We start from the raw sequence: 110,316 nt of genomic DNA on the forward strand, positions 1-110,316 counted from the left end.
CGTCCGAGGGCGCGACGACCGACGTCGTCCTGCCCGAGGAGGGCGCGACCGGCTGGTCGGACACGTGGATGATCTCGTCGCAGGCGAAGAACCCGAACTGCGCGTACGCGTGGCTCGACTACATCGCCAGCCCCGAGGCGAACGCCACGGCCACCGCGTACTTCGGCGAGGCGCCCTCGAGCGACGAGGCCTGCGAGTACCGCGACGACTGCGAGGCGTACCACGCCGGTGACGCCGACTACGCGTCGCAGATCTGGTACTGGACCACCCCGATCGAGGACTGCGTCGACGGTCGCACCGATGTGACGTGCGTCGACTACGCGGCCTGGACCGAGGCCTGGCAGGAGATCAAGGGCTGACGCCCGCATGACCGGGGCGGCCCGGACCCGAACGGGCCGCCCCTTCCTCCCCATCCACGACGGAAGACCGTCCGACAGGAACGCCGCATGACGACGAACGCCCCGACGAGGCAACCGCTCCGATCCCCCCGCGACACGTTCGCGCGGAAGGGGTCGGCCTTCCTCGCGACCCATCCCAGGGCGCGACTGGCCTTCCTGCTGACCGCGCCGCTGTTCTGGCTCGTCGTCGTCTACATCGTGGCGCTCGCCCTGCTGCTCGTCACCGCGTTCTGGTCGGTCGACAGCTTCACAGGCGAGATCACGACCGAGTTCACGCTCGACAACATCATCGAGGTCGTCACCGGCTCGCTGTACCAGGTCGTGACGCTGCGCACCCTCGGCGTCGCGCTGCTCGTCACGCTCATCGACGTGCTGCTCGCGCTGCCCATCGCGTTCTTCATGGCGAAGGTCGCCTCGCCGCGCATGCAGCGCGTGCTCGTCATCATGGTGCTGACCCCGCTCTGGGCGTCGTACCTCGTCAAGGCGTATGCGTGGCGCTCCGTCCTCTCGCAGGACGGCATCCTCGAGTGGCTCCTCTCGCCGTTCGGCGGGCACACCCCCGGCTACGGGCTCTCGGCGACGATCATCACGCTGTCGTACCTCTGGCTGCCCTACGTGATCCTGCCGATCTACGCAGGACTCGAGCGGGTGCCCGACTCGCTGCTCGAGGCATCCGGCGACCTCGGCGGCAAGACCTGGCCGACGTTGCGGCTCATCGTGCTGCCGCTCATCTTCCCGGCCATCATCGCGGGCACGATCTTCAGCTTCGCGCTCTCGCTCGGCGACTACATCACGGTGAACATCGTGGGCGGCGCCAGCCAGATGCTCGGAAACCTCGTCTACACGAACGTGGGCGCGGCGAACAACCTGCCGCTCGCGTCGGCGATCGCGCTCATCCCGATCGTGATCATCTTCGGCTACCTCTTCCTCGTGCGCCGCACCGGCGCCCTCGACAACCTCTAGGGGCGACGGATGCGACTCTCACGGCTCTCCCGCACGATCCTCGCCGTCGTCACGGCGTTGATCCTCCTCGTGGTCTACGTGCCCCTCTTCGTCGTGCTCGTGAACTCCTTCTCGACCTCGACGTCGCTGACCTGGCCGCCGCCCGGCTTCACGCTGGAGTGGTGGGGCCGCGCCTTCCAGAGCGCGGGCGCGGTCGAGGCGGTCTGGACGAGCGTGCAGATCGCGGCGATCGCCACGGTCATCTCGCTGATCCTGGGCACGCTCATCTCGCTTGCGCTGCAGCGGTTCTCGTTCTTCGGCCGCGACGCGATCAGCCTGCTCGTGATCCTGCCGATCGCGCTGCCCGGCATCATCACCGGTATCGCGCTGAACAACTTCTTCCGCACGATCATGGGCGTCCCGCTGTCGATCTGGACGGTCGTCATCGCGCACGCGACGTTCTGCATCGTGACGGTGTTCAACAACGTCATCGCGCGCCTGCGCCGGCAGGGCACCAACCTCGAGGAGGCGTCGAGCGACCTCGGCGCCGGCGTCTGGACCACCTTCCGGCTCGTGACGTTCCCGCAGCTGCGGTCGGCGCTCCTCGCAGGTGGCCTCCTCGCCTTCGCGCTCTCGTTCGACGAGATCATCGTGACGACGTTCACCGCCGGCTCGGGCGTGACGACGCTGCCGATCTTCATCCTGAACAACATGTTCCGGCCGAACCAGGCACCGATCGTGTCGGTGATCGCGGTCGTCCTCGTCGTCGTCTCGATCGTGCCGATCTACATCGCGCAGCGGCTGTCGGGTTCGGAGCAGCAGCGTCGGTAAGCCTGCTCAGATGTGCACGGATGCCGCGCCGCAACGCACATCGGCGCGATTCACCGACGCTTCACCCTCGGGACCCTTCCACCGCTCGCCGTCGGTCGCCTAGTCTGGCGACGTCTCGGGGGCAGTGGGCACCCCGCGCGATGAAGCTGGGGAGCTCCGATGATCCGGTCCGTCCGCTCTGTCACCGTCATGATCGCCGCAGCTTCGCTGCTCGCCGTCGGCCTGGCCGCCGCTCCGGCGGCGGCGGCCGAGGCCGCCGCTCCTTCCGAGGTGTTCATCAGCGAGTACGTCGAAGGTTCGTCGAACAACAAGGCGATCGAGATCTACAACCCCACCGGGGCATCCGTGGACCTCGGCCAGTACACCCTCCGCCAGTACTCCAACGGCAGCTCGTCCGCCAGCCTCAGCGTGGCCCTCACGGGGACCCTCGCAGCGGGGGACGCCTTCGTCTTCGCGCACGCGTCGTCGGCGGCGGGGATCCTCGCGGTGGCCGACCAGACGAGCGGTGCCGGCCTGTGGAACGGCAATGACGCGCTCGTCCTCTCGAAGGGCACGACCGTGGTCGACTCGATCGGGCAGGTCGGCGTCGATCCTGGCGCCGAATGGGGCACCGGACTGACCTCGACCCAGGACAACACGCTCCGCCGCGCAGAGACCGTGTGCACCGGCGACACCGACCCGACCGACGCGTTCGACCCCGCCGCGGAATGGGTGGGCTTCGCCTCGAACACGTTCGACGGGCTCGGAACGCACACTTGCGGCGAGGCGGGGCCGCAGCCGACGGTGATCAACGAGTTCTCCGCGTCGACCGCCGGCACCGACGTCGAGTACGTGGAGCTGCTCGCCGAGCCCGGCACCGACCTGGGCGGCGTCCGCGTCCTCGAGATCGAGGGCGACGCCGGCACCTCCCTCGGCGTGGTCGACGAGGTCGTCTCGTTCGGCGCCCCTGACGACGAGGGCCGCGCCCTCGCCTGGCTGCCCGCCAACGCCCTCGAGAACGGCACGATGTCGCTGCTGCTCGTCACCGGTTTCGCGGGGGCGCTCGGGAACGACCTCGACGCCGACGACGACGGCGTGATCGATGCGGTCGACGGGCTCGCGATCGTCGACTCGGTCGCGGTCCACGACGGCGGCGCGAGCGACCGGGCCTACGGGAACACGGTGCTCACCGCCGCGTACGACGGGGGCGCGTTCCCGGTCGGCGCGGCGTCGCGGATCCCCGACGGCGCCGACACCGACTCGACGGCCGACTGGGTGCGCAACGACTTCGACAAGGCCGGCATCCCCGGCAACACCGGCACGCTCGTCAGCGGCGAGGCGGCGAACACTCCCGGCGTCCGCAACTCCCTCACGGTCGTGATCGTGCCGCTGCCTCCGGCCGACTGCGCGGCCCCGGTCGTGACGATCGGATCCGTGCAGGGCACCGGCGCCGCGTCGCCGGTGGCCGGTGCATCCGTCGAGATCGAGGGCGTCGTGACCGGCGACTTCCAGGTCGGCGGCTTCGACGGCTACTACCTGCAGGATGCCGGTGACGGGAACGCCGCGACGTCCGACGGCATCTTCGTGTACGCTCCGACCGGCCTCGACGTCGCCGCAGGCGACGTGGTGCACATCGCCGGCACCGTGAGCGAGTTCTTCGGCATGACGGAAGTCACGGCGACCGCGAACTCGGCCTGCGACCACGGTGCTCAGCTTCCCGCTCCCGCCGCGATCACCCTGCCGGCGGCGTCGCCCGATGTCTACGAGCCGCTCGAGGGCATGCGCGTCACGCTGCCGCAGTCGTTGTCGATCCTCGAGTTCTTCGAGTACGGGCGCTTCGGCACGGTCACGCTCGGCAGCGAGCGCCACCTGACGCCCACCGCGGTCGTCGAGCCCGGACAGCCCGCGATCGACCTGGCTGCGGCGAACGCACTCGACTCCATCACGCTCGACGACGGCCGCAGCGAGGAGAACCCCGACCCGGCAATCCACCCGAACGGCGAGACGTTCACGCTCGAGAACTCCTTCCGCGGTGGCGACCTCGTCGCGAACGCGACCGGCGTGCTCGACTACCGCTTCGACACTTGGGCCGTTCAGCCCACCCAGGGCGCCGACTACCAGGCCGTGAACACGCGCACGGCCAACCCGGTGCCCGAGGTCGGCGGCACGACGAAGGTCGCGAGCTTCAACGTGCTCAACTACTTCACGACGCTGGGCTCGCGCGGCGCGAACGACGCCGCCGAGTTCGACCGCCAGGAGGCGAAGATCGTCGCGGCGATCGCAGCGATCGACGCCGACATCGTCGGCCTCATCGAGATCGAGAACAACGGCGATGTCGCCGTCGGCACCCTGGTCGACGCGCTCAACGTCGAAATGGGCGAGGGCACGTACGACTTCATCTCGACGGGTGAGCTGGGAACCGACGTCATCACGACGGCGCTCATCTACAAGCCGTCACAGGTGGCGCCCGTGGGCGACCACGCCGTGCTCGACTCGTCGGTCGACCCCGACTTCGACACCGACTTCAATCGTCCGGCGCTCGCGCAGACCTTCACGGACCTCCAGGCCGGAGGCGAGGTCACGGTCGTCGTGAACCACCTGAAGTCGAAGGGGTCCGACTGCGACGACGTCGGCGACCCCGACACCGGCGACGGTTCCGGCAACTGCAACCTCACCCGCACGAAGGCCGCGGTGGCGCTCTCGGAGTGGCTGGCCGGCGACCCCACGGGCCAGGGAGCCGGCAACGAGCTCGTCATGGGCGACCTGAACTCCTACGACAAGGAGGACCCGATCGATGCGTTCCGCGCGGCCGGGTACACCGACCTCGTGCACGAGTTCCAGGGCGAGGACGCGTACTCGTACGTGTTCGACGGCCAGCTCGGGTACCTCGACTACGCGCTCGGCGGCACCGGCATCGTCGACCGCGTCACGGGCGCCGAGCCGTGGCACATCAACTCCGACGAGCCGAGCCTGATCGACTACGACATGACGTTCAAGAAGCCGGCGCAGGACGCGCTCTTCGCCCCTGACGAGTGGCGGTCGAGTGACCACGATCCCGTGGTCGTGGGGCTCGATCTCGACGTCATCGCGCCCGAGCTCGACGTGACCGCCTCCGACGACGTGGTCTTCCCGCCCGACGCCAGGTGGCGCTCGATCACGTTCGACGTCGTGGCGATCGACAACGTCGACGCCGACGTCACGGTGGAGATCGTGGGCGTCGAGGCCACCGGCCACAAGGCCGAGATCCGCAAGGTCTCGGACACCGAGGTCGAGGTGCTCGCTCGCCAGGGGGCGACCTACGCGGTAACGTTCGAAGCGACCGACGACTCGGGCAACGCCACGACCCAGACGGTCACCATCCGCGTGGCACCGTGAGGTGACGGGACATGGACAGCGTCGCGAGTGAGTTCCGGGCGTCGCTGCCCTCGTGGCTGGTCGAGGAACTCCCGACCCTCGCCGCGAACGCCCCGCTCGAGACCGAAGCGGAGCGGATGGCGCTCGCCAACCGCCTCGCCGACCAGAACTGGCGGGCGGGCAACGGCGGCCCGTTCGCCGCGATCGTCGTCGACGCGGCATCCGGTGCCCTCGTCTCGGTCGGGGTCAACGTCGTGCTCGCCTCAGGCCTCAGCTCGCTCCACGCCGAGGTCATGGCGCTGAGCCTCGCGCAGCGGCGGCTCGGACGCTGGGATCTCGGGGCCGACGACGCCGACCTCGAGCTCGTCGTCAACTGGCGGCCGTGCGTCATGTGCTACGGCGCGACGATGTGGTCGGGCGTGCGGTCGCTGCTCATCGCCGGCGAGGGTTCGGAGGTCGACGAGCTCACGGGGTTCGACGAGGGGCCGATGCCCGACGACTGGATCGGGGAGTTCGAGCGGCGCGGCATCCGCGTCTCGGTCGGCGTCGGGCACGACGACGCGATCGAGGTGTTCCGCGCGTTCGGCGCCTCGGACGCCGTCGTCTACAACGCGCGCGGGGCCGGCGGCGTGTAGCCCTGCGGCCGCGCCTCGCGCTGCAGCCGGACGGAGCTCGGATGCCGATCGACAACGAGGTCTACGACCGGCTCGGGGCGGGCTGGTGGGACGAGGGCAACCCGCTCAACATGCTGCACGGGAGCTGCACGCCGGGGCGCATGGCGTACTTCCGCGACGTGCTCGGGCGGCGCGGGACGCCCAGTGGCCGAGCGCTCGACATCGGATGCGGCGCCGGCTTCATCACCGAGGAGCTGGCCGGTCTGGGCTTCACGGCGACGGGCATCGATCCGTCGTCGGTCGCCATCGAGGCGGCCCGCGTGCACGCGATGCAGGGCGGGCTGGCGATCGACTACGTCGTCGGCGCCGGCGAGGAGCTGCCGTTCCCGGATGCCGCATTCGACCTCGTCACCTGCTGCGACGTGCTCGAGCACGTGCGCGACCTCGATCGCGTGATCGCCGAGACCGCGCGCGTGCTCCGGCCCGGCGGGCTGTACCTGTTCGACACGATCAACCGCACGCGACGCAGCCGGCTGCTCGCGATCAAGGCGATGCAGGAGTGGCGCCTCACGCGCATCGTGGACACGTCCATCCACGAGTGGTCGATGTTCATCACGCCCGCCGAGCTCGAGGCGACGCTCGACCGGCACGGGCTGGAGCTCGGGGAGCTGGCGGGCCTGGCGCCCCGCGCGCCGTGGCCGACCATCGTCGGGGTGCTGCGCGCGGGGCGCCGGGGGCGGATCGGCTACGGGGAGCTCAGTCGGCGGCTCGACTTCGGTCGCGTCGAGTCGCTCGCCCTGTCGTATATGGGCTTCGCGGTCCGTCGCGGGTAGACGACGGAGCCGGGAGCCACTCGTCGAGTGCTCCCGGCTCCGGATCAGGGGTCCGCCCTCGGGCGGCGTCAGGCCTCGGGGTGCGGCCGGCCGTGGTGACCGCGGCCGTGGCCCTTGCCCGTGCCCTTCCGGTCATCGTGCACGTGCACGTGGACGTGCACGTCCTGGTGACCAGCGTGGCCGGAGTGACCGGCGTGGCCGGCGTGGCCCGGGTGGCCTCCGAACCCTGCGCGGGGGCCGAAGCCCGGGTGACCGAAGCCGCGCGCTTCGGGGTCGAAGCCGTGCGGAGCGCCGAAGCGACGGCCGAAGCCGTGGCGGTGGCCCCAGCCGTGCCGGCGTCCGCCGCGCGCCCCGCGGGGCATCGGCTGCGACTCGTCCCAGCCGAGCTCGCGGGCCACGGCCTCGAGTGTCCGCAGCGTGGTCGCGAAGTCCTCGGCGGGCACCGCTCCGGCGATGCGCTCGCGCAGGGTGCGCACCTGCTCCTCGAGGCGCGCGAGCGCTTCACGTCCGGCGTCGGTGAGCAGGGGCGGGGCGCCCTCGACCCAGCCGCGCTCCGCCAGGTGGTGCAGCGCGTGGGGCTTGGCACGGAGCCGCTCGGCGAGCCGCTCGTCCGTCGCCGTGCCGGCGAGCAGGTTGAGCAGCCGCCAGTCGCGGCGCGTGATGCCGTCGGCGGCGAAGAGCGTCTCCATCTCCTCGGCCAGGCGGCGGTCGACGAGCTTCAGCCAGAAGCCGAAGGGGCGGTCGCTGCCTGCGGATGCCGCGGTGGGCTCCTCCTCGGAGCGGTCGGGCTGATCGGGGTTGATCTGATCGGTGGTCATGGTGTTCCTTCCTCGGTGCGCCGCATGGGCGCCCGGCGCGCGATGCGCGTCCATTGCGATATTGCATGTCATGTGACATGTATATGTAGGATGACATGTATGAGCGCAGGTCGTCAAGGCGGACTCGGCGGATCCTCAGGTTCGGGCGGTTCGGGCGGTTCGGGCGGTTCGAGCGGCGCGAGTGGTCGCGGCGGCTCGAGCGGCGCGGGCCACGACGGACCTGGAGGCCGTGGCGCCGACGATCCGTCGACCGACCCGGTCGCCGCGATCGAGGCGGCGCTCGGCGCATTCCGTGGCCGCGGACCCGGCGGTCCGTGGGGGCCCGGCCCGTTCGGGCCCGGCGGCCCCGGATTCGGTCCCGGTCCGTTCGGACGCGGACCCGGCGGCTGGGGCGGCAGGCCCGGCGGCCACGAGGGCCACGACGGCCCGTTCGGATCGCACGCGCACCACGACCACGGCGGTCCGGTGCGGCACGGGGGACCCGGAGGCCGCGGCGGTCACGCGGCGATGCGACTGCTCATGGTGCTGTCGCACCGCGGGCCCAGCTCGGTGAGCGACCTCGCCGCCGCCGTCGGCGTCGACCAGCCCCGCGCGAGCCGGCTCGTGCAGGCCGCGGTCGACGCGGGGTACGTGCGGCGCGAGGTCGACCCGAACGACGCGCGTCGCAGCATCCTCGTGATCACCGATGCCGGACGCACCGCGCTCTCGACGGTGCTCGACCACCGCCGAGCGTCCATCGAGCGCGCCCTCGCCGACTTCTCCGACGAGGACCGTGCCGAGTTCGCCCGACTTCTCGCGCGCTTCGCGGAGGCCTGGGGTCGCACGCACGGCTGACGCCGCGGCATCCGTCGCCCTCGGTCAGCGCAGCGACAGCTCCACGGGCACGGGCTGCGCCTCGAACCCGGCCGCGCGCACGGCCGCCGCGTCGTGCCGCAGGCAGGCGACGGCGCGGCGCGGGTCGTCGCCGGCGACGTCGGGGATCGTGAGCCCGGGATCGACGGTCGCGCAGGCGTCGAACGCGAATGCGCACCGGTCGCGGAAGGGGCATCCGGCGCCGAGGCGCGCGAGGTCGGGCGGCGAGCCCGGGATGCCCGAGAGCTCGCGCCGCGGCCCGCGCAGCGGCGGGAACGAGTGCAGCAGCGCCGACGAGTACGGATGCCGCGGGCGGTGGTAGATGTCGAGCGCGGGCGCGTCCTCGACGATCTCGCCGGCGTACATGATCGCGATGCGGTCGGCGATCTCGATGAGCAGCGACACGTCGTGCGTGATGAAGACGACCGAGAAGCCGAGGCGCTCGCGCAGCTCCGCGATCTGCTCCACGATCTGCCGCTGCATGACCACGTCGAGGGCCGTGGTGGGCTCGTCCATGATGAGCACCTGCGGATCGAGCGCGAGCGCCATCGCGATCATGACGCGCTGGCGCATCCCGCCCGAGAGCTGGTGCGGGTACGACCGCAGCCGGTCGGGCGAGATGCCGACGAGCTCGAGCAGTTCAGCCGAGCGCTCCAGCGCCTCCTGCTGCGACACCTCGGGCCGGTGGGCGCGGATGCCGTCGGCGATCTGCCGCCCGATGCGGAAGACCGGGTTGAGCGAGTTCATCGCGCCCTGGAACACGATCGCGAGGTCCTGCCAGCGCGATGCCCGCAGTTGCGTGTCGTTGAGCCGCAGGATGTCGGTGGTCGTGCCGTCGCGGTCGGTGAAGAGCACCTCGCCGCCGGTGATGAGCCCGGGCGGCGGCAGCAGCCGCGTCGCCGCGTACGCGAGCGTCGACTTGCCGCAGCCCGATTCGCCCGCGAGTCCGAGCACCTCGCCGCGCCCGAGCGTGAGCGACACGTCGCGCAGCACGTGCACCGGGTCGGCGTCGTAGCCGTAGTCGACCGACAGGTTGCGGATCTCGAGCACCGGGTCCTTCACGGGCGCGAGGGCGCCGCCGTGTCCGGCGGGGGTGGTGAGCGTCATGCGCGGTCCTCCTTCGCGGATGCAGCGGCCGGCGCACGGTGCACGACCGGCGTGAACCCGATGCGGGGCCGGATGCCGCGCTTGCGCAGCGTGCGGGCATGCAGGCCCGTGGAGCGCAGGCGCGGGTTGACGAACTCGTCGATGCCGAAGTTGATGAGCGTGAGCGCCATGCCGAGCAGCGCGATGCAGAGCCCGGCGGGGATGAACCACCACCAGGCGCCGCGCTGCAGCGCAAGCTGGCTCTGCGCCCAGAACAGGATCGTGCCCCAGTTCCACTCGCCGCCCGAGCCGATGCCGATGAAGGCGAGCGTGATGAGCGACAGCACGGCGAACGTGACCGTGCCGACGAAGCCCGAGGCGATGATCGCCGTGAGGTTCGGCAGGATCTCGGCCATGACGATGCGCCACGTGCGCTCGCCGTTGGCCCTCGCCGCCTCGACGAAGTCGCGTTTGCGCAGCGAGAGCGTCTGCGCGCGCAGCACGCGGGCGCCCCACGCCCAGCCGGTCACGGCGATGACGACCGCCACCGTAAGCCCGCCGGCGCTCGGCAGCTGTCCGGCGATGATGATGATGAGCGGCAGCTGCGGGATCACGAGGAAGATGTTCGACAGCGCCGAGAGCGACTCGTCGCCGAGGCCGCCGATGAAGCCCGCGGTCACGCCGACCACGACGCCGATGAACGTCGCGAGGATGCCGGCGACGAAGCCCACGACCATGACGCCGCGCGTGCCCACGATGAGCTGCGAGAACACGTCCTGCCCGAGGTGGGTGGTGCCCACCCAGTGCTCCCACGACGGGGGCTGCAGGATGTCGTCGCTCTGCGCGCTCGGGTCGTAGGGCGCGATCCACGGGCCGATGATCGCGATGAGGGTGAAGAACCCGAGGATGACGAGCCCCGTGACGGCCTTCGAGTTGCGCAGGAACACGAACCGGCCGGGGCGTCGCCGACGGCGGGGCACCGACGGCATGACGCCGGTCACGGGTGCGCCCGACGGACCGGTGACCTGGTCCTCCTCGATGAGCGTGATGTCGACGGTCATGTCAGCCCTCCTGCCGGGTGCGGGGGTCGAGCGCGGCGTAGACGAAATCGGCGAGGATGTTCGCCACGAGCACGGCCAGCGTGATGACGAGGAAGCAGCCCTGCATGAGCGGGTAGTCCTTGGCGTTCACGGCGTTGAAGAGCATGAAGCCGATGCCCTGGTAGCTGAAGACCATCTCCATGATGAGCGTGCCGCCCACGATGAAGCCGAGCGACAGCGCGAAGCTCGACACCTGCGGCAGCACGGCGTTGCGCGCGGCGTAGCCGGTGCGGACGGCCCGCTCGGAGAGGCCCTTCGCCTGCGCGACCGTCACGTAGTCCTCGGACGACACCGTAACGACCATGTTGCGCATGCCCAGGATCCAGCCGGCGATCGACGAGATCACGATGGTGAGCGCCGGCAGCGTGCCGTAGTAGACGACCGAGCCGACGAACTCCCACGACCATCCCGGCACGAGCGACCGGTCGTAGCTGCCGCTCGCGGGGAACCAGCCGAGCGTGACCGAGAAGACGAAGATCGCGATGAGCGCGAGCCAGAAGTACGGCACCGCCGAGAAGAACGTGGAGATCGGCAGCAGCGAGTCGGCCCACGTGCCGCGGCGCCAGCCGATGCCGGTGCCGATGAGCGTGCCGATGAGGAAGCTGATGATCGTCGCGACGCCCACGAGGCCGACGGTCCACGGCAGCGCCTGGTTGATGAGGTCGCTCACCGGGGTCGGGAAGTAGGCGAACGAGGTGCCGAGATCGCCGCTCAGGAGGGTCTTCCAGTAGTCGAGGTACTGCTGCCAGAGCGGCACCTGCTCGTCGAGCCCGAACAGCGCGTAGAGCGAGTCCATCGCGTCGGTCGAGATGCGGCCCTGGTTCTTCGCGATGAGCGCCTTGACCGGGTCGCCGGGCATGAGCCGCGGGATGAAGAAGTTGATCGTGACGGCGGCCCAGAGGGTGATCACGTAGAAGACGAGACGACGGCCGATGAACCTCATGCGACGGGCTCCTCGACGGTCGGGCGCTCGCCGAAGGCCTCGAGCACCGAGCCGAGCTCGGGGCGGCCCTCGCGATCGGAGTACCCCCAGCAGGCGGCCTGCCGGCCCTCGCCGACCGACTCGAGCGGCGGCACCTCGGCGCGGCAGAGGTCGGTTGCGAACGGGCAGCGGGGGTTGAAGCGGCATCCGCTCGGTGGACGCACGAGGCTCGGCGCCTCGCCGCGGGCACCGTGGGCGCGCGCCTCGAGGTCGTCGGGATCGGGCGCCGAGCGAATGAGCAGCTGGGTGTACGGATGCTTCGGGTCCTGCGTGACCGACTCGCTGTCGCCGGTCTCGACGACGCGTCCGGCGTACATCACCATCGTGCGGTCCGCGAAGTACCGCGCCGACGCGATGTCGTGCGTGATGTAGAGGATCGCGATCCGCAGCCGGTCGCGGAGGTCCCTGAGGAGGTTGAGGATGCCGAGGCGGATCGACACGTCGAGCATCGAGATCGGCTCGTCGGCGAGCAGCACCTCGGGGTTCGCGGCGAGGGCGCGGGCGATCGCGACGCGCTGCCGCTGGCCGCCCGAGAGCTCGTGCGGGTACTTGTCGACGTAGCGCTCGGTCGGGCGCAGCTGCACGCGGTCGAGCAGCTCGTCGAGCGCGGCCTCGAGCTCGTGGCCGCGGAGCCGCCCGCGGTGGATGCGGAGGCTGCGCGTGAGCGTGTAGCGCACGGTGTGCACGGGGTTCAGCGACCCGAACGGGTCCTGGAAGATCATCTGCACGCGTCCGACGTAGCGGCGGAACGCGCGGCGCCCCTTCGCACGGGCGTCCTCGCCGTGCAGCAGGATCGTGCCCGACGTCGGGGGCATGAGCTGGGCGAGCAGGCGGGCGATGGTCGACTTGCCCGAGCCCGACTCGCCGACGAGGGCGACGACGCGGCCGCGGTGCAGCTCGAGGTCGACGTCGTCGACGGCGTGCACGACGTCCTTCGAGCGGATGCCGCGGACGGGGAAGTGCTTGCTGAGGCGCACGGCCTGCAGCACCGGGGATTCGGGTTCGTGGGCTTCGTTGCTCATCTCACTCACCAGGTTCGGGTCGGTTCGGATGCGGTGCGGCGGATCGGGGAGGGTCCGCCGCACCGCACATCCGCTACTCGGTGGGCTCGAGCTTCGAGAGGATGAGCGCCGCCTGCGGACCCGTGGGCTGCGGGTTCGCGTAGGGGTCGTCCTCCGAGGGGAAGCCCGTGTAGTTCACCGTGGAGTACTGCGCCACGGCGGGGCGGGACCAGATGACCAGGCCGGGCGCGTCGTTCACGAACGCGTCCTGGATCACCTGCATCGCCTCGGCGCGGGTCGCGTCATCCGATGCGCCCTTGAAGGCCGCGAGCGCCTGGGTGACCGCGTCGTTCTGGTAGCGGCCGAAGTTCCAGTTCGCGGTCTCGCCGAGCGGCACGTAGGACGCGCCGTCCATGATGTTCGAGTAGAGGTTCCACGGCGTCGAGCCGCCGTCCGTCCAGTGCAGGGTCGCCTGGAAGTTGCCGAACGGGATGATGTCGTTGAACCAGGTGTCCTGCACGGCCGGCTCGACGGTCGCGGTGGCGCCGAGCTCCTCGGCGCCGGCCTTGATGATGTCGAGCGCCGACAGGTAGTCGCTCCATCCCGCGGGGTTGGTGAGCGTGAACGTCACCGCCGTGCCGTCGGGGTCCACGAGCTTGTCCGACGAGTCCCACGTGTAGCCGGCGTCGGTGAGGAGCTGCTTCGCCCCGTCGACGTCGACCTCGAGCTCGGTGCCGTCGAACTCGGGCGCGATGTACGCGTCGCCCGAGGGCTGCGGCAGGCCCGTGACGTTCGAGATCTGCGGCCACACGCCGTAGCCCGCCTTCTCGGAGATCTCGGCCCGGTCCACGACGAGGTTCAGCGCCTGGCGGAACGCGGGGTCGTCGAACGGCTTCGTCTCGTTGTTGAGGTAGAGCACGTCGACGCCGAAGCCGCCGCCCGCCACCTGGTGGAAGTGCTCGGGGTCCTTGGCGATGAACGTGTTCTCGTAGTCGGGGATGAACGTCCAGCCCCACTGCGCCTCGCCGGTGGTGAGCGCCGTGGTGAGGCCGTTGTTGTCGTTGAACGTGTCGTAGCGCAGCGTGCCGACCTTCGGCTGGCCGCCCCAGTAGCCGGGGTTCGGCTTCATCGTGACCGACTGCGGCGTGAACTGGTCGAGCAGGTACGGCCCGGTGCCGATCATCTCGTCGTCGGTGAACTGCACCGGGTCGACGTCGGCCCAGATGTGCTCGGGCACGATGAGCAGCTTGTAGAGCTTGTCGCGGTTCACGTACTGCGAGGTCGTGAAGTCGACCGTGACCTGGTTGCCGTCGACCGAGATGTCGCCGTACTGGTCGGGGAAGTCGATGTTCAGCTCGGGCGTGTCCTTGCGCAGCTGGATCGAGAACGCGATGTCATCGGCGGTGAAGTCCTCGCCGTCCGACCACTTCACGCCGTCGCGCGCCGTGATGATCGCCTGCGTCGAGTCGTCGTTCCACTCGACCGACTCCGCGAGCCACGGGGTCGGCTCGTCGGTCGGGTGCAGCTCGTTGATCTGCATGAGCGACTCGTACACGACGTACGCGTAGCCCAGCGAGAGCGAGGCCGAGCCGGTGGCGAGCGGGTTCTGGTTCGGCGCCTGGGGGCCGTTCGGCATACCGATCGTCAGCACCTTGTTGCTCGAGTCACCGCCCCCGCCGCCGCCGGCACTGCACCCGGTGAACGCCAGGCCGGCGGCGACCACGATGGCGCCGGCGGCGAGGATGCTCTTTCGCATTTCCATGCCTCCTTGCATTTCTGTTGTTCGTGCGTATCGGTGATGCGTGTTGCATGGTGCTCAGCCGCGGATCGGGACGTCGATCTCGAGGCGGAGGTCTCGTGAGGACCGGCCGATGTGGGCGCGGTAGGGGCCCGGCCGGAGGGTGAAGCGCGCGGCATCCATCGACCAGGTCTCGAACGCGCGGCGGTCGATCGGCAGGTCGACGGTGGCGGTGCCGCCCGCGGCGACGTCGACGACCGCGAAGCCGGCGAGCCAGCGCAGCGGGCGGCCGGGGTCGGATGCCGCGTCGGCCGGGTCGGCGGCGAGGTAGAGCTGCACGACCTCGCGTCCGTCGCGGGCGCCGGTGTTCGCGATGGTGACGCGCACGACGGCGGCGGGGCGTGCGGCGGCGGCTGCGCCGACGTGCGCGTCGGTCGCGCCTGCCGCGACGGATGCCGCGTCGACGAGCTCGACCGACCGGTACTCCCACTCGGAGTACCCGAGCCCGTATCCGAACTCCCGGGCGGGCGTGCGGCCGAGCCGGTCCCAGCCGCGGTGGCCGACGTCGAGCCGCTCGGTGTACTCGATCACGCCGTCGACGGGGATCCCGTGCGGCACGGGCACGTCCTGCTCGCGGGCGGGGAGGGTCCACGGCAGGCGGCCGCTCGGCTCGATCGCGCCCGTGAGCACGGCGGCGAGCGACGTGCCGGCCTCCTGCCCGGGCAGCCACCACCACAGCACCGCGGGCACATCGTCGAGCCACGGCAGGATCACGGGTGCGCCCGCGTTCACGACCACGACGGTGCGCGGGTTGGCGGCGGCGACGCGGCGGACGAGCTCGTTCTGCCGGGCGGGCAGCGCGAGGTCGGGGCGGTCCCAGCCCTCGGACTCGGTCTCGGGGTTCGTACCCACGACGACGACCGCGAGATCGGATGCCGCGGCGGCCGCCACGGCCGCGTCGAGCTCCTCGTCGATCGTGAGGCCGGGCGCGCGGTAGCGGAAGTGCACGCGCACGAAGCGCCCGTACGACTCGCCGTCGACCACCTGCGCATCGACCTCGACGCGCGCGAGGCGCGGAGCGTCGGCCTCGACCACGGCCTCGACGCTCGGCGGGTTGGCGTAGCTGGAGTTCAGCACGACCTCGACGCCGACGGGCTCGTCCGACGAGCCCCGCAGGACGCCGTCGACCGTCACGCGGTGGGCGCCGACCGGCGCGAGCTCGATCACGTGCCGGCCGGCCGCGCGAAGCTCGACGTCGGTCGTGAGCCGAGCGGATGCCACGGCGTCGTCGTGGACGGGGAACCAGAGGCTCGCGGCATCCGGCACCTGCAGCGACTCGCGCACGGCGCCGTCGGCGTCGAGGAGGTCGATGCGGATGCCGTGCTCGCCGTCGGGCGTCGTGAGGAGCTCGCCCGGAGTGAGCGGAGCGCCGACGGTCGCGGCCCCGCCGCGGTGCAGGGCGACCTCGGCGTGGGGGAACGCGTCGCGCAGCGCATCGATCGGCGCGCTCACGTGCGGCGGGGTGACGAATGCGCTGCCGCCGCCCTGGGTGAACGGCTCGACCGCGTTGTGGCCGATGAGCGCGATGCGGCGCGGGCCGTCGGTGCCCGTCGCGACCGGCAGCAGGCCGCCCTCGTTGCGCAGCACGACGGTCGAGCGGGCCGCGGCCTCGATGAGGAGCGCCGTGACCTCGTCGGACGCCGGGTCCTCGGTGGCGCCGCTCGCGTCGTAGGGCATGATTTCGCCGGCGAGGCCGCTGAGCGCGCCGACCCGTTCGGCGAGGCGCAGGATGCGGGCGACCTTGTCGTCGATCGCCGACTCGGGCACGCGTCCGTCGCGCACTGCGTCGAGGAGTCCCTCGGCCCACGGGCCGCCGGGCCCGGGCATCACGAGGTCGAGCCCGCCGAGCGCCGGCTCGACGGCGGTCTTCGTGGCGAGCCAGTCGCTCACCACGATGCCGTCGAAGCCCCACTCGCCCTTGAGGATGCCGATGAGCAGCGGCCCGTGCGCGGTCGCGGTGGCGTCGACGCCGTTGCGGGCGAGGCCGTTGTAGGCGGCCATGATCGTCCAGACGCCGGCGTCGACCACGGCCTCGAACGGCGCGAGGTAGACCTCGCGCAGCGTGCGCTCGTCGATGCGGGAGAGGTACTCGGTGCGGTCGGTCTCGGTCTCGTTGCCGACGAAGTGCTTCACGCAGGCGGCGACGCCCTGTTCCTGGATCGCGCCCACGAACGCGACTGCGAGGCGCGCGGTGAGCAGCGGGTCCTCGGCCAGGCACTCGAAGTGCCGGCCGCCGACGGGGCTGCGCTGCAGGTTGACGACCGGCGCGAGGATCACGTCGACCGCCTTGCGCCGCGCCTCGGCCGCCATGAGCGCGCCGAGGCGGGCCTGCAGGTCGACGTCCCACGTGGCGGCGGTGGCGGACGGCGCCGGCAGCTGCGCCGAGGGCAGCCCGTCGTCGCCGGTGCCGCGCACGCCGATCGGGCCGTCGGAGACCGTCATGGTGCGCAGGCCGATCGCGGGGATCTCGCGGAGCGTCCAGGTCGCGGCGCCCGTGAGCAGGGCGACCTTCTCGTCGAGGCGGAGCGAGGCGGCGACCGCCGCGGCGTCGAAGCCCTGGCCCGGCGCGATCGTCTCGGTGCCGGAGACGGATCCGCTCTCGTCGAGGGCGCCGGTGGCGGTCGTTGGGGTCACGCCTATACTCCATTCACAGCTCGTCGTTGAGTGACGAAGGACATGCTGGCACACTTACTGACTTGTAAGTAAGTTTGGAAGTGTCACAGTTCGGTAACGGCGTGCCCGGGCCCGTTCCGGGGCCGCGTCACGAGTGCTGCACTCGACTCGCGAGCCTCGTCGGCGCCTCCGGCAGTGCAGCGGATGCCGCGGCGGCGAGCCGCACAGGAAGGGAAACACCGTGGTGGAGACAGCGCGAGACGAGACGCGCAGCCGGCCCGCCGCCGAGCGCGTGCAGCGCCCGCAGGCCCGCACGACCGAGCGTCGCGAGGCGGTGCTGAAGGCGGCGATGAACGTCTTCGGCGCGCGGGGGTACAACAAGGGCGCGCTCGTCGAGGTGGCCGAGCAGGCGGGCATGACCCACGCCGGCGTCCTGCATCACTTCGGCAGCAAGGAGGGCCTGCTCGTCGCGATGCTGAAGTACCGCGACGGCGAGGAGGTCGCGGGTGTCCCCGCACGGGCGCAGACCGAGGGGCCCGCGTTCCTGCAGCACCTCGTCGACACCGTCGAGGAGAACACGCACCGCCGCGGCGTCGTGCAGGCGTACTCCGTGCTCTCGGGCGAGTCGGTCACCGATGGGCATCCGGCCCACGACTACTTCCAGGGGCGGTTCCACGTGCTCCGGGCGAAGATCGCGGGCGTGCTCGGCGAGGTGTCGGGCAACACCGACCAGCAGGAGCTCGACGACGCGGCATCCGCCCTCATCGCGATCATGGACGGCCTGCAGGTGCAGTGGCTGCTCGAGCCCGAGGCGATCGACATGCCGCGCATCCTGAGCCGCACCATCGACGAGCTCGTCGATCGGCTCGAGCGCGGCTGAGGCACTCGACCCGCGGATGCCGCGCGCCTTCGCTGCGGCATCCGTGCCGCGCGCCTACGGCCCCGTCGGCGCTTCCGCCCGCTCGGGCACGCGCACGAACAGCATCATCACGAATCCGGCCGCGAGCACGATGATGATGCCGAGGATGCCCCAGTACGTCGCGCCCGCGACCCCGATGAACAGCGACCAGAGCAGCGGCGAGAGGAAGCTCGCCGCGCGGCCGGTCGTGGCGTAGAGGCCGAAGATCTCGCTCTCGCGACCGGCCGGCGTGACGCGGGCGAGGAACGACCGCGACGCCGCCTGCGCAGGTCCCACGAAGAGCGTGAGCACGAGCCCGAAGACCCAGAAGACGAGCTTGCCCGCGTCGTGCAGGAAGAACACGAGCAAGCCGGAGACCACGAGTCCACCGAGGGCGACGAGGATGACCGCCCGCGCGCCGAAGCGATCGTCGAACCGTCCGGCCAGGATCGTCGAGAGGCCGGCCAGGAGGTTCGCGGCGACGCCGAAGAGCAGGACTTCGTCCCTCGTGAAGTGGAAGGCGACCGCGGCGATGACCGCGCCGAAGGCGAACACGCCCGCGAGGCCGTCGCGGAACACGGCGCTCGCGAGCAGGAACCAGAACGTCGGCCGGGACTCGCGCCACAGCGCCCGGATGTCCCGCACGAGCACGACGTAGCCGCGGAAGAACCCGACCTTCTCCCGGTGCGCGGCGGGCGGCGCCTCGGGCACGTACGCGAAGATCGGCCACGCGAACAGGATCGCCCAGATCGCGCAGCCGACCGCGATGACGCGGTATGCGAGGCCGTTGTCGGTGGGCATGCCCCACCAGTCGAACGTCGTCGCGACGACGACGAGCACGAGCGCGATGATGCCGCCGATGTAGCCGAGGCCCCAGCCGAGGCCCGACACCTTGCCGACCGTCTTCGGCGTCGACACCTGCACGAGCATCGCGTTGTAGTTCACGCCCGCGATCTCGCTGAACACGGTGCCCGCCGCGATGAGCGCGATGCCGAGCACGAAGTACCCGGGCGACGCCTGCACGAAGAACAGCGCGAACATCGTGAGGATGAGCGCGATGGTGGCACCGCCGAGCCAGACCTTGCGGCGGCCCGAGACATCCGCCCGCTGGCCGAGCACGGGCGCGAGTACGGCGATCAGGATGCCGGCGATCGTGATGGCCCAGCCGAGGCCACTCGCGAGGTCGGCGAGGGCCTGCTCGCGCACCGGGTCGTTCTCGTCGAGCGCGGCGACCGACGGGTCGAGGAACGCACCGCTCGTGAGGTAGAGCGCCGTGAACACGAACGTGAGGATCACCGAGTTGAACGGCTGCGTCGCCCAGTCCCACAGCGCCCACGACCAGACCTGCTTGGCGGGGATCCGGTGGTCGCCCTGGAGCTCGAGTCCGGTCACTGGTTCGAGGTGATCGGTCGCGCCGGAGGACTCGGAGTACTGGGTCATGTGGGAGAGCCTCGCTCGTTCGGGTGAACGGCGGATGTCGCGGCGCTGAGCGCCGCCGCATCGGCCGGGGATCGTCGCTGATCCTGCTGCACTGTAACGCCGCCGATCCCCTGCGCGCGAGAGGGCGAAGCGACCCCCATGCCGAGGGACTCCTGAAAACAAGGACGGCGATCGGGCCTCGACGCACGTCCTTGTTTTCAGGAGTCGGGGGCGACCTCGCATCTGGCGCCCAGTCCAGCCGTCGGCGCCGTGCGCTAGAACCCGACCTCGCCCACGAGCTCGCCGAACAGCTCCTCGGCGTCGCACTCGAGCCGCTGCCGCGTGAACCAGTCGCACACGTTCACGCAGTCGCGGTGCAGCAGGTCGAAGCCCTGCGGGTTCGACACGAGGTCGACCACCTGGGGCAGGTCGATCGCCACGATCCGGCCGTGGTGCACGAGCAGGTTGTACGGCGAGAGGTCGCCGTGCGCGAGGCCGGCACGGGCGAGCAGCCGCATGAAGTCCGCCACCTGCTGGAACAGGTCGCGGAGGGTCGCGGCATCCGCCCGCTGCTGGGCGAGCCGGGGTGCGGCCACCTGGCCGTCGCCGATGAACTCCATGAGCACCTCGGTCTCGTGCACCTGCACCGGGTACGGCACGGATGCCCCGAGCTCGGTGAGCCGGGTCAGGGCGTCGAACTCGGCGTAGGCCCACTGCACGCGCGCCACGGCGCGACCGAACGAGGTGCCCTTCGCCACGGCGCGGACGTCGCGCGTGCGGCGGAGGCCGCGTCCCTCGGTGTAGATCGCCGAGCGGTGGAAGTCCGAGTGCTCGCTCGTGCGGTACCGTTTGGCGGCGAGCAGCACCCGGTTGCCCGGCACGTCGGTCGGGGCATCCGGGATGGCCCGCTCGATGAGGTGGAGGTTCGCCTCCTTGCCGGTCTTCACGACGCCGAGCTCGGTGTCGATCGCCGCCGCGGAGGTGACGAGCCAGTCGGGGCGCGGCTCGGGGCCGCGCTCGGATGGGATGGTCGCCGGCCACGTGGACCAGCGCTGGCCCTCGCCGGGCTCTGCGGCCTGGAATGCGAGGGCGGTCGGCGCGCCGGACGGCGCGGCGGAATCTTCCAAGGACGAGAGGAAGTTCACGGTGGTGTCTCCGAGATCATGGAGGCCACCGGACGCGGCGCGGAGCGCTACGGGCGGGCGGCCTCGCAGGGAAGGGTGTCTGCGATGAGGCGCGCGACAAAGACGGTGTTCATCGTTCTCTCCTTCCGATCTCGGGCACGGATGCCGCGTGGCGCGGTCCGCAGGCGAGCATACGCGCTGCCCGCCGCCCTGTCCATGGTCGATTCCGGCGCACTCACCCCGCGACGGCGGCCTCGATGATGCGGGCGCTCGCCGCGGCGCCGTCCTCGCCGTCGAACTCGCCCTGCACCCGCGCGGCGGCCGCCCGCATCGCCGGATCCGACAGCACGCGCTCGACCGCCGCCCGGAACTCGGGCCGGCGCACGTGCTTCGGCGGCACGCGGAGCGCGTTCCCCCGCCGCACGCAAACCTCGACGTTCCAGACCTGCTCGGGCTGCAGGCCCATGCCGACGAAGGGGATGCCGGTGGCGCACGCGGTCTGCACGGTGCCCTGTCCGCCGTGCAGCACGGCCGCGTCGACGAGTCCGCCGAGCCGGTGCGCCGGCAGGAGTCCGGTGACGTGCACGTTCGCCGGCACCGTGTCGCCGGGCTCGAGGTAGTGCCGGATCGGTGCGACGACGTTGACGGGCAGGTCGCCGAGCACCTCCGCGGCCGCGAGAGCCAGCTTCCGGTCGGCCGACGAGCCGAGGCCGAGGTACACGAGCGGCTCGGGCGCGGTGGCGAGCTCCTCCATGATCGGCGGCAGCGGTGCGTCGATGCGGGCGAAGATCGGCCCGACCCGGCGGTAGTCGTCGGGGAGGTCGTAGCCCTCGAGTTCCCACGGCATGACCGTGAGCAGGTTGACGTCGGCCTCGAGCATCGAGGCGACCGTGCGCAGCGGCGCGACCCCGTTCGCCTTGGCCACCGAGGTGAACGCCCGTGGCGCGACGGGTGCGCGCGTGTAGAGCCACCGGAACGCCGCCGTCGCGACGCGATCGGCCGCACGGGCGAGTGCGCCGGTGCCGTGCACGAAGTTCATGCGTCGGGTCTGCGTCACCTGCGGTCCCGTGAGCGCGAACGGCACGGGGTAGAACAGCGGCACGCGTTCGGCACGCGCCGAGAGGAGCGACGTGATGTTCGAGCCGATCACCACGGCGGATGCCCCGAGCTCGCGGATGAGGCCTCGCTCGGCGTCGACGCGTGCCGCGACGAGCTCCGACGTGAACGGGCTCCGGAGCGCCCGGCCCTGGTCGAAGTCGAGGGCCTGCTTGCGTTCCGCGGCGCTCCACGCGGGCTCCAGCGGGTGGTACGTGAAGCCGGCGTCGCGTACGAGGTGCACGAAGTCGTCTTCGTAGCCCATGAACTCGGCCCGGTGGCCGGGACCGAGCGCGCGGGCCACCTCGATCATGCGCGTGGTCTCGGCGAGGTTGAACGTCACCGGGGCGAACAGGATCACCGCCACGTCAGCTCCCTTCGGCGATTCCGACTCTGGCATAGGGTGCTGCCATGCGCAGGGAGGCAACGGTGGTGCTCGTCGAGGGCGAGAGCGACCGGCGCGCGCTCGCGGCGCTCGCGCGCCGCCTCGACCACGACCTCGCGGCATCCGGTGCCGAGGTCGTGCCGATGGACGGCGTCACGAACCTGCGCCACCACCTCGCCGAGCTCGATGCGCTGGATACGCCGCCGCGCGTGCTCGGCCTGTTCGACGTCGGCGAGCAGGCGCACGTCGCCCGCATGCTGACGGCGGCCGGGCGGGGTCCGGTGGACACGACACAGGACCTCGAGGCGCTCGGCTTCTTCGCCTGCACGCTCGACCTCGAGGACGAGCTGATCCGCGCCGCCGGCCCCGAGGCGATCGAGGGCGTGCTCGCCGAGCACCGCGACCTCGCGCGGTTCCGCACGTTCCAGCAGCAGCCCTACCAGCGGGACCGGCCGATCGAGGCGCAGCTGCGCCGCTTCGCGGGCACGGCGGCCGGCCGCAAGACCTGGTTCGCTGCCGACGTCGTCGAGGTGCTGCCGCTCGAGCGGATGCCGCAGCCGATGCTGCGCCTGCTCGACGCCGTCGTGCGCTGACGCCGGTCGGCGGCGCGCAGCCGGCGGGCTCAGCGGGCGTGGTCGGCGAGGATCTGGTCGATGTCGATCTGCGAGAGCAGGTGCTGCCAGTCGAGCTCGCGGGCGACGTCGGCGACATCGGGCTCCGCGAACGCCTGGCCGTTGCGGTGCACCACCACGCCCGTCGGCACCAGCTCGTTCAACCGCGCGAGGATGGCGTCGTCGACCGCCTCGGTGTCGAAGTCGGCTCCGACGCCCGCGTAGTAGTCGGCCGAGAGGGTGTACGAGACGAGTCCGACCTCGATCGGTTCAGCCATGTCGTGGCTCCTTCGCGAGTGCTCCGTGATCCGGTTCCCCATTCTGCCAGCGCCCGGTGACGGCGGCGCGCGGTTTGGGTCTGTCCCAGCCGGTCCGACTGTGGTTGTGTTCTGTCATGAGTGGGCAGGGCGCGCCTGGGGCGCCGTTCAACTTCCGTCTCGCGATCCTCCTCGCGATGGCGATGTTCGTGCTCGTCGTCGACACGTCGCTCATGAACGTGTCGATCTCCGCGGTCGTGCACGACCTCGACACCACGGTGAGCGGCGTGCAGGGCGCGATCGCGCTCGAGGCGCTCGTCTCGGCGGCGTTCATCCTCATCGGCGGCAAGACCGGCGACCTCATCGGCCGCAAGTTCGCCTACATCCTCGGCCTGCTCGGCTACGCCGTCGGCGCCATCGCCATGACCCTCGCGCAGAACCTCAGCGCGATCATCCTGTTCTGGGCGGTCATCGGCGGCATCGGCGCCTCGCTCCTGCTGCCCGCGATGCAGTCGCTCATCCACGGCAACTTCGAGGGCGAGCACCAGAAGCGCGTCTACGCCCTCGTCGGGGCGTCGGCCGCCATCGCCGCCGCCGTCGGCCCGCTCCTCGGCGGCCTCATCACGACGCTCTGGTCGTGGCGCTGGGGCTTCGCGGGTGAAGCCGTGATCATCGCCGTCGTGCTCGCCGGCATCGGCCTCGTGAAGGACGTTCCGTACCACGGCGACCGGTCGGTCGATCTCGTGGGCGCCGCGCTCTCGATCATCGGCATGGGCGGCGTCGTCACCGGCATCCTCGTGTGGCAGGAGGGCGGCGGCTACGTCGGCGTGATCATCGGCCTGGGTGTCGTGGCGCTCGGCGGGCTGGTGTGGTGGCTCCGTCGGCGCAAGGCGAGCGGCAAGGCCACGCTGCTCGACCCGACCCTCTTCGAGTCGAAGATGTTCCGCACCGGGGCATCCGGTCAGCTGCTGCAGCAGGTCGCGCTGGGCGGCACCATGATCGTGCTGCCGATCTACCTGCAGATGGTGTTCGAGTACAACGCGCTGCAGGCGGGCCTCTCGATCGCGCCGCTGTCGCTCAGCATGTTCGTCATCGCGCTGCTCGCAGGCCGCGGGCTGAAGCGCCGCCCTGCGGTCGTCATCCTGTGGGGATTCGTGCTCGTGGTGGCCGGCCTTGCGATCCTCGTGCCGATCGTTCCGATCGCCGACTCGGGCTGGTGGCTCACGATCCCGCTCATCATCTCGGGCTGCGGCCTCGGCCTGCTCGTGTCCCAGCTGAACAACTACACCCTCTCGCCGATCTCCGACGAGCGGGTGAGCGAGGCGGCGGGCGTGAACTCGGCCGCGGGCTCGTTCGGCCTCTCGTTCGGCCTGGCGTTCGCCGGCGCGATCATGCTCGCGACGCTCGCCTTCACGTTCACCGCGCGCGCCGACGCGAGCACGGTGCTCTCGCCCGAGCAGCAGCAGCAGGTCTCGACGGTCCTCGAGGAGGACGCCGAGATCATGTCGAACTCGGGGCTCGAGGAACTGCTCGCCGACGAGACGCCCGAGGTGCAGGCCGAGGTGATCGCGATCAACACCGAGTCGCGCAACATCGCGCTGCAGGTGGCGCTCTTCGTGCCGATCCTCGCCGGCGTGCTCGGCATCCTGAACGGGTTCCGGATGCGCCGACTGCCCGATCCCAAGGCGTCGGGTGCGAGCGAGGGGATGATGCTCGGCTGAGGCTACTGGAGCGCCGCGACCGAGCTCAGGAACCGGCCGTAGCTCACGAAGTAGGTGACGCCGTCGGAATGGAGCATCGAGGGCTGGTAGTTGCCGTCGTAGTCGGGGCTCGCCAGCAGCGTGCCGGGGATCGGATCGTCGGAGAGGGTCCAACCGGATGCCTCGAGCCCGGCTCGGCGTGACGCCCACGCCGCTTCGTCCTCGGGGAGCTGGGCGAACCACACGCTGATGTCGCCACCGGATCGATGCCACTCGCAGGTCAGCGCGCCGTCGGCGGCGAGCGCCTCCATCGCCGGGCCGAGAAGCCACCCGTTCGCGTGCTCGAGCGAGAGCCCGTCTTCGGCGAGCGAGGCGTACTCGGCATCGGTGAGGACCGTGTCGCACGTGGGCACGGGCGCAGCGGCATCCGGCGCCGGGGTGGACGTCGGTGACGGTGCGGGCGTGGGATTCGCCGTCGCGGTGGGTGACGGCGTCGGCACGGGCGTGGGGTCGGGTTCGGGGGCGCTGCAGCCGGCGAGCAGGGCGAGGGCTCCGGCAGCGAGCAGGGTGCTGCCGAGCACGAGGCGTCGTGTCATGGTGCGGAGCCTAGGCCCGGGAGCGATTGGAGCCATCGGGGCGGGCCCTGAGGTGGCGGAGGCGCAGCGCGGCTGAAGCGGGGCCTCGCCTTGCCGCGGCATCCGTCGTCTGCGAATATCTGCGTATGAATGCAGATACGCGGGAATACGGACTCACGCCCGACAGCCAGTACGTCGAGCTCGCCGTCGAGGTGTTCGCGATGCTCGCCGACGCCACCCGGGTCCGCATCATCCTCGCGCTCCGCGACGAGGAGCTGTCGGTCAACCATCTCGCCGACATCGTCGACAAGTCGCCCGCCGCCGTGTCGCAGCACCTCGCGAAGCTGCGGCTTGCCCGCATGGTGACCACCCGGCAGGACGGAACGCGGGTGTTCTACCGGCTCGCCGACGAGCACGCACGACGACTCGTGGCCGACGCGATCTTCCAGGCGGAGCACGCCATCGACGAGCACCCGCGGCACCACCGGGCCGCCGACACCGGGAGGACCGCATGATGGCGAACGCGCACCCGCATGGGCGCGGCCACGAGCACGCCGATCACGACCACGAGCACCGGGGACACGACCACGAGCACGAGGGCCACGACGGCCGCGACCACCCGCACGAGCACGAGGGCCACGACCACGAGCACGGACGCGGCATCCGCGGCATCCTGCGCGAGTTCTTCGTGCCGCACACGCACGATGCGGCCGACTCGGTCGACGACGCGCTGGAGGCGAGCGCCCAGGGCGTGCGGGCCCTCAAGATCAGCCTGTTCGTGTTGCTCGCGACGACACTCCTCCAACTCGCCGTGGTGTTCCTCAGCGACTCGGTGGCCCTGCTCGCCGACACCGTGCACAACTTCGCCGACGCGCTGACCGCCGTTCCGCTCTGGATCGCGTTCGCCCTGGCCCGCAGGCTGCCGTCGCGTCGGTATCCGTACGGCTACGGTCGCGCCGAGGATCTCGCGGGGCTCTTCATCGTGGCGGTCGTCGCGCTCTCGGCGGTCGTCGCGGCGTGGCAGGCGATCGACCGGCTGATCGATCCGCGGCCCGTCGAGCACCTCGGGCTGCTGGCGCTCGCCGGCCTGATCGGCTTCGCCGGCAACGAGGCGGTCGCGATCTACCGCATCCGGGTGGGGCGTCGCATCGGATCCGCCGCGCTCGTCGCCGACGGCGTGCACGCCCGCACCGACGGGTTCACCTCGCTCGCCGTCGTGCTCGGCGCGGCGGGCGTCGCGCTCGGCTTCCCGATCGCCGACCCGATCATCGGGCTCGCGATCTCGGCCGTCATCATGGTGCTGCTCTGGGGGACCGTGCGGAGTGTCGGGCGACGCCTCATGGACGGGATCGAGCCCGACCTGCTCGATCGCGCCGAGCACGCGCTCCATCACGTCGACGGCGTGGTCGGCGTGGCATCCGTGCGCCTGCGCTGGAGCGGGCACCGGCTCTCGGGCGACGCGGACGTCGTGCTGGCCGGCGATCCGACCTTGCGAGCGGCCGAGGCCGTCGCGGCGGAGGCCGAGGCGCGGGTGCGCCGGGCCGTCCCGAATCTCGACCGCTTCGCGGTGCACGCGTCGGTCGCAGAGGCGCTCGACCGGGAATGACGATCGGCCCTCGCGCGCCGGGCTGATGCTCCGACGCGCGAGGGCCGATCGACGTGCGGCTGCCTAGGGCAGCGTCCAGGTGGTCGGCGGCTTCTCCTGGTCGTACAGCCAGGTCTGGAAGAAGTCGTCGAGGTCCTGGCCCGAGACCTCCTCGTAGACGGCCTGGAAGTCCTCGGCCGAGCCCGTCGAGTCGTCGTAGCGGTCGAGCCAGAGCTGCGCGCCCTCAAAGAACGCGTCGTCGCCGACCTCGAGGCGCAGGGCATGGAGCGTACCGGCGCCGCGGTCGTAGACCGGGCCCTGGAAGAGCCCGAGCGGCTGCGGATCGCCGATCTGGAGCTCCCAGTAGTCGGAGTCGGCCGGCTCCTCGGCGTACCACTCGTTGTACGACTCCTGCGCGGTCGCGTCGCCCTCCTCCTCGTTCCAGAGCCACGTGGCGTAGGTCGCCCAGCCTTCGTTGAGCCAGATGTCCTTCCAGCCCTCGGGGCTCACGGCGTTGCCGAACCACTGGTGCGCGATCTCGTGCGCGACGGTGCCCTCGGAGGCCTGACGCGAGTAGACGGGCCGGGTCTGGGTCTCCAGGGCGTAGAAGACCGTGTCGTCGTCGACGATCGCCCCGGCCGAGCCGAACGGATACGGGCCGAACCGGCTCTCGAAGAAGTCGATCATCTCGACCTGGCGGGCCAGGCTCGCATTCGTCGTGGCAAGTCGGGGGGGAGTCAGGTTCGCGTCCACCGCGTCGATGATCGGCACGCCGCTCGTCGAGTAGTACGTCGGCCGCAGGACGAAATCACCCACGGACGCCGTTGTCAGGTAGCTGGCCTGCGCGTCGGGGGCATCCCAGAACCAGGTCGTCCAGCCGTCGGCCGTCTCCGCGGGCTTCGACTGCGTGCCGTTCGCGACGGCGACCTTGCCCTGGGGGACCGTGATGGCGAAGCTGTAGGTCGCCTTGTCGGTCTGGTGGTCGCTCACCGGGTACCACGTCATCGAGCCCTCGGGCTCGCTCACGACCATGGCGCCGTCGCGCATGGTGACCCAGCCGTAGAGCGCGCCCTCGATGTCCTCGGGCTGCGTGGTCGTGCCCTCGTACTCGACCACGACCTGCACGTGCTGGCCGGCCTTGATCTTCGGGCGGGGCTGCACCGTGAGCTCCCAGATGCGGGCGTCGTCGTCCTGCACCTGCCAGTACGCGGCGCCGTCGACCTCGACGCCGGCCGCGGGCACGGCCACCTCGGCGGCGGCCTTGCCGTCGACGCTGAGCGCCGTCACGTCCATGTCGCGCAGGTCGAGGTTGAACCGGTCGAGGTCCTGGGTGGCGACGAGGTCGATCGTGGCGGTTCCCTCGAGGTGTCCCTCGAGCGGTCCCGTCGCCTCGGGCAGCGTGTACCTGACGTCGAGGTCGTAGTGCTGCGCGTCGTAGCCGCCGTTGCCCGAGTACGGGAAGTACGGGTCGCCCGCGCCGTCGGCTCCCGCCGTGTACCGCGGTCCGGGCCCCTTCGGCGCGGCGGCTGCGCCGATCGTGCCGAGCCCCGCGATCACCACCAGCGCGGCGGTCGCCCCGCCGAGCATCCGTGTCCTCATCCTGTTCACGAGTCCTCCCAACGTTCCGTATGACGCACAGTTGCGCCAAACTCTAGGGCGCGCGCACCTCCGCCCGAAAGACCCGAAGCGAGGGCCGGATGCCGCGAGCGGGGACGCGGCATCCGATCACCGACCCGTCCCTCAATAGTCGACGGGGTCGCGTGAGATCGGGCAGGTCATGCAGTGGCCGCCGCCTCGACCGCGGCCGAGCTCGGCGCCGACGATGGTGATCACCTCGACGCCGGCCTTGCGCAGCAGCGTGTTCGTGTGAGTGTTCCGGTCGTACGTGAAGACGACGCCGGGCTCGACGGCCACGGCGTTGTTGCCGCTGTCCCACTGCTGGCGCTCGCCGGCGTACCACCCGCCGCCGGGCTCGACCGTGCGGAGGCGGGGCACTCCGAGCGCGTCGGCGACCACCTCGACGAACGGCCGGCGCTCCTCGGTGACCTCGATGCCGTCGTCGTCGGCCGGCCGCAGCGAGAACGCGTGGATGCCGTCCACGATGTCGGGGTAGTACGTCACCAGGTCGCGATCGGCGAACGTGAACACCGTGTCGAGGTGCATGGCGGCGCGGAGCTTCGGCATCCCGGCGACCACGACCCGGGTCGCCGCACCCGCCGCGAACAGCCTCGCGGCGACCTGCGTGATCGCCTGCCGCGACGTGCGCTCGCTCATGCCGATGAGCACCGCGCCGTTGCCGACCGGCATGACGTCGCCACCCTCGAGCGTCGCCTGGCCCCAGTCCTCCTCGGGGTCGCCCCACCAGACGGTGCTGCCCGTGTACTCGGGGTGGAACTCGTAGATCGCCTTCATGAGCAGTGTCTCGCCGTGGCGTGCCGGCCAGTAGAGCGGGTTCAGGGTGAGGCCGCCGTAGATCCAGCAGGTGGTGTCGCGCGTGTAGATCGTGTTCGGCAGCGGAGCCATGAGGTACTCGTCGATGCCCGACGACTCCCTGGCGAGCGCGAGGGCGTCCGAGCGGAACTCGTCGGGCAGCTCGCGAGTGGAGAGGCCGCCGATGAGCAGCTCGGCCAGCAGCGCCTCGTCGAGGGAGTCGAGGTAGGCGCGGGTGTCGCCGACGAGGCCGTACCCGACCTCGTTTGAGGTGATCTTGCGATCGAGGAGCCACTCGCGCGCACCGGGCACGCCCAGCGTCTCGGCGAGCAGGTCGTGGAGCTCGACGACCTCGACCCCGCGTTCCTGCAGCTTCAGCACGAAGTCGTGGTGGTCGCGCTTGGCGTTGTGCACCCAGAGCACGTCGTCGAACAGCAGCGCGTCGTTGTTGCTCGGCGTGAGGCGCTCGTGTCCGAGTCCGGGCCGGCACACGAGCACCCGGTTGAGCCGGCCGACCTCGGAGTGGACCCCGAACGTGGTTGGCATGAAGCGCTCCCTTCCGTCGTGCGCGCGGCATCCGCTCGCACCTGATCAGATCTGCACGACCCCCGTGGCGAGCAGCACGACGCCGACCACGGCGAAGGCCAGGACGACGATGAAGACGACCAGGCCCGGCCGCGTGAAGACCCGCGCGCCCTGCTGGCGACGGGCCAGGATGTAGAGCACCGTCGCCGGCGCGAGCAGGATGCAGGCGAGGAACAGGAACACGTAGCCGGCCGCCCACATCAGGAAGAGCGTGTAGATCGTCGAGACGGCCGCGATCACGAGCTCGCGCGTGCGTCGTGCCGGCGCCACGTCGCCGTACCCGTCGCGCCGCAGGGCGATCTTGACGGCGTAGGCGCTGGCGAGCGCGTACGGCGCGAGGGCGAGCGCCGCGGTCAGGTCGAGGGTGAAGTCGAGCGCATTCCCCACGAACTGCACCGCGAAGAGGATGGCCGTCACGAAGATCGAGGTCCAGAGCACGGCGTGCTCGGGCACCTCCCGCCGGTTGAGCACGGCGAAGTGGCGGGGCAGGTCGTTGTCGCGCGCGGCGGCGTACACGACGTCGGCGGCGAGCAGCTGCCATGCCAGGTACGCCCCGAGCACCGAGATGATCAGCCCGACTCGGATGAACGCGCCGCCCCACGGGCCCACCGCGGCCTCGAGCACGCCGCCGACGGACGGCTGCGGCAGGGCGCCGAGCTCCGCCTTGGGGAGGATGCCGTACGACAGGATCGAGACCGACGCGAACAGCGCGAGCACAGAGAGGAACCCGAGCACGGTGGCCCGGCCGACGTCCTCGCGGCGCTTCGCGTAGCGCGAGTACACGCTCGCGCCCTCGATGCCGAGGAAGACGAAGACCGTGATGAGCATGGTCCCCTGCACCTGCTCGAACAGCGACTCGCCGCCGGGCGCGTCGGCGCCGCCGCCGAGGTTCGCGACGAACACGTCCCAGTCGAGGAAGAAGACGACGAGCACGAGGAACAGCGCCAGCGGCACGAGCTTCGCGAGCGTCACGATGAGGTTGATCCCCGCCGCCTCCTTCACCCCGCGCCGGATGAGGAGGAAGAAGCTCCAGACGGCGGCCGCCGAGATGAAGAACGCCGGCCAGGTGTCGCCCTGCCCGAGCAGCGGCTCGAGGTCGGGGAACAGCTGGCTCAGCGTCGTCATGATGAGGACCCAGTAGAACGCGTTGCCGGCGCATGCGGACGCCCAGAAGCCGATGGCGGACAGGAAGCCGGGGTAGAGGCCGAACCCCTCGCGCGCGTAGACGTACACGCCGTTGTCGAGCTTCGGCTTGCGCACGGCGAGGGTCTGGAAGACGAGGGCGAGCGTCAGCATGCCGAGCCCCGCGATCGCCCACGCGATCAGTGCGCCGTAGACCCCGGTCTGGCTCGCGAAGCGCGCCGGGAGCTGGAACACCCCGGCACCGACCATCGAGCCGACGACCATGGCGGTGAGGGCCGGCAGGCTGAGCTTCGAGGTCGTCGTCGACGTCTCGGCGGCGGTCGTCATCGGTCGTCCCTCCCCAGTGCTCGATCCCCCAGGTGCGAACGGTGCAGGGCGGGCGCGCGGCCCGATCCCGTGTCTAGCGCAGCCCGGATGCCGCCGCAAGAGCCGTGGCGCAGGAGGCGACGCGCGACGCCACCGGGCCCCGTGCCGCCCGAATACTGGGAACCAGCCGTGAGTTGAGTCGAGTCGGCTCAACTTCGGCGGATCCGACTTGACACGTTCCTCGGGCCGCTGACACACTTGAGCCGTTGGGACTCAAGTTCCGACGCCATTGACTTCGGTCGCGGGCCAGGACGGCCGGGCCGACCGCCGATGGAGTGTGCGCGGCATCCGCTCGTGCGGGCTCCCGGCAGAAGGAGATACACACATGTCACGAGCAGTAGGAATCGACCTCGGCACCACGAACTCCGTCGTGAGCGTGCTCGAGGGCGGCGAGCCCACGGTCATCGCGAACGCCGAGGGCTTCCGCACGACCCCGTCGGTCGTCGCGTTCACGAAGGACGGCGAGGTGCTCGTCGGCGAGACCGCCAAGCGCCAGGCCGTCACCAACGTCGACCGCACCATCGCGTCGGTGAAGCGCCACATGGGCACCGACTGGTCGAAGGAGATCGACGGCAAGACGTACACGCCGCAGGAGATCTCGGCGCGCATCCTGCAGAAGCTGAAGCGCGACGCCGAGCAGTACCTCGGCGACACGGTGACCGACGCCGTCGTCACCGTCCCCGCGTACTTCAACGACGCCGAGCGCCAGGCCACCAAGGAGGCGGGCGAGATCGCCGGCCTCAACGTGCTCCGCATCATCAACGAGCCCACGGCCGCGGCCCTCGCGTACGGCCTCGACAAGGGCAAGGAGGACGAGCTCATCCTCGTCTTCGACCTCGGCGGCGGCACCTTCGACGTCTCGCTCCTCGAGGTGGGCAAGGACGACGACTTCTCGACCATCCAGGTGCGTGCGACCGCGGGCGACAATCGCCTCGGCGGCGACGACTGGGACCAGCGCATCGTCGAGTGGCTGATCAAGCGCTTCAAGGACACCACCGGCGTCGACGTGTCGAAGGACCGCATCGCGCTGCAGCGCCTCAAGGAGGCCGCGGAGCAGGCGAAGAAGGAGCTCTCGAGCTCCATGTCCACGAACATCCAGCTGCCCTACCTCTCGCTCACCGAGAACGGGCCCGCCAACCTCGACGAGACGCTCACCCGCGCGCAGTTCGAGAACATGACGAGCGACCTGCTCGACCGCACCAAGAAGCCCTTCGAGGACGTCATCCGCGAGGCCGGCATCAAGGTCTCCGACATCGCGCACGTCGTGCTCGTCGGCGGCTCGACCCGCATGCCCTCCGTCTCCGAGCTCGTGAAGCAGGAGACCGGCAAGGAGCCCAACAAGGGCGTGAACCCCGACGAGGTCGTCGCCGTGGGCGCCGCCCTCCAGGCGGGCGTCCTCAAGGGCGAGCGCAAGGACGTGCTGCTCATCGACGTCACCCCCCTCAGCCTCGGCATCGAGACCAAGGGCGGCATCATGACGCGGCTGATCGAGCGCAACACGGCCATCCCCACCAAGCGCAGCGAGACCTTCACGACCGCCGACGACAACCAGCCGTCGGTCGCGATCCAGGTCTTCCAGGGCGAGCGCGAGTTCACGCGCGACAACAAGCCGCTCGGCACGTTCGAGCTGACCGGCATCGCCCCTGCCCCCCGCGGCATCCCGCAGATCGAGGTCACCTTCGACATCGACGCGAACGGCATCGTGCACGTGTCCGCCAAGGACAAGGGCACCGGCAAGGAGCAGTCGATGACCATCACGGGCGGCTCGAGCCTCCCCAAGGAGGACATCGAGCGCATGGTGCGCGACGCCGAGGAGCACGCGGCCGACGACAAGAAGCGCCGCGAGTCCGCCGAGACGCGCAACCAGGCCGAGCAGCTCGTCTACCAGATCGAGAAGCTCATCAAGGACAACGACGACAAGCTCCCCGAGGACGTGAAGTCCGAGGTGCAGGGCGACGTCGACGCGCTGAAGTCGGCGCTCGCCGGCGACGACGACGCGGCCGTGAAGTCGGCGTTCGACAAGCTCTCGCAGTCGCAGGGCAAGCTCGGCGAGGCGATCTACGCGTCCTCGCAGCAGCAGCCCGCGGGCGCCAACCCGGGCAACCCCGGTGAGGACGCCTCCGCCAGCGGCACCGACGGCGGCAGCTCCTCCGACGAGGACGTGGTCGACGCCGAGGTCATCGACGACGAGGACGAGAAGAAGTAATCATGTCGGACGAGAACCAGAACCACGACGAGCCGATCATCCGCGACAAGCGGCGGATCGACCCCGAGACGGGTCAGGTTCGGCAGCCCGAGGGCGCGCACGAAGGCGAGGTCGAGGCGACGGATGCCGCGGCCGACACCGACGAGGAGGTGCTCACGGTCGACGACATCCTGAACGCGGCGCAGGCCGAGGTGCAGGAGCCGAGCGACGAGCACCTCGCCGACCTCAAGCGCGTCACCGCCGAGTACGCGAACTACCGCAAGCGCACCGAGGCGAACCGCGAGGTCGAGCGGGAGCGCGCGGTCGGTGCGGCGGTGTCCGTGCTGCTGCCCGTGCTCGACGACCTCGACCGTGCCGAGAAGCACGGCGACCTCGAGGGCGACGCCCCCTTCGCGACCATCGCGGCGAAGCTCCGCGCGGCGGTCGAGAAGCTCGGGCTGACCCCGTTCGGCGAGGTCGGCGAGCCGTTCGACCCGACGCGGCACGAGGCGATCTTCCAGCAGCCGTCCGACGAGGTCGACACCGACACGGTCGCCGACGTCGTCGAGACGGGCTACCTGCTCGGCGGGACGCTGCTGCGCGCGGCGAAGGTCGTCGTCAAGACGCCGCAGTAGTGATCACGGTCGTCGAGTAGCGCCGCCGGAGGCGACGCGTATCGAGACGCTCCAGGGGGTCTCGATACGCGTCCGGCTCCGCCGGGCGCTACTCGACCACCGGTTCATCAGACAGACTTCAGGAAGGAGGTGCCGATGGCCAGTCAGGATTGGTTCGACAAGGACTTCTACCAGGTGCTCGGCGTCTCCAAGGACGCGAGCGACGCCGACATCAAGAAGGCGTACCGCAAGCTCGCGCGCAAGTACCACCCCGACCAGAACCCGGGGGATGCCGCGGCCGAGGCGCGCTTCAAGGAGATCAGCGAGGCGCACTCGGTGCTGGCCGATGCTGAGGAGCGCAAGGAGTACGACGCGATCCGTGCGATGGGCACCGGCGCGCGATTCACCGCGCCCGGCGCGGGCGGCGCGGGCGGCTTCGAGGACGTCTTCGGCGGCATGTTCGGCGGCCAGGGCGGCGGGGGCACGCGCTACACGTTCCAGCAGGGCGGCGACTACGACGACCTGCTCGGCGGCCTGTTCGGTGGTGGCCGCTTCGGCACGCCGAGCGGCGGCTACCGCGGCTTCGGCGGACCCACCAAGGGCCGCGACGTCACCGCGTCCACGACGCTCGACTTCATCACCGCCACCAAGGGCGACCAGATCACGCTGCAGACCGCAGAGGGCAAGCCCATCACGGTGCGCATCCCCGCGGGCGTGGCCGACGGCCAGAAGATCAAGCTGCCCGGCAAGGGCCACCCCTCACCCGACGGCGGCGAGGCCGGCGACCTCATCCTCACGGTGAACGTGCGCAAGCACCCGGTGTTCGAGCGCGACGGCCTGAACCTCCGCGTGACGGTGCCGGTCACGTTCGCCGAGGCGACGCTCGGCGCCACCATCCAGGTGCCCACCCTCGGCGGCGAGCCCGTGAAGCTGCGGGTCGCGCCCGGTACCCCGAGCGGCCGCGTGCTGCGCGTGAAGGGCCGCGGCGTCGAGACGAAGAAGGGCACGGGCGACCTCCTCGCCGTGGTGCAGGTGGCCGTGCCGTCGCACCTCTCGAAGGACGCGAGCGAGAAGCTCGAGGAGTTCGCGGCGCTGCTGCCCGACGAGGATCCGCGTGAGGAGCTGCTCGCCAAGGCGAGGAGCCAGCGATGAACGAGTCGAGCCCGCTGTTCGTCATCTCGGTGGCAGCCGACCTTGCCGGGATGCATCCCCAGACGCTGCGGCAGTACGACCGCATGGGACTCGTCTCGCCGACCCGCACGGCCGGCAAGTCGCGGCGGTACTCGATGCGCGACGTCATGCAGCTGCGCGAGATCGCGCAGCTCTCGAGCGAGGGCGTGAGCCTCGAGGGCATCCGCCGCGTGCTCGGCCTCGAGGACGAGGTGCAGGGCCTCCGTGCTCGGGTGCGCGAGCTCGAGGCCGCACTCGCCGACGAGATGCTCAACCGGCCCGGACGCCGGGTCTTCGCCGCCGGCTCCGCCGGCGACATCGTGTCGGTCCGCACCGGCACGCGCGTGCGCCGCGAGAACGCCGTCGTCGTGTGGCGGCCCCTCGACCGCGAGTAGCGCGGGTCGCGTCCCCCCTTCCTTGCGCCATGCGTTCCCGATGCGGGAGGCTCGCTCAGGGGGAAGCTCCCCCGGGGGAAGGAGCACACGCATGCAGCAACGGGAACCGTCCGAGGCCGTCATCGCCGCGAACGAGGCCCTGTCGGCCACGTTGCCGTTCGACGACGACGCCGACTTCGCGGCCGCCGACCGCGGATTCATCGGCACGCTCGACGATCCGGTCATCCGAGACGACCGCGGTGCGGTGGTGTGGGATGCCTCGTCGTACGACTTCGTCGACGGCGACGCGCCCGACTCGGTGAACCCGAGCCTGTGGCGGCAGTCGAAGCTCGTCGCGAAGCACGGACTCTACGAGGTGGTTCCCGGCATCCACCAGGTGCGCGGGTTGGACCTCTCGGTGATGTCGTTCATCGAGGGCGAGACCGGCGTCATCGTCGTCGACCCGCTCATCTCGAAGGAGACCGCCGTCGCGGCCCTCGAGCTGTACCGCGCCCACCGGGGCGATCGTCCGATCGTCGCGGTGATCCACACCCACAGCCACATCGACCACTTCGGCGGCGTGCTCGGCATCGTGTCGCAGGACGAGGTGGACGCGGGTGACGTGCAGATCATCGCCCCCGAGGGCTTCGTCGAGCATGCCGTGGCCGAGAACGTCTACGCCGGCACCGCGATGGGACGCCGCGCCGGCTACATGTACGGCGCGGCGCTCGCACGCGGGCCGAAGGGCCAGGTCGGCGCCGGCCTCGGCCAGACGACCTCGACCGGCGAGGCGACGATGATCGTCCCGACGCTCGACATCCGCGAGACCGGCGAGACGCACGTGATCGACGGGGTCGAGATCGAGTTCCAGATGGCGCCCGGCACCGAGGCACCGTCGGAGATGCACTTCCACCTCCCGCGCTTCCGGGCGCTGTGCATGGCCGAGAACGCGACGCACAACCTGCACAACCTGCTCACGCTCCGCGGCGCGCTGGTGCGCGACCCGCACGTGTGGTCGCAGTACCTCACCGAGGCGATCGAACGCTACGGCGACCGCACCGATGTGGTCTTCGCGTCGCACCACTGGCCGACGTGGGGCGCCGACGAGGTGCGTCGCTTCCTCTCGATCCAGCGTGACCTCTACGCCTACCTGCACGACCAGACGCTGCGGATGCTCAACCAGGGCCTCACGGGCGCCGAGATCGCCGAGGTCATCCAGCTCCCGCCGGCCCTCGAGCGCAACTGGAGCACGCATGGTTACTACGGGTCCGTGAGCCACAACGTCAAGGCGATCTACCAGCGGTACATGGGCTGGTTCGACGGCAATCCGGCTCGTCTCTGGCCGCATCCGCCGCAGGCGCTCGCCGAGCGGTACGTCGACGCGATCGGCGGCATCGACCGGGTCGTCGAGCTCGCGCAGGCGGCGTTCGATGCGGGCGACCTCCGGTGGGCGGCGACCCTCCTCGATCACGCGGTGTTCGCGGATGCCGCGCACGCGGCCGCTCGGGCCCTGTACGCGGACACGCTCGAACAGCTCGCGTACGGCTCCGAGAACGGCACCTGGCGGAACTTCTTCCTCTCGGGAGCGACGGAGCTGCGGGAGGGCAACTTCGGCACGCCCACGTCGACGGCCGCCCCCGCGATCTTGGCCCAGCTCACTCCCGAGCAGTTGTTCGACGCGGTCGCGATCCGCGTCGACGGCCCGAGGGCGTGGGACCTCGACCTGGCGCTCGATCTCACGCTCTCCGACCTCGGCCGCAGCTTCCACCTCACGTTGCGCAACGGCGTGCTGGTGTACGTCGAGCGCGAGCCGGCGCCGGATGCCGCGCTGCACCTGTCGCTCGACAAGCCGCGTCTGCTCCGGCTCGCCGGCGGCGACGTCTCATCCGACGGCGTCGAGGTGACGGGCGACATGGAGGTCCTGAAGCAGCTCATCGGCGTGCTCGACCAGGGCGATCCGGCGTTCGACATCGTCGTGCCCTGACGACGTCGACGCCGCGGCACGTCACGACGTCACGGCGTCCGGATTCGCCGGGGCGCTCAGCCCCAGGCCGACTCGGGCGCCGTGATCACCTTCACGGGCGCCGTCGACCAGTGCGAGCCGTACCCGTAGTGGCTGGTGGCCCATGGCGACGCCCAGATCGCCTGCGCCGTGGCGTTCGCGTCGGTGCCGGCCTCGAGCGAGGCCTCGATCGCGTCGTAGAACGCGTATCGGCGCAGGCTGTCGGCGGCGTACTCGGCCGCGATCGACAGGGTCGCGTAGCTGCCGAGACCCGATCCGCCGCCCGAGCCGTTGCCGTTGTTCAGCGGGTTGTTGCGGTTCCACCAATTGTCGGGACCGTTCTCCTGCCGCATCCAACGCAGCATCACGTCGATGTTCGCCTGCGTCAGCGGGAAGTCGCCGGAGATGAGCACGAGCTTCGCCCAGTCGTGGTTGGTGCCCGACTCGACGAGCGTCTCGGGGCCGGTCGTGGAGACGTACGACTCGTGCGACACGTCGGGTGCGGCGACGTCGGCGGCCACGCTCACGGTCTGGGTGTCGCCCGAGAAGGCCTCGCCGACGCCCGGCGGCTGCGCCGGGGCGGGTGGCTGCGGCGTGAGCGCGAAGGTCAGCCCGAGCGAGAGCACGGCGACCGCCGCCGCGAGCGGCGCGAGCCGTCGACCGATCCGGGCGCGATGCTCGAGGCTCGCGGCGTGGATCCTCGCCGCGCGCCGTTCCCCCCGGAACTGCAGTCCTGCGTCACGCATGCGGGCACGAGGGTAGCAAACCGAACCGGGAGCCGCACCGGGTTGCACGGCCGCGCGTAGCCTTGGGCCATGCCCCTCGACTTCGCCCTGCTGCGTCGCCACCCCGACGTCGAGGGGCATGGGCTCGAGGCCTCGGATGCCGCGGACCGCCTCATCCTCGACGAGTCCGCACCGTTCGTTGCGGGTGCCGGCGACGGCGATCTCGTCGTGCTCGACGACGCCTACGGCGCCCTCGCGCTGGGCGCCGCCGCAGCGGGCGCCCGCGGCATCCGCGTGCACCAGGACCTCGTCACGGGCGAGCGGGCACTCACCGGGAACGCCGCGCGCGCGGGCCTCGCCGACCGCGTCCGGTCGCTGCCGCTCGGCGCGGAGCTGCTGCACGGCGCGCGGATCGTGCTGCTGCGCCTGCCACGGTCCCTCGACCGGCTCGACGAGCTCGCAGGGCTCGTGGCCCGGCACGCGGCATCCGACGTGGTCGTCGTCGCGGGCGGGCGCATCAAGCACATGTCGCTCGCGATGAACGACGTGCTCGGTGCCTGGTTCGACCGGGTGGACGTGTCGCGCGCCCGGCAGAAGTCGCGCGTGCTCACGGCGCGGGGCCCGCGCGCGCAGCGGCAGCCGTCGTCGCCGGGCTGGCCGCGCGGCGAGCGGCACGACGACCTCGGCGTCACGGTCGTCGCGCACGGCGGCGTGTTCGCCGGCACCGGCGTCGACATCGGCACCCGCTTCCTCCTCGAGCACCTCGACGGCGCGATGCCCGATGCCGCGTCCGCCGTCGACCTCGCGTGCGGGTCGGGCGTGGTGGCGGCGTGGCTCGCTCGCAGCCGGCCCGGGCTGCGGGTCACGGCGACCGACCGCTCGGCGGCGGCCGCGGCATCCGCTCGCGAGACCGCGGAGGTGAACCGCGTCGCCGATCGCGTGACCGTGACGCAGGCCGACGCGCTCGAGCTCCTGCCCGACGCGAGCGAGCCGCTCGTGGTGCTCAACCCGCCGTTCCACTCGGATGCCGCGCTGCACACCGGCATCGCGGCGCACCTGTTCGACGACGCGGCGCGCGTGCTGGCGCCCGGCGGCGAGCTGTGGTGCGTCTGGAACTCGCACCTCCGGTACCGGCCGCTGCTCGAGCGCGCGGTCGGACCGACCCGCCAGGTCGCGCGCAACCCGAAGTTCACCGTCACCGCGTCGCGGCGGGCGTGATGTCCGCCGTCGCCGCATCCGGGTTCCGTCGGGACGGCCGTCGTGGAAGGCTGGACGGGTGACGTCCACGCTCGAACAGCTCGACGCCGACACGACCACCCGCGACGTGTCGGAGCAGCCGTGGCGCACGATCGTGTGGGACGACCCGGTCAACCTCATGACCTACGTGACGTACGTGTTCCGCACGTACTTCGGGTACCCGCGCGAGGTCGCCGAGCGGCTGATGCTGCAGGTGCACCACGAGGGGCGCGCCGTCGTGGCATCCGGCAATCGCGAGGCGATGGAGCGGCACGTGCAGGCGATGCACGGCTACGGCCTGCAGGCCACGGTGTCGAGGGGCGAGCCGTGATCGTCGCCGGGCGCAGCGGAGGCGAGGGCGTGCGCATCGTGCTCGAGGTCGAGGAGGCGATGCTCCTCTCGGAGCTCGCCGACCAGGTCGACTCGGTGCTCCTGCTCGGCGAGGCCGACGATCCGGCGCTCGGGCGGCTGCTGCCGAACGCGTACCCCGACGACGCGCCGGCGTCGCAGGAGTTCGGCCGGTACACGCGCGAGAGCCTCGTCGACGGCAAGCGCCAGGCCGCGCAGCGCGTGCGCGACGCGACCGCCGTGGCCGACGGCGACGAGGGGGTCGTGCAGATCGAGCTCGACCAGTCCGAGGCGTGGGGCTGGCTCACGTTCCTCACCGACCTGCGGCTCATCCTCGCCGAGCGCGTCGGCATCGTCGAGGAGGACGACGACGAGGCCGACGAGACGCGCGACGACTACCTGCGCGCGGCCTACGAGTGGGCGGGGTTCGTGCAGGGGTCGATGCTCGAGGTGCTCGACCCCATCGACTCCTGACCCGAGCGGATGCCGCGGGCCGGCCTGCGCGGAGCGGTGGCCACGTGATGCGTGACAAGCGAGGGCTCCGGCTGGCAGTCTGATCCCCACAGCGGCCGCCCGGGGTCGCGGGAGGGATGCCCCGATGACCGCACCGACCCGCGCCCCGGCGGCGCGCAGCACGCAGCCGTCCACCTCGATCCGCCGCGTGCTCCGGCACCCGGCCGAGAATGCGGAGACGCTCGAGTCCGTCGCGTTGGTGGTGGGCGCGGTGGCGTTCGTCATCGGGCTCGCCGTGGGGTGGATCGTCTTCTGGGGCGACGACGTGCCCATCTCGGGCGCGGGGTCGCTCGGCCAGTTCGCCGGCGTCGGCGGCGCTGCGGTGGCGTTCATCGCCTTCCTGCTCGGTCGGGTCGTCCTGCGAACGCCCGCGCCGGCGCTGCGGTCCCACGTCGACGACGGCCTCGAGGTCTCGGGTGCGCGACTGCACTGGTTCGACGTCGTCGCGCTCGCCGTGGCCCATGCCGTCATCGTCCTGCTCGGCTGGATCGGCCTCGCCGACGTGCTGGAGCGCAGCTTCATCGGCGCGGTCGTGTTCACGTTCCCGGCGGCCGTGCTCGCGGGCACCGCGTTCGCCGTCACCGCGTACGCGGTGTTCCTCTCGGCGGCCCGGCTCACGCCCATGCTCCTGTCGCTCGTGGTCGCGGTGTTCCTCGTGGTGGGGGCGCTGGCCGCCATGTTGAGCTCGAGCGATCCGCTCTGGTGGCAGAAGAACCTCTCGGCGCTCGGCATGACGGACGACATCTCGTCGCTCGCGTTCAACCTGACGCTCATCATCGCCGGGGCGATCGTCACGATCATCGCGCGCTACGGCACGGCGAACCTGCCGACGTCGACACCCGTGGAGGTCCGTCGACGGAGCATCGTGCGCGCGATGCTCGCGCTCATCGGCGTCCTGCTGGCGTGCGTCGGCATCTTCCCGGTGGACGAGTTCTTCGCGCTGCACAACACGGTGGCGACGGGCATGGCCGTGACCTACGCCGTGATCGTGTTCGCCCTGCCGCGTCTGGTTCCGTCGATGCCGAAGGTGTTCGTGATCCTCGGGTACGTCTACGTCGCGGTCGTCGTCCTGCTCGGCGTCTTCTTCGCGATCGGCTACTACAACCTCACCGCCGTCGAGCTCGTGGCGGGCGTGCTGATCTTCAGCTGGATCATCCTGTTCCTGCGCAACGCGGGCGTGATCCGCCCGGAGGCGCCAGCGGACTCGGCTCGCCCGGCCGCGGACCGCGACGCCGACCCCGATGCCGTCGGAGACCCCGCCGGAGCGCCTGCGCTCACCTGAGCACGAACCTGTTGACGTGCGCGCTCAGCCGGGTGGATGATGCGCGTACCGGCACGCGTCCACCTGGGGACGCGGCCGAGGGAGAGGGGAACACATGTCAGACACTGCAAGCTCCGGATGGGTCGGCTGGGGCTGGTTCGCCGCGATCGTCATCATCATCGCGGGGGTCTTCGACGCCCTGTACGGGCTCGTGGCGATCCTCATGCCGCAGAGCTCGTACTTCCTGGTGACCGAGGGCGGGCTGTTGCTGTTCGACGTGTCCGGATGGGGCTGGTGGCACCTCATCCTGGGTGTCGCGCTGGTGCTCGTCGGCCTCGCGCTGATCGCCGGGGCGACCTGGGCGCGCGTGGTGGCGATCATCCTCGTCGCGTTCAACGGCCTCTCGCAGCTCGCCCTGCTGCCCGTGCAGCCGTGGTGGTCGCTCATCGTGCTCGCGCTCGACATCCTCGTGCTCTATGCGCTCACGGTGCACGGCAGGGAGCTCAAGTCCGCGAGCTAGCGGCGCAGACACGGCGAAGGGGCGGATGCCGCAGCATCCGCCCCTTCGTTCGCGTCGGGCTCAGGCGCCGTGCGCGAGCGCCTTGGCCTTCAGCGCGTCGTACTCCTGCTGGTTGATCGTGCCTGCGTCGAGCAGCGCCTTCGCCTTGGCGATCTCGTCCGACGGGCTCGCCGCGGTGCCCGCGGTCTGGCGGATGTACTCGTCGGTCGCGGCCTGGTACTGCCGGGCCTCCTTCTGCGCGCGCTCCGCCATGCCGCTGCCGCGGGCGATGAGGTAGACGAGCGCGGTCAGGAACGGCACGAAGACCAGGAAGATGATCCAGACCGCCTTCCACCAGCCGTTGAGCTTGTGGTCGCGGAAGAGGTCGGTGATGATCGCGATGACCGCCCAGAGGTAGGCGAAGAAGGCGAAGAACCAGAGGGTCCACCAGAGGATGTCGCCCAGGCTGTTCCAGAAACTCATCGAAGCCCTTTCAGAATGTCGGATGCCGCCGCTGGGGGCGGCGACGGGTCGCGCCCGTCTCCGGGGTGCGCCGGTCCGACTGGAGCCTGCGATCCCCCTGATCTCGGTGTCTCCCGTGGGCACCATATCGCGCAGGCTGGCGCGGTGGTAGCCGAAATCGTGTCGTGTCAGCCGGATCCGCGAGGCCGGCAGGTCGTATGGTGGGGCGCGTGAGCGGCGAGTTCCTCGATTGGTCCACCCTCAGCGCCTGGGACGTGACGTTCGCCCTGCTCTCGGTCGTCGCCGGCTGGATCGCGTCGCGACTGGTGCGCCGAGGCATCCTCGCGCTGCTCCGGCCCCTCGAGGGCATCCCGCCCGAGACGAAGCGCCGCATCGCGAGCATCTCGGGCATCGTCGTGCTGCTGCTCGGCGTCGGCGTCGCGCTGAGCTTCCTCGGGGCACCGCTGCAGCCCATCCTCGCGATCGTCATCATCGTGGCGATCGTCGCCCTGCTCGTGCTGCGGGGCATCGCCGACAACTTCTCGGCCGGCATCGTGCTGCAGACCCGCAAGCCCGTGCAGCCCGGCGACCAGGTCGAGACGGCCGACTACGACGGCACCGTCGAGGAGCTCACGAGCCGGTCGGTCATCGTGCGGTCGTTCGACGGACGGGCGGTGCACGTCCCGAACGCGGCGTTCCTCAACAACCCGTTCGTGAACGGATCCGCCTTCGGTGCGAACCGCACCGAGCTCGAGGTGCGCACGCCGCTGGGCGAGCACGGCGTCGAGGCGGCGCTGGCCGAGCTCGAGCGGGTCGCGGCATCCGTCGACGGCGTGCTGGCCGAGCCGGCCGCACCCGCGCCGTGGGCCAGGGCCATCACGATCGGCGGGAATCGCGTGACCGCGCGCGTGCAGGTGTGGCACGAGCCCGGGCGGAGCCAGTCGATCGGCGGCGCGGTCGTGCTCGCGCTCGCCGCGGCGCTCGCCGATCGCGGGCCCGACGTGCTCGTCACGAGCGAGCTGCCGTCGACGATGGCGCGCACCGAGGAGCGCTGACCGGGCGCTGACCTGCCGCTGACCCCCCGCGCGGGCTCTGTCGCCGTCGCGCCCCGGTGCAATAGCGTGTCCCGTGGGGGCACCGCTCCCACCCGCTCACGGCGAAGGGGATGCACGCCATGGCTGAGCACGGAACGCCGACGGTCGCAACGACGCCGGGTCGCACGGGGGACAGTCCGCCGCGCGCCTTCCTCGTCCTCATCGCGCTCGTGCTGGGCGCGGCCATCGCGAATCTCAACCTCGCCGTCGCCAACGTGGCGCTGCCCACGATCGGCGCGGCGTTCGACGCCTCGCAGACGCAGCTGAACCTGACCGCGGTCGGCTACAGCCTCGGGCTCGCGGCATCCGTGCTCTACCTCGGCGCCCTCGGCGACCGCTACGGCCGCAAGATGATGCTGCTGCTCGGCTCGCTGGCCTCGATCCCGTTCAGCCTGCTCGCCGCGTTCGCCCCGACGATCGAGGTGCTCGTCGTGGCGCGGATGCTCGGCGGCATCGCCGGCGGCATGTGCTTCCCGACCACGCTCGCGCTCATCGCGGCGCTCTGGGGCGGCGCGAAGCGCACCCGCGCGATCGCGCTCTGGTCGGCGATCGGGGCCGCGATCGCCGCGCTCGGGCCGCTCCTGTCGGGTTGGCTCCTGGGGCAGTTCGACTGGGGCTCGGTCTTCCTCGTCACCGTGCCGCTCGCACTGGTCGCGTTCATCATGGCGCTGATCTTCGTGCCCGCGCACGTGAACGAGTCGACCGAGAAGGTCGACAACCTCGGCGGCATCATCTCGATCGTCTTCGTCGGCTCGCTGATCCTGGCCATCAACTTCGCGGCGGTCCCCGACTCCACCACGCTCGTGCTCGTGCTGTCGGGCATCACTCTCGTGGGCGTCATCGCGTTCGTCCTGCGCCAACGCCGGGCGCCCAACCCGCTGTACGACCTGCACGTCGCGGCCAGGCCGCCGTTCTGGGTCGCGGCCGTGGCCGGCATCATCGTGTTCGGCTCGCTCATGGGCGCGATGTTCGTGGGGCAGCAGTTCCTGCAGAACGTCCTCGGGTACACCACCATCGAGGCGGGCGCGGCGATCCTCCCGACGGCGATCCTGATGGTGCTGATCGCGCCCATCTCGGCCCGGTTGGTCGACCGCATCGGGTCGCGCATGACCCTGCTGTCGGGCTACGTGTTCGTCTTCCTCGGCTTCCTCACGATGCTCGTGCTCTGGCGGGAGGGATCGGGCTACTTCGAGGTCGGCCTGGCCTACGCGTTCGTCGGCGCGGGCGTCGGCTTCGCCCAGACGCCCGCCGCGCACTCGCTGACCGGGTCGGTGCCGCCGACGCGCGTCGGAATGGCGTCGGCCACCGCCGACCTGCAGCGCGACCTGGGCGGCGCGCTCATGCAGTCGATCTTCGGCGCACTGCTGACGGCGGGCTACGCCGCCGCGTTCTCGAAGCAGATCGCAGCGTCGTCCGAGGCGTCCTCGATCTCGACCGCGACCGAGGCGCAGCTGACGAAGTCGTTCGACAGCGCCGCGGCGATGGCGAAGCAGTACCCGCAGTACGCCGACCAGATCACCGCGGCGGCGAAGGAGTCGTTCCTCGCCGGTGACCACTGGGCGTACACCGCCGGACTCGTGGCCGTCGTGATCGGCGCGATCCTCGTGTTCTTCTTCTTCCCGCGCAAGCAGCGCGAGGTCGAGCTGGTCGCTGAGTACCACGCGCAGGATGCCGCCGCCCTGGCAGCTTCGGCCAAGGAGACGGAGGGCCGCTGACACGATGCAGAAGCCGCTGGCGGGACTGGGCCGCCGCAACCTGGTTCGCGAACTCACCGCCGGCGTCACCCTCCTCGCCATCGCGATCCCCCTGAACATCGGCTACGCGCAGATCGCCGGCCTGCCCGCCACGGCGGGTCTCTACGCCCTGATCGTGCCGACGATCGTCTACGCGCTGGTCGTGTCGAGCCGCCAGCTGGTGGCGTCACCGGATGCCGCGGCGGCCGCGCTCGTCGCCTCGTCGATCGGCGGGCTGGCCACCGCCGGCAGTGCCGACTACGCGACGCTCGCGATGGCCCAGGCGATCATCTGCGGCATCCTGTTCGTGCTACTCGCGGTGCTGAAGCTCGGCTTCCTCGCGAACTTCCTCTCGAAGCCGATCCTCGTGGGGTTCGTCGGGGGTCTCGCGCTCGACATCCTCGTGAGCCAGGTCGCGAAGATGCTCGGCGTGTCGATCGACTCCGGCGGCGAGTTCGTCGACAAGGTGGTCGGGCTCGTGACCGGGCTCGGCACCACCAACCTCGTCTCGCTCGCGATCTCGGTCGTCTCGGTCGCGATCCTGCTCCTCGGCCGCCGCTTCCTGCCGGTCGTGCCGTGGGCGCTCGTGGTGCTCGTGCTCGCGACGATCGTCGTCGTGATCGCCGACCTCGACGACAAGGCGGGCGTCGACGTGCTCGGCGAGGTGCCCGCCGGACCGCCCGCGCTCACGTGGCCGGTCATCGACTGGTCGACGTGGCTCGTGCTCATCCCGTCGGCGATCGCGCTGACGCTCGTGACGACCGCCGAGGGACTCCTCGTCTCCCGGTCGTACGGCGAGAAGCGCGGGTACGCCACGAACCCGAACCGCGACCTCTTCGCGTTCGGCGTCGGCAACATCGCCGCCGGGGCGAGCGCCAGCTTCGCCGTCGGGTCGTCCACCTCGCGAACCGCCGCCATGGACCAGGCCGGCTCCCGGACCCAGCTGCCCTCGCTCGTGCTCGCGGTCGGCACGCTGCTGCTCCTGCTGTTCGGCACGGCACTGCTCGCCGACATCCCGTCGCCCGCGATCGGCGCGATCGTCGGCGTGGCGATCCTGCCGCTGCTCGGCATCCGCGACTTCATCCAGCTCTGGCGGCAGGACCGCTTCGAGTTCGTGGTCGGCGCCGCTTGCTTCCTCGTGACGCTGTTCATCGGCGCCATTCCCGGCATCCTCGTCTCGTTCGTGCTCGCGCTCATCAACCTCGCGAAGCGCGCCGCGAACCCGGCGATCGACGTGCTCGAGGCCGGTGGCGAGCCCACCGACTCGCTACTCGACGAGGCGCCGAGCGGCGCGGTCACGGCGCCCGGCGTGATCGTGATCCGGCTCGCCGCGCCGCTGTTCTTCGCCAACGGCACGGTCTTCGACGACGCCGTGAAGCGCGCAGTCACCGCCGCCGAGGCCGCGGGCAACGGTCCGGTACGCCATCTGGTCGTCGACATGGAAGCCGTGACCGACGTCGACGTCACGGGCGCCGAGAGCTTCGACGCCCTGCTTGCGTGGCTCGACCGGCGGAACGTCGCGCTCGCCTTCAGCCGGGTCCGCCCCGACGCGCATCGTCGCCTCGCCGACCTGGGCCTGCTGGGCGAGCGGCCGGTCTACGAGACGAACCGCGCGGCCATCGCGGCGCTCGCCGCGCCGACGCCGTGAACGGGATTCCCGCCCGCCCGGGGCATCCGACGCTAGTGTGCAATCAGCACCGCTGAGCAGGGTCGACGAGGGGAACGTCTTGGGAGCCGTCTTCGGGGACATCCTGCCGCTGGCGGTCGGGATCGCGATCAGTCCCATCCCGATCATCGCGGCGATCCTCATGCTGCTCTCGCCGAAGGCGAAGGGCACGAGCGTCGGCTTCCTTCTGGGCTGGGTGGTCGGCATCGTCGTGGCGGTCGTCGTGTTCACGCTGCTCGCGTCGGTGCTCCCCGAGCAGGACCCCGATGCATCGAAGCCCGTCTCGGGCACGATCAAGATCGTCCTCGGCGTGCTGCTCCTGCTGCTCGCGATCCGGCAGTGGCGGAGCCGGCCGAAGCCGGGCGAGGAGCCGCCGCTGCCGAAGTGGATGGCGGCCATCGACGACATGAACGCGGGCCGCGGGTTCGGGCTCGGCTTCATCCTCTCCGCCGTCAACCCGAAGAACCTCATCATGGCGGTCGGAGCCGGCATCACGATCGGCACCGGCGGCCTCACGATCGGCGAGGACGTCGTCGTGATCCTCCTGTTCACGCTCATCGCCGCCAGCTCGGTCGCGGTGCCCGTGATCGCCTACCTCGTGGCATCCGCCCGCATGGCCGGGCCGCTCGAGTCGCTGCGGGGGTGGCTCGTGCACAACAACGCGACGGTGATGGCCGTACTGCTGCTGGTGATCGGCGTGGTCGTCATCGGCAAGGGGATCGGGAGCTTCTGATCATGACCGGGCCGGCGACGACGGATGCCCCGACGGGGGCGGCTGCCGGCCGGGACGGGCTCGCGCACGGCACCCGCGTGCTCCTCACGGTCGCCGCCGCGGTCGTCGCCTTCGGCGGCATCTGGCTCGGACGCGAGATCCTCGCCCCCGTCGCCGTCGCGTCCGTCGTCGTGATCATCGCCCACCCGGTGCGGTATCCCCTCGAGCGCCGCGGCTGGCCGCGCTGGCTGGCCACTACCGTGGTCATCGTGGTCGCGTACCTCATCCTCGCGATCCTCGCGGGACTGCTGATCTTCGCCTCCGCCCAGTTCGTCGCGATGCTGCCCGACTACGCCGACGAGCTGGAGGCGACCGCCGCGTCGATCGCCGACACGCTCTCGGCGCTCGGGCTCTCCGACGAGGCCTCCGACGCGACGTCGTCGATCCTCGACCCCGGCACGCTCGTCGGCGTCGCGGCATCCGTCGCCGACGCCGTGCTCGGCTTCGCGACCGCCTTCTTCTTCGTGCTCGCCTACGTCATCTTCATGGCCGCGGATGCCGCGCGATTCGGCCGGCTCGCCACGGTGTTCGGCGGCGCCCGCGCCGACGGGATCGGCTCGCGGTACTTCAGCGGCGTGCGCCGCTACTACGTCGTGAACGCGACGTTCGGCGCGATCGTCGCCGTGCTCGACGGCCTGCTGCTCTGGGCACTCGGGATCCCGATCCCGATCGTGTGGGCGATCCTGGCGTTCGTCACGAACTTCGTGCCGAACATCGGCTTCGTGCTCGGGCTCATCCCGCCCGCTGTGCTCGCCCTCGTGATCGGCGGCTGGCCGCTCGCGCTCGTCGTGGTGCTCGCCTACAGCGCCATCAACGTCACGCTGCAGGTGCTCATCCAGCCGAAGTTCGTGAGCGACGCCGTCGACCTCAGCCTCACGCTCTCGTTCTTCTCGGTCGTCTTCTGGGCCTTCGTGATCGGGCCCATCGGGGCGATCCTGTCCATCCCGCTCACCCTGCTCGTGCGAGCGCTGCTCGTGGAGCCCGACGATCGTGCCGACACGCTCCGACGCCTGTCGGGGAACCCGACCCAGGAGGGGAGTCACCATGTGGTGGAACCGTCGCAAGCAGGCCGCGACTGAAGCGCCCGAGCCGGCCGCGCCCGACGCGCCGCCGGCCGACACCACGCCGGTGTCGGCGCACCGCACTGCCTTCATCATGCTCGGGCTCGCCGGGGCGGTCGTCGTGTCCTTCGGGATCGCCGCGATCGCCGAGATCTTCGTGTGGTCGTTCTTCGCCCTCGTGCTCACGATCTGCGTCTACCCGCTCCGGTCGTGGCTCGAACGGCACGGCGTGAAACGGGGCGTCGCGACCGTCGCGGTGATCCTCGCCGTCGTGGTGCTCCTGGGCGCATTCGCCTTCGCCTTCTTCTTCTCGTTCGCCCAGTTCCTCGCGCTGCTCCCCCAGTACACCGACGAGCTGGCGTCCTGGGCCTCCAACTTCGGGACGTGGCTGTCGAGCCTCGGAGTCGGCCAGCAGCAGATCGACGAGATCTCCAACTGGTTCGATCCGGGCAAGGTCCTCGACGCGATCGGCACCGTGCTGGGGAGCGCCGCAGGGTTCGTGACCGCGGCGGTGATCCTGCTGACGATGCTCATGCTCATGGCGATGGACTCGTCCCCCGTGCGCACGCTCGTGCGCGAGCTCTACCCGCGCCGGCCCCTGCTCGCCACGGCGGCCTTCGCCTACACGATCGGCGTGCGCCGCTACATGGTGGTCACGACGTTCCTCGGCATCGCCCAGGGCGTGATCAACTGGATCGCCCTGGTGCTGCTCGGCGTGCCGGGCGCCGCACTGTGGGGCGTGCTCGCGTTCCTCTGCAGCTTCATCCCGAACGTCGGCTACTTCATCGCGATCATCCCGCCGATCGTGTTCGGCGCGCTCGTGGGCGGCTGGCCGCTCGTGCTCGCCGTCATCGTCGTCTACGGCATCATCAACGCGGTGGTGCAGTCGCTGGTGCAGCCGCGCGTCGTCGGCAACGCCGTGGCGCTGAGCCAGTCGATCACGTTCTTCTCGGTGCTGTTCTGGGCGGTCGTGCTCGGGCCGATGGGCGCCATCCTCGCCATCCCGCTGACGCTGCTGGTGCGGATGCTCCTGGTCGACTCGAACCCGAACATGACGTGGACCCGCGCCGCACTCGGCGACTTCGACGAGGCGAAGAAGGTCATGGAGGCCGAGGACGCCGCGGCGAAGGCCGAGCGCAAGCTCCGGCGGCACCCCGCGGCATCCGGTGGCAGCGCCGCAGCCGACCCCGGGACGGCTGCGGCCGCGACGGACGCGGCCCCGAGCTGATCTCGAGGATGCGAGTTCGACTCCCCGTGGACTCCTGAATCCGAGGACGCAGCCAGTTGCCCGCTGCACGTCCTCGGATTCAGGAGTCGTCCGCCGGGGACACGTCCGTCGGAGTTACGACCGGCTCGAGGCGGCGAGCGGACCAGCCTCTGCCGCCGGCGCTCAGTCGGCGGGGATCGTTCCCTTGCGGTCGGGTAGTCGCCGGGTGAACGGCAGCGCGATCAGGGCGGCCGCAGCGCAGGCGAGCATGCCGAGCTTGACGCCCATGAGCTGGGCTGCCGAATAGTTCGCCACGAGGTCGTCGACCTGGTCGGCGGGGATCCCCGCCTCGAGGAGCGCCTGCTCCGCCTCCGAGGGCGGGATGTACTCGATACCCGACGAGACCTGCACGGTGACCTGGTCGGCGACGGCCGACTCGATGTCGGGGTCGTCGGCGATGAGGCCCAGCACGGATGCCGCGAGCGCGCCCACCATGAGCGAGCCGATGAGCGCCGTGCCGAGCGACGAGCCGAGGTTCTGCGCGGTGTACTGCAGGCCGCCGGCCTCGCTGCGCGCGTCGGCGGGCACCGAGGACTGCACGACGTTGCCGAGCTGCGACGCGAGCAGGCCCGTGCCGAGGCCGACGAGGGCCATACCGATGGCGAACGGGGTCGTGGCGAGCTGCGGCTCGATCGTGGCGATGATGACGAGGCAGGCGACGGCGATGGTGAGCAGGCCCACCCGCACGAGCGCGCGCGCGCCGAAGCGGCCGCCGAGTCGAGCGCCGATCGCCGCGGCGGCGAGCATGGCGATGGACGTGGGCAGCAGGCGGAGGCCGGTCTGGAACGCGTCCATGCCCTGCGTGATCTGCAGGTAGAGCGGCACGGCGAAGAAGATGCCGAGTAGCACGAGGTTCTGGGCGAGGAGGCTGGCGAGTCCCGACCGGAGCGCGGGGATCCGGAGGTTGGCCACGTCGAGCAGTGGAACGCGTCCTCGGTTCGCGACCCGGCGCTCCCAGGCGAGGAACGCCCAGAGCACCAGTAGCCCCGCGCCGATGACGAACGGCGTCAGCGCGAAGCCGAAGGGCGTGATCGGCGACTGCACGGGCTGGATCCAGCCCCACGTGCCGCTCTGCAGCACGCCGACCACGACGAGCGCGAGCCCGAGCGCAGACAGGATCGCCCCGATGACGTCGAGACGGAACTTCTCGCGCACGTGGTCGTCGGTGATCCACGAGCTCACGGCGAGCACGAAGACGACGAAGACGACCTCGCCGGCGAACACCCAGCGCCAGGAGTACTCGGTCGTGAGCCAGCCGCCGAGCAGTGGCCCGATCGCGATGCCGGCGCCCGCCACGCCGCCGATGATGCCGTAGGCACGGGCTCGCGCGGCGCCCTGGTAGCTGCCCGCCACGAGCGCGGCGAGCGCGGGGAGCACGAGGGCGGCGCCGGCGCCCTCGATGAACGACCAGCCGAGGATGAGGACGCCGACGGTCGGCGCCAGTGCGGTCATCAGCGACCCGACCGCGTAGATGACGAGCCCGATGCGGAAGATGCGCAGGCGCCCGAACAGGTCGCCGATCTTGCCGCCCGTGAGCATGAGCGCCGCCATCACGAGCGCGTAGAGCGTGATCGCGAGCTGGATCATCGACACCGTGGTGTCGAACTCCTCGACGAGTTGGCTGATCGACACGCTCATCACTGAGCTGTCGAGGACCATGATGAACTGCGCGATCGCGAGCGGGATGACCGCGCGGGAGGCCGACTTCGCGGTGGTCGAGGGTGCGCCCGCGGGCGGCGTCGCCTGCGTCACGAGGCCGACGCCTCGACTCGGCCCTCCGCGATGGCGGCGAGCAGCGCGGTGTGGTCTGCTTCGGTGCGATCGGCGTAGGCCACCGAGAAGTCGAGGATCGCGCGGGCGAAGTCCTTGGCGTCGCCGACGTAGCCGCTGATGAACGCTGGGTCGCCGCCACGGGCGTGCGCCCGCGCGAGGATGATGCCGCAGTACTCGGCGTAGATGCGCATGGTCGACGGTTCCATCACCTCGGGCTCGGCGGAGCCCTTCCAGTCGCGGAACTGGCGCACGTAGAAGTCGCGATCGTTGCCGTCGATGCCCGTGCCGGTGGTCCAGCCGACGAGCACGTCGCCGAGCGCCTGCATGATGCGCTGGCCGTGCACGACGCGCTGGCCCTGGTGCGTGTACGCGCTGGGCTCGCCGGGTGGCTCGAGCACCGACTGCTGCGCCTCCTTCGCCTGCAGCATGAGCACGTCGTCCTTGCCGTTGCCCTGGAACAGGACGACCCACGCCCGCGTGCCGACGCTGCCGACGCCGACGACCTTCATCGCGGCATCCACCATGCGGAACCGGTCGAGCACGCGGCGACGCTCGGGTGAGAGGGTCTCGCGGTAGGTCTCGAAGATGTCGCGGATGCGCTGCTCCGCCTCGTCGTTCGAGAGCCCGCTCTCCTCGGCGATGTGCCGGAACGGCACGAGGATCGGGGGGTCGGACTTGAACCGCCAGACGCCGTCGACCCGCTCGGCCAGGCTGTTCGCGGCCTGTCGGCTGTCGCGTCGGCGGGACTTGGCGATGATGCGGTGCGCACGCTCGGACGCCTCGGTCGCGAGCTCGCTGCTCAGCCCCGTGAGCACGTCCTCCATGTCGAGCCGCGCGGTGAAGAGCTCGACGAGGGGCGTGCGGGCGGCCTGCCGCATCGCGGCGCCGTACGCCCGCACCACCCGCATCACGATCCTCGCGCGGGTGTCGTCGTCGAAGCCGCGCGCGCGAGCCGCGATCTCGAAGCTCGCGGCCATCCGCTTGACGTCCCACTCGAACGGGCCGGGCGCCGTCTCGTCGAAGTCGTTCAGGTCGATGACGAGCGACCGCTCGGGCGAGGCGAACACCCCGACGTTGGAGAGATGCGCGTCCCCGCAGAGATGGGTGATGATGCCGGAGTCCGGGACCTCGCGGAGGTCGTCGGCCATGATCGCGGCGGCACCGCGGTAGAACGCGAACGGCGACGAGGCCATCCGGCTGTGACGCAGCGCGATGAGGCTCGGGACGCGCGACTCGGCCTGGCGCTCGAGCACGGAGATCGGGTCGCGGTCCGACGGCGCGAGGGCGCCGTGCGCGTCGACGGGTATCCGGGTGCGCGCCTCACGTCCGAGGTCGCGGCGTGCCTTGCGTGGCAGGAGGGCCTGGTCGGTCCGAGTGTCCAGTGCGATGCTCATTGCGGCTCCTCCCGCTCAGCTGACGGCTTCGGGTACGACCTCGGTCGTCGGCGGTGCCGGCGGCGACGCGGCATCCGTCGTCGAAGCGACGATGGCGTCGACGAAGCGGATGAACACGGTGATCCAGCTGAAGATCACGGTGAACGCCACCAGCTCGAAGGCCGTGAGGTTGTAGTACGCGATGGGCGTGAACAGCAGGAAGCTCACGATCAGTACCGCGAACGTCACGTAGCAGATCACGAAGAAGCGCCGGGGCAGGCCCTTGAGGATCCACGGGGACCCGAGCACCATCACCGCGAAGGCCGCGGCCATGCCCGACGCACACCCATTGTGCACGGCCATGTTCACGTCGACGGGGAAGAGCCCGACCCCGGCGAGCATGAGGCCGAGGATGACGAACGTCACCGACATGACGCGGGGCGCCCACGCGTGCGCGAGGATGCCGCGGTCGACGAGCGACGTGAGGTCGCGGTGCAGGTAGAGCGTGAAGGTCGTGACGAAGAAGCCCGCCACGATGAGGGTCGCGTTGAACATCCACGCCGAGAAGTCGCCGGCCGTGCCGAGCTGGCTGAAGTGGTACTCCCACCAGTACTCGTCCTCGACCGCGGCGATCGACGCGAGGGTCGACAGGGCCATGAACGCCACGAGCAGTGTCGCCATCTTGCGGGTCGTGATGTCGGAGACCGACAGGGAGATCAGGTACCCGCTCGCGCCCGCCGACGCGACGACGCCGATCGTGCCGATGATGACGTCGACCTCGAGGCCGTCGAAGCTCCGCTGGAGCACGACGAAGACCGACGCGGTGAAGATGCCGGCGAGTGCGGCGTGCACCAGTGCGACGGTGGTCGCGTCGAGCACGAACTTCCACGGCCGGATGCGCAGCCGCCACTCCTGGCCCCGGCGGTGGCGCGAGCGCCAGTAGCCCACGTAGCCGACGACGACGCCCGCGAGCAGCGCGGCGATCGCGGCCACCGCGCCCACCGACAGGCCCCCGCCCCACAGCGGCACCATCCGCCCGATGAAGAGCGTGAACGCGACGATGCCGCAGACCACCGCCGCCGCCGTACCCGCGTAGACCGCCTCCGACTCGACCCTGAGCCGCGTCGAGCGGATGTCGCCGCCGCCGCTCGTTCCCGCATCCACCTGAACGCTCACCGGAACCCCCGTTCCACTGCGCCGACGCGATCGACCACTGACCGTGACTGCATGATACGGCGGCGGACGTCCCCGGCATAGACCCGGGAATCGGGGGTCGATCCGCTCTTCCCCAACCGTCGCGCCGGGCGTACGCTGCCCTCAGGTGAGAGGGGGAACATGCCTGAATTCGAGTACGGACCCGTCGAGATCCTGGTTGTCGGGTTCCCTGGTGAGCGGCCCGATGCCGCGACCTTCGAGGCGATCGGAGACCTCGTCGAGGCCGGTGACATCCGGCTCCTCGATGCGGTGGTCGTCTCGCGCTCCGAGAACGGGGATCTCGACATCGTCGAGATCGAGGACCTGGGCGACGAGATCGACGTGACCGAGATCGAGCTGGAGGCCAACGGCCTCGTCGGCGAGGAGGACGTGAACGACCTCGGTGGGGCGATCCCGCCGGGCACCTCGGGCGCGATGCTCGCCATCGAGCTCGTCTGGGCGAAGCGACTCGCGTCGCGGTTCGCCGAGTCGGGCGGGGTGCTCCTGCAGTCGGAGCGCATCCCGGCGCCGGTCGTCAACGCCATCATGGCCGAGGCCGAAGAGGCCGAGGCCGCCGGTACGGAGTGAGGGGAAGCACATGCTGAGGAGGATGGGACGTCCTGGTCTCGTCGGGATGGCCGCCCGCACGGCCGTCGTCGCGGGCACTGCGACCGCGGTGTCGGGCAGCGTTGCGCGGCATCAGGCGAACAAGGACCAGGAGCGATACGAGCAGCAGCAGTACGAGGCGCAGCAGCAGCAGGCGGCCATGAACGCCGCCGCGCAGCAGGCCGTCGCGCAGCAGCAGGCCGCAGCCGCGCAGGCAGCGCCCGCCGCGCCGGCAGCCGCGGCCGGCGGCACCGACGTCGTCGCCGAACTGCAGAAGCTGGCTGCGTTGAAGGAGCAGGGCATCCTCTCCGACGACGAGTTCGCCGCGGCGAAGGCGAAACTGCTCGGCTGACCACGACTCGGCGGTCGGGCCCTCACTCGTGAGACGTGGGGCCCGGCCGCCGCTTCGCGCGCCCCGAGGGCGGAGTCGGCGCCGCCGCCCGCGCCTGCCGCGAGCGCGGGCGCCGCGGCATCCGGCCTGTGCCTTGCCTGCGAAGGGCCGCCCAGCCCTTGCCGGGGCATCCGCCTGCCCCTCTACGATGAGGCATGGCCGTCGCGCTGAGGGGACTCTCGACCGTCGTTCCGCCCACCGTGCTGATCCAGGAGGAGGTGCGGGACGTCTTCGGAGCGCAGCCGGGCCTGAACCGCCTCGCGCAGCGCATCGTCTCGACGAGCTTCAACGTGTCGGGCATCGCGAAGCGGCACACCGTGCTCACCGAGCTGAGTCGCGATGCCCACCCCGACGAACCGGTGTTCTTCGACATCGACAGTGGCGAGCTGCTGTTCCCGGGCACGAAGGCGCGCAACGAGCTGTACGCCGAGTTCGCGACGAGCCTGTACGTCGAGGCGGGCCGCGCGGCCATCGCCGCGACGCCGGGCCTCGAGGCATCCGATGTCACGCACATCATCACGGTGTCGTGCACGGGCTTCTACGCCCCCGGCCCCGACTTCGTGATCGCGCGCGAGCTGGGGCTCGACGCCGGTGTCGAGCGATACCACCTCGGATTCATGGGCTGCTATGCGTCGGTGCCTGCGCTGCGCATCGCGAAGCAGCTGTGCGAAGCGGATGCCGCGGCCGTCGTGCTCGTCGTCTCGGTCGAGCTCTGCACGCTGCACCTGCGCAGCTCGAACGACCCCGACACGATCGTGGCGTCGTCGCTGTTCGCCGACGGCGCTGGTGCCGGGATCGTCACCGCGCGTCCGCTCGAGGACGGCGAGCGCGCGTTCGACCTCGACCGCTTCGCCACGCGCATCACGCCCGTCGGCGAAGGCGACATGGCGTGGAAGATCGGCGACCACGGCTTCGAGATGGTGCTGTCCAACGCGATCCCGGCGATCATCGACGACCACATCACGGGCGCGCTCGAGCCGCTGTTCGACCACGACGCCGCGCTCGCCGAGGCGCTGGCGACGGATGCCTCGAGCGACGCGATCGAGCACTGGGCCATCCATCCGGGTGGTCGCAGCATCCTCGACAAGGTGGAGTCCCGACTGGTGCTCACCGAGGCGCAGCTCGTTCCCGCCCGCGAGACGTTGCGCGACTACGGCAACATGTCGAGCGCGACGGTGCTGTTCGTGCTGCGCAACATCCTCGACTCGGATGCCGCCGCCGACGGCGATCGGGTCGCGGCCATGGCCTTCGGCCCGGGGCTGACGGTCGAGTCGGCCCTGCTCACGGTGCGCGCCTGATCGGCCGCCGATGCGCCCGATGAGGTGGCTGGCCGAACGCGACGAGGACGCGGTCGAGCTCATGGACGACCCCGACGCCGACCTCGAGGCGCTCGAGCGCACGTACGTCCGGTTCGCGCAGGTGAACGCCGTGGTGTCGAACGTGGGCGCGGTGTACCGCCGCTGGGTGCGTCCGGTCCTCTCGCCCACCGTCACCCGGCGCGTGCTCGACGTCGGCACGGGCGGGGCCGACCTGCCGCGCGCGCTGCTGCACCGGGCGCACGCCGACGGGCTGCGGCTCGAGGTGACCGCCATCGATCCCGACCCGCGGGCGCTGGACTGGGCGCTGCGGCAGCCGCCGCAGCCGGGCCTGGTGCTGCGTCGGGTCACGAGCACGGAGCTCGCCCTGGCCGGCGAGCGCTTCGACGTGGTGCTCTCGAACCACGTGCTGCACCACCTCGACGGCGCCGCGCTCGGGTCGCTGCTCGCCGACTCCGAGCGGCTCGCCCGCGACGGCGGCGTCGCGGTGCACGCCGACATCGAGCGGTCGCGGCTCGGCTACGCGGGCTTCGCGCTCGGCACGCTGCCGTTCGAGCCGAACCTGCTCAAGGGGTCGTACATCCGGCCCGACGGGCTCACCTCGATCCGGCGCAGCCACACCGCACGCGAGCTCGCGGGCGTGCTGCCCGAGGGCTGGACCGTGCGGCGGGGGTTCCCCTCGCGGCTCGAGGTGGTGTGGGGCGCGGATGCCTGAGCGCGAGCGCCTGCCGCACGAGCCGCGCCACGACGTGGTGATCGTCGGCGGCGGGCCGGTCGGCCTCCTGCTCGCGTGCCTGCTCGCCGTGCGCGACCTCGACGTGGTCGTGCTGGAGCGGCGGACGGGCCGCACGGGCCGGTCGCGGGCGATCGGCATCCACCCGCCGGGGCTCCGAGCGCTCGCGCGCGCGGGCGTGGGCGACGAGGCGCGCGCGCGGGCCGTGCAGATCCACTCCGGACGGGTGACCTGCGAGGGCCGCACGCTCGGCTCGATGTCGTTCGTACGCGCCGGCACCGTGCTGTCGCTGCCCCAGCTCGAGACCGAGGAGCTGCTCGAGGCGCGGCTCGGGCAGCTGCGCCCGGGGAGCCTGCACCGCGGCGTCGAGGTGCGCAGCGTGCACGACCGCGGCACGCACGTCGTGGTGGAGGGCGTCGAGCGTGCCGGCGACAGCGAGGGTGACGCGGGAGGCGGAGACGCCGGGGGTGGTGGCGGCGGCGCGCCCGTGAGCGTGACGGCGTGGTACGCGGTCGCGGCCGACGGCGTGCGCAGCGGCATCCGCGACGCGCTCGGGATCGGCTGGCAGGAACGGCGGGGTCGCGCCCACTACGTGATGGGCGACACGCGCGACGACACCGGCGAGCCCGAGACGGCGCTGCTGCACTTCGAGCCGGCCGGCGTCGTGGAGTCGTTCCCGATGCCCGGCGGCCTGCGGCGCTGGGTCGCGTGGGTGCGGCGTCCGCCGGCCGAGCCGACCGCCGGGCAGCTCGCCACGATCGTGCAGTCGCGGGCCGGGGGCACCTTCGACACCTCGGCGGCCGGAGTGCCGAGCGCGTTCGAGGCGCGGCAGCACCTGGCCTCGCGGATGTCGCAGGGCCGCGTCGCGCTCGTCGGCGACGCCGCGCACGAGGTGAGTCCCATCGGCGGGCAGGGCATGAACCTCGGCTGGCTGGACGCGATGCGGCTGGACCACGACCTCGCCGCGGCCCTGGCGGTGGGTGCACCGTTCGAGGCGTTCGACGCCTACGACCAGGTGCGGCGGTCGGCCGCGTCGCGCGCCCTGCGTCAGGCGGCGTTCAACATGCGCATGGGTGCGCCGGCGGCGGGTATGCGGCTGCGGACGCGCAACGCGGCCGTGCGCGTGCTCGGCTTCCCGCCGTTCAGGGCCCTCCTGGCCCGCACCTTCACGATGCGCTGGCTGTAGGCTCCGACCTCACAGCACGATGCGCGTCAGCAGGAACACCGGGATCAGCCGGTCGGTCTTCTCCTGGTACGCGTCGTACGCCGGCCACGTCTCGTTCGCGCGGCGCCACCACAGCTCGCGCTCATCGCCCTCGAGCTCGCGAGCGGCGTAGTCGTGCTTCTCGGCGCCGTCCTGCAGCTCGACGTGGGGGTGCCGGCGCACGTTCGACACCCACTTGGGGTGGTGGTGCGACCCGCCCTTCGACCCGACCACGGCGTATTCGCCGTCACGCTCGACGCGCATGAGCGCGGTCTTGCGGAGCTTCCCGGACGTCACGCCGACCGTCGTCAGCACGATGATCGGACGTCCGCGCAGCGTGTTCGCCTTCGCGCCGTCGGTCGCCTCGAACTCCTCGGCCTGCTTCCTCGCCCAGCCCGACGTGCTGGGAGCGTACTCGCCCTCGAGCGGCATCCGTCCTCCTCGTGTCCTCCGTACGACGCTACTCCCGCGCGCGTGCGCCGGGTGCGTCGCGCGTGGGTCAGGCCGGAGCGATGACGAGCGAGAACTCCACGAAGCCCTCGGGCTCGACCGAGACGAAGCCGAGGTTCGGTGCCTCGACGCCGAAGTCGGCGAACGTGATCGGGATGCTGCCCGCGATCTGCCCACTGCCCTCGTTCAGCACCGCCTCGAGGTCCACGGTCACCTCGCGTGTCACGCCGGCGATGGTCAGGTCGCCGGTCGCGGTCACGGCCTGCACCTCCCCGATGGCGGGCGCCGAAGCCGCGGTCACCGGTCCGGTCAACGTGAACGTCGCCGTCGGGTGCTCGGCGGTGCGCAGCGCCATGTCGCGGAAGTACGCGTCGCGCGAGGAGGAGTCGGTCTCGATCGAAGCGACGTCGACCGTGATCTCGGCCGCGGTGAGCGTCAGGCCGTCGACGGTGAACGTCCCGGTCACGTCGTCGGTGCGCCCGACCACCGTGACATCCGTGTCGTTGAGCACCTCATCGACCCGGTAGCCGGCGAACGAGCCGTCGGCGGCCGTCCACTCGCCCGACAAGTCCGACGCGTCGATCGCGGCGCCCGCGTCGTCGGTCGCGGGCGGCGCGGCGGTCACGGTCGGCGCCGCCTCCTGCTCGCCGACGATGAGGTCCCGGTACACGATCGGCCCCGCCACGGCCGCGGTGCCGCCGAGGAGCAGGACTCCGGCGATGATCGAGATGGTCACGATGGTGCGCTTCTGCATGCGGGGGTCCTGTCGTACGGCGGGGGTCCCTCCAGCATGACGCTCGAGGCAATGAGCGGGCTGTGGGTCGGCCGGACGAGCGGTGTGCGGCGGGGCGGCCGAGGGCACCCGCTCGCCGCGCGCGGGCCGTCCGCGACGGTGGCGCCGGTTCGGCCATCGGTCTAGCGTGAACGGCGGGGGAATTCCGGCACAGCTGATCGGAACAACGCTCCACCTCGCAAAGTTGAGTTCGGTAGACTCAAGTTTGAAGAAGGGATGCCCGTGGCCAACATGCAGGGTGCGCCGAACTCCCAGGAGGAGCAGCAGTCGGCGCTCGAACAGTACGGCGTGAACCTCACCGACCTTGCCAAGCAGGGCAAGCTCGATCCGGTGATCGGTCGCGACAGCGAGATCCGCCGGGTCAGCCAGGTGCTCACGCGGCGCACGAAGAACAACCCCGTGCTCATCGGCGAGCCCGGCGTCGGCAAGACCGCCGTCGTCGAGGGGCTGGCGCAGCGCATCGTCGAGGGCGACGTCGCCGAGTCGCTGAAGGACAAGCAGCTCGTTGCGCTCGACATCTCGGCGCTCGTCGCGGGCGCCATGTACCGCGGCCAGTTCGAGGAGCGGCTGAAGGCCGTGCTGAAGGAGATCGACGAGTCCGAGGGTCGCGTCATCACGTTCGTCGACGAGCTGCACCTGCTCATGGGCGCGGGCGGCGGCGAGGGGTCGGTCGCGGCCTCCAACATGCTGAAGCCCATGCTCGCGCGCGGTGAGCTGCACCTCATCGGCGCGACCACGCTCGACGAGTACCGCGAGTACATCGAGAAGGATGCCGCGCTCGAGCGCCGCTTCCAGCAGGTCTACGTCGGCGAGCCGAGCGTCGAGGACACCGTCGCGATCCTCCGCGGGCTCAAGGGCCGGTACGAGGCGCACCACGGCGTCACGATCACGGATGCCGCGCTCGTCGCTGCGGCATCCCTCTCGAACCGCTACATCACGGCCCGCCAGCTGCCCGACAAGGCCATCGACCTCATCGACGAGGCGATGTCGCGCCTGAAGATGGAGATCGACTCGTCGCCGGTCGAGATCGACCAGCTGAAGCGCGAGGTCGACCGCATGAAGCTCGAGGAGCTCGCCCTCAAGAAGGAGAAGGACGACGCCTCGAAGGAGCGCCTCGCCAAGCTGCGCGAGACCCTCGTCGACAAGGAGCGGCACCTCGCCGAGCTCGAGGCCCGCTGGGCGCGCGAGCGGCAGGGCCTCAATCGGGTGGGTGAGCTGAAGAAGAAGCTCGACGAGGCGATCACGCAGCGCGACCTGGCGCTGCGCGAGGGTGACTACCCCAAGGCGTCGAAGCTCGAGTACGAGACGATCGCGAACCTGCAGCGCGACCTCGACGCGGCCGAGCAGGCGGATGCCTCCGGCGATGCCGGCGGCGAGCCCCGCATGGTGAACGAGCAGGTGACCGAGGAGGACATCGCCGCGGTCATCTCGGCCTGGACGGGCATCCCCGTCGGCAAGCTCATGCAGGGCGAGACCGAGAAGCTGCTGCACCTCGAGTCCGAGCTCGGCAAGCGGCTCATCGGCCAGAAGCCCGCCGTGGCGGCGGTCGCCGACGCGGTGCGCCGGTCGCGCGCGGGCCTCAGCGACCCCAACCGGCCGACCGGCTCGTTCCTGTTCCTCGGCCCGACCGGCGTCGGCAAGACCGAGCTGGCGAAGGCGCTCGCCGAATTCCTGTTCGACGACGAGCACGCCATGGTGCGCATCGACATGTCGGAGTACGGCGAGAAGTTCTCGGTCTCGCGGCTCGTCGGCGCGCCCCCCGGGTACGTCGGCTACGAGCAGGGCGGCCAGCTCACCGAGGCCGTGCGGCGTCGGCCGTACTCGGTGATCCTGCTCGACGAGGTCGAGAAGGCGCACCCCGAGGTGTTCGACGTGCTCCTGCAGGTGCTCGACGACGGACGCCTCACCGACGGGCAGGGCCGCACGGTCGACTTCCGCAACGTGATCCTCATCCTCACGTCGAACCTCGGCTCGCAGTACCTCATCGACCCCGGCCTCTCGTGGCCCGAGAAGGAGGAGGCGGTGCTGCAGACCGTCCGTCAGGCCTTCAAGCCCGAGTTCGTGAACCGCCTCGACGACATCGTCGTGTTCTCGGCGCTCAGCGAGCAGGAGCTCGGCGAGATCGTGAACCTCTACATCGACCGGCTGTCGGCCCGCCTGCACGAGCGGCGGCTCGAGCTCGGCGTGACGCCCGACGCCCGGGCATGGCTCGCCGAGCGCGGCTACGACCCGCTCTACGGCGCGCGTCCGCTGCGCCGGCTCATGCAGAAGGAGATCGACGATCGGCTCGCACGGGCGCTGCTCGCGGGCGAGATCCGCGATGGCGACTCGGTGCTCGTCGCGCTGGCGCCCGACGGCGAGACGCTCACGGTGTCGCGTGCCGAGGTGCCCGTCGCGGCGGGCGGCGGCGAGCCCGACGACGACATCGTCGACGCGGAGATCATCGAGTAGCGGCGCGCGGCCGCGCCGCGGCATCCGATTTCACGTGAACGGATGCCGCGGCCCGGTCAGCTCGGCGGCACCGGCGGCGCTTGCGGCGCCTGCGGCACCTCGACCGGCTCGGTCACGCCGTTCGCGCTCGCCGGGATGCGGCGTTCGAGCGCGATCGCGAGCACGCCGATGACGAGGCAGCCGATCACCATGACGGCGATGTACGCGATGTCGAGGCCCTGGTCGAGGAGGATCCCGGCGGCGATCGGACCGGTGATCGCGCCGGCCTGGAATGCCGCCGAGTTGATGGCGTTGTAGCGACCGCGGTTGTGGTCGGAGGCGAGGTCGTTGTAGACGGCCGGCACGGTGGGTTGCAGCAGCGTCTCGCCGAACGCGAAGACGCCCATGAACGCGAGCACGCCGATCGCCGCGGCCAGGGTGTCGGGCAACAGGCCGGCCCCGCCCAGGATGAGCCAGGACACCGCCCAGACGGCGGCCATCACGAGCATCACCCGCGTGCGGCGGCGGCCGCTGATGCGCTTCAGCACCGTGAACTGGAGCAGCACGATGACGGCCGTGTTGACCGCGAACGCGAGTCCGACCGTGCGCGTCGACACCTCGGCGACCTGGCGCGCATAGGCCGGGAAGCCCGCCTCCATCTGTCCGTAGCCGATGAACATCGCGATGAAGGTGAGCAGGCTGAGCCACAGGACCGCGGGCTGCCGGATGATCTCGCGATAGCCGCCCGACGTCGGGGCGTCGTCGGCGGGCTCGTGCTGCGTGCGGACGTGGCGGAGCGGCCCGAGCAGCAGCGCCATCGGGATGAGGCTCGTGGCCGCGTCGACGAGGAAGATCACGGTGAATGTCTCGGGCGAGCTCACGTCGACGTAGAACCCGCCGATGATGCCGCCCACGCCGATGCCCAGGTTCACGAGCGCGAAGTTGACGCCGAAGTACTGCTGGCGCAGGTCGCCGTCGACGACCGATGCGATGAGCGCGTTGAACCCGGGCCAGGAGACGCCGAAGTTCACGCCGATGAGCACGAGCGCGACGGCGGCGACCCCGGGGTGGGTCGCGAAGGCGAGCAGCGTGCACCCGGCGATCATCGCGGTCAGCCCCACGAGCAGCACCGCCTTGGCGCCGTAACGGTCGATGAGGGAGCCGCCGGGGCCGGTCACGATGAGCCCGGTGATCGCGATGAGGCTCATCAGTGCGCCGGCGAGGTCGAGCTCGAAGCCGCGCACCTCGTGCAGGTAGATGATCGTGAACGGCAGCGTGAGCCCGCGACCGAGCGTCTGGATCGCGACCGTCGACAGCAGCCAGCGGCCCTCGGTGGGGAGTGCGTTCCAGAACGTCCTGATGCCGATCACTGCAACATCTTGGCGGACGCCGCCGACATCGCGCACATCGGCCATGGCCTCGCGCGGATCCGCCCATTCCCGAGCGCGCTGCCACGACCTAGGCTCGGAGCATGCCGGAGTTGCTCGGGCGCGCGACGGGGGCGGAGCCGCGACTGGTCGAGACCGATGCGGGCGCGGTGCGCGGGGTCCGCCGCGGCGGGGTGCGCAGCTGGCGTGGCATCCCGTACGGCGCCTCGACGGCCGGTGAGCATCGCTTCCGCGCGCCGCGATCCGCACCGGGTTGGGACGGCGTACGCGACGCGATCGAGTTCGGACCCGTGGCGCCGCAGAACCGTCGCGGGCAGTTCATCGGCGCGCACCCGGGCCTGCCGCGCAGCGAGGACTGCCTCAGCCTCAACGTGATCGCGCCCGACGATCCCGTGGAGGGCCGCCCGGTCATGGTGTTCATCCACGGCGGCGCGTACAGCGTGGGGTCGTCGGGCGAGTATCCGCGGCAGGGCGAGCTGCTCGTGCGACGGCACGGCGTCGTCTACGTGAGCCTCAACTACCGGCTCGGCGCACTCGGGTGGCTCGATTTCCGCCGGTACGGGTCGGCGCGGCATCCGCTCGAGTGCAACCTCGGCCTGCGCGACCAGGTGCTCGCGCTCGAATGGGTGCGCCGCAACATCGCGGCGTTCGGCGGCGACCCCGGGAAGGTCACCCTGTTCGGCGAGTCGTCGGGCGGGAACTCGGTGACGACGCTGATGACCGTTCCGGCGGCGGAGGGGCTCTTCGCCCGGGCGATCGCGCAGAGCGCGCCGGCCGCCGCCGTGTACGCGGCCGCCGTCGCCGCCCGCGTCTCCGACGAGTACGTGCGGATGCTCGGCGGCATGGCGGGTCGCGGCGACCTCGCCGACTCGACCGAGGACGCGGCGCTCCTGCTCCGCACGGCCGACGCGACGCTGCTCGCAGAGGCGACGACGGCGCTCTCCCTGCGGACGCCCGACGAGCGGCCCGGCACGCTCAGCCTCGCGCCCGTCATCGACGGGGAGTTCCTCCCCGAGCGCCCGCTCGACGCGTTCCGCGACGGCCGCGCCCACCGGATCCCGCTCATCATCGGCACGAACGACCGGGAGGGTTCGCTGTTCCAGGGCCGCATCGGCATCCTGCCCACGACGAAGCCGCGCATCCGCGCGATCTTCGCCAACACGCGCAAGAAGGCGCGCAAGGCGATCAAGCGGCAGTACCCCGGGCTGCCCGATCCGCGGCCGGCGGCCGACTTCGGCGGTGACATCACGTTCTGGTTCCCGACCGTGAAGGTGGGCGAGCGGCACTCGCGCCACGCCCCGGTGTACTTCTACCGCTTCGACGCCGCACCGCGCATCGCGCGGCTCATCGGCCTCGACGCGACGCATGGCCTCGACCTCTTCGCGCTGTTCGAGAAGTTCGACACCTGGACCGGAGCCGGGCTCACGCTGCTCGGCGGTCGCCGCATGTTCCGCGAGGTCGGGCGGCGGATGCAGCGGCACTGGACGGCGTTCGCGGCATCCGGTGCACCCGACCCCACGTGGCCCCGCTACGACGAGGCCGCCCGGCGCACGCTCGTGTTCGACCGCGTCGACCGGGTCGAGTCGGATCCGCGCCGCTCGAAGCGGCTCGCGTGGCAGGCGTTCGTGCCGCACGTGTGAGCCGCGGCGCCCGGCGCAGTGACGCGGCATCCGCCCATCTCACGAGGCGGATGCCGCGCAGCCGGGCTCAGCCGATGAACTCGAGGATGTCGGCGCAGAAGTCGCGGTTCATCGTGTCCGTGCGGCCGTGCTGGTCGCCCGGGATGAAGTCCACGAACACGTCGTCGTCGGGGTTCTCGGGCGTGCCGTTGATGTCGAGGGTGAGCTGCCCCGACCCGCGCCCGGAGTCCACGAACAGCAGGTCGCCGGAGTCGTCGTAGTACTTCGTGACGCCCATGCCCGCGACGTCGATCGTGATCGTGCCGTCGCCGTTGTCGGTCACGTGCACGTCCTTGTCGCTGCCGTGTCGGACGAAGCTGAACGACATCCCGTTCTCGACGTTGGTCCACGATCCGGTGGACCTGATCGAGCTCGCACCGTAGTAGTTGCCGTCGCCGTGCTGGCCGAAGCGGAACGTGCCGCTCGCGTCCTCGACGTAGAGCACGTCGAAGGGCACATCGGGGCACCAGGGTGGATCCGTGTGCTCGACCTGCTCGATGTGCTCGCTGTGCTCGCTCCAGTGATCGATCACCGGTCGTGCTGCGGACGCCGGCGTCGCCGTCAGGACGAGGAACAGGGCGGATGCCGCGGCGACTCCCGCGGCGATGGACGAGCGATTCATGGGGGCTCCCGCTCGATCGGACGTCCGCCCGGGTGGCGGGCGTACACCTCGGACGCTACTCCGGCGCGGTAATACATGAGAATCCCTCATTCAGGGGGAGGCTGCCCCTCACGGCGGGGCTGCGTTCCGGCGTGCTTCCGCGAGTGCCGCCCGCGTAGGCTCGGATCATGCTCGCCACCCTCATCCATGCACCCCGCGACATCCGCGTCGAGACCGTGCCCGACCCGGTGCTCTCGACCGGCGGCGACGCGATCGTGAAGGTCGTCGCCTCGTGCGTGTGCGGCTCCGACCTCTGGCCGTACCGGGGCGTCACGCCCACCCGCGAGCCGCACCGCATCGGGCACGAGTTCGTCGGCGTCGTCGAGGCTGTCGGCGACCGCGTCGACCGCATCCGGGTCGGCGACTTCGTGATCGCGCCGTTCTACGTGTGCGACAACACCTGCATCAACTGCCGCAACGGGTTCTCGACGTCGTGCCTGCACGGTGGATGGTGGGGGAGCGACGACCGCCTCGGCGGCTTCGCCGACGGCGGCCAGGGCGAGCGGATCCGCGTGCCGCTCGCCGACGGCACGCTCGTGCCCGTGCGCGAGGAGATCACCGACGACCAGGTGCCGGGCCTGCTCACGCTCTCGGACGTCATGGGCACCGGCCACCACGCGGCGGTCTCCGCCGGGGTCGGTCCGGGCGACTCCGTCGCGGTGGTCGGCGACGGGGCCGTGGGGCTCTGCGCGATCATCGCCGCACGACGGCTCGGGGCGACGACGATCATCGCGATGTCGCGGCATCCCGATCGCCAGGCGCTCGCCCGCGAGTTCGGGGCGACGCACATCGTGGCCGAGCGGGGCGACGTCGGCATCACCGCGGTCCGGGAGCTCACGCACGGCATCGGCGCCGACCGCGTGCTCGAGTGCGTGGGCACCAAGGAGTCGATGGACCAGGCGCTGCGCTCGGCGCGACCCGGCGGCATGGTCGGGTTCGTCGGGGTGCCGAACGGCGGCCCCGAGCTGCCGCTGCGGCGGATGTTCGACACGAACGTGGGCGTGCGCGGGGGCGTGGCGCCCGTGCGCGGCTACATCGACGAGCTGCTGCCCGACGTGCTGTCGGGCGCGATCCAGCCGGGCAAGGTGTTCGACCTCGAGCTCCCGCTCCGCGATGCCGCCGAGGCGTACGCCGCCATGGACGAGCGCCGCGCGGTGAAGGTGCTGCTGCGGCCATGAGCGAGCTCCAGGACCGACTCGTGGCCGAGGACGCCGAGCTGCGCTTCGCGACCTTCACGCTCGATGACGCGTGGGAGCTCGGCGTGCGACTCCGCACGACCGCCGCCGAGCGCGGACTCCCGGTCGCCATCGCGATCTGGCTCGGGCCGCAGCGCGTGTTCCACGCGGCGCTGCCCGGCGCCAGCGCCGACAACGACGGCTGGCTCGACCGCAAGCACCGCGTCGTCGAGCGGTTCGGGCAGGCGTCGCTGCTCGTCGGCGAGGCGTTCCTTGCGAACGGCGAGGACTTCGACACGCACGCGCGACTCGACCCGCGGGAGTACGCCGCACATGGCGGCGTCGTGCCGATCCGCCTCGAGGGCGGCATCGTCATCGGCGCGGTCGGCGTCTCGGGCCTGCCGCAGCAGGACGACCACGACCTCGTCGTCGAGCACCTGCGCGCGTTCCTCTTGCAGCGGCGCGCGAGCTGAGCGACGTCGGCTCGGTCGAACGGGCCGTCCGTGCGCGACCCCGCTTGCAGGTGCAGGAAGAACTCGCCGACACGCCGGTGGCGGCCCATCCGGACCCGGCGTGTCGGCGAGTCCTTCCTGCATCCCGTGACAGGCGCGGCATGGGGCGCGCCGGTGATCGTGACTGCAGCAACGAAACGAGCGGATGCCGCACCGGGTGGGGTGCGGCATCCGCTCCTGTTCGCTCGACGCCGTCGGGCGCCGCGGGGTGGGCTACTCGCCCGCGACGACGAGCTCGTCGAGCGGCTTGCGCATGCGCGGAGCGACCTCGCGCTCGCGCAGGGGCTCGGGGAGCGCGTCGACGTCGCCGAGCACGCCGATCGCGGTGATCGAGACGACCTCGAGGTGGTCGGCCAGGCCGAAGGCCTGCCCGATGCGGGCGCCGTCGAAGCCGCCCATCTGGTGGGTGTGCAGGCCCTCGTGCTGCGCCTGCACGGTGAGGTGGGCGACGGCCTGGCCGAGGTCGTAACGTGCCCAGGGGCGGGGCTTGCCCTCGGCGTCGGCGGTCTCGGCGATGTTCACGATGAGCACCGCGGCGGAGTCGGCCCAGGCCTGGTTGAAGCCCATGAGCGCGTCGTGCACGGTGGTGAAGGCGTCGCTGCCGCGGCGGGCGACGATGAAGCGCCACGGCTGCGTGTTGTTCGCCGACGGCGCCCAGCGGGCGGCCTCGAGGATGGTGCGGAGGACGTCGGTCGAGACCTCGGCCGTGGGGTCGTAGGCGCGCGGGCTCCAACGCTCGACGAGCGGGTGGATGAGCGGCGCGGTGGTGTCGGCCTTCCGGGAGGTGAGGTCGGTGACGAGGGCCATGAGCGATCAGCTTTCGTGCGATGGAGCGGTTGCCGGGGCGCCGTCGACCCAATCCATTCCAACGCATGGAAGCTGGAGATATTCCGGATGCCGCCATGCGGCGTGGTCGGCCGGAACCTCGGAACTTCGGAACTCCGGAACTTCGGAACTTCGGAACCGCACCGCGCGCGGGACCTTCGACCCGGCCCGCCGGCTCGGACGGCGCGTAGCGTTCGACTACGGACGCAGGGTCGGCCGGGAACGGGGTCGGAGCGATGAGGGTGCTGGTCGCCTACGCGAGCAAGTACGGCGCGACGAAGGGGATCGCCGAACGGATCGCCCAGGTGCTCGCGGGCCGCGGGCTCGAGGTGGACCTGAAGCGCTGCGAGGACCTGCACGATGCATCGGGGTATGACGCCTACGTGATCGGGTCTGCGGTGTACGAGTTCAACTGGCGCAAGGACGCGAGGAAGCTCGTCGAGCGGAATGCGGACGAGCTCGCCGCCCACGCGACATGGCTGTTCAGCAGTGGTCCGGGGACGGAGACGGTCGACAAGGACGGCCATGACGTGCTGAAGGGTGCGGAGCCCAAGCAGTTCGCGCAGTACGAAGATCTCATCCACCCGCGTGGCACGCAGGTGTTCCGGGGTGCATTCGACCGCGACAAGGTGCGCGGCGGCGACCGGATCATCGCATGGATGCCCGCCATCCGCGACATCCTTCCCGAGGGCGACTATCGCGAGTGGGATGCGATCGAGGTCTGGGCGAACGGTATCGCCGACGAGCTGGGCGCGCGGGCTGCCACGGTCTGACGGCCGGGCGGCCCGCCCCGCGACGGTCCGACGGGCAGGCTGGCTGCCCCGCCCGCTGACCGTGTCGGCTCAGGCCGTGTCGACTCAGCCCGCGGCGTGCAGCTCGTCGCGGATGCCCGCCACGAAGTCGTCGATGTCGGCCTCGCTCGTGTCGAACGAGCACATCCATCGCACCTCGTTGCGCGACGCGTCCCAGTCGTAGAACTTGAAGCCGCGGTCGCGCAGCCGGCCGGCGACACCCGCCGGAAGGGTGGCGAACACGCCGTTCGACTGGGTCTCCTGCGTGAAGCCGAGACCCGGCAGGTCGCCCGAGGCGATGCCGGCGTCGAGCGCGTCGCGCAGGCGCCGGGCCATCGCGTTCGCGTGCGACGCGCTGCGGATCCACAGGTCGCCCTCGAGCAGCGCGACGAGCTGCGCCGAGACGAAGCGCATCTTCGAGGCCAGCTGCATGTTGAGCTTGCGCAGGTACTTCAGGCCCTCGGATGCCTCGGGGTTCAGCACCACGATGGCCTCGGCGCCGAGCGCGCCGTTCTTGGTGCCGCCGAAGCTCAGCAGGTCGACACCGGCGTCGCGCGTGAAGGCGCGGAGCGGCAGGCCGAGCGATGCGGCGGCGTTCGAGAGCCGGGCACCGTCGAGGTGCAGGCGCATGCCGCGCTCGTGCACGTGATCGGCGATCGCCCGGATCTCCTCGGCGGTATAGGCCGTGCCGAGCTCGGTGGTCTGCGTGATCGACGCGACGAGCGGCTGCGCGCGGTGCTCGTCGCCCCAGCCCCACGCCTCGCGGTCGATGAGCTCGGGCGTGAGCTTGCCGTCGGGCGTGGGCACGGTGAGGAGCTTCATGCCGCCGACCCGCTCGGGGGCGCCGCCCTCGTCGGAGTTGATGTGCGCCGTCGACGCGGAGACGACCGCGCCCCAGCGCGGCAGCATCGACTGCAGGCCCGTCACGTTGGCGCCCGTGCCGTTGAACACGGGGAACACCTCGACGCCCTCGCCGAAGTGGCCCGCGAACACCGCCTGCAGGCGCTCGGTGTACTGATCCTCGCCGTAGGCGATCTGGTGGCCGCCGTTCGCGGCGGCGATCGCGTCGAGCACCTCGGGGTGCACGCCGGAGTAGTTGTCGGAGGCGAAGCCGCGGAAGCCGGGGTCGTGGAGCTGGTCGGTCACCGGACCATCCTGCCATCCGGCCCCTCGACCGCCGAACCGAGCGGATGCCGCGACCGCGCGCAGGGCGGCCGGGAAGCCGTGATGGGACGGGGGAGGGACCCGGCGCCGGCAGGGCGGCGCCGGGCCCCTCATCCGATCACCGGTGGAGCGGGAACCGCCTCGTGAGGAGCAGGCCCGCGCCGGCGATGAGCACCAGCACGGCCAGACCCGCGAGGTCGGCGTTCGCGCCCGTGGAGGCGAGCGTCGCGGCGGCCGGGATCACCCTCGTCCCGTGCGCCGACGCCACCGCCGACCCGTCCGAGCCGTCTGATCCGCCCGGGCCCGTCTGGTTCGACGGGTACGAGGGATCGGTCGGGTCGGTCGGATCCGTCGGGTCAACGGGGTCGACCGGGTCGACGGGGTGAACGGGCGGGCCGACGACGGTCGTCGCCCCGTCCGTCTCGCTGTCCCCGATGACCGAGATCGCGTTGCCGCCGATCGTGATGGGCAGGGACAGGTCCGGGATGAGCTGTGTTCCCCCGAGCAGCCCATCGGATCCGTCCGTCGTCGCGGAACCGCCCCCGGTTCCCGTCGTGACCACCGTCGTCGCGTCGCGCGACGTCGAGTCGCCGATCACAGAGACGGCGTTGCCGGCGACCGTGACCGGGAGGTCGAGGTCCGCGAGCAGCTGCGTGCCGCCGAGGATCGAGTGCTCGCCCGAGGTCCACGCGTCGCCGCCGTGGCCGGTGCCGTCGCCGGAGCCGCCGGTAGCGACCCAGGTCTCGGCGTCCTTCGACATCGAGTCTCCGATCACCGAGATCGCGTTGCCGCTGACGGTGATCGGCGCCGACAGGTCGATGAGCGCCTGCGTGCCGCCGAGGATCGAGTCCTCGCCGCTCGTCGTCGCCGACCCGCTCTCGGATGCCGCATCCGCAGCGGATGCCGCATCCGCAGCACCCGGCTCCGACGTCACGACCGCCGTGGAGGCGTCGCTCGACGAGCTGTCGCCGATCACCGAGATCGCGTTGCCCGCGATCGTCACCGGCGCCGAGACGTCGACCAGGGCCTGCGAGCCCGAGCCGATGCCGTCGTCACCCGAGGTGACGGCGACGGGCTCGGATCCGCCACCCGTGGCGACCAGGGTCGTGGCATCCGACGAGTGCGAGTCCCCGATGACGGAGATCGCGTTGCCGCTCACCGTGACCGGGGCCTCGATCGAGATCCCGAGCTGGGTTCCGGAGAGGATGCCGTCGTCGCCGCCCGTTTCGGACGCATGCGCCACGCCGGCTCCGAGGAGCGTGAGCCCCCCGGCGAAGAGGGTCGCGTACAGCGCCCTCAAGGCCAATCGCTTCATGGTTCAGTCCTCCTGACTGGATTCGGTATGTCGCTCCCGGGCAGGGAGCGATGATCGTCTCCACCCGCCGGGCGGCAGGTGGAGCAGACCCCGATCAGTCAGGGGTGGTGTCGGTGTCGTACACCGGCGACGACGGGAGTTCGTCGTCGACCGAGTTCAGCACCAGCGACGCGAGCGCGTCGAGGCCGAACGCGGCGAATGCCGCGTCGGAAGCTCCGGATGCCCCGCCGGCACCGCCGGCACCTGCCGCGCCCGAGCCGCCGCCGTTGCCGGCGGGCGAGGCGGGGAGGTCGCCGCCACCGGGCGGCAGTCCGTCGCCGGAGGGCGTGATCGTGCCAGGCGCAGCCGTGGCAGTGACGGATGCCGGGGACGAGCGTGTCGTGCCCGCCGGAAGCCCGGATCCCGACGGTGCGGTCGCAACCGCGCTCGAGCCGTCACCCTGGAGCCCTGGAAGGCCGGGCCCTCCTGTGCCCGGCGATCCGCCGACGCCCGGGAACAGCGGGATCGCGGGAAGCTGCGGGAGGATGCCGCTGCCGTCGGTGGGAAGCTCGCCCGCCGAGCCGACGACGGCCTCGAGCGTGCCGTCGACGAGGCCGGCGACCGGGGCGACCACGCCGCCGATCGCGTCGTCGCCGAGCAGATCCCCCACGACCGGCACGGAGCCGACCGTGCCGTCGAGCAGTCCGGTCACGGGTTCCGTGACGGCGCCGACGGCGCCGCCACCCGCCACGTCGGAGACGGTTCCCGTGAGCCCGTTCACGACGGTGCCGATGACCGTGTTCGCGCCCGAGGCCGTGCCGTTCGCGGCATCCGTCGCCGTCTCGACGACCGCGGGGACCGCCTCGGCGACCGGCTCGGGAGCCGCCGCGACGACCGGCTGCAGCACTTCGCCGACCGGCGCCGCGACGGTGTCGACCATTTCGCCGAGCGTGTCGCCGGCCGTGCCGGTGACCTCGGTGGCGCCGCCTACGACGGAGCCCACCGCCCCGAGGAGTCCGCTCGGCTCCTGCTCGTCGGCCGAGGCGCTCGTCGACGTCGTGAAGAGGCTGATCGCGAGCCACAGCGTGGCGAAGGCCGCGGCGAGGAGGGCGTATCGGACCCACGGCACCTGCCGTGCGGCATCCGCTGTCGCCATTGGCCCTCCCCTTGCCTGTTCCCGACCGTACTTGCCGCGGCATGTGCAGGTCCACCCATTCTCGCGGAAGGATTCCTCGTGTTTCGTGTCCGGCATGCACCGGGGCCTGTGGCGACGACGGTCCGCGACGCTACCCCCGCAGCGCCTCCGAGAACGGCACCCGGGCGCCCGTGCGCAGCAGCGAGTAGCGGTAGATCCGCTCGCCCACGAGCACCGCGAGCACGGTCGTGGCGATGAGGATCACGAGCGACAGCAGCGGCTCCCACCACTCCGCCTGGCCGAGGAAGATCCGTACGGGCATGCCCACCGGCGCCGAGAACGGCACGTAGCTCATGATCGCGAGCACGGTCGGGTTGTCATTGAAGAACACGACGAGGAAGTACGGGATCATCACGAGCATCGTCACGGGCGTGGTCACCGATCCGATGTCCTCGGCACGCGAGACGGTCGCGGCGGTCGCGGCGAACAGCGCCGCGAGCATCACGAAGCCGACCACGAAGAACACCACGAACCAGACGACGGATGCCCCGAGCCCCCCGAGCAGCACCCGCTGGCCGGTCACGGCGAGCCCCACGATCGCGAGCGCCCCGATCGCGATGATCTGCCCGAACGCCATCACGCTGTTGCCGAGCACCTTGCCCGTGAGCAGAGCGCGCGCCGACACCGTCGACAGCAGGATCTCGATGATGCGGGTCTGCTTCTCCTCGACGACCGACTGCGCGATCGTCTGCCCGAACGTGAGCGCCGAGAAGAAGAACACGATGCCGAAGCCGAAGGCCACGAGGTAGGCGAGGAGCGGGTCCGCCTGGGCAGGGTCGAGCACCACCATCGGCGGGACCACCGCGAGCGCCTCGGCGACGTCGTCGGGGACCTGGTCGAGGCCGATGACCGTGACGTCGAGGCCGGCGGCCGAGGCATCCGTCGACCTCGAGTCCGAGATCGCCTCGAGGCCGGATGCCGCGACGACGTCGGTCGGCGCCACGATCGCGGACACCTGGTCGTCGCGGAGCATGGCCTCGGCGGCGTCGAGGTCGTCGGCCGGCACCGGCTCGAGCGTGGACGCACCGGCCACGACATCGGATGCCGCGCCGACCACGGCGACCTTCGTGGGCTCGCTGTTCGCGGCGAACACGGAGCCCAGGATCACCGAGGCGAGCACGGCGACCATGAGCACGATCGTCGAGATGACGAACGCCTTGCTCCGCAGGCGAGAGGTGACCTCGCGCGAGGCGATCAGCCAGGCGGCCTCCGTGAAGCGCGGCTCGCGGCGCTCGGCCGCGGCATCCGCAGGACGGGGGGCGCGACGCCCGCGCGTGTCGAGCTCCGAGCTCATCGGACGACCTCCCGGAAGATCTGGGCGAGCGTGGTCTGCTCGCGGCCGAAGCTCACGACGTCGCCGCGCGAGACGGCCTCAGCGAGAACCGCATGGCGCGCCGACTCGGTCGACGCCTCGAAGAGGGCCCAGCCGCCGTCGAAGCTCACGACGTCGACGCCGGGGACGCCCCGCACCCAGCCCGCGTCGCCGGTCGTGAGCAGTTCCCAGCGCTCGGAGCCGTGCTCCGCGCGGAGCTTCTCGCGGGAGCCGGCGGCGCGGATCCGGCCGTCGGCGATGATCACGAGGTCGTCGCAGAGTCGCTCGACCACGTCGAGCTGGTGCGACGAGAAGAGCACGGGCGCGCCCTGCGCGGCGGCATCCGACAGCACCGACTGCACGGTCTCGACCGCCATCGGGTCGAGGCCCGAGAACGGCTCGTCGAGCACGAGCACCTCGGGCCGGTGCACGAGGGCCGCGGCGATCTGCGCGCGCTGCTGGTTGCCGAGCGAGAGGGACTCCACGGTGTCGTCGAGCCGCTCGGCGAGTCCGAGCCGATCGAGCAGCTCGGTCGCGTTGCGGCGCGCGGCGGCGGGCGTCCAGCCGTGCAGCCGAGCGAGGTACACGGTCTGCTCGAGCACGCGCATCTTCGGGTAGAGGCCGCGCTCCTCGGGCATGTAGCCGAAGCGGCGGCGGTCGGTCGCGGTGACCGGGGCGCCGTCGATCGTCACGGTGCCCGAGTCGGCGGCGAGCACGCCGAGCACGATCCGCATGGCGGTGGTCTTGCCGGCGCCGTTGCCGCCGACGAATCCCGTGAGCCGGCCGTCGCCGACCGTGAAGCTCACGGAGTCGAGCGCGAGGCGGTCGCCGTAGCGCTTCGTGAGGTCGTGGAGTTCGAGCATGGCCACACGCTACGGATGCCGCGACGGCGCGGCATCCGTCGGCCGGATGGTTCGGGGCTCCGCCGCGCGGGGGAGGCGGAGGTGGCGGGCCGTCTCGCGACGCCGCCCGCGCCGGCCGCCCGGCTCCTCGTCCGCCCGGGGGTTCCCGATGTCGGCGGGTCTGGTTACCCTCGCATGGTGACCGAGGGAACGGACGTCCCCGAGGCGGGGGCGACAGCAGCGACCGAAGCGACGGCTGAACGCGAGGCCGAAGCAGCGACCGGGCGAACGGCGAGCCCGCAGCCGCCGCACGGCATGCGCACGTTCCTGCAGGTGCTCGCCAACACCGCGATCGCGAACGTCACCACGAGCTTCCTGTGGTTCGCGCTGACCTTCTGGGTCTACCTCGAGACGCGATCGGTGCTCGCCACGGGCATCATCGGGGGCGCGTACATGCTGCTCATCGCGTTCTTCGCGATGCTGTTCGGCACCATCGTCGACCGGCATCGCAAGCTCCAGGTGATGATCTTCTCGAGCCTCGTGACGCTCGGGTCGTTCGTGGTCGCGGGCGTGCTCTTCCTCCTGCAGCCCGAATCGGCGCTCCTCGACCTGGGCGGGCCGTGGTTCTGGGCGTTCACGGGCGTCATCCTGTTCGGATCGGTCGTCGAGCACATGCGCAACATCGCGCTGTCCACGACGGTCACCCTGCTCGTGCCCGAGGAGCGCCACGCGAACGCCAACGGCATGGTCGGCACGGTCCAGGGCGTCGCGTTCATCGTGACGAGCGTGTTCAGCGGCCTCGCGATCGGGCTGCTCGGCATGGGGTGGACCCTGGTGATCGCGATCGCCCTCACGCTCGTGGCGCTCGTGCACCTGCTCTTCCTGAAGGTGCCCGAGCCGCGTCCCGAGCCGCCCGAGGGCGAGCGCGCGCCGACGATCGACTTCCGCGGGAGCGTCGCGGCGGTGCGGAATGCGCCGGGGCTGTTCGCGCTCATCCTCTTCTCGACGCTGAACAACCTCATCGGCGGCGTCTACATGGCGCTCATGGACCCCTACGGCCTCACGATCTTCTCGGTGGAGGTCTGGGGCATCGTGCTCGGCGTCACCGCGACGGGCTTCATCATCGGCGGCCTCGCCATCGCGAAGTTCGGCCTCGGCAAGAACCCGATCCGCACGATGCTGCTCGTCGTGATCGCGATGGGCGTGCTCGGCGCGTTCTTCACGATCCGCGAGTGGTGGCTCCTCTACGCGCTCGGTATCTGGGCCTACATGTCGATCATCCCCGTGGTGGAGGCGTCCGAGCAGACCGTGATCCAGAAGGTCGTGCCGTTCCAGCGCCAGGGTCGCGTGTTCGGATTCGCCGCAGCCGTCGAGTCGGCGGCGGCGCCCGTCACCGCGTTCCTCATCGCGCCGATCGCGCAGTTCTGGATCATCCCGTACATGGAGTCCGAGCAGGGGCAGGCGACGTGGGGCTGGCTGCTCGGCGACGGCGACGCCCGCGGCATCGCCCTCGTGTTCCTCTTCGCGGGCCTGATCATGGTGGTGCTGGCGCTGCTCGCCTTCACGACGAAGTCCTACCGGCTGCTCTCCGCGGAGTACGCGGGCACCACCGAGTCGGTGCCCGCACCCGAGCCCGGGGCGGAGGAGCAGGCGGCCGCCGACCCGCGCCGCTGACCCCGCGGCGTCCCCGGCTCGAGCGGTCCGCGGCTACGCGCCGGGCTGGACGACGCCGTGCTCGTAGGCGTAGACCACGGCATGCACGCGATCGCGCAGGCCCAGCTTCTGCAGCACCTTCGAGACGTGCGTCTTCACCGTCGCCTCGCCGACCCAGAGGCGCGACGCGATCTCGGCGTTCGAGCGGCCCTCGGCGAGGAGCTCGAGCACCTCGCGCTCGCGCTCGGTGAGCGACGCCAGCTCGGGCGGCACGGGCCGGGCGTCGGATGCCGCGGGGCCGGCGCCGGATGCGGCGGGGCGGGTCGGCGCGGTCGGTGCGGACGATGCGGTGCTCGCGGCATCCGTCGGCTGCGCCGCCGTCGCGCCGCGCGCCGCGGCCGCCTGGATCACCTTGCGCGTGACGTCGGGCGAGAGCAGCGCGTCGCCGCGTGCGACGACCTGCACCGCGTCGATGAGCTGCTCGGGGCTGGAGTTCTTGAGCAGGAACCCGCTCGCGCCCGCTTCGAGCGCCTGGAAGAGGTAGTCCTCGCGGTTGAACGTCGTGAGCACGAGCACCGCTGGGCGGTCGCCGTGCTCGGCGACGATGCTCCGGGTGGCGGTGAGGCCGTCGACGCCGGGCATCTGCACGTCCATGCAGACCACGTCGGGGTCGAGCGCGGTCACCGCGGCGATCGCGGCAGCGCCGTCGGCCGCCTCGCCGACGACCTCGATGCCGGGCTCAGAGTCGAGGATCGTGCGGAAGCCGCCGCGCACGAGCGCCTGGTCGTCGACCACGAGCACCCGGATCGTCACGACACGGCCCCGGCGCGACGCAGCGGAAGCGTCGCGCGCACGAGGTAGCCGCCGCGGTGCCGCGCGCCGAGCTCGAGCTCGCCGCCGACCGCGGAGACCCGTTCGCGCATGCCGGCCTGGCCGAGTCCGCCGGGATGGGCCGCGGCCGTCGCGCCCGCCCCCGTGTCGCTGACCTCGAGCTCGATCTCGTCGTCGGCCCAGCGCACGCGCACGTCGGCGGTGGCGCCGACGCCGGCGTGCTTGCGCACGTTCGTCAGGGCCTCCTGCACGAGCCGGTACGCCGTGATGCCGACGACTCCGCTCGTCTCGCGCGGCGTGCCGATCACGCCGAGCGTCGTCGGGACGCCGCTGGCTGACGACTCGGCGACGAGCCCCGGAAGGTCGGCGAGCGAGTGGGGGGCCGCTTCGGCGAGGGCATCCGCTGCGCCGTGATCGCTGTCGCCGTCGCCCTGCCGCAGGGTGCCGAGCAGGCCGTGGAGCTCGGCCACCGCTTCGCGCGCGCTGTGCTCGATGGCAGTGAGGGAGGCCGCGGCCTCGTCGGGGTCGCGGGCGAGCACCCGGCGGGCGGCGCCCGCCTGCACGCCGATGACCGACACGTGGTGCGCGACGACATCGTGCAGCTCGCGGGCGATGCGCAGCCGCTCGATCGCGACCGCCTGCTCGCGCGTGCGCTCGCGCTCAGCGGCGAGTTCCTCGGTGCGCTGCTCGAGCGCGACACGCTCGCGCGCCGACCGGTAGGCGTTGTCGCCGAAGTACCACGCGCCGCCGAAGTACAGCAGGTTGGTGAGCACGTTGATGAGCGCGTACGCGACGTACGGCGACACGAGGCCGCCCTCGCGGGACATCTCGGGCAGGTGGTCGGGTGCGTTCGCCGCGACGACGAGCCCCCAGATGAGCCACACGAACATGCCGAGCACGATGCCGGCGCGCACCAGCAGCGCGATCCGGCGGCTGCGCCCCCACGCACCGAGCGTGTAGATCGCGATGAACAGCGTGATGTTCGAGAACAGCAGCTCGCCGATCTCGGCCATCGCGCCCACGAAGAACGCGACCGAGGCCGTGATCGCGACGACCTCGGGGGCGACGCGGCGCCAGGCGAGCGGAAGCGACATCGTCGCGGCCCAGATCGCCGAGTGCCAGTACGGCGCCCCGTCGGCGACGCCGGCCGCGCGGTACAGCGCGGTGCTTCCGAGCGTGCCGCCGAGGAGCACCAGCGCGAGCAGCAGGTCGTTGCGCCGCTGCGCCGGCGTCGGCCGAGGCCGCACCCACTCGACGCCGTCGACGACGGGCGAGGCGGCGGATGCTGCGGCGGTCACCCGTTCACGCTAGCCGCGGCGGGCGGGGCGCGGCATCCGTCACGCGACGGATGTCTCGCGCCCGGTCAGCCCGCCGTCACCGCACCGCGTACTGCATGGTCACGAGCCCGCCCGGATACGTGACGACGTCGTCGAGCCGGAGCCGGCGCTCGCCGAGGCCGCCCGGCGTGAACGAGCGGCCGGCCCCGATGACTGCGGGCACCACGCGGAGCCGCAGCTCGTCGACGAGGCCGGCCGCGAACAGCGCGTCGGTCAGCGTGAGGCTGCCCCAGACGATGATCGACCCGGCGCGGTCCTTGAGCGCCGACACCGACTCGGCCGCGTCCCCGCGCAGCACCTCGATGGCGCCGTCGCCCCATGGCGCGGCGTCGAGCGTGTTCGATACCACGTACTTCGGCAGGCGGGCGATCGGCTCGGCCACGGGCTCGACGGTCGGGTCGGCCTTCGGCCAGTAGTCGGCGAACATCGAGTACGTGCGGCGGCCGAGCAGGATCGCGTCGACCCGCCCGAGCAGCTCGAGCTGTCCGGGCTCGTTCGGCGTCAGGTCGTCGTCCATCGCGCCGAAGAACGAGATCCCGCCGTCGGCGTCCTCGGCGTAGCCGTCGACGGTCACGACCTGCTCGACGATGAGGTGGCCCATCAGCGCGCCCTGGCGGTGAGCTGCTCGGCCAGGAGGTCGAACGCGGAGTCCCACCCGTCGTAGACGTCCTCGTCGCCGGGCTCGGCGTGGATCCCCCTGAGGTGGAAGAGCATCTCGGTGCGGTCGCCCTCGAGCTCGCGCAGGTCGACCGTGATGAGCGGCGCGGTGTCGTCGGGATCGCCGGGCGACGCCCACGTGAAGACGAGCCGCTTCGGGGGGTCGACCTCGCGGTACACGCCGACGGTCGGGTACTCCTCCCCGTCGGCCGGGTTCACCATCGTGTAGGCGTACCGTCCGCCGGGGCGGACGTCGATCGCGACGCTGCCCTCCTTGATCTCGATGCCGCGCGGATGCCACCACTCCGCGGCATCCGCCGACTCGGTCCACGCTCGCCAGACCAGCTCGCGGGGTGCGTCGAAGACGCGGGTGATGGTGAACTGCGCCTCCTGCGTGCGCTCGGTCATGAGGTCTCCCCTTTCATGCGGCGGAGCTGCCGGTCGAGCAGGTCGAACCGCTCGTTCCACTCGCCGCGGTGCCGTTCGACCCACTCGGATGCCTCGTCGAGCGGCTCGGTGCGCAGGGTGCAGGTGCGCCACTGCGCGTGCGCGGTGCGCTCGATGAGCCCGGCCCGCTCGAGCACGTTGAGGTGCTGCGAGATCGCGGGACGGCTCATCGCGAACGGCTCGGCCAGTTCCCCGACGGTCGTCGGCCCGACGCGCAGGCGCGAGAGGATCGCGCGTCGCGTCGGATCGGCGAGCGCCTGGAAGACGAGGCTGAGCTCGTCGTCCGCGGCTGCCATGTAAGCAACTCCTTATGTAATGATCTCCTTAACCATAGGTCGGGTCGGATGCCGCGTCAATCCCTCCGCCTCGGTCGGTGTCTCTCCTCGCTCGCAAGCCGAGTCCCCGTCCGTCACGAATGCAGGAACATCCAGCCGACACACCGTTGAGGTTGGGGCGACACGCCGTTCGGTCGGTGCTACTTCCTGCATTCGGATGCCACCGACCCGCGGCATCCGCGATGATCGGGTCATGACCGGAACCGTGCGGAACCTGCAGGCCGCCCTCGATTCATTCGCGGAGCCGTGGTCGCCGAGACGCCTCGCGAGCGTGAACGACTACGACGTCAAGGTGTTCAAGGCGCAGGGCGAGTTCACCTGGCATGCCCATCCCGACACCGACGAGCTGTTCCTCGTGATCTCGGGGCGGCTCGTGATCCAGCAGCGCGAGGCCGACGGCGGCGACGTCGAGCTCGGACCGGGCGACGTCTACGTCGTGCCGCGCGGTGTCGAGCACTGCCCGCGCGCCGACGGCGAGGTCTCGGCGCTGCTCATCGAGCCGCAGGGCACCGTGAACACGGGCGACTCCCCGAGCGCCCGCACCGCGACGCTGCGCGAGCTCGACGACTGACGCGCTTCGCGCCCTGCCGCCCAGGCGGACGAGCCGCTACGCTCCTTGCGCATGAGCGCGCCGACGACCGAGGACCCCTACCGAGCGAGCACGAGCGACGCGCCGGGAGCCGACCCGTGCCGGCCGCCGAACCTGCCGCTGCGGCAGCGGCCGTTCGACTGGTTCTTCGTCGTCGTGTTCTCGCTGTTCACCGTGACGAGCATGATCAGCGACATGCTGCCGACGCTCGGCGTGGACTTCTCAGCGCCCTCGCCGAACTTCCTGGTGAACGCGAACTGGTGGTACGCGCACGACACCGATCCGCTGTTCATGGATCCGCCCGCGTGGATGCGCATCGTCACCGGGCTGTCGGCGTTCGTGTACCCGGTGTTCCACGTGCTGCTTGTGATCTCGCTCATCCGTGGCTGGAACTGGATCCAGCTGCCGAGCGTGATCTACGCGACCATGATCGCGACGATCACGGGCGTCATCGTGTTCGGCGTCGAGTTCTTCGGCGAGCCCGAGTGGATCACGCCGAACCCGGTGAAGTTCCTCGCCTTCAACCTGCCGTACGTGCTCATCCCGATCCTGCTGCTCGTGCGCATGCGGAAGCCGCTTCCGTTCGCCCGGAGGTTCTGACCGCACGCGCGAGGCCCGCGGCCCCGACATGGGGACGCGGGCCTCGACGCGAGAAGGCCGGGCCGGAGCCTCAGCCCATCGCCTTCGCCTTCAGGGCCTGGAACTCGGTCTCGTCGATCGTTCCGGCGTCGAGCAGCGCCTTCGCCTTCGCGATCTCGTCGGTCGGGCTCGCGCTCGCGCCCGCGACCGAGCGGATGTAGTCGTCCTGCGCCGTCCGGATCTGCGCCGCTTCGCGCCCGGAGCGCTCGGCCATGCCGCGACCGCGCGCGATCATGTAGACCAGCGCGGTGATGAACGGGAAGAAGATCAGGAAGATGATCCACACGGCCTTCCACCAGCCGTTCAACGTGTGGTCGCGGAACAGGTCGGCCACGATGTAGAAGAGCACCATGAGGTAGGCGACGAACACCCACACCCACAGGAACCACCAGAACAGATCCCAGAAGTTGTCCACGCTGCAGACCTCCGTCTCGTCGGTCCTGGCTCCGTCGGGCGGCGCGCTGGCGGAGGCGGGACCTCGACCGGGCGACCCCCTCCTTCCCAGGGTGAGCGGCAGGCTAGCACCGGCGCGAGCCGCTGCGGAAGAGCGATCGACCCGAGTTCATCGCGGCGCCACCGAGCTGGCCTCGCGCGGGGCTAGCCTGCTGCCATGACCGACGAGACGCCGGCGATCGACCCCGACGTGCCGCCCACCGGCGACGGGTGCGTCGAGTGCCTCGCCGGCGCCACGTGGTGGCTGCACCTGCGGCGGTGCACGCAGTGCGGGCACGTCGGATGCTGCGACAGCTCGCCGGAGCAGCACGCCTCGCGCCACGCGCGCGAGCAGGGGCATCCGATCGCGCAGTCGTTCGAACCGGGCGAGGACTGGTTCTGGGACTACGCGTCGTCGCAGGAGGTGCCCGGCCCGGTGCTCGCGCCGCCGAGCAGCCGCCCGGTCCAGCAGGGCTCGCCCGCGCCGCGCGACCGCGTGCCGTCGGACTGGAAGAAGCACCTGCACGCCGTGCGGCAGCCGCCTCCGCACCTCCGACGGCGCGCGCGACCGTAGTCGGCGGGCGGCCCGTTCCCCCAGAATGGGCTCACGGCCGTCGCCGGCCGACGACGCGAGGAGCATTCGATGAGCATCGACACCGCCGTCGACGCGGGCGCGATCGATCCCGAGGCCGTACGCGACGACCTGCGGCGGATGCTGCGCGCCGACCAGGTGCTGACGGATGCCGCGTCGCTCGACGCCTACGCGCACGACGACGCCGAGTGGGCGCCGTTCGAGCCGCCCCTCGCCGTGGTGCTCGCCGAGCGCGAGGAGGACGTCTCGGCCGTCGTGCGGCTCGCAGCGGCATCCGGCCTGCGCGTCGTGCCCCGCGGTGCTGGCACCGGGCTCTCGGGCGGGGCCAACGCGATGGCGCGATCGATCGTGCTGTCGCTCGAGCGGATGACGCGCATCATCGAGGTGAACGCCGCAGAACGGTACGCCGTGGTCGAGGCCGGCGTCATCAACGACACGCTCCGGGAGGCCGTCGCCGAGCAGGGGCTCTGGTACCCGCCCGACCCCGCGAGCTACCGCATCTCGACGATCGGCGGCAACGTCGCGACGAACGCGGGCGGCATCTGCTGCGTGAAGTACGGCGTGACCCGCGATTACGTGCTCGGCCTGCGCGTCGTGCTCGCCGACGGCGACGTCGTGTCGCTCGGCCGGCGCACGGCGAAGGGCGTGACCGGGTACGACCTGACCGCGCTCATGGTCGGGTCGGAGGGCACGCTCGGCATCGTGACCGAGGTGACGCTGCGGCTGCTCCCGCTCGGCGGGCGCGAGGACCGGGCGATCGTCGGATCCTTCGGCTCGCTCACGGCAGCCGGCGTCGCGGTGGCCGAGATCACCTCGGCGGGCATCGTCCCCTCGGCCCTCGAGATCATCGACCGCACGTGCATCGAGGCGGTCGACGCGTGGCAGGGCCTCGGCCTCCCGCACGGCGTCGACACCATGCTGCTCGCCAGGGTCGACGAGGTCGGCGCGGCCGGCGACGAGCTCGCAGCATCCGTCGTCCGCATCATGACCGAGGCGGGGGCGATGTCGGTCGAGCAGGCAGCGGATGCCGCGGACGCCGACCGGCTCTTCCTCGCACGACGCCTCGCGTACCCGGCGCTCGAGCGCCTCGGGCCCGTGCTCACCGAGGACATCTGCGTGCCACGCGGGCGCGTGCCCGAGATGCTCGCGCGCATCCAGGCGACGGCCGCCGCGAACGACGTCGTGATCGCGAACATCGCGCACGCGGGCGACGGCAACCTGCATCCGCTGATCATCGCGCCCGAGGGCGACGACGACGCCAAGGCGCGGGCGAAGCTCGCGTTCGACCGCATCGTCGACGACTGCCGCGAGCTTGGCGGCACGGTCACGGGCGAGCACGGCGTCGGCCTCTTGAAGCTGCCCGGCGCGAGAGCGGAGCTCGGCGATCGCGTCATCGAGCTGCATCGGTCGATCAAGCATGCGCTGGATCCGCTCGGGATCCTCAACCCGGGCAAGGCCTACCCGGCGTAGCCTCGGGGTCGGAGGGGAGCGCGATGGTCGGGGCGCCGGACGAACCGGAGGGGACGGCTGCCGAGCCCTCGACGCCGTCGACGCCGTCTGCGCCGTCGCGCGAGTCGTGGGTCACCGCCCGCTGGCGGGCGATCCGCGGGGTGTTCCGCCGTGAGACGCTCGGCAAGGACGCCGTGGCCGGCACCATCCTCGGCGTCGAGAGCGTGCCCGACGGGCTCGCGATCGGGTTGCTCGCGGGCGTCAACCCCGTGGCCGGCCTGTACGCGTTCCTGTTCGGCATGGCCGGGGCGGCGCTGTTCACGAGCAGCACCTTCATGGCCGTGAACGCGACCAGCGCGATGGCGCTCATCGTCGCCGACAGCGACGTCGGCGCCGCACCCGACCCCGATCGGGCGCTGTACACGCTCGCGATGCTCACCGGGTTCATCATGGTCGTCGCGGGCCTGGTCGGCGGCGGCCGCCTGCTGCGCTTCGTCCCCACGGCGGTGATGGTCGGCTTCGTGACGGCGGTCGGCATCAACATCGTCTTCGGCCAGCTCGCGAACCTCACCGGTTACACCGGGCGCGGGGCGAACCGGCTCGTGCGGGCGATGGACACATTCCTGCACCTCGGGCAGTTCCACGTGCCCACCCTCGTCGTCGGCCTCGTCACGATCGCCCTGATCGTCGTGCTCACGCGCACCCCGCTCGGCGCGCTCGGACTCGTCGTCGCGATCGTCCTCGGATCGGGGCTGGCCGCGCTCTTCACGTACGCGTTCGACTGGGAGGTGCTCACCGTCGGGGACATCGCCGACGTGCCGAGCGCCCTCCCCGCGCCCGTGCTCCCGAGCCTGGCCGACGTGCCCGACCTGCTGCTCCCCGCGTTCGCGCTCGCCTTCGTCGGCCTCGTGCAGGGTGCGGGCGTCGCGGGCAGCGTGCCGAACCCCGACGGCAGGCCGGCCGACGCATCGCGCAACTTCGTCGGCCAGGGCGTGGGCAGCATCGTGGCGGGGGTGTTCCGGGGCATGCCCGTCGGCGGGTCGACGTCCGCCTCCGGGATCCTCGTCGCCGCCGGCGCGCGGACCCGCCTCGCCCTGTTCATCGCGTCGACGGTCATGGCGATCGTCATCCTGGTGGCCTCGGGCGTCGTCTCCCTCGTTGCGATGCCCGCGCTCGCCGGCCTGCTCATCGTGGTCGGGATCCAGGCGATCAAGCCGCTGCGCATCCAGTCGGTCGTGAAGACGGGCGCGCTGCAGACGACCATCATGGCGGTCACATTCGGCCTGACGCTGGTGGTGCCCCTGCAGTTCGCGGTGCTCATCGGCGTGGGCCTCGCGATCATCCTGTTCGTCGCGCAGCAGTCGAACCGGCTGCGGGTGCGACAGCTCGAGTTCCACGGCGAGGGACGCATGCGCGAGACCGACCCGGTGCCCGTCGTCCCGCCGCACGACGTCGTGGTGCTGCAGCCCTACGGCAACCTCGCCTACGCGACGGCGCCGGTGTTCGACGAGCAGCTGCCGAAGGTCGACGACGCGTCGCGCGGTTCCGTCGTCATCTTCCGGCTCCGCGGGATCGACGAGCTCGGGCTGTCGCTCGTCGCGGTGCTCGGGCGGTACCTCGACGAGCTCGAGCAGCGCGGCTCGACGCTGTGGCTCGTGGTCGCGGGCGACCGGATCCGCAACCAGCTCGCCGCGGGCGGCCTGCTCGACCGCCTCGGTCCCGATCGCGTCTACGCGAGCTCGGAGTGGATCGGCGAGGCGGTGCACCGCGCGCATGCCGACGCCGAGACGTGGGTCGGCGAGCATCGCTGACGGCGCGGCATCCGTGGGCCCGGCATCGGGACGCGACGCGGGACGTCAGGGTTGCAGGAACCCGAGCAGCTCGGCGTTGAACCGCCCAGGCTGCTCGATGTTCGCGGCATGCCCGTCGCGCTCGATCACGGTCGACGTCCCGCGCGGGTTCAGGGCAGCGGATGCCGCGGCGTGCTCGGCCGGCCAGAACTCGCTCTCGGCGCCGGCGATGAAGAGCACGGGCACGTCCGCCGCCGCGACCGTGCTGCGCCAGTCGCGCTTGGCGTGGTCGTGGAGTAGCTCGAGCTCCGCCGCCGTGAAGGTGGGCTTGCCGCCCTTCGGCAGGTCCATCGCCTTCAGGACCCGGGCGATGCGCACGAGTCCCTTCGACTTCGCCGGGTGGCGCCCGGGGTCGGGGATGCCGGTCGCGAACATGGCATCGACGTTCGAGGCGTCGCAGTCGTAGAACCCGAACGGCCAGTCGGCCGTGTTCAGCATCTTCGGCGTCTGGTCGACGATGACGATGTCGCGGATGCCGCCGGTGCCGAACTGCCGCACGCAGGACCAGATCGCGTTGCCGCCCATCGACTGGCCCACGAGCGTGACGTCGTCGAGCTCGAGCTCGCTCAGGAGGTCGTGGATGTCGGCGCCGTGCCGGTCCATCGTGTGGTCGTCGGGGCCGACCTCCGAGGCGCCGTGCCCGCGCCGGTCGAACGCGATGACGCGGAGGCCCGCCCGGGCGAGCGGCTTGACCTGGTACGACCAGCTCGTCGCGGGGGCCTTGAACCCGGCGACGAGCACCACCGGGCGGGCCGCCGGGTCGCCCGTCTCGACGTAGTGCAGCCGGGTGCCGTCGGAGCTCGTGATCGTGGGCATCGTCGCCTCGTTCCTCGGGTGGGGCGGCCGGGGTGATCCGCGGTGCCCCCAGTCTGGAACCGAGCGAAAGTGCGGGCAAGCCCCTCAGCGGATCGGGTCGGCCTCGAGGTCGCGCACCGTGTAGAACTCCTGGTCCCAGAGCGCGTAGACGAGCCACGTGGGCAGCAGGTACGACTCCTGCAGGAAGTTCGCCTGCGACGCGTGGATGCTCCAGCCCTCATGCTTCTTCTGCACCTCGGCGGGCATCGCGACCTCGGGCTTCGGCTGGTTCGCCACGACGAACGCGCCCGTCTCGCCGCCGAAGATCGACAGCGCCGTCGACGGGCTGATCGTGTACACCAGGTGCTTCGGGCCGCGGTAGTCGCCGTCGGATGCCGCGAGCTCCGCGATCGCCCGCTCGGTGACCTCGCCCATCCGCATGTGGTCCGCGTGGCCGGTGGCGCCCGACTCGGGCCAGAACCCGACGACGACGTCGGGCCGGACTCGCTTCATCTCGGCGACCACCTTCTCGACGAGCTCGTCCTCGTCGACCTCGGGCACGCCGCCGTCGGGGTAGTCCCACACGACGTGCCGGTCGACGCCGAGGTTCCAGCTGTTCTTCAGCGCCTCGGCCCTGCGGATCTCGCCGAGGTCGGACTGGCGGCCGACGGGCGGCGACTGCTCGCCCGCCTCGCCCCGCGTCGCGGTGATCATCGCGGTGTACGCGCCGTCGTCGCGCTTCGCGCGCCAGAACAGTCCGTTCACGGTCTGCTCGTCGTCGGGGTGGGCGAACACGCCGAGCACGCGCGTGCCGCCGAGCTCGCCGACCACGGAGTCGACGCCTCGGGCGGTCGGCTCGTAGAAGAGGTGGCGTCCCGCCCAGTACACCCCGCCGACGAGGACGGCGAGGACGGCGGCAATGACGAGGAGCGCGACGGTGCGCTTGCGCATGGGCAGGGCTTTCGGGTTCGGGTCGGGGTCGCGGCGCGCCGATGAAGGGAGGCCCGCCGCGGGGAGGGGCGACGAGCATGCTAACCCGGAGCGCGGCGAACGCCGAATCATGCTCGGCTTCGCGGGATCCCGGCGGGATCCGGGCTCCGCGAGCAGCGCTCGGGTCAGGCCTTCCGTTCGCTCCGGCGACGGTCGATGAGGAACTTCGCAGCGAGCCAGCCGAGCAGCGCCGTCGTGAGCCACACCACCACGGCGGCGAGGATCCACACCGCGACGCCGTCGAAGCTGAGCCCGTCGGAGAGGAGGGTCGCGAGCCACAGGGCGAGGAACGTCGACGCCAGGCCGGCGATGCCGGCGACGGTCGGCGCCGACCGGTGGAAGATGCGCTCGATCAGCCACTCGATCACGGCCTGCGCGGCGGCGAACACGAGGATCGCGACGATGAACCCGGTCGCATGCACATGGAAACCGGGGATGAGCAGCGCCGCGAGGAGCAGGCCGAGCGCGGCCGCGCCGAGGAAGACGGCGATGCGGATGAGGAAGCGCACCATGAGCGGAGGGTATCGAACGCGGCATCCGACCCCTTGGCGTGGCGCGCCGCCGCGGTGGAAGATGAACGGGTGACGCCACGACGGGGAGCGGCATGACCCAAGCCGGACCGAACCGGGCCGCCCGCCGTGTCCAGGGCGTGTACTACACGCTCATGCTCGGGAACACGCTGGCGGCCTCGTTCATCTGGGGCATCAACACGCTGTTCCTGCTCGACGCCGGGCTCTCGAACCTCGAGGCGTTCGCCGCCAATGCGTTCTTCAGCGCGGGCATGTTCATCTTCGAGATCCCGACGGGTGTGGTCGCCGACACGGTCGGGCGCCGGGCGTCGTACCTGCTGGGCACGCTGACGCTCGCCGTGACCACCGTGCTGTACTGGCTGCTCTGGGTCTGGCAGTCGCCGTTCTGGGCCTGGGCGATCGTGTCGGTGCTGCTCGGACTCGGCTTCACGTTCTTCTCGGGCGCGGTCGACGCGTGGCTGGTCGACGCGCTGCACGCGACCGAGTACCGGGGCAGCCTCGAGACCGTCTTCGGCCGCGCGATCATCGTCGGCAACGTGGCCATGCTCGGCGGCTCGGTGCTCGGCGGCATCGTGGCGCAGCTGACGAACCTCGGCGTCCCGTTCCTGCTGCGGGCCGGCATCCTCGTCGTGATGCTCGTCGTGGCCGCGCTGCTCATGCGCGACCTCGGGTTCACGCCCGAGCGCGGCGCCGGGCCGATCAAGGCCACTGGCAACGTCCTGCGCGCCTCGGTGAAGTACGGCCTCGGCAACCCGCCCGTGCGCTGGCTCATGCTCGCGACGCCGTTCACGGCCGGCGTCGGGATCTACGCGTTCTACGCGCTGCAGCCGTACCTGCTCGAGCTGTGGGGCGACGAGGAGGCCTACACGATCGCGGGCCTCGCCGCCGCCCTGCTGTCGGGCGCCGGGATCGTCGGCGGCATCCTGGCACCCCGGGTGCGCCGGCTGTTCCGCAAGCGCACGTCGACCATCCTGCTCGCCACGCTCTCGAGCACGGCCGTGCTCATCGCGCTCGCCTTCACCACGAACTTCTGGGTCGCCGTCGTGCTCATCGCCGCATGGGGCGTCGCGTCGTCGATCGACGACCCGGTGCACCGCGCCTACCTCAACGACATGATCCCGTCGAAGCAGCGTGCGACGGTGCTCTCGTTCGACTCGCTGCTCGGCAGCGCGGGCGGCGTGGTCTTCCAGCCGATCCTCGGCCGGTCGGCGGACCTCGGCGGTTACGGCGCCTCGATGCTCTGGAGCGGCGTCATCACGGCGTTCGCCGCGCCGTTCGTGCTGCTCAGCCGTCGGCAGCAGTCGCCGGCCGACACCGCGCGCACGGTCACGCAGGCGGCCGAGACGGGCGACGAACCCACGGCGGATGCCGCGGCGCCGCCAACGGCGTGACGATCCGGTCACGAAGCCCCGTGCCCCTTTCGGGGGCCACCGATCGTCGCTAGCATGTCCGGACACGGGCGCCGCCGCCGGCGCCCCGACGGCGGACGACGGGTGGGGGTGCGGGGATGCGCAAGGCGTGGCTCGCGAGCCTCGGAGTCGCGGTCGCGGTCGGCGCCGCCGCCTTCGTCGGAGCCGCCGCGGCCACCACGGGCGCGCCGGTCTTCTACGACGCGCGCCACCTGGCGCCCGCCCCGACCGACGCCGGCGGGTACGACGTGTCCGCAGGCGCGGATCCGGGCTCGACGACCGACGGCGCCGTCGACGAGGCGGATGCCGGCGGCGCGCCGGTCGCGTCGAACGGACCGACGGCGCCCGATCGCGCATCGGGAGCGACCCCGGCCACGCCGACGCCCGCCCCCATGCCGACCCCGGCGCCCACGCCCGGCGCCGACGACCCCGGTCGCGCCCACGGGGTGCCCGACGTCACCGTGCCGCCGACGCAGGCCGAGCGCGACTCCTGGCTCGCGTTCCAGCAGGTGCTCCGCGACTGCATGGCCGACGCGGGGCACGAGTACCTCTACTGGGAGTGGTGGAACCCGGGGCCCGACACGTCGAACCGGTTCCCGGCGATGCCGCCCGACCTGTCGCTCGGCGAGGTCGGCCGGTGGCAGGCCGCGCTCGAGTGGTGCAGCGACCAGGCGGGTTCGATGCGCTCGGGTGTCGCACCGCCGCCCGCCGACGGCATCGGGATCGAGACCGAGGACTGACCCGGCAGGCGAGAGGCCGCGGCCGCCCGGTCAGTCAGTGCATGTTGTCGTTGCCGAGGACATGGACGGCGTAACCGTGGCATCCGGCGTCCTCCCAGCGGTAGGCGGCACCGGTGCCCGCGTCGCCGTACATGGCGACCCACCAGGCGTCCGTGCCGTCGTCGAACTCGCCGAAGCCCTGCTCGGCCAGGCACGAGCGGATCTCGTCCTGGAACGCCGCCATCTCCTCCTCCTCGGTCATCGCGTCGGGGTCGGGCGCGGGCACCGGCGCCGAGAGCGGGGTCCCTGCTGCCCGGGCGACCGCCACGGCGTGCTCCCCCACGCCGAGGCAGCCGCGCTGCTTCCAGTCCGAGGCGGGCACCGACCAGTCGTCGCGAGCCTCGCCGTAGAACGCGTTGAGCCAGATGATCGACTGCTCGAAGCTCAGCCCTCGCGGCTGTGAATCCTGATTGAGCCACGGGGCCGCGGGCACGTACGTCACGCCCTTGCCGGCCATGCACTCGGCGATGACCTGCTCCCGGCCCATGTACTCCTCCTGGCCCTCCACCGTCGAGAGGTCGGAGATGGGCACCTCCATGGCCAGGGCATCGACGGTCGAGGCATCCGACTCTCCAGCGTCGAGGTCGACGGTCTCGCCGTCTGCTGCGACGTCGTCGCCGGCGAGCTCGAACCAGGACGTCCCGAACGCGCCGAAGGCCGTGAGCGCGACCGCCGCCGCGCAGACCAGGATGCCGCCCATCGCGATCGGAGCGGCCAGTCGCCTGACGTTCATTCGCCGTCCGCGGGCCGAGCGGCTGCCTCGGGCTCGGCCACGGCCTTCGGTGCGGTCCACCACGCGGCCATCGAGAGGAAGAAGAGCACGGCAGCGCCAGTCGCGACCCGGTTCAGCAGCACCATCTGCGCCGTAGAGGTCGAGAAGTACGCCGTGAAGCTCACGCTCGTCTCCATGAGCGCGTAGGTGCCGAACCGGATGAGCAGGTAGGCCGCGATCGCGAGCACGAGCCCGGCGAACGCGCGTCGTCGGGCGACCATGAGCAGCCACGACCCGACGAGCGCGAGGACCAGGCCGACGACCGAGAGCTCGGCGACGTCGGCCGCGCCGCGCCAGTCGCCGATGAGCATGCTGCGTGCGACGCGCCAGACGATGAACCCGCCCCAGGCGACGAGTGCGATCGCAGCGAGGTGCGCGAGGGCCGGCATCGCGAGCGGGAACGTGCCCCTCGGGGCGCCCATCGCGGCGCGGCGCAACCGTGCGCCACGCCAGGCGAGGTCGGCCGGGATGCCGCGGATCGCCCGTCCGAGGATCGAGGCCGTCGCACGGGCACCCGAGTGCTCGCGTTCCTCGTAGAGGTCGGAGGCGACTTCGGCCCGGCGTTCGGCCGCGACGCCGTCGGCCAGGTCGGCGGTGTACCACCGGCACCAGGCGAGCACCGTCGCGTCGACGCGGCCCGCGGCCCGGTGTCGAATGCGAGCGGATGCCTCGAGCCCGAGCCCGCCGTCGGGTTCGAGCGTGACGGTGGTCATGCGAACGCCGTCCTCGGGTTCGGTGCGAGCGCGGTGCGCTGCTCGGTCTCGGCGCGACAGGCGGCGACGCCGGCGCCGGTCACCCGGTAGAGCCGCCGTCGAGGCCGGCCCTCGTCGGCGGCGATACCCGGGTCCTCCCATTCGGATTCGACCAGGCCGCGTTCGGCGAGGCGGCTGAGCGCCTTGTAGAGGGTGCCGTGCGCGGTGAGCGCGGTGGCTCCCGCCCGGTCGGCGATGCGCTTGGCGAGTGCGAAGCCGTAGAAGTCGCCGTCTTCCGCCTGGAGCTCGATCCCGGCGCCGAGGATGTCGACCTCGAGGTCGACCAGCCGCCCTTCCCGTCTGCGTGGCATGGGTTCAGTGTAGGAAGATATCGTCCAGATGTATAGGAAGATATCTGCCGAAACTATAGGAAGATACCTGCCCATATGCTAGCGTCCCCCCGAGTCGCCTGATCGGCGGCCCAGACGGAGCCGTCCCATGGGGCGGCTCGGAAGGGGAACGACATGCACACCAAGAGGGTGGTGTTTCGAGCGATCGCCGGGGTGGCCTTGACGGCGACGCTCACCGGGGGAACGGCGTGGATGGCGGGCGCGGCCGACGCGGGCGGGCCGGACCCCGTCGCCGCGACGTCAGGACCCGCGGTGATGAGCGAGGTCCTGGCCGCCGAGGCGAGCAAGGTCTCGAACGCGGCGACGGCGGCGGACGCGGGGGCGACGTCGCACGATGCGGGCCCCGACCACTGCGAGGACTGGAACCTCGCCGTGGACTACCGCGAGCGCCCCGACCGGTCGACCGCGGAGGCCACCGCGTTCGACCTGGTCTTCACGAATGTCGGGTCGCGACCGTGCTCGTTCGACGGATGGCCGGGCCTGGTCGCGGAGGACGCCGAAGGCGCGACGCTCACGTGGGCGCTCGCCTCGGGAGCGACGAGCACGCTGGCGGTCCTCCCGCCCGACGGCGGCCAGGCCGTCGCCGAGGGGACGGCGGCCGTCCCGTCCGCGGTGGGCTGTGCTGCGGCGACCTCCGATCACCTGCGCGCCTACATCTCCTCGGACGGAGCCGGCGGCGGAATCGTCGATGACGCCCAGGTCGCCGTCTGCACGGACGGAACGTGGTCGCTCCGGCTCGGACCGCTGGACGCCCTGCACGGCGCACCGGGTGAGGTCACCACGCCCGAGGAGCCGACGCCGCTCCCGGCCAAGTGCCAGGACGAGCAGCTGACCCTCGAGTTCGTCTCCCGGCCCGACCTGTCGGTCGTCGGGGCATCCGGATTCGAGCTGGTCTTCACGAACGCGACGGACACGCCGTGCTCGATCTGGGGATGGCCCGGTCTCGTCGTGGAGGCGGCCGACGACGCCCGGATCGGGCGGTCGTGGGCGGTCGGCGACGACCTGGGCGAACCGTTCGTGCTCGCGAACGGCGACGCCGCCGTCGTGCTCGGCACGGCGCCCGACCCCGCCGCGTGGGGCTGCGAGGCCGTGACCGCCGACCACCTGCGGGCCTACGTCACGTCGGACGGTGCAGGGCCCGGCGTCGTCGGCGCCGCGCCGATCCCGGTCTGCGCCGACGGGTCGACGGTGCTCGAGATCGGGGCGTTCATCCCGGCCTGAGTTCAGTCGCCGAGCGTGATGACGGCGCCGTTGAGTTCGCTCGCGGCGCCGTTCCACATGTCCACGACGGATGCCGCGAGCTGCTCCTCGAGCCCGGCGAGCGACCGCACGCGGAAGATCACGGCGGCCCCGCCGCCGGGCTCCACGGGCTGCCGTGCTCCGGCGGCGTCGACCGGTCGCGGCGCGAAGCCCTTCGCGAGCGAGCGCATCCACGACTCGCTCGCGGCCTTGACGGCCGCGTAGTTCGCGTTGCCGGTGGTCGGGTTCTCGACCGTCGTCGAGGAGACGATCGCGATCCGTCCGGCGGTCGACGTGATCATGTCCTGCCAGAACGCGCGGCTCACGTAGCGGAGGGCCGTGAACGACCGCTCGAGCACGCGGTAGTCCTCCTCGGTCTGGCCCATGATGCCGCCGCCGCCGCGCCAGCCGCCGACGAGGTGGATCACGCCGTCGATGTCGCCGGTGCGTGCGCGCACGCGCATCGACAGCTCGAGGACGTCGTCGCCGTCGGTCAGGTCGGCGTGCTCGCCGAGGACGCCGGGGAGCTCCTGCTCGAGCGCCCGGATGCGACCCTCGTCGCTGCCGACGGCGACCACGTTCGCGCCCGCGTCGAGCAGCGCCCGAGCGACGGCCCGGCCGGCCGCGCTCGTCGCCCCCGCGATGAGCACGGTCCGGCCGGCGACCGCCACGTCAGGCCTCCGAGGCGCCGGTGATGCCGACCGTCGACTCGATGACCGGCTTCATCTTCTTCTCGAGCGCCTCGTAGAACATCGAGAGCGGGAACTCGTCGTCCATCACGAGGTCGGTGTAGCCCTTCGGCGGGCCGGCGAGCACCTCGCGCGGCAGGCCCTCGGCCCACACCGACGCCGGGTTGGGCGTCAGCACGCCGCGGACGAGCTCGTAGGCCGCGAGCCAGTGCGCCGTCTTCGGGCGGTCGATCGACTTCCAGTAGAGCTCGTCGATCGCGTCGCCGAGCTCGACGACCGCGTCGGGTACGGCCGACCAGTCGAAGCTCAGCGAGACGTCGGTCCACTCGAGCACGTGCTTCTGGTGCAGCCACGCGAAGAGCAGCTGGCCGCCGAGGCCGTCGTAGTTCCGCACGCGCGACCCCGTGATCGCGAACCGGAAGATCCGGTCGAAGATCACGGCGTACTGCACGAGCTTCGCGTGCTCGAGCAGCTGCTGCTCGACCTCGGAGAGCGGGGCCGCCGCGGCATCCGTCGTGCGGGCCCGCAGCTGGCGCTCGATCTTGACCGACTCGCGGAACGCGGTGAGGTCGCAGCGCAGCTCCTCGAGCGAGTAGAGGAAGAACGGCATGCGCTGCTTGATCATGAACGGGTCGAACGGCAGGTCGCCGCGCATGTGCGTGCGGTCGTGGATGATGTCCCACATCACGAACGTGCGCTCGGCGAGCTCCTGGTCGTCGAGCAGCGCCGCGGCGTCCTCGGGCAGCTCGAGCTTCGTGATCTCGGCGGCGGCGCGCACCACCCGGCGGTAGCGCGCCGCCTCGCGGTCCTGGAAGATCGCGCCCCAGGTGAAGGGCGGGATCTCGCGCATGGCCACGGTCTCGGGGAACAGCACCGCCGAGTTCGTGTCGTAGCCGGGCGTGAAGTCCACCAGGCGGAGCGAGACGAACAGCTTGTTCGAGTAGTCGCCCGCCTCGAGCGCGGCGATGAACTCGGGCCAGATGGTCTCGACCACGAGCGCCTCGACGTGCCGGTCGGCCGAGCCGTTCTGCGTGTACATGGGGAACACGACGAGGTGGCGGATGCCGTCGACGCGGTGCCGCTGCGGCTGGAACTCGACGAGCGAGTCGAGGAAGTCGGGCACGCCGAAGCCCTCGGCCTGCCAGCGGCGGAAGTCCGCGACGGACGCCGCGAGGTACGCGCGCTCGTGCGGGAACCGCGGCGCGAGCGCCTCGATCGACTCGACGACGGCGTCGACGAGGGCGGATGCCTCGGGCCGGTCGGCCTCCTCGGGGACCGAGCCGTCCTTCACCTGCAGCGCCTGCAGCTTCGTGGCCGACTCCTTCAGGCGGAGCCATGCCGGGTCCGACTCGACGCCCTGCGCGAGCGCGATGTCGGCTGCGGTCACGTCGTCCTCGAGGACCTCGGGTTCGCCGATGATGGCGTCGATCGTGATGTTCGACATGTGAACCTCCGTTCCCCGTGGGTGCGTGGGCGCGGTCGCGAGTGCGACCTCGATGCGGCCGGATCGGCCGCTGTTCCAAGGCTAGACGCAGGCTTCCCGCGATGTGTTGCGGTCGACTGCGGCTTTCTTGCGTGCACGCGTGATCTCGCGACGGACTCCGCCACCTCGCGCACGCCTCCGCCGCGCCGACGGTCAGGGTGCCCGCCCCCTCCGCTCGGAGCATACGCCTGCGGTCACCACTGAGAAAAGCTCAGGAAAGCCGGTAGCGGTTCGGGGTGGCACCCCGGATCCGGCGTCCCCGGGGCATCCGTAGCTTCACGAGTACCCCACACCCCCGTGGACCCCCAACCAGGAAGGACAGGAACCATGAATGCAAGGACGGCGGCACCGGTCATCGCGATCGCGTCGCTGGTGGTTCTGATGAGCGGCTGCGCCGGCGTGGCCGCACAGGGCGGACAGGTCCGCGACGACCTGCGCCCCGCGGCGAATGCCGCAGCAGTGATCGGCCTCGGCCGTGGCGAGGTCATCGTGCGCGACGACCTCTCGCCGACGCGAGTCGAGAACCGCATCACGGCCCGCATGGCCGAGCAGGCCGCGCAGGCGCCGCGCGAGTTCAGCGCGGACGCCCTCCGCGAGCTGCACTCCCAGCCCGTGGTGCAGGGTCCGGTCGAGTTCAGCGCCGATGCCCGCCGTGAGCTGCACTCCCAGCCGGTGCTGCAGCAGAGCGCGCGCGAGTTCAGCGCCGATGCCCGCCGTGAGCTGCACTCGCAGGCCGTGACGGTCGAGCAGAAGCCGTTCAGCGCGGACGCCCGTCGTGAGCTGCACTCGCAGGCCGTGACGGTCGAGCAGAAGCCGTTCAGCGCCGATGTCGTCCGCGAGCTCAAGGGCAGCACGCAGTCCGGCGTGAGCGCCGCGGACATGCAGGGCACGCGGCTCAGCGAGTACGCCGAGGCGCACGCCGCCGCCGACGTGACCGCTGCCGAGATGCAGGGCCAGCGCCTCAGCGCGTACGGCCAGGCGCGATCGGATGCCGCGATCCGCGAGCTGAAGGGCAGCGCCCCCGTCGTGGTGCAGGACGACGTCTCGCCCACCCAGGGCAGCGACCTCGCACCCACACCCACGCCTCAGGGCGACACGGTCGACGACGACCTGTCTCCCATCGGGGGCCGGTTCTGAACGGGCGGCACCCCCGCGGTCCGTTCACGGGCGCGGCGAGATCGGAGACGACTCGCCGCGCTCGTTCGCGTGCCGGGCGGTGCCGGTAGGGTGCCGCACATGGGTCACGCCACGGATGCCGCGAGTGACACGGATGCCGCGTCGCTCACCGCCGAGGCGGTGCAGGACGCCCTCGCCCGACTCGCCTCCCCCGAGCGGGCCGCCGGTTCGGCGCGGTTCTTCAAGACGGGGCCGGGCCAGTACGGCGAGGGTGACGTCTTCATCGGCGTGACGGTGCCCGACACGCGCACCGTGGTCGCCCGATTCGCCGACCTGCCGCCGCACGAGGTCACCCGCCTCCTGGCGAGCGACGTCCACGAGCACCGCCTCGCCGCGCTCCTCATCATGGTGCGGCGGTTCCAGGTCGCCGGCCGGCCCCGCACGCGCGACGACGCGGAGCGCGCCGCACTCCACACCGGCTACCTCGACGCGGTGCACGCAGGGCGCGTGAACAACTGGGACCTCGTGGACAGCTCGGCCGAATGGCTGGTCGGGGAGGTGCTCGTGGACGCCCGACGGGGCGACGACCCGCTGCTCGACCGGCTCGCGGCATCCGCTTCGCTGTGGGAGCGCCGGGTCGCCGTGCTCGCGAGCTTCGCCTTCATCAAGGCCGGGGACGCGGCGCCGACGCTGCGGCTCGCGGCCCGGCTCCTCGACGATCGCGAAGACCTCATGCACAAGGCGGTCGGCTGGATGCTGCGCGAGGTCGGCAAGCGCGTCGACCGCGGCGCGCTCACGGCGTTCCTCGACGAGTACGCCCCGCAGATGCCGCGCACCATGCTGTCGTACGCGACCGAGCACCTGTCCCCCGAGGACCGGCTCGCCTATCGCGCGATGCGCCGCGCCGTATGACGTCGGATCACGGTTGCGTCACCCGATGACGACTCGCCCGTCGTCGGTCGTTGACAGCCGTTCGGCGCGCTGCCAGTATGCGGAACGGCCATTCGTCCACCAAGATCGCGAGGAACGCTCACATGACTGATTCAGTACCTCCCCCGGCATCGCAGCCCGAGCCCACTCCGGCCGCGACGCCGGCTCCGGCTCCGGCCCCTCCCGCTCCCGCTCCCGCTGCCGCCGCGGCTCCCGCGCCGGCGACCGGGGAGAAGTGGAACGTCCTGTCGATCGTCGCGTTCGTGATCGTCTTCCTCGGCTTCAGCCTGATCTCGATCATCCTGGGCTTCATCGGCCTCAACCAGATCAAGAAGACCGGCGAGCGCGGCCGGGGCCTCGCCCTCTGGGCGATCGTCCTGGGCTTCGTGACGATCATCATCGGCATCATCGTCTGGATCGTCGTCTTCACGGCGCTCATGGCGAACCCGAACATCACGGTCCAGTAGCGGACGACCACGAGTCCCCGGTTCCGCACGCGGTGCGGACCGGGGACTTCGTCGTGTCGGGGCCCGCGATTCGCTCGCCGCGCCGGCACTGCCACGGCGGCGAACGCCGTCGCCCCGATCGGGGCCGTTGACACCCCGACGACGCGGCTGCCACGATGCAGATCAGCGACCGTCAGCCATCACGCAGTGGAGGGCCAATGTCCGATTACGCTTCGCCCGACTACGACCAGCCGCCGGCATCCGCCGCGACCGGCAAGTGGAACGTGCTCTCGATCGTCGCGTTCGTGATCTCGCTCCTCGGGTTCAACATCATCGCGGTCATCCTCGGCTTCATCGCCCTCAACCAGGTGGGCAAGAGCGGCGACCGCGGCAAGGGCTTCGCCAACGCGGCGATCATCATCGGCCTGGTGACGATCATCCTCGGCATCATCTGGGGCTTCTTCGGGCTCGCCTCGTTCATGGCGAGCGCCTAGCCCGGCCATCCCGAGACGACGAGACCCCGCCCGGCGCGTTCGCGCGGACGGGGCTCGAGGCGGTGACGCGGCTCAGCCGACGCGAGCGCCCGCGCCGACGGGATCGGCGTCGGCCGACGGCGCGGCCGGCTCTGCCGTCGCGGTCGTCTCGGTCGCGTGCTGCTCCGCCGTCGCGGCCTTCGCTGCCCGACCTGCGGGCAGCAGCATGGCGACGAGCGCGGATGCCACGAGCACGGCCGCTCCCACGAGCACCGCGGGCTGGGCGCCCACCGCGTAGTCCACCGGCGTGAGCTGGCCGCCCGCCCCCGTGAACACGGCCGTGGACACCGCGATGCCCAGCGCCACGCCGACCTCGCGCAGCATCGAGTTGGTGCCGCTCGCCTTCGCGTGGTCGTCGGGCACCATGGTGGCCAGCACCGCGGTCGACGAGGGGGCGAACACGAGCCCCATGCCGACGCCGGCGATCACGAACGGGGCGATGTAGGTCGAGTACTCGACCGAGGCGTCGAGCAGACCCGACAGCCAGAAGAGGGCGCCGCCGAGCAGCAGCAGGCCCGACACGATGAGCGCGCGCGTGCCGACGCGAGGCGCGATGAGGCCCGCGAGCGGGGCGACCACCATCGGGGCGAGCGTCCACGGCGAGGTCTGCAGCGCCGCCTCGAGCGGCGTCGCGCCCTGCACCACCTGCAGGAACTGGATCAGGATGAAGATCGACCCGAACGCGCCGAAGCTGAAGCCGAATCCGGCGAGGTTCGCCACCGAGAAGCTGCGGTCGCGGAACAGCCGCAGCGGCAGGAGCGGTGCCGTGGCGCGCCACTCCCAGGCGACGAACGCGGCGAGCAGCACGCCGCCCGCGATCAGGCTCCCGAGCACCTCGAGGCTCTCCCAACCGGCCTCGTTGCCCCGGACGATCCCGTAGACGAGGGCGAGCAGGCCGACACCCGAGAGCACGAGCCCGATCACATCGGCGCGCAGGCGGGCGCCGAAGCTGTTCGGCAGCGCGAGCAGCGCGAGCGCGACCGAGACGACGCCGACGGGGACGTTGATCCAGAAGATCGCCTGCCAGGCCCAGCCCTCGAGCACGGCGCCGCCGATGAGCGGACCGGTCGCGACGCCGAGGCCCGCCACGCCGCCCCAGATGCCGATGGCGAGCGGACGCCTGGCGACCGGCACGTTGCCGGCGAGGAGCGTGAGGGAGAGCGGCATGATCGCGGCCGCGCCGAAGCCCTGCAGCGCGCGGGCGGCGATGAGCTGGCCGGGGTCGGCGGCGAGGGCGGCGAACGCCGAGCTCAGCGTGAAGACGACGATGCCGATGAGGAACAGGGTGCGGCGCCCGTAGCGGTCGCCGAGCGCGACGGCCATGAGGATCGAGCTCGCGAACGCGAGGGTGTAGGCATTCATGAACCACTGCAGCTCCTCGACGGATGCCCCGAACTCCGCGTGCAGCACGGGCAGCGCGTTCGTCATCACGAGGTTGTCGAGGGTGGCCATGAACATCGGCAGCGCGGTCGCCACGAGGACGAGCCAGAGCGGGCTCGGCCGGCGGCCGGCGGCGGACCGCGTGCGCGGCCCGGGTGCGGCATCGAGGACGGTGGACACGTCGGCTCCTTGAAGTTGTTATCGGATGATTACTTGGACTGTAGTAATCGACTGATAACATGTCAAGCATGACGATCCAAGATGTCGCGCCGGCCGCTCGCATGAAGGCCGCCGACCGTCGGGAGCTGATCCTCGCGGCGGCCACGGCCGTGTTCGGCGCCAAGACCTACGTGGGCACCACGACCGACGAGGTCGCCCGCGCCGCCGGCGTGAGCCAGCCCTACGTCGTGCGGCTGTTCGGCACCAAGGAGAAGCTGTTCATCGCGGTCATCGAGCGCGCCTACGCGCGCCTCATCGACGAGTTCCGCCGTGCGCTCCCGGGCGACGTCGAGGGTCGGGCGGGGCGGATGGGCAGCGCGTACACGGGCCTCCTCGCCGAGCGCGGCATGCTCCCGGTCATCGCCAACTCGACGGCGCTCGGGGGCGAGCCCGAGATCGGGCGAGTGGCCCGCGCCGGGTTCAGCGACATCTGGCGCTTCATCCGCGAGGAGGCGGGCTTCTCGGCCGAGGAGACCCGCGAGTTCATGGCGACCGGCATGCTCATCAACGCGATCGTCGGTCTGCGGCTCACCGGCGACTACGGCAACGAGGTCTCGGCCACCGAGGTGCTCGAGGCATGCTTCCCCGACGCCGTCGAGAAGGTTCGCGCGTTCCTCCCCGAGGTCGGCGAGCCCTGGTGAGCGGCGGCGACTAGCGCGTCGACCGCAGCAGCGAGATCCCGTACGCGGTGATCCACGCGAACCCGAGGGCGACGCCCACGAACAGCCGCACGCTCATCCCGGGCCCGAACGGCAGGCAGAGCAGCAGGCACGCCACGCCGATCACGCGCGACCAGATCGCCGCCGCGCGGTGCCCCTCCCACGCCAGCCGTCGCGCGACGACCCACGTCACCGCCACGAGCGCGAGGAACGCGAGCGGTGCGGCGAACGCGTGCACCGTCCCGTGGAAGGTCCACTCGGTCGGGTAGCCGTCGGGCGTGCCGACCGGGAACCCGAGCGCCGGGTCGGCGGTGAAGGCGCCGCCGAGCACGAGGCCCACGCCGTAGAGCGCGAACAGCACGGGCGCCCAGGTCCGGCCGGGCCCGTCGCCGAGGCTCCGGCGAGTGCCGACCGCGAACGCGAGCATGAGCACTCCCGCGACGATGAAGTTCGCGATCTGGATCCAGCCGAGATCGCCGAGCGAGAGCAGGCTGAGCGGATGCCGCGTCAGGTCGAAGCCCTCCCGCGTGAGCACCTGCACGAGGCCCACGGCGACGAAGAGCGGGCCCGAGACGACGCCTGCCGTCACGAGTGCCCGGGTCGTGCGATCGCCGGCGTGCGCCGGTCGGCGGTCCACGGTGCTCGGGGCGACCCGGGTGGTCGCGGTGTCGGTGCGGATGTCCATGGCGTCGTTCCTTCCGATCGTGACCCGGTCGATCGATCGGGTCGTTCACCATGGCGTCGCGGCGCGGCATCCGTTCTCGACATCGATCTCGGAATTCTTCGGACGCATGTCGAGAACGGCGTCGAGCCGCCGACGCTATCGTGAGGGCGAGCCGACCGAGCACGCCGCACCGAGGAGGGATCCCATGCGCTACATGTGCCTGATGAAGTCCAGCGAGTCGAACGGCGAGACGCCCCCGGCCGTGTACGAGGCGATGGCGGAGTACGACCGCTGGGGACGGGCGAACGGCGTGCTGATCGACAGCCAGGGGCTGCTGCCGAGCGACGCCGGCGCGATCGTCTCGCTCGTCGACGGGAACATCAAGGCCGTCGACGGTCCGTTCACCGAGGCGAAGGAGCTCGTCGGCGGCTACGCCGTCATCGAGGTCCGCTCGTACGACGAGGCGCTCGAGCTCGGTCGCCGGCTGATGCAGATCCACAAGGACAACTGGCCCGGCTTCGAGGGCAGTGTCGAGATCCGGCAGATCGCCGAGTTCTGACGCTTGCACCCGCGCGGCGCGCGTGGTCTCATGCTCGCGTGGGCGACGAGACGACGCGCGCCGCGATCGAGGCCGTCTGGCGGCTGGAGTCGACGCGGCTCATCGCCGCGCTCGTGCGCATCGTGCGCGACGTCGGCCTCGCCGAGGACTTCGCGCAGGACGCGATCGTCGCCGCCCTCGCGCAGTGGCCGGCCTCCGGCATCCCCGACAACCCGGGAGCATGGCTCATGACCACGGCGAAGCGTCGCGCCGTCGACGCGTTCCGCGCCCGCGCCAAGCACGACGCGGCCGCGGCGGCGCTCGCGCGCGAGCTCTCCGCGGCGGTCGTCGAGGACCCCGGCGCGGGCATCGACCACGTCGAGGACGACGTGCTGCGCCTCATGTTCATCTGCTGCCACCCGGCACTCACGCCGGAGGCGCAGACCACCCTCACGCTCAAGCTCGTCGCCGGCCTCTCGACGCGCGAGATCGCGCGGGCGTACCTCGCGCCCGAGGCCACCATCGCGCAGCGCGTCTCGCGGGCCAAGCGCACGCTCGCCGAGGCACGCGCCGCGATCGAGGAGCCGAGCGGGCCCGAGCGGGCCGAGCGACTCGAGACCGTGCTCGGCGTCGTCTACCTGCTCTTCAACGAGGGCTACTCCGCCACCGAGGGCGACGACTGGATGCGCCCGGCGCTCTGCGACGAGGCCGTCCGGCTCGGCCGCATCCTGACGGCGCTCGTGCCCGACGACCCCGAGGTCCACGGACTGGCTGCGCTCATGGAGCTGCAGTCGTCGCGGCTCGCCGCGCGAGCGGGTCCCGACGGCGAGCCGATCCTGCTCGACGCGCAGGACCGCGGGCGGTGGGATGCCGCGCGCATCCGCCGCGGGCTCGACGCCCTCGCCCGGGCCGACGCGCTCCTGGCGGCAGTGGGTCCCGACGCCGAGGCCGGCCCGTACGCCCTGCAGGCGGCGATCGCCGTGGAGCATGCGCGCGCGGCATCCGTCGACGACACCGATTGGGACCGCGTCGCCGAGCTCTACGAGCAGCTCGGGCGCCGCACCGGCTCGCCGGTCGCCGAGCTCAACCGGGCGGTGGCGCTCGGGCGGGCGCGCGGACCGGCCGCCGGCCTCGCGCTGCTCGACCAGCTCGACGACGTGCCCGCGTTGCGCGGCTACCACCTCGTGCCGAGCGTGCGCGGCGACCTCTACGAGCGGCAGGGCCGCGGCGCCGAGGCGGCGGCGGAGTTCGAGCGTGCTGCGTCGATGACCGCGAACGAGCGCGAGCGGCAGCTGCTGCTGCGCCGGGCGGATGCCGCACGGGGATCGGGCTAGAGCAGCTTCTGCTTGTGCATCGACGCGGTCTCGTAGCCGAGCTCGTCGTAGAGGCGGATCGCCGGCGTGTTGTAGGCGAACACGTTGAGCCGGATCGACGCCGCGCCCTGCGACCGGGCCACGTCCTCGGCCAGGAGCATCGTGGCGCGACCGATCCCGCGACCGCGGAACCGCTCGTGCACGGCGACGTCCCACACCCACCAGCTCGACGCGTCGCTCGACGGCCCGATCCAGAGCCATCCGGCATCCTCGCCGTCGACCTCGACCGTGAACAGGAAGTGGCCGGCGACCAGGCGCCCGCCGGGGAAGAACTGCCCCTCCGAGAGCTTCCGCGCCTCCGCCGCCTGCTCGGGCGTGTCCCCCGCGCGCATCCGCGCCGCCTCGTAGGCGGCCATCGCGATCGGCAGCCACGCTGCGGTCGCCTCGTCGGACTTCGGGACGAGTCGGATGTCGGGAGTCGTCATCCGCCCATGCTCGCACGCACCACCTCCGCATCGTTGAACCAATCGGTTCAGTGTTGTACGCTGCAGGCATGGCAGCCGGACCGCAGACGGTGGACGAGTACCTCGCCACCTTCCCCGACGACGTGCGCGACGTCCTCGAACAGGTGCGCGCCGCGATCCACGCGGGCGTGCCCGACGGCGAGGAGAAGGTGCGGTACGGCATCGCCGCGGTCATGCTCGGCGGGCGCTACGCCATCCACTTCGCGGGCTGGAAGCACCACGTCGGCCTCTACCCGGTGCCGCGGTTCGACGGCGCGCTCGAGGACGAGATCGCGCCGTTCCGCGCCAAGACCGACTCGGTGAACTTCTCCTACGCGAAGCCCGTGCCCTACGAACTGATCACGCGCGTGTCGGCCGAGATCGTCCGGCAGCGACGCGAGGCCGAGGCGTCCGGCGACTGACGTCCGGCCCACGGCGACCGCGTGCGACCGCGTGCGGCGCGTGCATCCGCGTGCGCGAAGATGGAGCGATGACGAGAACGGTGCAGGGCGCGAAGGTGCTCATCACGGGCGCAGCCGGCGGCATGGGACGCATGTACGCCGAGCGCGCGGTGGTCGAGTACGCGGCATCCGTCACCCTGTGGGATCGCGACGCGGCGGCCCTCGCGCGAGCCGCGGACGAGCTCGGCGCGCTCTCGCGCGGACGCACCGCCGTGCGGTCGTACGTCGTCGACGTCGGCGACCTGGGCGCGATCGCGAAGACCGCCCAGCGCGTGCGGCGCGAGGTCGGCAATCCCGACGTGCTCATCAACAACGCCGGCATCGTGCGCGGCAACCGCTACTTCTGGGAGACCGACAACGGCGAGGACACGCGTCCGACCATGCAGGTCAACGCGCTCGCCCCGATGTACATCACGCGCGAGTTCATCCCCGGCATGATCGCGAACGCCTACCGGCCGTCGCGCATCGTGAACGTCGCGTCGGCGGCCGGCACGCTCGCCAATCCGCGCATGGCCGTGTACGCCGCGTCGAAGGCTGCGCTCATCGGCTGGAGCGACTCGCTGCGGCTCGAGCTCGAGCAGGCCGACCACGGCAACGTGAAGGTCACGACCGTGACGCCGAGCTACATCTCCACGGGCATGTTCGCGGGCGCGAAGGGGCCGCTGCTCGCGCCGGTCCTCGAGCCCGAGGTCGTGGTCGACCGGGTGTGGCGGGCGATGCTCGCCGGGGCGCCGCTCGTCGAGCTGCCCTTGAGCGTCGGACTCTCCCGCGCGTTGCGCGGCATCCTGCCGACCCGGGTCTTCGACCGGATCATCGGCGACGGGTTCGGCGTCTACCGCTCGATGGAGCGGTTCACCGGGCGGCGCTGACCCTCCGAGGAGCGCACGCGCACCGGCACCGGGCGCGAACGGAGCCGCTGCGCGACGACGCCGAACAGCATCGGCACGGCGAGGCCGGCGGCGCAGATCGCGATCAGGAGTTCCGTGGTCATGCCGAGACCGTACGCGCGCAAGCTGGGCGTCGGCCGCGAATCGGCGGGGTGCCGGCCGAGCGCGGCGTGCCGGCCGAGCGGCGACGGTTCCACGACTCGCGTCAGTCGTCGCCGCCGTCGTTGCCGCTGTTCCCGTTGCCGTTGTTGCCGCTGTTCCCGTTGCCGTTGTTGCCGCTGTTATTGCCCGGTCCCTTGTTGGGGTTGTCCTCGTCGGGGTCGGGGTCGTCGTCGCCCTCCTGCGTGGGCTCCGTCGTGGGCTCGGGCGCCGGCGTGCCGGCCACGTCGGCCGCCTCGAGGTCGGCGCGCACGACGTCCATGGCCGTGAGGATCTCGGCCTCGCGCGCGGCGTCGATGCTGCCGTTCTCCGCGGCCGTGGCGACGTCGCGCTCGAGCAGGGCGAGCTCGGCGAGGGCGCCGGCGTAGTCGCCGGCCGCGGCGCGCTCGGAGATCTGCACGACCGAGGCGTGCATCGCGGCCGCCGTGTTCTCGCTCGAGGCGGCGCACGCCGACAGGCCGAGCGCGAGCCCGGCCGCCAGCACCACCGCGGGCAGAGCCGTTCGCCGGTGGAGCTTCCCGAGGCGCATCATCCGCCACCCGTCACGGCCTGGTCGAGTTGCTCGAGGTGCACGCCGAGGTCGCCGGGCACGGCGGGCAGCGGCTCGAGCTCGGGGGCCGTCGTGGGCGCGCTGAGCGCGCCGATGATGATCCAGGCGGCCACGCCCAGCACTGCGAGGAGCAGCCCGATCGCGATCAGCGGGCGCAGCGAACGGCGTTCGCCGTCGCGGGTGGCGCGGGCCTGCGCGCGCAGCTCGGACCTCGATGGCGCGGCCTCGACACCGGGCCTGGCCGCGGCGGGCGTGGCGAAGAACGAGCGGTCGGGCGCGGGCAGCACTCGCGTGGCGGCGGTGGCGTCCGCCGCGTCGACGGGGGTCGCGGCGACGGGCGTGACCAGCACCGTGTCGTCGGAGGTCGCGGCGGCGGGCGTCACCCCCACGGTATCGGGCCGTGCGGCATCCGTGAACGCGATCGTCGGTGCCGTGACACCGTGGTCGTCGGATGCCGTGGTGTCGAGCTGCGTGGCGGCCACGGCGACCTCGAGGGCCGTCGGCCGGTCGGCGGGCTCGCGCGCGGTCATCGTGCGCAGCAGCGCGACCCAGTCGGGGCCGAGCGATTCGGGGATCTCGGGATCGCGTGCCAGCCGCGCGCTCGCGGACTCGACGGCCGGGCCTGGGAACGCGGTCACGCCCGTGCGCGCCTCGAGCACGAGCAGGCCGAGCGAGTAGACGTCGGCGGCGGGCGTCGGCGGGCGACCGTTCACCTGCTCGGGGCTGAGGTAGCCGGGCGTGCCGACGAGGAGTCCGGTGCGGGTGAGGCGCGCGTCGTCGATGAGCCGGGCGATGCCGAAGTCGGCCAGCTTGGCGTTCCACGTGCGGGTGGGCAGGTGAGCCGGCTCGAGGAGGACGTTCGCGGGCTTCACGTCGCGGTGCACGATGCCGCGGTCGTGGATCACGTGCAGCCCCTCGGCGAGGTCGGCGAGCACGCCCGCGGCATCCGCCTTGCCGAGCGGGCCGAGCTTCAGGGCCTCGCGCAGGTCGCGCCCGTCGACGAGCTCCATGACGAGGAACTCGCGACCGGTGTCGTCGTCGCGCGCCGCGTCGTACAACCGCACGAGCGCGCGATGCGAGAGGCTCGCGAGCAGTGCGGTCTCGCTGCGGCGCCGCTCGGCGTCGTCGATGCCCTCGGCCGCCTCGGCGAACACCTTCACCGCCACGGGTCGCCCCAGCGACAGGTCGACGCCGCGGTAGACGGTCGCCATGCCGCCGCGGCCGATGAGGTCGTCGATGCGGTAGCGGCCGCCGAGCGTGGCGCCCGCGAAGGGGTCGCCCTTCACGCTGCTGGGGGTGGTCGTCACGCTTCCGAGGGTAATCGCCCCGCCTGAGAGCCGCCCAGCTCCCGGCGGGGATTGGCACGCGCCATCCGCTCTGCTACGGCGAGCGCGGGCAGCCGGCGCCGGATGCCGCGTCGGTGCGGCGACTCAGCCGAAGATCATCGGCTGGTCGTCGTCGGCCCGCGACAGGGCGAGGTCGACGAGCACGGGCACGTGATCGCTGGGCGCGGTGCCCTTGCGCTCGTTGCGGTGGATGGAGGCATCCGTCACGGCCTCGGCGAACGTCGCCGAGCCGAGGATGAAGTCGATGCGCATGCCCTCGTTGCGGGGGAATCGCAGCTGCTTGTAGTCCCAGTACGTGAACAGGCCCTCGGGCACCCGCGACCGCACGACGTCGCTCACTCCGGCGTTCTCGAGCGTGAAGAACGCCTCGCGCTCGGGCGGGGAGACGTGGGTCGTCTGGCCGACGATGACCGTGGGGTCGCCGTTGTCCACGTCGAACGGCGCGATGTTGAAGTCGCCCACCAGCGCGAACGGGACCTCGGGGAACGAGGTGGTCTGCTCGCGGGTGTACTCGGTGAGGGCGGCGAGCCAGTCGAGCTTGTAGGCGTAGTGCGGGTCGCCGAGCGCCCGGCCGTTGGGGACGTAGAGGCTCCAGAGCCGCACGCCGCCGACCGTGGCGCCGATCGCCCGTGCCTCCTGCGGCTGGTCGGGGCCCTCGACGCCCTTGGCGAAGCCCGGCATGCCGGGGAACGCGGTCTCGACCGACTCGATCGGCATCCGGCTCGCGATGGCGACGCCGTTCCACTGGTCGAAGCCGTGCAGGACGAGCTCGTAGCCCGCCTCCTCGAAGCGCGCCGCCGGGAACTGCTCGGGCTTGCACTTGATCTCCTGCATGGCCAGCACGTCGACGTCTTCACGCACCATCCAGTCGACGACGCGGTCGACGCGGGTGCGGATCGAGTTGACGTTCCAGGTGGCGAGGCGCATGCAGCCAGCCTATGCGGCGGCACCGACGCCAAACCGCGGCCCGAGGATCATGCCTCGACGTCGGCCTCCGCGTCATCGGCGAGGCTGCGTCTCGCCACGTCGTCGTCGCCGCGCATCCCCCGGAGCCGCGGCAGCACCACCCAGAAGCCGATGAGGATGAGCGCTCCCAGCGAGAACGCGATGATGCCGGCCGCGCGTGAGAGGGCGAAGTCGAACACGAGCGACGTGACGCCGAGCACGAGCAGCGCGACGACCACGAGGTGCGCGACGAGCAGCCGGTTGCCGATCCGGACGATGCGGCCCTTGACCCGCTGTCCGAACAGCGTGCGATGCAGGGTCACCGGTGCGAGGCCGATCACGGTCGCGAGGCCGGCCAGCGCGACGAGCGTCAGGTACAGCGCGAGCTGGTACGCGTCGAGCTCGGTGAACCGCTGCTGGAAGGCCACCGCGAGCAGGAAGCCGCCGATGAGCTGCGTGCCCGTCAGCGCGACGCGCAGCTCCTGCAGGATGTCGTTCCAGTGCCGGTCGCTCCGTTCGTTCGGCGTCTCGTCGCGCCCGTCGGAGGGGACGGCGTCGTCGTCGAGGGAGCCGGCGTGCCGTGCGTTCATGCCCGATCGTAGGCATGGCAGGGGCCCAGCGCTCAACCCCTTGCGCGGCCAGGCCCCCTCGGTCAGGCGGCGGCCGGCGTCACGCCCGCGGCCGTGAGCGCGAAGCCGCCGATGAACACCCCGACGATCAGCAGGATGCCGACGAGCGGGATCCAGAACGCGATGCGCTTCAGCACGAGCACGATGACGGCGGCGATGAGCGCGAACAGGCCCACGACGAGCGGGCCGATCATCGCGACCATCATGCCGGTGGCCATCAGGTCGTAGTTGCAGACCGAGCTCGCGCCGCAGGAGTCGCCGGCGAACGCGAGGAAGAGCGAGAAGAACGACGCGAGGAGCGCCGCGCCGATCATCAGCACGAGCAGCACGATCGTGGTCACGAGGTCCCACATGATGATCGGGCGCTTCGCGGGTGCCGCGGTCGCGTACTGGTCGTACGGCTGGGCCTGCGCCTGCTCCGGCTCGGGCTGAGCCGGCGGCGGTCGGACCGGGTCCGGCTGGACCGCATCGCTCATGACGGCCTCCCCTCTCGCCCCAGGACGGGCGCCCCACCAGCCGAATTCTGGCAGCGGCGCGCCCGATGCTGCAAGGATCGGAAGCAGGAGCGAGGGAGGCGATGCCCGTGGCATACCGCATCGAAGGCGTCGAGGGACTGCCCGAGGTCCGACCGGGCGACGACCTCGCCCAGCTCATCGCCGACGCGGTCGAGCTCGAGGACGGCGACATCCTGGTGGTGACGTCGAAGGTCGTGTCGAAGGCCGAGGGCCGCATCATGCAGGCCGACGACCGCGAGGCCGCCATCACCGCCGAGACCGTGCGCGTCGTGGCGACGCGCGAGTACGAGGGCGGCATCACCCGCATCGTCGAGAACCGGCAGGGCATCATCGGCGCCGCGGCGGGCGTCGACGCGTCGAACGCCCCGCACGGCACCGTGCTGCTGCTGCCGGTCGATCCCGACGCATCGGCGCGCGCCCTCGCCACCGGCATCCGCGCGCTCACCGGCCGGCACGTGGGCGTCATC

The 110,316-nt window shown here is 71.5% G+C and carries 110 protein-coding genes (2 of these 110 cut by a window edge); 57 read left to right on the plus strand and 53 right to left on the minus strand.

The window, feature by feature from the left end; all coding sequences use genetic code 11:
* From ACWEOH_RS08930 to ubiG, 6 genes are all read left to right on the plus strand, one after another.
* A protein-coding gene (locus ACWEOH_RS08930; protein WP_452030130.1) for an ABC transporter substrate-binding protein crosses the window boundary here: on the plus strand, positions 1-359 show its 3' portion. Its footprint begins 820 nt before the window's first position; only the last 359 of its 1,179 coding nucleotides appear in the window; its start codon lies off the left edge, out of view; its stop codon occupies positions 357-359.
* Positions 360-446: 87 nt separating this feature from the next.
* A complete protein-coding gene (locus ACWEOH_RS08935; protein WP_452030132.1) occupies positions 447-1,361 on the plus strand; it encodes an ABC transporter permease in 915 nt (304 codons plus the stop codon).
* A 9-nt stretch (positions 1,362-1,370) separates the two neighbouring features.
* The gene (locus ACWEOH_RS08940; protein WP_452030134.1) at positions 1,371-2,171 is read left to right on the plus strand and encodes an ABC transporter permease; all 801 of its coding nucleotides are present in this window, start codon (positions 1,371-1,373) and stop codon (positions 2,169-2,171) included.
* Positions 2,172-2,330: 159 nt separating this feature from the next.
* Positions 2,331-5,525 (plus strand): ExeM/NucH family extracellular endonuclease, encoded by a 3,195-nt coding sequence (locus ACWEOH_RS08945; RefSeq protein ID WP_452030136.1) that lies wholly within the window; start codon positions 2,331-2,333, stop codon positions 5,523-5,525.
* Between the two features lie 11 nt (positions 5,526-5,536).
* On the plus strand, positions 5,537-6,139 hold the full coding sequence (locus ACWEOH_RS08950) for a nucleoside deaminase (RefSeq protein WP_452030138.1): 603 nt from the start codon (positions 5,537-5,539) through the stop codon (positions 6,137-6,139).
* A 41-nt stretch (positions 6,140-6,180) separates the two neighbouring features.
* Positions 6,181-6,951 carry a bifunctional 2-polyprenyl-6-hydroxyphenol methylase/3-demethylubiquinol 3-O-methyltransferase UbiG gene (ubiG, locus tag ACWEOH_RS08955; RefSeq protein ID WP_452030140.1) on the plus strand — a complete coding sequence of 257 codons (771 nt, stop codon included), beginning with the start codon at positions 6,181-6,183 and terminating at the stop codon, positions 6,949-6,951.
* Positions 6,952-7,019: 68 nt separating this feature from the next.
* On the opposite strand, the gene ACWEOH_RS08960 is transcribed toward ubiG, so the two are convergent.
* Positions 7,020-7,769 carry a MarR family winged helix-turn-helix transcriptional regulator gene (locus ACWEOH_RS08960; protein WP_452030141.1) on the minus strand — a complete coding sequence of 250 codons (750 nt, stop codon included), beginning with the start codon at positions 7,767-7,769 and terminating at the stop codon, positions 7,020-7,022.
* A gap of 99 nt (positions 7,770-7,868) precedes the next feature.
* Between ACWEOH_RS08960 and ACWEOH_RS08965 the strand changes: the two genes are divergently transcribed.
* A complete protein-coding gene (locus ACWEOH_RS08965; RefSeq protein ID WP_452030143.1) occupies positions 7,869-8,603 on the plus strand; it encodes a MarR family winged helix-turn-helix transcriptional regulator in 735 nt (244 codons plus the stop codon).
* 24 nt (positions 8,604-8,627) lie between these two features.
* On the opposite strand, the gene ACWEOH_RS08970 is transcribed toward ACWEOH_RS08965, so the two are convergent.
* From ACWEOH_RS08970 to ACWEOH_RS08995, 6 genes are all read right to left on the minus strand, one after another.
* Entirely contained in the window at positions 8,628-9,728 is a 1,101-nt protein-coding gene (locus ACWEOH_RS08970) for an ABC transporter ATP-binding protein (protein ID WP_452030145.1), read from the minus strand.
* Positions 9,725-10,768, minus strand: a complete 1,044-nt coding sequence (locus ACWEOH_RS08975) for an ABC transporter permease (protein WP_452030147.1) — start codon at positions 10,766-10,768, stop codon at positions 9,725-9,727. Before ACWEOH_RS08975 ends, ACWEOH_RS08970 begins: the two co-directional genes overlap by 4 nt.
* 1 nt (position 10,769) lies before the next feature.
* The gene (locus ACWEOH_RS08980; protein ID WP_452030149.1) at positions 10,770-11,750 is read right to left on the minus strand and encodes an ABC transporter permease; all 981 of its coding nucleotides are present in this window, start codon (positions 11,748-11,750) and stop codon (positions 10,770-10,772) included.
* Positions 11,747-12,811 (minus strand): ABC transporter ATP-binding protein, encoded by a 1,065-nt coding sequence (locus ACWEOH_RS08985; RefSeq protein ID WP_452030151.1) that lies wholly within the window; start codon positions 12,809-12,811, stop codon positions 11,747-11,749. Before ACWEOH_RS08985 ends, ACWEOH_RS08980 begins: the two co-directional genes overlap by 4 nt.
* 73 nt (positions 12,812-12,884) lie before the next feature.
* A complete protein-coding gene (locus ACWEOH_RS08990) occupies positions 12,885-14,546 on the minus strand; it encodes an ABC transporter substrate-binding protein (RefSeq protein WP_452030153.1) in 1,662 nt (553 codons plus the stop codon).
* Positions 14,547-14,606: 60 nt separating this feature from the next.
* Positions 14,607-17,222, minus strand: a complete 2,616-nt coding sequence (locus ACWEOH_RS08995; RefSeq protein WP_452030155.1) for a beta-glucosidase — start codon at positions 17,220-17,222, stop codon at positions 14,607-14,609.
* 220 nt (positions 17,223-17,442) lie between these two features.
* Between ACWEOH_RS08995 and ACWEOH_RS09000 the strand changes: the two genes are divergently transcribed.
* Positions 17,443-18,081 (plus strand): TetR/AcrR family transcriptional regulator, encoded by a 639-nt coding sequence (locus ACWEOH_RS09000; RefSeq protein ID WP_452030157.1) that lies wholly within the window; start codon positions 17,443-17,445, stop codon positions 18,079-18,081.
* 54 nt (positions 18,082-18,135) lie between these two features.
* On the opposite strand, the gene ACWEOH_RS09005 is transcribed toward ACWEOH_RS09000, so the two are convergent.
* The 3 genes from ACWEOH_RS09005 to ACWEOH_RS09015 form a co-directional block, all read right to left on the minus strand.
* On the minus strand, positions 18,136-19,539 hold the full coding sequence (locus tag ACWEOH_RS09005) for an MFS transporter (protein ID WP_452030159.1): 1,404 nt from the start codon (positions 19,537-19,539) through the stop codon (positions 18,136-18,138).
* Between the two features lie 254 nt (positions 19,540-19,793).
* A complete protein-coding gene (locus ACWEOH_RS09010) occupies positions 19,794-20,663 on the minus strand; it encodes a serine protein kinase RIO (RefSeq protein WP_452030161.1) in 870 nt (289 codons plus the stop codon).
* A gap of 214 nt (positions 20,664-20,877) precedes the next feature.
* Positions 20,878-22,104 carry a glycosyltransferase gene (locus ACWEOH_RS09015; protein WP_452030163.1) on the minus strand — a complete coding sequence of 409 codons (1,227 nt, stop codon included), beginning with the start codon at positions 22,102-22,104 and terminating at the stop codon, positions 20,878-20,880.
* A 44-nt stretch (positions 22,105-22,148) separates the two neighbouring features.
* Between ACWEOH_RS09015 and ACWEOH_RS09020 the strand changes: the two genes are divergently transcribed.
* The gene (locus tag ACWEOH_RS09020) at positions 22,149-22,715 is read left to right on the plus strand and encodes a TOPRIM nucleotidyl transferase/hydrolase domain-containing protein (RefSeq protein WP_452030165.1); all 567 of its coding nucleotides are present in this window, start codon (positions 22,149-22,151) and stop codon (positions 22,713-22,715) included.
* 29 nt (positions 22,716-22,744) lie between these two features.
* Here ACWEOH_RS09020 and ACWEOH_RS09025 read toward each other — a convergent pair whose 3' ends face one another.
* On the minus strand, positions 22,745-23,011 hold the full coding sequence (locus ACWEOH_RS09025; protein WP_148733165.1) for a hypothetical protein: 267 nt from the start codon (positions 23,009-23,011) through the stop codon (positions 22,745-22,747).
* A gap of 116 nt (positions 23,012-23,127) precedes the next feature.
* On the opposite strand from ACWEOH_RS09025, the gene ACWEOH_RS09030 reads away from it, so the two are divergent.
* Positions 23,128-24,711 carry an MFS transporter gene (locus ACWEOH_RS09030; protein ID WP_452030168.1) on the plus strand — a complete coding sequence of 528 codons (1,584 nt, stop codon included), beginning with the start codon at positions 23,128-23,130 and terminating at the stop codon, positions 24,709-24,711.
* Between the two features lie 2 nt (positions 24,712-24,713).
* On the opposite strand, the gene ACWEOH_RS09035 is transcribed toward ACWEOH_RS09030, so the two are convergent.
* Positions 24,714-25,286: a hypothetical protein gene (locus ACWEOH_RS09035; protein ID WP_452030170.1), complete on the minus strand. Its 573-nt coding sequence runs from the start codon at positions 25,284-25,286 to the stop codon at positions 24,714-24,716.
* A 125-nt stretch (positions 25,287-25,411) separates the two neighbouring features.
* Between ACWEOH_RS09035 and ACWEOH_RS09040 the strand changes: the two genes are divergently transcribed.
* Together ACWEOH_RS09040 and ACWEOH_RS09045 are read left to right on the plus strand one after the other, a co-directional pair.
* On the plus strand, positions 25,412-25,780 hold the full coding sequence (locus tag ACWEOH_RS09040; RefSeq protein WP_452030172.1) for an ArsR/SmtB family transcription factor: 369 nt from the start codon (positions 25,412-25,414) through the stop codon (positions 25,778-25,780).
* On the plus strand, positions 25,780-26,871 hold the full coding sequence (locus ACWEOH_RS09045) for a cation diffusion facilitator family transporter (protein ID WP_452030174.1): 1,092 nt from the start codon (positions 25,780-25,782) through the stop codon (positions 26,869-26,871). Before ACWEOH_RS09040 ends, ACWEOH_RS09045 begins: the two co-directional genes overlap by 1 nt.
* Positions 26,872-26,934: 63 nt before the next feature.
* Here ACWEOH_RS09045 and ACWEOH_RS09050 read toward each other — a convergent pair whose 3' ends face one another.
* From ACWEOH_RS09050 to ACWEOH_RS09060, 3 genes are all read right to left on the minus strand, one after another.
* On the minus strand, positions 26,935-28,449 hold the full coding sequence (locus tag ACWEOH_RS09050; RefSeq protein ID WP_452031891.1) for a M1 family metallopeptidase: 1,515 nt from the start codon (positions 28,447-28,449) through the stop codon (positions 26,935-26,937).
* Between the two features lie 141 nt (positions 28,450-28,590).
* A complete protein-coding gene (locus tag ACWEOH_RS09055; RefSeq protein WP_452030176.1) occupies positions 28,591-29,826 on the minus strand; it encodes an arginine deiminase in 1,236 nt (411 codons plus the stop codon).
* 45 nt (positions 29,827-29,871) lie between these two features.
* Complete coding sequence (locus tag ACWEOH_RS09060; RefSeq protein WP_452030178.1) at positions 29,872-31,335, minus strand: basic amino acid/polyamine antiporter; 1,464 nt, start codon at positions 31,333-31,335, stop codon at positions 29,872-29,874.
* A gap of 364 nt (positions 31,336-31,699) precedes the next feature.
* Here ACWEOH_RS09060 and dnaK point away from each other — a divergent pair, with 364 nt between their 5' ends.
* The 5 genes from dnaK to ACWEOH_RS09085 all read left to right on the plus strand — a co-directional run bounded on the left by dnaK (position 31,700) and on the right by ACWEOH_RS09085 (position 37,701).
* Entirely contained in the window at positions 31,700-33,580 is a 1,881-nt protein-coding gene (dnaK, locus tag ACWEOH_RS09065) for a molecular chaperone DnaK (RefSeq protein WP_452030180.1), read from the plus strand.
* A 2-nt stretch (positions 33,581-33,582) separates the two neighbouring features.
* The gene (locus ACWEOH_RS09070; protein ID WP_452030182.1) at positions 33,583-34,194 is read left to right on the plus strand and encodes a nucleotide exchange factor GrpE; all 612 of its coding nucleotides are present in this window, start codon (positions 33,583-33,585) and stop codon (positions 34,192-34,194) included.
* 135 nt (positions 34,195-34,329) lie between these two features.
* The gene (locus tag ACWEOH_RS09075) at positions 34,330-35,325 is read left to right on the plus strand and encodes a DnaJ C-terminal domain-containing protein (RefSeq protein ID WP_148733172.1); all 996 of its coding nucleotides are present in this window, start codon (positions 34,330-34,332) and stop codon (positions 35,323-35,325) included.
* On the plus strand, positions 35,322-35,738 hold the full coding sequence (locus ACWEOH_RS09080) for a heat shock protein transcriptional repressor HspR (protein WP_148733173.1): 417 nt from the start codon (positions 35,322-35,324) through the stop codon (positions 35,736-35,738). Before ACWEOH_RS09075 ends, ACWEOH_RS09080 begins: the two co-directional genes overlap by 4 nt.
* 91 nt (positions 35,739-35,829) lie before the next feature.
* The gene (locus tag ACWEOH_RS09085) at positions 35,830-37,701 is read left to right on the plus strand and encodes an alkyl/aryl-sulfatase (RefSeq protein WP_452030185.1); all 1,872 of its coding nucleotides are present in this window, start codon (positions 35,830-35,832) and stop codon (positions 37,699-37,701) included.
* 56 nt (positions 37,702-37,757) lie between these two features.
* On the opposite strand, the gene ACWEOH_RS09090 is transcribed toward ACWEOH_RS09085, so the two are convergent.
* Positions 37,758-38,465, minus strand: a complete 708-nt coding sequence (locus ACWEOH_RS09090) for a hypothetical protein (protein ID WP_452030187.1) — start codon at positions 38,463-38,465, stop codon at positions 37,758-37,760.
* Positions 38,466-38,534: 69 nt separating this feature from the next.
* On the opposite strand from ACWEOH_RS09090, the gene ACWEOH_RS09095 reads away from it, so the two are divergent.
* The 5 genes from ACWEOH_RS09095 (at position 38,535) to ACWEOH_RS09115 (ending at position 42,322) form a co-directional block, all read left to right on the plus strand.
* Positions 38,535-39,662 carry a class I SAM-dependent methyltransferase gene (locus tag ACWEOH_RS09095; protein WP_452030189.1) on the plus strand — a complete coding sequence of 376 codons (1,128 nt, stop codon included), beginning with the start codon at positions 38,535-38,537 and terminating at the stop codon, positions 39,660-39,662.
* A 58-nt stretch (positions 39,663-39,720) separates the two neighbouring features.
* Positions 39,721-40,011, plus strand: coding sequence for an ATP-dependent Clp protease adapter ClpS (gene clpS, locus ACWEOH_RS09100; protein ID WP_187432660.1), 291 nt, complete (start codon positions 39,721-39,723; stop codon positions 40,009-40,011).
* Positions 40,008-40,502, plus strand: a complete 495-nt coding sequence (locus ACWEOH_RS09105; protein WP_452030191.1) for a DUF2017 family protein — start codon at positions 40,008-40,010, stop codon at positions 40,500-40,502. The genes clpS and ACWEOH_RS09105 overlap by 4 nt, the downstream gene beginning before the upstream one ends.
* 124 nt (positions 40,503-40,626) lie before the next feature.
* On the plus strand, positions 40,627-41,823 hold the full coding sequence (locus tag ACWEOH_RS09110) for a hypothetical protein (protein WP_452030193.1): 1,197 nt from the start codon (positions 40,627-40,629) through the stop codon (positions 41,821-41,823).
* A 94-nt stretch (positions 41,824-41,917) separates the two neighbouring features.
* Positions 41,918-42,322, plus strand: a complete 405-nt coding sequence (locus ACWEOH_RS09115) for a DUF7144 family membrane protein (RefSeq protein ID WP_452030195.1) — start codon at positions 41,918-41,920, stop codon at positions 42,320-42,322.
* A 60-nt stretch (positions 42,323-42,382) separates the two neighbouring features.
* Here ACWEOH_RS09115 and ACWEOH_RS09120 read toward each other — a convergent pair whose 3' ends face one another.
* Positions 42,383-42,784, minus strand: a complete 402-nt coding sequence (locus ACWEOH_RS09120; RefSeq protein ID WP_452030197.1) for an SHOCT domain-containing protein — start codon at positions 42,782-42,784, stop codon at positions 42,383-42,385.
* Between the two features lie 209 nt (positions 42,785-42,993).
* Between ACWEOH_RS09120 and ACWEOH_RS09125 the strand changes: the two genes are divergently transcribed.
* The 6 genes from ACWEOH_RS09125 to ACWEOH_RS09150 all read left to right on the plus strand — a co-directional run bounded on the left by ACWEOH_RS09125 (position 42,994) and on the right by ACWEOH_RS09150 (position 50,317).
* Positions 42,994-43,818: a mechanosensitive ion channel family protein gene (locus tag ACWEOH_RS09125; protein ID WP_452030199.1), complete on the plus strand. Its 825-nt coding sequence runs from the start codon at positions 42,994-42,996 to the stop codon at positions 43,816-43,818.
* Between the two features lie 119 nt (positions 43,819-43,937).
* Positions 43,938-45,572, plus strand: coding sequence for a DHA2 family efflux MFS transporter permease subunit (locus ACWEOH_RS09130; RefSeq protein WP_452030201.1), 1,635 nt, complete (start codon positions 43,938-43,940; stop codon positions 45,570-45,572).
* Between the two features lie 4 nt (positions 45,573-45,576).
* Positions 45,577-47,238, plus strand: coding sequence for a SulP family inorganic anion transporter (locus ACWEOH_RS09135; protein WP_452030203.1), 1,662 nt, complete (start codon positions 45,577-45,579; stop codon positions 47,236-47,238).
* Positions 47,239-47,317: 79 nt separating this feature from the next.
* Complete coding sequence (locus ACWEOH_RS09140; protein ID WP_452030205.1) at positions 47,318-47,989, plus strand: GAP family protein; 672 nt, start codon at positions 47,318-47,320, stop codon at positions 47,987-47,989.
* A 2-nt stretch (positions 47,990-47,991) separates the two neighbouring features.
* Complete coding sequence (locus ACWEOH_RS09145; protein WP_452030207.1) at positions 47,992-49,107, plus strand: AI-2E family transporter; 1,116 nt, start codon at positions 47,992-47,994, stop codon at positions 49,105-49,107.
* Entirely contained in the window at positions 49,073-50,317 is a 1,245-nt protein-coding gene (locus ACWEOH_RS09150; RefSeq protein ID WP_452030209.1) for an AI-2E family transporter, read from the plus strand. Before ACWEOH_RS09145 ends, ACWEOH_RS09150 begins: the two co-directional genes overlap by 35 nt.
* Positions 50,318-50,479: 162 nt before the next feature.
* On the opposite strand, the gene ACWEOH_RS09155 is transcribed toward ACWEOH_RS09150, so the two are convergent.
* From ACWEOH_RS09155 to ACWEOH_RS09165, 3 genes are read right to left on the minus strand one after another with little or no spacing between them, the layout of a single operon-like run.
* Positions 50,480-52,108 (minus strand): MFS transporter, encoded by a 1,629-nt coding sequence (locus ACWEOH_RS09155; RefSeq protein ID WP_452030211.1) that lies wholly within the window; start codon positions 52,106-52,108, stop codon positions 50,480-50,482.
* The gene (locus ACWEOH_RS09160; protein WP_452030213.1) at positions 52,105-53,523 is read right to left on the minus strand and encodes a DUF2252 domain-containing protein; all 1,419 of its coding nucleotides are present in this window, start codon (positions 53,521-53,523) and stop codon (positions 52,105-52,107) included. The genes ACWEOH_RS09155 and ACWEOH_RS09160 overlap by 4 nt, the downstream gene beginning before the upstream one ends.
* A gap of 15 nt (positions 53,524-53,538) precedes the next feature.
* A complete protein-coding gene (locus ACWEOH_RS09165) occupies positions 53,539-54,678 on the minus strand; it encodes a DUF998 domain-containing protein (RefSeq protein ID WP_452030215.1) in 1,140 nt (379 codons plus the stop codon).
* A gap of 159 nt (positions 54,679-54,837) precedes the next feature.
* Between ACWEOH_RS09165 and ACWEOH_RS09170 the strand changes: the two genes are divergently transcribed.
* The 5 genes from ACWEOH_RS09170 to ACWEOH_RS09190 all read left to right on the plus strand — a co-directional run bounded on the left by ACWEOH_RS09170 (position 54,838) and on the right by ACWEOH_RS09190 (position 58,928).
* Positions 54,838-55,284 carry a DUF6325 family protein gene (locus ACWEOH_RS09170; RefSeq protein ID WP_452030217.1) on the plus strand — a complete coding sequence of 149 codons (447 nt, stop codon included), beginning with the start codon at positions 54,838-54,840 and terminating at the stop codon, positions 55,282-55,284.
* 22 nt (positions 55,285-55,306) lie between these two features.
* A complete protein-coding gene (locus ACWEOH_RS09175; protein ID WP_452030219.1) occupies positions 55,307-55,654 on the plus strand; it encodes an SHOCT domain-containing protein in 348 nt (115 codons plus the stop codon).
* Positions 55,655-55,848: 194 nt separating this feature from the next.
* Positions 55,849-56,991: a type III polyketide synthase gene (locus ACWEOH_RS09180; protein WP_452030221.1), complete on the plus strand. Its 1,143-nt coding sequence runs from the start codon at positions 55,849-55,851 to the stop codon at positions 56,989-56,991.
* Positions 56,992-57,010: 19 nt separating this feature from the next.
* Positions 57,011-57,724, plus strand: a complete 714-nt coding sequence (locus tag ACWEOH_RS09185) for a methyltransferase domain-containing protein (RefSeq protein WP_452030223.1) — start codon at positions 57,011-57,013, stop codon at positions 57,722-57,724.
* Positions 57,717-58,928, plus strand: a complete 1,212-nt coding sequence (locus tag ACWEOH_RS09190; protein ID WP_452030225.1) for an FAD-dependent oxidoreductase — start codon at positions 57,717-57,719, stop codon at positions 58,926-58,928. Before ACWEOH_RS09185 ends, ACWEOH_RS09190 begins: the two co-directional genes overlap by 8 nt.
* Positions 58,929-58,937: 9 nt before the next feature.
* On the opposite strand, the gene ACWEOH_RS09195 is transcribed toward ACWEOH_RS09190, so the two are convergent.
* Both ACWEOH_RS09195 and ACWEOH_RS09200 read right to left on the minus strand, forming a co-directional pair.
* Positions 58,938-59,378, minus strand: a complete 441-nt coding sequence (locus ACWEOH_RS09195) for a nitroreductase family deazaflavin-dependent oxidoreductase (RefSeq protein ID WP_452030227.1) — start codon at positions 59,376-59,378, stop codon at positions 58,938-58,940.
* Between the two features lie 67 nt (positions 59,379-59,445).
* The gene (locus ACWEOH_RS09200; protein ID WP_452030229.1) at positions 59,446-60,150 is read right to left on the minus strand and encodes a YceI family protein; all 705 of its coding nucleotides are present in this window, start codon (positions 60,148-60,150) and stop codon (positions 59,446-59,448) included.
* A gap of 255 nt (positions 60,151-60,405) precedes the next feature.
* On the opposite strand from ACWEOH_RS09200, the gene ACWEOH_RS09205 reads away from it, so the two are divergent.
* Positions 60,406-62,640 carry an ATP-dependent Clp protease ATP-binding subunit gene (locus ACWEOH_RS09205; protein WP_452030231.1) on the plus strand — a complete coding sequence of 745 codons (2,235 nt, stop codon included), beginning with the start codon at positions 60,406-60,408 and terminating at the stop codon, positions 62,638-62,640.
* A gap of 56 nt (positions 62,641-62,696) precedes the next feature.
* Here ACWEOH_RS09205 and ACWEOH_RS09210 read toward each other — a convergent pair whose 3' ends face one another.
* A complete protein-coding gene (locus tag ACWEOH_RS09210) occupies positions 62,697-63,989 on the minus strand; it encodes an MFS transporter (RefSeq protein ID WP_452030233.1) in 1,293 nt (430 codons plus the stop codon).
* A gap of 101 nt (positions 63,990-64,090) precedes the next feature.
* On the opposite strand from ACWEOH_RS09210, the gene ACWEOH_RS09215 reads away from it, so the two are divergent.
* Positions 64,091-65,647, plus strand: coding sequence for a carboxylesterase/lipase family protein (locus tag ACWEOH_RS09215; protein WP_452030235.1), 1,557 nt, complete (start codon positions 64,091-64,093; stop codon positions 65,645-65,647).
* 67 nt (positions 65,648-65,714) lie between these two features.
* On the opposite strand, the gene ACWEOH_RS09220 is transcribed toward ACWEOH_RS09215, so the two are convergent.
* On the minus strand, positions 65,715-66,308 hold the full coding sequence (locus tag ACWEOH_RS09220) for a hypothetical protein (RefSeq protein WP_452030237.1): 594 nt from the start codon (positions 66,306-66,308) through the stop codon (positions 65,715-65,717).
* Between the two features lie 167 nt (positions 66,309-66,475).
* On the opposite strand from ACWEOH_RS09220, the gene ACWEOH_RS09225 reads away from it, so the two are divergent.
* Both ACWEOH_RS09225 and ACWEOH_RS09230 read left to right on the plus strand, forming a co-directional pair.
* Positions 66,476-67,525, plus strand: coding sequence for a zinc-dependent alcohol dehydrogenase family protein (locus ACWEOH_RS09225; RefSeq protein ID WP_452030239.1), 1,050 nt, complete (start codon positions 66,476-66,478; stop codon positions 67,523-67,525).
* On the plus strand, positions 67,522-67,995 hold the full coding sequence (locus ACWEOH_RS09230) for a heme-degrading domain-containing protein (protein WP_452030241.1): 474 nt from the start codon (positions 67,522-67,524) through the stop codon (positions 67,993-67,995). The genes ACWEOH_RS09225 and ACWEOH_RS09230 overlap by 4 nt, the downstream gene beginning before the upstream one ends.
* A 252-nt stretch (positions 67,996-68,247) precedes the next feature.
* Here ACWEOH_RS09230 and ACWEOH_RS09235 read toward each other — a convergent pair whose 3' ends face one another.
* Complete coding sequence (locus tag ACWEOH_RS09235) at positions 68,248-68,841, minus strand: nitroreductase family protein (RefSeq protein ID WP_452030243.1); 594 nt, start codon at positions 68,839-68,841, stop codon at positions 68,248-68,250.
* Between the two features lie 254 nt (positions 68,842-69,095).
* On the opposite strand from ACWEOH_RS09235, the gene ACWEOH_RS09240 reads away from it, so the two are divergent.
* Positions 69,096-69,632, plus strand: coding sequence for a flavodoxin domain-containing protein (locus ACWEOH_RS09240; RefSeq protein ID WP_452030245.1), 537 nt, complete (start codon positions 69,096-69,098; stop codon positions 69,630-69,632).
* A gap of 84 nt (positions 69,633-69,716) precedes the next feature.
* On the opposite strand, the gene ACWEOH_RS09245 is transcribed toward ACWEOH_RS09240, so the two are convergent.
* From ACWEOH_RS09245 to ACWEOH_RS09265, 5 genes are all read right to left on the minus strand, one after another.
* Positions 69,717-70,796: a threonine aldolase family protein gene (locus ACWEOH_RS09245; protein ID WP_452030247.1), complete on the minus strand. Its 1,080-nt coding sequence runs from the start codon at positions 70,794-70,796 to the stop codon at positions 69,717-69,719.
* Positions 70,797-70,932: 136 nt separating this feature from the next.
* On the minus strand, positions 70,933-72,129 hold the full coding sequence (locus ACWEOH_RS09250; RefSeq protein ID WP_452030249.1) for a chaplin family protein: 1,197 nt from the start codon (positions 72,127-72,129) through the stop codon (positions 70,933-70,935).
* Between the two features lie 94 nt (positions 72,130-72,223).
* The gene (locus ACWEOH_RS09255; RefSeq protein WP_452030251.1) at positions 72,224-73,264 is read right to left on the minus strand and encodes a hypothetical protein; all 1,041 of its coding nucleotides are present in this window, start codon (positions 73,262-73,264) and stop codon (positions 72,224-72,226) included.
* Positions 73,265-73,394: 130 nt separating this feature from the next.
* Positions 73,395-74,597, minus strand: a complete 1,203-nt coding sequence (locus tag ACWEOH_RS09260; RefSeq protein ID WP_452030253.1) for an ABC transporter permease — start codon at positions 74,595-74,597, stop codon at positions 73,395-73,397.
* Entirely contained in the window at positions 74,594-75,478 is an 885-nt protein-coding gene (locus ACWEOH_RS09265) for an ABC transporter ATP-binding protein (protein ID WP_452030255.1), read from the minus strand. The genes ACWEOH_RS09260 and ACWEOH_RS09265 overlap by 4 nt, the downstream gene beginning before the upstream one ends.
* A gap of 294 nt (positions 75,479-75,772) precedes the next feature.
* Between ACWEOH_RS09265 and ACWEOH_RS09270 the strand changes: the two genes are divergently transcribed.
* Positions 75,773-77,131 (plus strand): MFS transporter, encoded by a 1,359-nt coding sequence (locus ACWEOH_RS09270; protein WP_452031893.1) that lies wholly within the window; start codon positions 75,773-75,775, stop codon positions 77,129-77,131.
* A gap of 33 nt (positions 77,132-77,164) precedes the next feature.
* Here the strand turns inward: ACWEOH_RS09270 and ACWEOH_RS09275 are convergent, their stop codons facing one another.
* The 5 genes from ACWEOH_RS09275 to ACWEOH_RS09295 all read right to left on the minus strand — a co-directional run bounded on the left by ACWEOH_RS09275 (position 77,165) and on the right by ACWEOH_RS09295 (position 80,678).
* A complete protein-coding gene (locus tag ACWEOH_RS09275; RefSeq protein WP_452030257.1) occupies positions 77,165-77,923 on the minus strand; it encodes a response regulator in 759 nt (252 codons plus the stop codon).
* Entirely contained in the window at positions 77,920-79,239 is a 1,320-nt protein-coding gene (locus tag ACWEOH_RS09280; protein ID WP_452030259.1) for a sensor histidine kinase, read from the minus strand. The genes ACWEOH_RS09275 and ACWEOH_RS09280 overlap by 4 nt, the downstream gene beginning before the upstream one ends.
* A 76-nt stretch (positions 79,240-79,315) precedes the next feature.
* Positions 79,316-79,879 (minus strand): dihydrofolate reductase family protein, encoded by a 564-nt coding sequence (locus ACWEOH_RS09285; RefSeq protein WP_452030261.1) that lies wholly within the window; start codon positions 79,877-79,879, stop codon positions 79,316-79,318.
* Positions 79,879-80,343 carry an SRPBCC family protein gene (locus ACWEOH_RS09290; protein ID WP_452030263.1) on the minus strand — a complete coding sequence of 155 codons (465 nt, stop codon included), beginning with the start codon at positions 80,341-80,343 and terminating at the stop codon, positions 79,879-79,881. The genes ACWEOH_RS09285 and ACWEOH_RS09290 overlap by 1 nt, the downstream gene beginning before the upstream one ends.
* Positions 80,340-80,678: an ArsR/SmtB family transcription factor gene (locus ACWEOH_RS09295; RefSeq protein WP_148733210.1), complete on the minus strand. Its 339-nt coding sequence runs from the start codon at positions 80,676-80,678 to the stop codon at positions 80,340-80,342. The genes ACWEOH_RS09290 and ACWEOH_RS09295 overlap by 4 nt, the downstream gene beginning before the upstream one ends.
* 232 nt (positions 80,679-80,910) lie before the next feature.
* Here ACWEOH_RS09295 and ACWEOH_RS09300 point away from each other — a divergent pair, with 232 nt between their 5' ends.
* Positions 80,911-81,288, plus strand: coding sequence for a cupin domain-containing protein (locus tag ACWEOH_RS09300; RefSeq protein ID WP_452030265.1), 378 nt, complete (start codon positions 80,911-80,913; stop codon positions 81,286-81,288).
* Positions 81,289-81,339: 51 nt separating this feature from the next.
* Positions 81,340-81,906 carry an EXPERA domain-containing protein gene (locus ACWEOH_RS09305; protein WP_452030267.1) on the plus strand — a complete coding sequence of 189 codons (567 nt, stop codon included), beginning with the start codon at positions 81,340-81,342 and terminating at the stop codon, positions 81,904-81,906.
* Between the two features lie 70 nt (positions 81,907-81,976).
* Here ACWEOH_RS09305 and ACWEOH_RS09310 read toward each other — a convergent pair whose 3' ends face one another.
* On the minus strand, positions 81,977-82,297 hold the full coding sequence (locus ACWEOH_RS09310; protein ID WP_187432647.1) for an SHOCT domain-containing protein: 321 nt from the start codon (positions 82,295-82,297) through the stop codon (positions 81,977-81,979).
* A gap of 258 nt (positions 82,298-82,555) precedes the next feature.
* Between ACWEOH_RS09310 and ACWEOH_RS09315 the strand changes: the two genes are divergently transcribed.
* From ACWEOH_RS09315 to ACWEOH_RS09325, 3 genes are all read left to right on the plus strand, one after another.
* Positions 82,556-82,951, plus strand: coding sequence for a UBP-type zinc finger domain-containing protein (locus tag ACWEOH_RS09315; protein WP_452030269.1), 396 nt, complete (start codon positions 82,556-82,558; stop codon positions 82,949-82,951).
* A 69-nt stretch (positions 82,952-83,020) separates the two neighbouring features.
* Positions 83,021-84,439: an FAD-binding oxidoreductase gene (locus ACWEOH_RS09320; RefSeq protein WP_452030271.1), complete on the plus strand. Its 1,419-nt coding sequence runs from the start codon at positions 83,021-83,023 to the stop codon at positions 84,437-84,439.
* A gap of 23 nt (positions 84,440-84,462) precedes the next feature.
* A complete protein-coding gene (locus ACWEOH_RS09325; RefSeq protein ID WP_452030273.1) occupies positions 84,463-86,229 on the plus strand; it encodes a SulP family inorganic anion transporter in 1,767 nt (588 codons plus the stop codon).
* A 45-nt stretch (positions 86,230-86,274) separates the two neighbouring features.
* Here the strand turns inward: ACWEOH_RS09325 and ACWEOH_RS09330 are convergent, their stop codons facing one another.
* From ACWEOH_RS09330 to ACWEOH_RS09340, 3 genes are all read right to left on the minus strand, one after another.
* On the minus strand, positions 86,275-87,084 hold the full coding sequence (locus tag ACWEOH_RS09330) for an alpha/beta fold hydrolase (protein WP_452030275.1): 810 nt from the start codon (positions 87,082-87,084) through the stop codon (positions 86,275-86,277).
* An 84-nt stretch (positions 87,085-87,168) separates the two neighbouring features.
* Entirely contained in the window at positions 87,169-88,014 is an 846-nt protein-coding gene (locus ACWEOH_RS09335; protein ID WP_452030277.1) for a PIG-L deacetylase family protein, read from the minus strand.
* A gap of 164 nt (positions 88,015-88,178) precedes the next feature.
* The gene (locus ACWEOH_RS09340) at positions 88,179-88,565 is read right to left on the minus strand and encodes a phage holin family protein (RefSeq protein WP_452030278.1); all 387 of its coding nucleotides are present in this window, start codon (positions 88,563-88,565) and stop codon (positions 88,179-88,181) included.
* A gap of 92 nt (positions 88,566-88,657) precedes the next feature.
* Here ACWEOH_RS09340 and ACWEOH_RS09345 point away from each other — a divergent pair, with 92 nt between their 5' ends.
* Together ACWEOH_RS09345 and ACWEOH_RS09350 are read left to right on the plus strand one after the other, a co-directional pair.
* A complete protein-coding gene (locus tag ACWEOH_RS09345; protein WP_452030280.1) occupies positions 88,658-89,974 on the plus strand; it encodes an MFS transporter in 1,317 nt (438 codons plus the stop codon).
* A gap of 116 nt (positions 89,975-90,090) precedes the next feature.
* The gene (locus ACWEOH_RS09350; protein WP_452030282.1) at positions 90,091-90,732 is read left to right on the plus strand and encodes a hypothetical protein; all 642 of its coding nucleotides are present in this window, start codon (positions 90,091-90,093) and stop codon (positions 90,730-90,732) included.
* A 34-nt stretch (positions 90,733-90,766) separates the two neighbouring features.
* Here ACWEOH_RS09350 and ACWEOH_RS09355 read toward each other — a convergent pair whose 3' ends face one another.
* Genes ACWEOH_RS09355 through ACWEOH_RS09365 form a run of 3 tightly spaced genes read right to left on the minus strand, consistent with a single transcriptional unit; the run spans position 90,767 to position 92,606 of the window.
* Positions 90,767-91,504, minus strand: a complete 738-nt coding sequence (locus ACWEOH_RS09355) for a hypothetical protein (RefSeq protein WP_452030284.1) — start codon at positions 91,502-91,504, stop codon at positions 90,767-90,769.
* Positions 91,501-92,256: a hypothetical protein gene (locus tag ACWEOH_RS09360; RefSeq protein ID WP_452030286.1), complete on the minus strand. Its 756-nt coding sequence runs from the start codon at positions 92,254-92,256 to the stop codon at positions 91,501-91,503. Before ACWEOH_RS09360 ends, ACWEOH_RS09355 begins: the two co-directional genes overlap by 4 nt.
* Positions 92,253-92,606, minus strand: coding sequence for a PadR family transcriptional regulator (locus tag ACWEOH_RS09365; protein WP_452030288.1), 354 nt, complete (start codon positions 92,604-92,606; stop codon positions 92,253-92,255). The genes ACWEOH_RS09360 and ACWEOH_RS09365 overlap by 4 nt, the downstream gene beginning before the upstream one ends.
* 153 nt (positions 92,607-92,759) lie before the next feature.
* On the opposite strand from ACWEOH_RS09365, the gene ACWEOH_RS09370 reads away from it, so the two are divergent.
* Positions 92,760-93,866, plus strand: a complete 1,107-nt coding sequence (locus ACWEOH_RS09370; RefSeq protein WP_452030290.1) for a DUF4232 domain-containing protein — start codon at positions 92,760-92,762, stop codon at positions 93,864-93,866.
* 2 nt (positions 93,867-93,868) lie between these two features.
* Here the strand turns inward: ACWEOH_RS09370 and ACWEOH_RS09375 are convergent, their stop codons facing one another.
* Positions 93,869-94,555 carry an SDR family NAD(P)-dependent oxidoreductase gene (locus ACWEOH_RS09375; protein WP_452030292.1) on the minus strand — a complete coding sequence of 229 codons (687 nt, stop codon included), beginning with the start codon at positions 94,553-94,555 and terminating at the stop codon, positions 93,869-93,871.
* A gap of 1 nt (position 94,556) precedes the next feature.
* Complete coding sequence (locus tag ACWEOH_RS09380; RefSeq protein WP_452030293.1) at positions 94,557-96,017, minus strand: DUF6421 family protein; 1,461 nt, start codon at positions 96,015-96,017, stop codon at positions 94,557-94,559.
* 366 nt (positions 96,018-96,383) lie between these two features.
* On the opposite strand from ACWEOH_RS09380, the gene ACWEOH_RS09385 reads away from it, so the two are divergent.
* From ACWEOH_RS09385 to ACWEOH_RS09400, 4 genes are all read left to right on the plus strand, one after another.
* Positions 96,384-97,193: a hypothetical protein gene (locus ACWEOH_RS09385; protein ID WP_452030295.1), complete on the plus strand. Its 810-nt coding sequence runs from the start codon at positions 96,384-96,386 to the stop codon at positions 97,191-97,193.
* Between the two features lie 99 nt (positions 97,194-97,292).
* Positions 97,293-98,084 carry a DNA alkylation repair protein gene (locus ACWEOH_RS09390; RefSeq protein ID WP_452030297.1) on the plus strand — a complete coding sequence of 264 codons (792 nt, stop codon included), beginning with the start codon at positions 97,293-97,295 and terminating at the stop codon, positions 98,082-98,084.
* Between the two features lie 122 nt (positions 98,085-98,206).
* Positions 98,207-98,569: a DUF4190 domain-containing protein gene (locus tag ACWEOH_RS09395; protein WP_452030299.1), complete on the plus strand. Its 363-nt coding sequence runs from the start codon at positions 98,207-98,209 to the stop codon at positions 98,567-98,569.
* 197 nt (positions 98,570-98,766) lie between these two features.
* The gene (locus tag ACWEOH_RS09400) at positions 98,767-99,042 is read left to right on the plus strand and encodes a DUF4190 domain-containing protein (protein WP_452030301.1); all 276 of its coding nucleotides are present in this window, start codon (positions 98,767-98,769) and stop codon (positions 99,040-99,042) included.
* A 72-nt stretch (positions 99,043-99,114) separates the two neighbouring features.
* Here ACWEOH_RS09400 and ACWEOH_RS09405 read toward each other — a convergent pair whose 3' ends face one another.
* Positions 99,115-100,641 (minus strand): DHA2 family efflux MFS transporter permease subunit, encoded by a 1,527-nt coding sequence (locus ACWEOH_RS09405; RefSeq protein ID WP_452030303.1) that lies wholly within the window; start codon positions 100,639-100,641, stop codon positions 99,115-99,117.
* Positions 100,642-100,709: 68 nt separating this feature from the next.
* Between ACWEOH_RS09405 and ACWEOH_RS09410 the strand changes: the two genes are divergently transcribed.
* Entirely contained in the window at positions 100,710-101,321 is a 612-nt protein-coding gene (locus ACWEOH_RS09410; RefSeq protein WP_452030304.1) for a TetR/AcrR family transcriptional regulator, read from the plus strand.
* Positions 101,322-101,331: 10 nt separating this feature from the next.
* On the opposite strand, the gene ACWEOH_RS09415 is transcribed toward ACWEOH_RS09410, so the two are convergent.
* On the minus strand, positions 101,332-102,024 hold the full coding sequence (locus tag ACWEOH_RS09415) for a DUF998 domain-containing protein (RefSeq protein WP_452030306.1): 693 nt from the start codon (positions 102,022-102,024) through the stop codon (positions 101,332-101,334).
* Positions 102,025-102,208: 184 nt separating this feature from the next.
* Between ACWEOH_RS09415 and ACWEOH_RS09420 the strand changes: the two genes are divergently transcribed.
* Together ACWEOH_RS09420 and ACWEOH_RS09425 are read left to right on the plus strand one after the other, a co-directional pair.
* Positions 102,209-102,562, plus strand: coding sequence for a YciI family protein (locus tag ACWEOH_RS09420; protein ID WP_452030308.1), 354 nt, complete (start codon positions 102,209-102,211; stop codon positions 102,560-102,562).
* Positions 102,563-102,600: 38 nt separating this feature from the next.
* Entirely contained in the window at positions 102,601-103,875 is a 1,275-nt protein-coding gene (locus ACWEOH_RS09425) for an RNA polymerase sigma factor (protein WP_452030310.1), read from the plus strand.
* On the opposite strand, the gene ACWEOH_RS09430 is transcribed toward ACWEOH_RS09425, so the two are convergent.
* A complete protein-coding gene (locus ACWEOH_RS09430; protein ID WP_452030312.1) occupies positions 103,872-104,339 on the minus strand; it encodes a GNAT family N-acetyltransferase in 468 nt (155 codons plus the stop codon). The genes ACWEOH_RS09425 and ACWEOH_RS09430 overlap by 4 nt on opposite strands.
* Before the next feature lie 68 nt (positions 104,340-104,407).
* On the opposite strand from ACWEOH_RS09430, the gene ACWEOH_RS09435 reads away from it, so the two are divergent.
* Positions 104,408-104,779 (plus strand): iron chaperone, encoded by a 372-nt coding sequence (locus tag ACWEOH_RS09435; RefSeq protein WP_452030314.1) that lies wholly within the window; start codon positions 104,408-104,410, stop codon positions 104,777-104,779.
* Positions 104,780-104,847: 68 nt separating this feature from the next.
* Positions 104,848-105,687, plus strand: a complete 840-nt coding sequence (locus tag ACWEOH_RS09440) for an SDR family NAD(P)-dependent oxidoreductase (RefSeq protein ID WP_452030316.1) — start codon at positions 104,848-104,850, stop codon at positions 105,685-105,687.
* Here the strand turns inward: ACWEOH_RS09440 and ACWEOH_RS09445 are convergent.
* The 6 genes from ACWEOH_RS09445 to ACWEOH_RS09470 all read right to left on the minus strand — a co-directional run bounded on the left by ACWEOH_RS09445 (position 105,651) and on the right by ACWEOH_RS09470 (position 109,810).
* Positions 105,651-105,809, minus strand: coding sequence for a hypothetical protein (locus ACWEOH_RS09445; RefSeq protein WP_452030318.1), 159 nt, complete (start codon positions 105,807-105,809; stop codon positions 105,651-105,653). The genes ACWEOH_RS09440 and ACWEOH_RS09445 overlap by 37 nt on opposite strands.
* Before the next feature lie 101 nt (positions 105,810-105,910).
* Positions 105,911-106,396: a hypothetical protein gene (locus ACWEOH_RS09450; RefSeq protein ID WP_452030320.1), complete on the minus strand. Its 486-nt coding sequence runs from the start codon at positions 106,394-106,396 to the stop codon at positions 105,911-105,913.
* Positions 106,393-107,721, minus strand: coding sequence for a serine/threonine-protein kinase (locus tag ACWEOH_RS09455; protein WP_452030322.1), 1,329 nt, complete (start codon positions 107,719-107,721; stop codon positions 106,393-106,395). Before ACWEOH_RS09455 ends, ACWEOH_RS09450 begins: the two co-directional genes overlap by 4 nt.
* A gap of 123 nt (positions 107,722-107,844) precedes the next feature.
* Positions 107,845-108,687: an exodeoxyribonuclease III gene (locus ACWEOH_RS09460; protein ID WP_452030324.1), complete on the minus strand. Its 843-nt coding sequence runs from the start codon at positions 108,685-108,687 to the stop codon at positions 107,845-107,847.
* 47 nt (positions 108,688-108,734) lie between these two features.
* Entirely contained in the window at positions 108,735-109,295 is a 561-nt protein-coding gene (locus ACWEOH_RS09465; protein ID WP_452030326.1) for a DUF6328 family protein, read from the minus strand.
* 62 nt (positions 109,296-109,357) lie between these two features.
* Positions 109,358-109,810 (minus strand): DUF6264 family protein, encoded by a 453-nt coding sequence (locus ACWEOH_RS09470; RefSeq protein WP_452030327.1) that lies wholly within the window; start codon positions 109,808-109,810, stop codon positions 109,358-109,360.
* 101 nt (positions 109,811-109,911) lie between these two features.
* Between ACWEOH_RS09470 and ACWEOH_RS09475 the strand changes: the two genes are divergently transcribed.
* Positions 109,912-110,316, plus strand: the 5' portion of a protein-coding gene (locus ACWEOH_RS09475; protein ID WP_452030329.1) for a coenzyme F420-0:L-glutamate ligase. Its footprint extends 381 nt past the window's final position; only the first 405 of its 786 coding nucleotides appear in the window; it begins with the start codon at positions 109,912-109,914; its stop codon lies beyond the right edge, outside the window.

This window comes from Agromyces sp. NPDC004153, from assembly GCF_053603635.1.

Bases quoted from the DNA above. Each gene is read 5' to 3' on its own strand.
- ACWEOH_RS08935 (WP_452030132.1), top strand. From the start codon at position 447: ATGACGACGAACGCCCCGACGAGGCAACCGCTCCGATCCCCCCGCGAC.
- ACWEOH_RS08940 (WP_452030134.1), top strand. From the start codon at position 1,371: ATGCGACTCTCACGGCTCTCCCGCACGATCCTCGCCGTCGTCACGGCG.
- ACWEOH_RS08945 (WP_452030136.1), top strand. From the start codon at position 2,331: ATGATCCGGTCCGTCCGCTCTGTCACCGTCATGATCGCCGCAGCTTCG.
- ACWEOH_RS08950 (WP_452030138.1), top strand. From the start codon at position 5,537: ATGGACAGCGTCGCGAGTGAGTTCCGGGCGTCGCTGCCCTCGTGGCTG.
- ubiG (WP_452030140.1), top strand. From the start codon at position 6,181: ATGCCGATCGACAACGAGGTCTACGACCGGCTCGGGGCGGGCTGGTGG.
- ACWEOH_RS08960 (WP_452030141.1), bottom strand. From the start codon at position 7,769: ATGACCACCGATCAGATCAACCCCGATCAGCCCGACCGCTCCGAGGAG.
- ACWEOH_RS08965 (WP_452030143.1), top strand. From the start codon at position 7,869: ATGAGCGCAGGTCGTCAAGGCGGACTCGGCGGATCCTCAGGTTCGGGC.
- ACWEOH_RS08970 (WP_452030145.1), bottom strand. From the start codon at position 9,728: ATGACGCTCACCACCCCCGCCGGACACGGCGGCGCCCTCGCGCCCGTG.
- ACWEOH_RS08975 (WP_452030147.1), bottom strand. From the start codon at position 10,768: ATGACCGTCGACATCACGCTCATCGAGGAGGACCAGGTCACCGGTCCG.
- ACWEOH_RS08980 (WP_452030149.1), bottom strand. From the start codon at position 11,750: ATGAGGTTCATCGGCCGTCGTCTCGTCTTCTACGTGATCACCCTCTGG.
- ACWEOH_RS08985 (WP_452030151.1), bottom strand. From the start codon at position 12,811: ATGAGCAACGAAGCCCACGAACCCGAATCCCCGGTGCTGCAGGCCGTG.
- ACWEOH_RS08990 (WP_452030153.1), bottom strand. From the start codon at position 14,546: ATGCGAAAGAGCATCCTCGCCGCCGGCGCCATCGTGGTCGCCGCCGGC.
- ACWEOH_RS09005 (WP_452030159.1), bottom strand. From the start codon at position 19,539: ATGACCCAGTACTCCGAGTCCTCCGGCGCGACCGATCACCTCGAACCA.
- ACWEOH_RS09020 (WP_452030165.1), top strand. From the start codon at position 22,149: ATGCGCAGGGAGGCAACGGTGGTGCTCGTCGAGGGCGAGAGCGACCGG.
- ACWEOH_RS09025 (WP_148733165.1), bottom strand. From the start codon at position 23,011: ATGGCTGAACCGATCGAGGTCGGACTCGTCTCGTACACCCTCTCGGCC.
- ACWEOH_RS09030 (WP_452030168.1), top strand. From the start codon at position 23,128: ATGAGTGGGCAGGGCGCGCCTGGGGCGCCGTTCAACTTCCGTCTCGCG.
- ACWEOH_RS09035 (WP_452030170.1), bottom strand. From the start codon at position 25,286: ATGACACGACGCCTCGTGCTCGGCAGCACCCTGCTCGCTGCCGGAGCC.
- ACWEOH_RS09040 (WP_452030172.1), top strand. From the start codon at position 25,412: ATGAATGCAGATACGCGGGAATACGGACTCACGCCCGACAGCCAGTAC.
- ACWEOH_RS09045 (WP_452030174.1), top strand. From the start codon at position 25,780: ATGGCGAACGCGCACCCGCATGGGCGCGGCCACGAGCACGCCGATCAC.
- ACWEOH_RS09050 (WP_452031891.1), bottom strand. From the start codon at position 28,449: ATGAGGACACGGATGCTCGGCGGGGCGACCGCCGCGCTGGTGGTGATC.
- ACWEOH_RS09055 (WP_452030176.1), bottom strand. From the start codon at position 29,826: ATGCCAACCACGTTCGGGGTCCACTCCGAGGTCGGCCGGCTCAACCGG.
- ACWEOH_RS09060 (WP_452030178.1), bottom strand. From the start codon at position 31,335: ATGACGACCGCCGCCGAGACGTCGACGACGACCTCGAAGCTCAGCCTG.
- dnaK (WP_452030180.1), top strand. From the start codon at position 31,700: ATGTCACGAGCAGTAGGAATCGACCTCGGCACCACGAACTCCGTCGTG.
- ACWEOH_RS09070 (WP_452030182.1), top strand. From the start codon at position 33,583: ATGTCGGACGAGAACCAGAACCACGACGAGCCGATCATCCGCGACAAG.
- ACWEOH_RS09075 (WP_148733172.1), top strand. From the start codon at position 34,330: ATGGCCAGTCAGGATTGGTTCGACAAGGACTTCTACCAGGTGCTCGGC.
- ACWEOH_RS09080 (WP_148733173.1), top strand. From the start codon at position 35,322: ATGAACGAGTCGAGCCCGCTGTTCGTCATCTCGGTGGCAGCCGACCTT.
- ACWEOH_RS09085 (WP_452030185.1), top strand. From the start codon at position 35,830: ATGCAGCAACGGGAACCGTCCGAGGCCGTCATCGCCGCGAACGAGGCC.
- ACWEOH_RS09090 (WP_452030187.1), bottom strand. From the start codon at position 38,465: ATGCGTGACGCAGGACTGCAGTTCCGGGGGGAACGGCGCGCGGCGAGG.
- ACWEOH_RS09095 (WP_452030189.1), top strand. From the start codon at position 38,535: ATGCCCCTCGACTTCGCCCTGCTGCGTCGCCACCCCGACGTCGAGGGG.
- ACWEOH_RS09110 (WP_452030193.1), top strand. From the start codon at position 40,627: ATGACCGCACCGACCCGCGCCCCGGCGGCGCGCAGCACGCAGCCGTCC.
- ACWEOH_RS09115 (WP_452030195.1), top strand. From the start codon at position 41,918: ATGTCAGACACTGCAAGCTCCGGATGGGTCGGCTGGGGCTGGTTCGCC.
- ACWEOH_RS09120 (WP_452030197.1), bottom strand. From the start codon at position 42,784: ATGAGTTTCTGGAACAGCCTGGGCGACATCCTCTGGTGGACCCTCTGG.
- ACWEOH_RS09130 (WP_452030201.1), top strand. From the start codon at position 43,938: ATGGCTGAGCACGGAACGCCGACGGTCGCAACGACGCCGGGTCGCACG.
- ACWEOH_RS09135 (WP_452030203.1), top strand. From the start codon at position 45,577: ATGCAGAAGCCGCTGGCGGGACTGGGCCGCCGCAACCTGGTTCGCGAA.
- ACWEOH_RS09145 (WP_452030207.1), top strand. From the start codon at position 47,992: ATGACCGGGCCGGCGACGACGGATGCCCCGACGGGGGCGGCTGCCGGC.
- ACWEOH_RS09150 (WP_452030209.1), top strand. From the start codon at position 49,073: ATGTGGTGGAACCGTCGCAAGCAGGCCGCGACTGAAGCGCCCGAGCCG.
- ACWEOH_RS09160 (WP_452030213.1), bottom strand. From the start codon at position 53,523: ATGAGCATCGCACTGGACACTCGGACCGACCAGGCCCTCCTGCCACGC.
- ACWEOH_RS09170 (WP_452030217.1), top strand. From the start codon at position 54,838: ATGCCTGAATTCGAGTACGGACCCGTCGAGATCCTGGTTGTCGGGTTC.
- ACWEOH_RS09175 (WP_452030219.1), top strand. From the start codon at position 55,307: ATGGGACGTCCTGGTCTCGTCGGGATGGCCGCCCGCACGGCCGTCGTC.
- ACWEOH_RS09180 (WP_452030221.1), top strand. From the start codon at position 55,849: ATGGCCGTCGCGCTGAGGGGACTCTCGACCGTCGTTCCGCCCACCGTG.
- ACWEOH_RS09185 (WP_452030223.1), top strand. From the start codon at position 57,011: ATGAGGTGGCTGGCCGAACGCGACGAGGACGCGGTCGAGCTCATGGAC.
- ACWEOH_RS09190 (WP_452030225.1), top strand. From the start codon at position 57,717: ATGCCTGAGCGCGAGCGCCTGCCGCACGAGCCGCGCCACGACGTGGTG.
- ACWEOH_RS09195 (WP_452030227.1), bottom strand. From the start codon at position 59,378: ATGCCGCTCGAGGGCGAGTACGCTCCCAGCACGTCGGGCTGGGCGAGG.
- ACWEOH_RS09200 (WP_452030229.1), bottom strand. From the start codon at position 60,150: ATGCAGAAGCGCACCATCGTGACCATCTCGATCATCGCCGGAGTCCTG.
- ACWEOH_RS09205 (WP_452030231.1), top strand. From the start codon at position 60,406: ATGCCCGTGGCCAACATGCAGGGTGCGCCGAACTCCCAGGAGGAGCAG.
- ACWEOH_RS09215 (WP_452030235.1), top strand. From the start codon at position 64,091: ATGCCGGAGTTGCTCGGGCGCGCGACGGGGGCGGAGCCGCGACTGGTC.
- ACWEOH_RS09220 (WP_452030237.1), bottom strand. From the start codon at position 66,308: ATGAATCGCTCGTCCATCGCCGCGGGAGTCGCCGCGGCATCCGCCCTG.
- ACWEOH_RS09225 (WP_452030239.1), top strand. From the start codon at position 66,476: ATGCTCGCCACCCTCATCCATGCACCCCGCGACATCCGCGTCGAGACC.
- ACWEOH_RS09230 (WP_452030241.1), top strand. From the start codon at position 67,522: ATGAGCGAGCTCCAGGACCGACTCGTGGCCGAGGACGCCGAGCTGCGC.
- ACWEOH_RS09235 (WP_452030243.1), bottom strand. From the start codon at position 68,841: ATGGCCCTCGTCACCGACCTCACCTCCCGGAAGGCCGACACCACCGCG.
- ACWEOH_RS09240 (WP_452030245.1), top strand. From the start codon at position 69,096: ATGAGGGTGCTGGTCGCCTACGCGAGCAAGTACGGCGCGACGAAGGGG.
- ACWEOH_RS09250 (WP_452030249.1), bottom strand. From the start codon at position 72,129: ATGAAGCGATTGGCCTTGAGGGCGCTGTACGCGACCCTCTTCGCCGGG.
- ACWEOH_RS09255 (WP_452030251.1), bottom strand. From the start codon at position 73,264: ATGGCGACAGCGGATGCCGCACGGCAGGTGCCGTGGGTCCGATACGCC.
- ACWEOH_RS09260 (WP_452030253.1), bottom strand. From the start codon at position 74,597: ATGAGCTCGGAGCTCGACACGCGCGGGCGTCGCGCCCCCCGTCCTGCG.
- ACWEOH_RS09265 (WP_452030255.1), bottom strand. From the start codon at position 75,478: ATGCTCGAACTCCACGACCTCACGAAGCGCTACGGCGACCGCCTCGCG.
- ACWEOH_RS09270 (WP_452031893.1), top strand. From the start codon at position 75,773: ATGCGCACGTTCCTGCAGGTGCTCGCCAACACCGCGATCGCGAACGTC.
- ACWEOH_RS09285 (WP_452030261.1), bottom strand. From the start codon at position 79,879: ATGGGCCACCTCATCGTCGAGCAGGTCGTGACCGTCGACGGCTACGCC.
- ACWEOH_RS09290 (WP_452030263.1), bottom strand. From the start codon at position 80,343: ATGACCGAGCGCACGCAGGAGGCGCAGTTCACCATCACCCGCGTCTTC.
- ACWEOH_RS09295 (WP_148733210.1), bottom strand. From the start codon at position 80,678: ATGGCAGCCGCGGACGACGAGCTCAGCCTCGTCTTCCAGGCGCTCGCC.
- ACWEOH_RS09300 (WP_452030265.1), top strand. From the start codon at position 80,911: ATGACCGGAACCGTGCGGAACCTGCAGGCCGCCCTCGATTCATTCGCG.
- ACWEOH_RS09305 (WP_452030267.1), top strand. From the start codon at position 81,340: ATGAGCGCGCCGACGACCGAGGACCCCTACCGAGCGAGCACGAGCGAC.
- ACWEOH_RS09310 (WP_187432647.1), bottom strand. From the start codon at position 82,297: ATGGTGCTCTTCTACATCGTGGCCGACCTGTTCCGCGACCACACGTTG.
- ACWEOH_RS09315 (WP_452030269.1), top strand. From the start codon at position 82,556: ATGACCGACGAGACGCCGGCGATCGACCCCGACGTGCCGCCCACCGGC.
- ACWEOH_RS09320 (WP_452030271.1), top strand. From the start codon at position 83,021: ATGAGCATCGACACCGCCGTCGACGCGGGCGCGATCGATCCCGAGGCC.
- ACWEOH_RS09325 (WP_452030273.1), top strand. From the start codon at position 84,463: ATGGTCGGGGCGCCGGACGAACCGGAGGGGACGGCTGCCGAGCCCTCG.
- ACWEOH_RS09330 (WP_452030275.1), bottom strand. From the start codon at position 87,084: ATGCCCACGATCACGAGCTCCGACGGCACCCGGCTGCACTACGTCGAG.
- ACWEOH_RS09335 (WP_452030277.1), bottom strand. From the start codon at position 88,014: ATGCGCAAGCGCACCGTCGCGCTCCTCGTCATTGCCGCCGTCCTCGCC.
- ACWEOH_RS09340 (WP_452030278.1), bottom strand. From the start codon at position 88,565: ATGGTGCGCTTCCTCATCCGCATCGCCGTCTTCCTCGGCGCGGCCGCG.
- ACWEOH_RS09345 (WP_452030280.1), top strand. From the start codon at position 88,658: ATGACCCAAGCCGGACCGAACCGGGCCGCCCGCCGTGTCCAGGGCGTG.
- ACWEOH_RS09350 (WP_452030282.1), top strand. From the start codon at position 90,091: ATGCGCAAGGCGTGGCTCGCGAGCCTCGGAGTCGCGGTCGCGGTCGGC.
- ACWEOH_RS09355 (WP_452030284.1), bottom strand. From the start codon at position 91,504: ATGAACGTCAGGCGACTGGCCGCTCCGATCGCGATGGGCGGCATCCTG.
- ACWEOH_RS09360 (WP_452030286.1), bottom strand. From the start codon at position 92,256: ATGACCACCGTCACGCTCGAACCCGACGGCGGGCTCGGGCTCGAGGCA.
- ACWEOH_RS09365 (WP_452030288.1), bottom strand. From the start codon at position 92,606: ATGCCACGCAGACGGGAAGGGCGGCTGGTCGACCTCGAGGTCGACATC.
- ACWEOH_RS09370 (WP_452030290.1), top strand. From the start codon at position 92,760: ATGCACACCAAGAGGGTGGTGTTTCGAGCGATCGCCGGGGTGGCCTTG.
- ACWEOH_RS09380 (WP_452030293.1), bottom strand. From the start codon at position 96,017: ATGTCGAACATCACGATCGACGCCATCATCGGCGAACCCGAGGTCCTC.
- ACWEOH_RS09385 (WP_452030295.1), top strand. From the start codon at position 96,384: ATGAATGCAAGGACGGCGGCACCGGTCATCGCGATCGCGTCGCTGGTG.
- ACWEOH_RS09390 (WP_452030297.1), top strand. From the start codon at position 97,293: ATGGGTCACGCCACGGATGCCGCGAGTGACACGGATGCCGCGTCGCTC.
- ACWEOH_RS09395 (WP_452030299.1), top strand. From the start codon at position 98,207: ATGACTGATTCAGTACCTCCCCCGGCATCGCAGCCCGAGCCCACTCCG.
- ACWEOH_RS09400 (WP_452030301.1), top strand. From the start codon at position 98,767: ATGTCCGATTACGCTTCGCCCGACTACGACCAGCCGCCGGCATCCGCC.
- ACWEOH_RS09410 (WP_452030304.1), top strand. From the start codon at position 100,710: ATGACGATCCAAGATGTCGCGCCGGCCGCTCGCATGAAGGCCGCCGAC.
- ACWEOH_RS09415 (WP_452030306.1), bottom strand. From the start codon at position 102,024: ATGGACATCCGCACCGACACCGCGACCACCCGGGTCGCCCCGAGCACC.
- ACWEOH_RS09420 (WP_452030308.1), top strand. From the start codon at position 102,209: ATGCGCTACATGTGCCTGATGAAGTCCAGCGAGTCGAACGGCGAGACG.
- ACWEOH_RS09430 (WP_452030312.1), bottom strand. From the start codon at position 104,339: ATGACGACTCCCGACATCCGACTCGTCCCGAAGTCCGACGAGGCGACC.
- ACWEOH_RS09435 (WP_452030314.1), top strand. From the start codon at position 104,408: ATGGCAGCCGGACCGCAGACGGTGGACGAGTACCTCGCCACCTTCCCC.
- ACWEOH_RS09440 (WP_452030316.1), top strand. From the start codon at position 104,848: ATGACGAGAACGGTGCAGGGCGCGAAGGTGCTCATCACGGGCGCAGCC.
- ACWEOH_RS09445 (WP_452030318.1), bottom strand. From the start codon at position 105,809: ATGACCACGGAACTCCTGATCGCGATCTGCGCCGCCGGCCTCGCCGTG.
- ACWEOH_RS09450 (WP_452030320.1), bottom strand. From the start codon at position 106,396: ATGATGCGCCTCGGGAAGCTCCACCGGCGAACGGCTCTGCCCGCGGTG.
- ACWEOH_RS09460 (WP_452030324.1), bottom strand. From the start codon at position 108,687: ATGCGCCTCGCCACCTGGAACGTCAACTCGATCCGCACCCGCGTCGAC.
- ACWEOH_RS09465 (WP_452030326.1), bottom strand. From the start codon at position 109,295: ATGAACGCACGGCACGCCGGCTCCCTCGACGACGACGCCGTCCCCTCC.
- ACWEOH_RS09470 (WP_452030327.1), bottom strand. From the start codon at position 109,810: ATGAGCGATGCGGTCCAGCCGGACCCGGTCCGACCGCCGCCGGCTCAG.